99 protein-coding genes and 6 pseudogenes are annotated in these 100,705 nt (G+C 59.6%); 55 read left to right on the top strand and 50 right to left on the bottom strand.

Features of this window, described 5'->3' with window-relative positions; all coding sequences use genetic code 11:
- Positions 1–88: integrase core domain-containing protein (locus E4S61_RS22565; protein ID WP_167768563.1), on the top strand; the 88-nt coding region annotated here is incomplete at its 5' end.
- A 209-nt stretch (positions 89–297) separates the two neighbouring features.
- Complete coding sequence (locus tag E4S61_RS22560; RefSeq protein ID WP_245180915.1) at positions 298–525, top strand: hypothetical protein; 228 nt, start codon at positions 298–300, stop codon at positions 523–525.
- 513 nt (positions 526–1,038) lie between these two features.
- Here the strand turns inward: E4S61_RS22560 and E4S61_RS25720 are convergent.
- From E4S61_RS25720 to chrA, 3 genes are all read right to left on the bottom strand, one after another.
- Positions 1,039–1,197 (bottom strand): hypothetical protein, encoded by a 159-nt coding sequence (locus E4S61_RS25720; protein ID WP_167768621.1) that lies wholly within the window; start codon positions 1,195–1,197, stop codon positions 1,039–1,041.
- A gap of 64 nt (positions 1,198–1,261) precedes the next feature.
- On the bottom strand, positions 1,262–2,626 hold the full coding sequence (locus E4S61_RS22555) for an MFS transporter (protein ID WP_135306169.1): 1,365 nt from the start codon (positions 2,624–2,626) through the stop codon (positions 1,262–1,264).
- Positions 2,627–2,681: 55 nt separating this feature from the next.
- Complete coding sequence (chrA, locus tag E4S61_RS22550; protein WP_135306168.1) at positions 2,682–4,040, bottom strand: chromate efflux transporter; 1,359 nt, start codon at positions 4,038–4,040, stop codon at positions 2,682–2,684.
- Positions 4,041–4,211: 171 nt separating this feature from the next.
- Between chrA and E4S61_RS22545 the strand changes: the two genes are divergently transcribed.
- The 5 genes and pseudogenes from E4S61_RS22545 to E4S61_RS22525 form a co-directional block, all read left to right on the top strand.
- The gene (locus E4S61_RS22545) at positions 4,212–4,802 is read left to right on the top strand and encodes a hypothetical protein (RefSeq protein ID WP_135306167.1); all 591 of its coding nucleotides are present in this window, start codon (positions 4,212–4,214) and stop codon (positions 4,800–4,802) included.
- A gap of 5 nt (positions 4,803–4,807) precedes the next feature.
- Complete coding sequence (locus E4S61_RS22540; RefSeq protein ID WP_135306166.1) at positions 4,808–5,290, top strand: DUF892 family protein; 483 nt, start codon at positions 4,808–4,810, stop codon at positions 5,288–5,290.
- Between the two features lie 86 nt (positions 5,291–5,376).
- Positions 5,377–5,823 carry an arsenate-mycothiol transferase ArsC gene (locus tag E4S61_RS22535; protein WP_135306165.1) on the top strand — a complete coding sequence of 149 codons (447 nt, stop codon included), beginning with the start codon at positions 5,377–5,379 and terminating at the stop codon, positions 5,821–5,823.
- Positions 5,823–7,271 (top strand): arylsulfotransferase family protein, encoded by a 1,449-nt coding sequence (locus E4S61_RS22530; RefSeq protein ID WP_135306164.1) that lies wholly within the window; start codon positions 5,823–5,825, stop codon positions 7,269–7,271. Before E4S61_RS22535 ends, E4S61_RS22530 begins: the two co-directional genes overlap by 1 nt.
- A 236-nt stretch (positions 7,272–7,507) precedes the next feature.
- Positions 7,508–7,849 (top strand): annotated as a pseudogene (locus tag E4S61_RS22525) (transposase); the annotation flags it as partial.
- Positions 7,850–8,173: 324 nt separating this feature from the next.
- Here the strand turns inward: E4S61_RS22525 and E4S61_RS26015 are convergent.
- The gene (locus E4S61_RS26015) at positions 8,174–8,461 is read right to left on the bottom strand and encodes a GNAT family N-acetyltransferase (RefSeq protein WP_209309590.1); all 288 of its coding nucleotides are present in this window, start codon (positions 8,459–8,461) and stop codon (positions 8,174–8,176) included.
- A 356-nt stretch (positions 8,462–8,817) separates the two neighbouring features.
- On the bottom strand, positions 8,818–9,606 hold the full coding sequence (locus tag E4S61_RS22515) for a TrmB family transcriptional regulator (protein WP_135306163.1): 789 nt from the start codon (positions 9,604–9,606) through the stop codon (positions 8,818–8,820).
- An 83-nt stretch (positions 9,607–9,689) separates the two neighbouring features.
- On the opposite strand from E4S61_RS22515, the gene E4S61_RS22510 reads away from it, so the two are divergent.
- From E4S61_RS22510 to E4S61_RS22495, 4 genes and pseudogenes are all read left to right on the top strand, one after another.
- On the top strand, positions 9,690–10,022 hold the full coding sequence (locus E4S61_RS22510) for a DMT family transporter (RefSeq protein WP_135306162.1): 333 nt from the start codon (positions 9,690–9,692) through the stop codon (positions 10,020–10,022).
- Between the two features lie 94 nt (positions 10,023–10,116).
- The gene (locus E4S61_RS22505) at positions 10,117–11,364 is read left to right on the top strand and encodes a digeranylgeranylglycerophospholipid reductase (RefSeq protein WP_135306161.1); all 1,248 of its coding nucleotides are present in this window, start codon (positions 10,117–10,119) and stop codon (positions 11,362–11,364) included.
- An 80-nt stretch (positions 11,365–11,444) separates the two neighbouring features.
- A pseudogene (locus tag E4S61_RS22500) lies at positions 11,445–13,118 on the top strand (transposase).
- Positions 13,119–13,479: 361 nt separating this feature from the next.
- The gene (locus E4S61_RS22495; protein WP_135306160.1) at positions 13,480–14,601 is read left to right on the top strand and encodes a tyrosine-type recombinase/integrase; all 1,122 of its coding nucleotides are present in this window, start codon (positions 13,480–13,482) and stop codon (positions 14,599–14,601) included.
- Positions 14,602–14,633: 32 nt separating this feature from the next.
- On the opposite strand, the gene E4S61_RS22490 is transcribed toward E4S61_RS22495, so the two are convergent.
- A complete protein-coding gene (locus tag E4S61_RS22490) occupies positions 14,634–15,083 on the bottom strand; it encodes a response regulator (RefSeq protein ID WP_135306159.1) in 450 nt (149 codons plus the stop codon).
- A 299-nt stretch (positions 15,084–15,382) separates the two neighbouring features.
- Here E4S61_RS22490 and E4S61_RS22485 point away from each other — a divergent pair, with 299 nt between their 5' ends.
- Positions 15,383–16,597 (top strand): aminotransferase class V-fold PLP-dependent enzyme, encoded by a 1,215-nt coding sequence (locus E4S61_RS22485; RefSeq protein ID WP_135306158.1) that lies wholly within the window; start codon positions 15,383–15,385, stop codon positions 16,595–16,597.
- A gap of 40 nt (positions 16,598–16,637) precedes the next feature.
- On the opposite strand, the gene E4S61_RS26010 is transcribed toward E4S61_RS22485, so the two are convergent.
- A complete protein-coding gene (locus E4S61_RS26010; protein ID WP_209309589.1) occupies positions 16,638–17,024 on the bottom strand; it encodes a hypothetical protein in 387 nt (128 codons plus the stop codon).
- Positions 17,025–17,126: 102 nt separating this feature from the next.
- On the opposite strand from E4S61_RS26010, the gene E4S61_RS22475 reads away from it, so the two are divergent.
- Entirely contained in the window at positions 17,127–18,179 is a 1,053-nt protein-coding gene (locus E4S61_RS22475; RefSeq protein WP_135306157.1) for an NAD(P)-dependent alcohol dehydrogenase, read from the top strand.
- Between the two features lie 261 nt (positions 18,180–18,440).
- Positions 18,441–19,370, top strand: a complete 930-nt coding sequence (locus E4S61_RS22470; protein ID WP_135306156.1) for a CBS domain-containing protein — start codon at positions 18,441–18,443, stop codon at positions 19,368–19,370.
- Positions 19,371–19,396: 26 nt separating this feature from the next.
- Here the strand turns inward: E4S61_RS22470 and E4S61_RS22465 are convergent, their stop codons facing one another.
- The 4 genes from E4S61_RS22465 to E4S61_RS22450 are packed head-to-tail and all read right to left on the bottom strand — an operon-like array spanning position 19,397 to position 23,248.
- Entirely contained in the window at positions 19,397–20,191 is a 795-nt protein-coding gene (locus tag E4S61_RS22465; protein WP_135306155.1) for an ABC transporter permease, read from the bottom strand.
- Entirely contained in the window at positions 20,188–21,051 is an 864-nt protein-coding gene (locus E4S61_RS22460) for an ABC transporter permease (RefSeq protein WP_135306154.1), read from the bottom strand. Before E4S61_RS22460 ends, E4S61_RS22465 begins: the two co-directional genes overlap by 4 nt.
- Positions 21,048–22,091, bottom strand: coding sequence for an ABC transporter ATP-binding protein (locus tag E4S61_RS22455; RefSeq protein WP_135306153.1), 1,044 nt, complete (start codon positions 22,089–22,091; stop codon positions 21,048–21,050). The genes E4S61_RS22460 and E4S61_RS22455 overlap by 4 nt, the downstream gene beginning before the upstream one ends.
- A gap of 5 nt (positions 22,092–22,096) precedes the next feature.
- Positions 22,097–23,248, bottom strand: a complete 1,152-nt coding sequence (locus E4S61_RS22450) for an ABC transporter substrate-binding protein (RefSeq protein ID WP_135306152.1) — start codon at positions 23,246–23,248, stop codon at positions 22,097–22,099.
- A gap of 163 nt (positions 23,249–23,411) precedes the next feature.
- Here E4S61_RS22450 and E4S61_RS22445 point away from each other — a divergent pair, with 163 nt between their 5' ends.
- From E4S61_RS22445 to E4S61_RS22420, 6 genes and pseudogenes are all read left to right on the top strand, one after another.
- A complete protein-coding gene (locus E4S61_RS22445; RefSeq protein ID WP_135306151.1) occupies positions 23,412–24,197 on the top strand; it encodes an enoyl-CoA hydratase/isomerase family protein in 786 nt (261 codons plus the stop codon).
- A 2-nt stretch (positions 24,198–24,199) separates the two neighbouring features.
- Entirely contained in the window at positions 24,200–26,398 is a 2,199-nt protein-coding gene (locus E4S61_RS22440) for an acetate--CoA ligase family protein (protein WP_135306150.1), read from the top strand.
- The gene (locus E4S61_RS22435; protein ID WP_135306149.1) at positions 26,391–27,188 is read left to right on the top strand and encodes an enoyl-CoA hydratase/isomerase family protein; all 798 of its coding nucleotides are present in this window, start codon (positions 26,391–26,393) and stop codon (positions 27,186–27,188) included. Before E4S61_RS22440 ends, E4S61_RS22435 begins: the two co-directional genes overlap by 8 nt.
- 1 nt (position 27,189) lies before the next feature.
- Complete coding sequence (locus E4S61_RS22430) at positions 27,190–27,978, top strand: carbon-nitrogen hydrolase family protein (protein ID WP_135306148.1); 789 nt, start codon at positions 27,190–27,192, stop codon at positions 27,976–27,978.
- 95 nt (positions 27,979–28,073) lie between these two features.
- Positions 28,074–28,571, top strand: coding sequence for an Lrp/AsnC family transcriptional regulator (locus E4S61_RS22425; RefSeq protein WP_135306147.1), 498 nt, complete (start codon positions 28,074–28,076; stop codon positions 28,569–28,571).
- A gap of 66 nt (positions 28,572–28,637) precedes the next feature.
- Positions 28,638–28,882: pseudogene (locus E4S61_RS22420) on the top strand (transposase); the annotation flags it as partial.
- A gap of 31 nt (positions 28,883–28,913) precedes the next feature.
- On the opposite strand, the gene E4S61_RS22415 reads toward E4S61_RS22420, so the two are convergent.
- Positions 28,914–29,729 (bottom strand): DUF7839 domain-containing protein, encoded by an 816-nt coding sequence (locus E4S61_RS22415; protein WP_135306146.1) that lies wholly within the window; start codon positions 29,727–29,729, stop codon positions 28,914–28,916.
- Between the two features lie 148 nt (positions 29,730–29,877).
- On the opposite strand from E4S61_RS22415, the gene cbiT reads away from it, so the two are divergent.
- The 11 genes from cbiT to E4S61_RS22360 are packed head-to-tail and all read left to right on the top strand — an operon-like array spanning position 29,878 to position 39,038.
- Positions 29,878–30,447 carry a precorrin-6Y C5,15-methyltransferase (decarboxylating) subunit CbiT gene (gene cbiT, locus E4S61_RS22410; protein ID WP_135306145.1) on the top strand — a complete coding sequence of 190 codons (570 nt, stop codon included), beginning with the start codon at positions 29,878–29,880 and terminating at the stop codon, positions 30,445–30,447.
- Entirely contained in the window at positions 30,444–31,298 is an 855-nt protein-coding gene (locus tag E4S61_RS22405) for a cobalt-factor II C(20)-methyltransferase (protein WP_135306144.1), read from the top strand. The genes cbiT and E4S61_RS22405 overlap by 4 nt, the downstream gene beginning before the upstream one ends.
- Positions 31,295–32,161, top strand: a complete 867-nt coding sequence (locus E4S61_RS22400; protein ID WP_135306143.1) for a cobalt-precorrin-4/precorrin-4 C(11)-methyltransferase — start codon at positions 31,295–31,297, stop codon at positions 32,159–32,161. The genes E4S61_RS22405 and E4S61_RS22400 overlap by 4 nt, the downstream gene beginning before the upstream one ends.
- A 3-nt stretch (positions 32,162–32,164) precedes the next feature.
- On the top strand, positions 32,165–33,145 hold the full coding sequence (gene cbiG, locus E4S61_RS22395; protein WP_135306142.1) for a cobalt-precorrin 5A hydrolase: 981 nt from the start codon (positions 32,165–32,167) through the stop codon (positions 33,143–33,145).
- Position 33,146: 1 nt separating this feature from the next.
- Entirely contained in the window at positions 33,147–34,046 is a 900-nt protein-coding gene (locus E4S61_RS22390; protein WP_135306141.1) for a precorrin-3B C(17)-methyltransferase, read from the top strand.
- 2 nt (positions 34,047–34,048) lie between these two features.
- Positions 34,049–35,125, top strand: coding sequence for a precorrin-3B C(17)-methyltransferase (gene cobJ, locus E4S61_RS22385; RefSeq protein ID WP_135306140.1), 1,077 nt, complete (start codon positions 34,049–34,051; stop codon positions 35,123–35,125).
- Entirely contained in the window at positions 35,115–35,378 is a 264-nt protein-coding gene (locus E4S61_RS22380; protein ID WP_135306139.1) for a ferredoxin, read from the top strand. Before cobJ ends, E4S61_RS22380 begins: the two co-directional genes overlap by 11 nt.
- Entirely contained in the window at positions 35,371–36,084 is a 714-nt protein-coding gene (locus E4S61_RS22375) for a cobalamin biosynthesis protein (RefSeq protein WP_135306138.1), read from the top strand. The genes E4S61_RS22380 and E4S61_RS22375 overlap by 8 nt, the downstream gene beginning before the upstream one ends.
- The gene (locus E4S61_RS22370) at positions 36,081–37,307 is read left to right on the top strand and encodes a CbiX/SirB N-terminal domain-containing protein (RefSeq protein ID WP_135306137.1); all 1,227 of its coding nucleotides are present in this window, start codon (positions 36,081–36,083) and stop codon (positions 37,305–37,307) included. Before E4S61_RS22375 ends, E4S61_RS22370 begins: the two co-directional genes overlap by 4 nt.
- Positions 37,308–37,315: 8 nt before the next feature.
- Positions 37,316–37,687: a DUF3209 family protein gene (locus E4S61_RS22365; protein WP_135306136.1), complete on the top strand. Its 372-nt coding sequence runs from the start codon at positions 37,316–37,318 to the stop codon at positions 37,685–37,687.
- Positions 37,680–39,038 carry an outer membrane protein assembly factor BamB family protein gene (locus tag E4S61_RS22360; RefSeq protein WP_135306135.1) on the top strand — a complete coding sequence of 453 codons (1,359 nt, stop codon included), beginning with the start codon at positions 37,680–37,682 and terminating at the stop codon, positions 39,036–39,038. Before E4S61_RS22365 ends, E4S61_RS22360 begins: the two co-directional genes overlap by 8 nt.
- Before the next feature lie 104 nt (positions 39,039–39,142).
- Here the strand turns inward: E4S61_RS22360 and E4S61_RS22355 are convergent, their stop codons facing one another.
- Genes E4S61_RS22355 through E4S61_RS22340 form a run of 4 tightly spaced genes read right to left on the bottom strand, consistent with a single transcriptional unit; the run spans position 39,143 to position 42,714 of the window.
- The gene (locus E4S61_RS22355; protein WP_245180912.1) at positions 39,143–39,547 is read right to left on the bottom strand and encodes a (2Fe-2S) ferredoxin domain-containing protein; all 405 of its coding nucleotides are present in this window, start codon (positions 39,545–39,547) and stop codon (positions 39,143–39,145) included.
- The gene (locus tag E4S61_RS22350; protein ID WP_135306134.1) at positions 39,547–40,317 is read right to left on the bottom strand and encodes a CbtA family protein; all 771 of its coding nucleotides are present in this window, start codon (positions 40,315–40,317) and stop codon (positions 39,547–39,549) included. Before E4S61_RS22350 ends, E4S61_RS22355 begins: the two co-directional genes overlap by 1 nt.
- A 2-nt stretch (positions 40,318–40,319) precedes the next feature.
- Positions 40,320–40,508 (bottom strand): CbtB domain-containing protein, encoded by a 189-nt coding sequence (locus E4S61_RS22345; RefSeq protein WP_135306133.1) that lies wholly within the window; start codon positions 40,506–40,508, stop codon positions 40,320–40,322.
- Positions 40,509–40,566: 58 nt separating this feature from the next.
- On the bottom strand, positions 40,567–42,714 hold the full coding sequence (locus E4S61_RS22340; protein WP_135306132.1) for an ATP-binding protein: 2,148 nt from the start codon (positions 42,712–42,714) through the stop codon (positions 40,567–40,569).
- Between the two features lie 34 nt (positions 42,715–42,748).
- Here E4S61_RS22340 and cobN point away from each other — a divergent pair, with 34 nt between their 5' ends.
- The 4 genes from cobN (at position 42,749) to E4S61_RS22320 (ending at position 49,070) form a co-directional block, all read left to right on the top strand.
- Positions 42,749–46,621 carry a cobaltochelatase subunit CobN gene (cobN, locus tag E4S61_RS22335; protein ID WP_135306131.1) on the top strand — a complete coding sequence of 1,291 codons (3,873 nt, stop codon included), beginning with the start codon at positions 42,749–42,751 and terminating at the stop codon, positions 46,619–46,621.
- A complete protein-coding gene (locus tag E4S61_RS22330; protein WP_135306130.1) occupies positions 46,611–47,342 on the top strand; it encodes a precorrin-8X methylmutase in 732 nt (243 codons plus the stop codon). Before cobN ends, E4S61_RS22330 begins: the two co-directional genes overlap by 11 nt.
- Positions 47,339–48,103, top strand: a complete 765-nt coding sequence (locus tag E4S61_RS22325) for a cobalt-precorrin-7 (C(5))-methyltransferase (protein WP_135306129.1) — start codon at positions 47,339–47,341, stop codon at positions 48,101–48,103. Before E4S61_RS22330 ends, E4S61_RS22325 begins: the two co-directional genes overlap by 4 nt.
- Positions 48,104–48,281: 178 nt before the next feature.
- Positions 48,282–49,070 (top strand): CbiX/SirB N-terminal domain-containing protein, encoded by a 789-nt coding sequence (locus E4S61_RS22320; protein ID WP_135306128.1) that lies wholly within the window; start codon positions 48,282–48,284, stop codon positions 49,068–49,070.
- Positions 49,071–49,191: 121 nt separating this feature from the next.
- On the opposite strand, the gene E4S61_RS22315 is transcribed toward E4S61_RS22320, so the two are convergent.
- A complete protein-coding gene (locus E4S61_RS22315) occupies positions 49,192–50,187 on the bottom strand; it encodes a DMT family transporter (RefSeq protein WP_135306127.1) in 996 nt (331 codons plus the stop codon).
- 599 nt (positions 50,188–50,786) lie between these two features.
- Between E4S61_RS22315 and E4S61_RS22310 the strand changes: the two genes are divergently transcribed.
- Positions 50,787–51,440, top strand: a complete 654-nt coding sequence (locus E4S61_RS22310) for a ribonuclease HI family protein (RefSeq protein ID WP_135306126.1) — start codon at positions 50,787–50,789, stop codon at positions 51,438–51,440.
- 381 nt (positions 51,441–51,821) lie between these two features.
- Here the strand turns inward: E4S61_RS22310 and E4S61_RS22305 are convergent, their stop codons facing one another.
- Positions 51,822–53,225, bottom strand: coding sequence for a GAF domain-containing sensor histidine kinase (locus tag E4S61_RS22305; protein ID WP_135306125.1), 1,404 nt, complete (start codon positions 53,223–53,225; stop codon positions 51,822–51,824).
- A 595-nt stretch (positions 53,226–53,820) separates the two neighbouring features.
- On the opposite strand from E4S61_RS22305, the gene E4S61_RS22300 reads away from it, so the two are divergent.
- Entirely contained in the window at positions 53,821–54,384 is a 564-nt protein-coding gene (locus tag E4S61_RS22300) for an OsmC family protein (RefSeq protein WP_135306124.1), read from the top strand.
- Positions 54,385–54,742: 358 nt separating this feature from the next.
- Here E4S61_RS22300 and E4S61_RS22295 read toward each other — a convergent pair whose 3' ends face one another.
- The 7 genes from E4S61_RS22295 to E4S61_RS25715 form a co-directional block, all read right to left on the bottom strand.
- On the bottom strand, positions 54,743–56,605 hold the full coding sequence (locus tag E4S61_RS22295) for an IucA/IucC family protein (protein ID WP_135306123.1): 1,863 nt from the start codon (positions 56,603–56,605) through the stop codon (positions 54,743–54,745).
- Between the two features lie 2 nt (positions 56,606–56,607).
- Positions 56,608–57,972 (bottom strand): lysine N(6)-hydroxylase/L-ornithine N(5)-oxygenase family protein, encoded by a 1,365-nt coding sequence (locus E4S61_RS22290; RefSeq protein WP_135306122.1) that lies wholly within the window; start codon positions 57,970–57,972, stop codon positions 56,608–56,610.
- Positions 57,965–58,615 carry a GNAT family N-acetyltransferase gene (locus E4S61_RS22285; protein WP_135306121.1) on the bottom strand — a complete coding sequence of 217 codons (651 nt, stop codon included), beginning with the start codon at positions 58,613–58,615 and terminating at the stop codon, positions 57,965–57,967. Before E4S61_RS22285 ends, E4S61_RS22290 begins: the two co-directional genes overlap by 8 nt.
- Positions 58,612–60,438, bottom strand: a complete 1,827-nt coding sequence (locus tag E4S61_RS22280) for an IucA/IucC family protein (RefSeq protein WP_135306120.1) — start codon at positions 60,436–60,438, stop codon at positions 58,612–58,614. The genes E4S61_RS22285 and E4S61_RS22280 overlap by 4 nt, the downstream gene beginning before the upstream one ends.
- On the bottom strand, positions 60,435–61,859 hold the full coding sequence (locus E4S61_RS22275; protein WP_135306175.1) for a pyridoxal phosphate-dependent decarboxylase family protein: 1,425 nt from the start codon (positions 61,857–61,859) through the stop codon (positions 60,435–60,437). The genes E4S61_RS22280 and E4S61_RS22275 overlap by 4 nt, the downstream gene beginning before the upstream one ends.
- Positions 61,860–61,927: 68 nt before the next feature.
- Positions 61,928–63,295 (bottom strand): diaminobutyrate--2-oxoglutarate transaminase, encoded by a 1,368-nt coding sequence (locus E4S61_RS22270; RefSeq protein WP_135306119.1) that lies wholly within the window; start codon positions 63,293–63,295, stop codon positions 61,928–61,930.
- 489 nt (positions 63,296–63,784) lie between these two features.
- Positions 63,785–64,015 (bottom strand): hypothetical protein, encoded by a 231-nt coding sequence (locus E4S61_RS25715; protein ID WP_167768620.1) that lies wholly within the window; start codon positions 64,013–64,015, stop codon positions 63,785–63,787.
- Between the two features lie 109 nt (positions 64,016–64,124).
- On the opposite strand from E4S61_RS25715, the gene E4S61_RS26385 reads away from it, so the two are divergent.
- Entirely contained in the window at positions 64,125–64,457 is a 333-nt protein-coding gene (locus E4S61_RS26385; RefSeq protein WP_245180910.1) for a hypothetical protein, read from the top strand.
- A gap of 188 nt (positions 64,458–64,645) precedes the next feature.
- A complete protein-coding gene (locus E4S61_RS22255) occupies positions 64,646–64,999 on the top strand; it encodes a hypothetical protein (protein WP_135306117.1) in 354 nt (117 codons plus the stop codon).
- Positions 65,000–65,152: 153 nt separating this feature from the next.
- On the opposite strand, the gene E4S61_RS22250 is transcribed toward E4S61_RS22255, so the two are convergent.
- From E4S61_RS22250 to E4S61_RS22220, 7 genes are all read right to left on the bottom strand, one after another.
- Positions 65,153–65,407, bottom strand: coding sequence for a hypothetical protein (locus E4S61_RS22250; RefSeq protein ID WP_135306116.1), 255 nt, complete (start codon positions 65,405–65,407; stop codon positions 65,153–65,155).
- A gap of 138 nt (positions 65,408–65,545) precedes the next feature.
- Positions 65,546–65,797 carry a TVP38/TMEM64 family protein gene (locus tag E4S61_RS22245; RefSeq protein WP_394346467.1) on the bottom strand — a complete coding sequence of 84 codons (252 nt, stop codon included), beginning with the start codon at positions 65,795–65,797 and terminating at the stop codon, positions 65,546–65,548.
- Positions 65,798–65,885: 88 nt separating this feature from the next.
- Positions 65,886–68,630, bottom strand: a complete 2,745-nt coding sequence (locus E4S61_RS22240; RefSeq protein WP_135306114.1) for a cation-translocating P-type ATPase — start codon at positions 68,628–68,630, stop codon at positions 65,886–65,888.
- Positions 68,631–68,953: 323 nt separating this feature from the next.
- The gene (locus E4S61_RS22235; protein WP_135306113.1) at positions 68,954–69,649 is read right to left on the bottom strand and encodes a helix-turn-helix domain-containing protein; all 696 of its coding nucleotides are present in this window, start codon (positions 69,647–69,649) and stop codon (positions 68,954–68,956) included.
- 60 nt (positions 69,650–69,709) lie between these two features.
- Complete coding sequence (locus E4S61_RS22230; RefSeq protein WP_135306112.1) at positions 69,710–71,002, bottom strand: MmgE/PrpD family protein; 1,293 nt, start codon at positions 71,000–71,002, stop codon at positions 69,710–69,712.
- A complete protein-coding gene (locus E4S61_RS22225; protein WP_135306173.1) occupies positions 71,002–71,469 on the bottom strand; it encodes a Rieske (2Fe-2S) protein in 468 nt (155 codons plus the stop codon). The genes E4S61_RS22230 and E4S61_RS22225 overlap by 1 nt, the downstream gene beginning before the upstream one ends.
- A gap of 10 nt (positions 71,470–71,479) precedes the next feature.
- A complete protein-coding gene (locus E4S61_RS22220; protein WP_135306111.1) occupies positions 71,480–72,595 on the bottom strand; it encodes an amidohydrolase family protein in 1,116 nt (371 codons plus the stop codon).
- A 182-nt stretch (positions 72,596–72,777) separates the two neighbouring features.
- Here E4S61_RS22220 and E4S61_RS22215 point away from each other — a divergent pair, with 182 nt between their 5' ends.
- The 5 genes from E4S61_RS22215 to E4S61_RS22195 all read left to right on the top strand — a co-directional run bounded on the left by E4S61_RS22215 (position 72,778) and on the right by E4S61_RS22195 (position 77,112).
- A complete protein-coding gene (locus tag E4S61_RS22215) occupies positions 72,778–73,563 on the top strand; it encodes a carbon-nitrogen hydrolase family protein (protein WP_135306110.1) in 786 nt (261 codons plus the stop codon).
- 135 nt (positions 73,564–73,698) lie between these two features.
- Positions 73,699–74,652: a glycine betaine ABC transporter substrate-binding protein gene (locus tag E4S61_RS22210; protein ID WP_135306109.1), complete on the top strand. Its 954-nt coding sequence runs from the start codon at positions 73,699–73,701 to the stop codon at positions 74,650–74,652.
- Positions 74,652–75,368, top strand: coding sequence for an ABC transporter permease (locus E4S61_RS22205; protein ID WP_135306108.1), 717 nt, complete (start codon positions 74,652–74,654; stop codon positions 75,366–75,368). The genes E4S61_RS22210 and E4S61_RS22205 overlap by 1 nt, the downstream gene beginning before the upstream one ends.
- The gene (locus E4S61_RS22200) at positions 75,365–76,441 is read left to right on the top strand and encodes an ABC transporter ATP-binding protein (protein ID WP_135306107.1); all 1,077 of its coding nucleotides are present in this window, start codon (positions 75,365–75,367) and stop codon (positions 76,439–76,441) included. Before E4S61_RS22205 ends, E4S61_RS22200 begins: the two co-directional genes overlap by 4 nt.
- Positions 76,438–77,112, top strand: coding sequence for an ABC transporter permease (locus E4S61_RS22195; RefSeq protein ID WP_135306106.1), 675 nt, complete (start codon positions 76,438–76,440; stop codon positions 77,110–77,112). The genes E4S61_RS22200 and E4S61_RS22195 overlap by 4 nt, the downstream gene beginning before the upstream one ends.
- A 291-nt stretch (positions 77,113–77,403) precedes the next feature.
- Here the strand turns inward: E4S61_RS22195 and E4S61_RS26605 are convergent, their stop codons facing one another.
- Complete coding sequence (locus E4S61_RS26605) at positions 77,404–77,535, bottom strand: hypothetical protein (protein ID WP_280663824.1); 132 nt, start codon at positions 77,533–77,535, stop codon at positions 77,404–77,406.
- Between the two features lie 70 nt (positions 77,536–77,605).
- Here E4S61_RS26605 and E4S61_RS26005 point away from each other — a divergent pair, with 70 nt between their 5' ends.
- Positions 77,606–77,776, top strand: coding sequence for a hypothetical protein (locus tag E4S61_RS26005; RefSeq protein WP_209309592.1), 171 nt, complete (start codon positions 77,606–77,608; stop codon positions 77,774–77,776).
- A gap of 117 nt (positions 77,777–77,893) precedes the next feature.
- On the opposite strand, the gene E4S61_RS22180 is transcribed toward E4S61_RS26005, so the two are convergent.
- The 4 genes and pseudogenes from E4S61_RS22180 to E4S61_RS22165 all read right to left on the bottom strand — a co-directional run.
- The gene (locus E4S61_RS22180) at positions 77,894–78,265 is read right to left on the bottom strand and encodes a hypothetical protein (RefSeq protein ID WP_135306105.1); all 372 of its coding nucleotides are present in this window, start codon (positions 78,263–78,265) and stop codon (positions 77,894–77,896) included.
- A complete protein-coding gene (locus E4S61_RS22175) occupies positions 78,265–79,305 on the bottom strand; it encodes an NAD(P)/FAD-dependent oxidoreductase (RefSeq protein ID WP_135306104.1) in 1,041 nt (346 codons plus the stop codon). Before E4S61_RS22175 ends, E4S61_RS22180 begins: the two co-directional genes overlap by 1 nt.
- The gene (trxA, locus tag E4S61_RS22170; protein WP_135306103.1) at positions 79,306–79,665 is read right to left on the bottom strand and encodes a thioredoxin; all 360 of its coding nucleotides are present in this window, start codon (positions 79,663–79,665) and stop codon (positions 79,306–79,308) included. It lies immediately after the preceding gene.
- Positions 79,666–79,817: 152 nt separating this feature from the next.
- Positions 79,818–79,943 (bottom strand): annotated as a pseudogene (locus tag E4S61_RS22165) (MBL fold metallo-hydrolase); the annotation flags it as partial.
- Between the two features lie 352 nt (positions 79,944–80,295).
- On the opposite strand from E4S61_RS22165, the gene E4S61_RS22160 reads away from it, so the two are divergent.
- From E4S61_RS22160 to E4S61_RS22150, 3 genes and pseudogenes are all read left to right on the top strand, one after another.
- The gene (locus tag E4S61_RS22160) at positions 80,296–80,541 is read left to right on the top strand and encodes a sulfurtransferase TusA family protein (protein ID WP_135306102.1); all 246 of its coding nucleotides are present in this window, start codon (positions 80,296–80,298) and stop codon (positions 80,539–80,541) included.
- A 2-nt stretch (positions 80,542–80,543) separates the two neighbouring features.
- Positions 80,544–81,115: pseudogene (locus tag E4S61_RS22155) on the top strand (DsrE/DsrF/DrsH-like family protein).
- Between the two features lie 6 nt (positions 81,116–81,121).
- A complete protein-coding gene (locus tag E4S61_RS22150; protein WP_135306101.1) occupies positions 81,122–81,343 on the top strand; it encodes a HalOD1 output domain-containing protein in 222 nt (73 codons plus the stop codon).
- A 94-nt stretch (positions 81,344–81,437) separates the two neighbouring features.
- Here the strand turns inward: E4S61_RS22150 and E4S61_RS22145 are convergent, their stop codons facing one another.
- The 9 genes and pseudogenes from E4S61_RS22145 to E4S61_RS22105 all read right to left on the bottom strand — a co-directional run bounded on the left by E4S61_RS22145 (position 81,438) and on the right by E4S61_RS22105 (position 87,889).
- Positions 81,438–82,556, bottom strand: a complete 1,119-nt coding sequence (locus tag E4S61_RS22145; RefSeq protein ID WP_135306100.1) for an aminotransferase class V-fold PLP-dependent enzyme — start codon at positions 82,554–82,556, stop codon at positions 81,438–81,440.
- A 17-nt stretch (positions 82,557–82,573) separates the two neighbouring features.
- Positions 82,574–82,912, bottom strand: a complete 339-nt coding sequence (locus E4S61_RS22140) for a thioredoxin family protein (protein ID WP_209309588.1) — start codon at positions 82,910–82,912, stop codon at positions 82,574–82,576.
- 122 nt (positions 82,913–83,034) lie between these two features.
- Positions 83,035–83,295 (bottom strand): annotated as a pseudogene (locus E4S61_RS26870) (DUF1641 domain-containing protein); the annotation flags it as partial.
- A 10-nt stretch (positions 83,296–83,305) separates the two neighbouring features.
- Positions 83,306–83,899 carry a class I SAM-dependent methyltransferase gene (locus E4S61_RS22130; protein ID WP_135306099.1) on the bottom strand — a complete coding sequence of 198 codons (594 nt, stop codon included), beginning with the start codon at positions 83,897–83,899 and terminating at the stop codon, positions 83,306–83,308.
- Between the two features lie 5 nt (positions 83,900–83,904).
- The gene (locus tag E4S61_RS22125; protein WP_135306098.1) at positions 83,905–84,126 is read right to left on the bottom strand and encodes a YgaP family membrane protein; all 222 of its coding nucleotides are present in this window, start codon (positions 84,124–84,126) and stop codon (positions 83,905–83,907) included.
- A gap of 90 nt (positions 84,127–84,216) precedes the next feature.
- Positions 84,217–85,467, bottom strand: a complete 1,251-nt coding sequence (locus tag E4S61_RS22120; protein ID WP_135306097.1) for a M20 family metallopeptidase — start codon at positions 85,465–85,467, stop codon at positions 84,217–84,219.
- Entirely contained in the window at positions 85,464–86,816 is a 1,353-nt protein-coding gene (locus E4S61_RS22115) for an FAD-dependent oxidoreductase (RefSeq protein ID WP_135306096.1), read from the bottom strand. The genes E4S61_RS22120 and E4S61_RS22115 overlap by 4 nt, the downstream gene beginning before the upstream one ends.
- 429 nt (positions 86,817–87,245) lie before the next feature.
- Positions 87,246–87,533, bottom strand: coding sequence for a DUF7521 family protein (locus tag E4S61_RS26865; protein ID WP_135306095.1), 288 nt, complete (start codon positions 87,531–87,533; stop codon positions 87,246–87,248).
- Positions 87,530–87,889 carry a winged helix-turn-helix domain-containing protein gene (locus E4S61_RS22105; RefSeq protein WP_135306094.1) on the bottom strand — a complete coding sequence of 120 codons (360 nt, stop codon included), beginning with the start codon at positions 87,887–87,889 and terminating at the stop codon, positions 87,530–87,532. The genes E4S61_RS26865 and E4S61_RS22105 overlap by 4 nt, the downstream gene beginning before the upstream one ends.
- A gap of 165 nt (positions 87,890–88,054) precedes the next feature.
- Between E4S61_RS22105 and E4S61_RS26860 the strand changes: the two genes are divergently transcribed.
- The 7 genes from E4S61_RS26860 (at position 88,055) to E4S61_RS22060 (ending at position 97,287) form a co-directional block, all read left to right on the top strand.
- Positions 88,055–88,495, top strand: a complete 441-nt coding sequence (locus tag E4S61_RS26860) for a hypothetical protein (protein WP_135306171.1) — start codon at positions 88,055–88,057, stop codon at positions 88,493–88,495.
- Between the two features lie 770 nt (positions 88,496–89,265).
- Positions 89,266–91,188 carry an alkaline phosphatase D family protein gene (locus E4S61_RS22085; protein WP_245180909.1) on the top strand — a complete coding sequence of 641 codons (1,923 nt, stop codon included), beginning with the start codon at positions 89,266–89,268 and terminating at the stop codon, positions 91,186–91,188.
- 384 nt (positions 91,189–91,572) lie between these two features.
- Positions 91,573–91,824, top strand: a complete 252-nt coding sequence (locus tag E4S61_RS22080) for a ribbon-helix-helix protein, CopG family (RefSeq protein ID WP_135306092.1) — start codon at positions 91,573–91,575, stop codon at positions 91,822–91,824.
- Positions 91,821–92,288: a nucleic acid-binding protein gene (locus E4S61_RS22075; protein ID WP_135306091.1), complete on the top strand. Its 468-nt coding sequence runs from the start codon at positions 91,821–91,823 to the stop codon at positions 92,286–92,288. The genes E4S61_RS22080 and E4S61_RS22075 overlap by 4 nt, the downstream gene beginning before the upstream one ends.
- A 432-nt stretch (positions 92,289–92,720) precedes the next feature.
- Positions 92,721–93,422 carry a universal stress protein gene (locus E4S61_RS22070; RefSeq protein WP_135306090.1) on the top strand — a complete coding sequence of 234 codons (702 nt, stop codon included), beginning with the start codon at positions 92,721–92,723 and terminating at the stop codon, positions 93,420–93,422.
- A gap of 547 nt (positions 93,423–93,969) precedes the next feature.
- Positions 93,970–96,714, top strand: coding sequence for a PEP/pyruvate-binding domain-containing protein (locus E4S61_RS22065; protein ID WP_209309586.1), 2,745 nt, complete (start codon positions 93,970–93,972; stop codon positions 96,712–96,714).
- 120 nt (positions 96,715–96,834) lie between these two features.
- The gene (locus E4S61_RS22060) at positions 96,835–97,287 is read left to right on the top strand and encodes a DUF6141 family protein (protein WP_135306088.1); all 453 of its coding nucleotides are present in this window, start codon (positions 96,835–96,837) and stop codon (positions 97,285–97,287) included.
- Positions 97,288–97,581: 294 nt separating this feature from the next.
- Here E4S61_RS22060 and E4S61_RS22055 read toward each other — a convergent pair whose 3' ends face one another.
- The 4 genes from E4S61_RS22055 to E4S61_RS27030 form a co-directional block, all read right to left on the bottom strand.
- Positions 97,582–98,610 carry a Cdc6/Cdc18 family protein gene (locus tag E4S61_RS22055; RefSeq protein WP_135306087.1) on the bottom strand — a complete coding sequence of 343 codons (1,029 nt, stop codon included), beginning with the start codon at positions 98,608–98,610 and terminating at the stop codon, positions 97,582–97,584.
- Positions 98,611–98,940: 330 nt separating this feature from the next.
- On the bottom strand, positions 98,941–99,495 hold the full coding sequence (locus E4S61_RS22050) for an HTH domain-containing protein (RefSeq protein WP_135306086.1): 555 nt from the start codon (positions 99,493–99,495) through the stop codon (positions 98,941–98,943).
- A 126-nt stretch (positions 99,496–99,621) separates the two neighbouring features.
- Positions 99,622–100,431, bottom strand: coding sequence for a winged helix-turn-helix transcriptional regulator (locus E4S61_RS22045; RefSeq protein WP_135306085.1), 810 nt, complete (start codon positions 100,429–100,431; stop codon positions 99,622–99,624).
- Between the two features lie 117 nt (positions 100,432–100,548).
- Complete coding sequence (locus E4S61_RS27030; RefSeq protein WP_449405172.1) at positions 100,549–100,701, bottom strand: DUF7837 family putative zinc-binding protein; 153 nt, start codon at positions 100,699–100,701, stop codon at positions 100,549–100,551.
- Positions 100,702–100,705 lie beyond the last annotated feature (4 nt).

Genomic DNA, 100,705 nt, shown 5'->3' with positions numbered 1-100,705 from the left:
GCTTGAACAGTTCATGCATTACTATAACCAGCAGCGACCGCATCAATCGCTCAACAATCGAACTCCAGCTGAGGAGGTCCTAAACTAGACAGTGCCCGTTGAGAACTATCATTTAGTTTGCTTCACTCAGTTCGTACGTATAATGTATAATAGAGACAATATCTCTCCTGTAGAATTAGCACCTCAAATTGGTCAGTACAGAGGAACGATGTAACGCTCTCTGTGAGATATAGAATACCACCTGAGAAAGATAAAATCATCAGCCGTATCGTTCCCGAAATATTAACCCTGCTAGAGATGGACTTCAACAGTAGGTCTATGCGAGAACCGGGCTTGTCGGGCAAGGAGTCGATAGCTCTCATAATATGGGTTATCACAGTCGCCGCTGTCCTTAGAGCCGTCCGCGATGTCCTACTGGTCTCAGGCGAAGAACTGGCTGTTGTTGCGGGCATCCTCATTTTTGGCTCATTCTATGGTGTGTTCATGCCGGTCTGGTGTCGTCTTCCAGACTGGTGGAAAAAGTAACTGTATAACGGCATTGTCCTATTCATATTCAGTTCGCAGGCTCAATTTACGGCCCGTTCAGCTGATCTCCGCTGCAATCTTCATGTCCAGATTGCTCAGTAAAGGGGATACAGCTACCAGCTAGCTGTTTGCAAGATGCCGATATTTGCAGTTTCAAAAAACGGAATCAAATAGCCTGCCAATTAGCAAGACAACAGCGAAGACACCGAACAAAATCAACACGGCTAGAAGGAAATCGATAGGACTTCCCGACCCCTCAAGACCAATTAGTAAGGCGGGATACATACTACTAAGAGATATGTAAGTGCTATCCTGAAATAAAGACTGGGAATGTGATGAAGACGCACACCTACTGAGCGGCTGATTCGTGCCGGACTATGCCGGAAATAAGCCACGCATCAGAATCATCCTCCGAGGTTGTGACTTCCCAACTCCGACTGCAGTTGAGACTGGTGGTCTCAATGCATATGGTTTCATCGCAGAGTATTCTCTCGTTTCGTCCGTTGTCTGTTCTTATCTCTTCTTCATTGCATCCCAAAATGCCTTGCCAGCCTCCTCGACGATTTCCACGGCAGTCGGATCATCCTCTAGATAGCGTTTGAGGAGTCGTGTCCCGCGTTCGACGGTGTTCCCTTCGGGCGGGACGATCTCCTCTCGGGACTGACGTATCATTGGGGTGGTCGGCACCTTCTGTCCCGACGAGTGTCATCGAGAACGAAATCAGAGCCAGCCTTGCTCATACATACGCCTCGAACTCTTCGCCGAACAGCAGGAAGTAGCCAGTCCCGACGACGCCGATGACTGCTGCGAGAGTGAACGCGATTTCTGGATTGACGAACTCCCACAGGTAGCCGCCAAGTGCGGCACTCGGAATAACGACGGTATTTCGCAGGAGGTAGTAGGTGCCGGTGACGCGTCCTCCGGCGCCGGCTTCGGCGGGTCCGACGATCAGCGCCTTATGAGAGGGCAGCCCCGCGAACCGCAGCCCCGAGAACGCGAAGATGAGGACCATCGCCCACTGGAGCGGCATCACCGGGTCGAGGACCTCCGGGCCGCCGATGAGAACGACCGGGAACAGCGCGTACACCGCGAACCCTACTGCAACGACGGGCTTGAGGCCGACCCGCTCGGCGATTTTCGCTGCTGGCGCCATCGAGATGAGGGCAATCAGCATTTCGACGCCGAGCAGGTAGCCGAAGAACGCTTCCGGCGAGAGATCGATCGCATACGAAAAGTCAGCCAGCGAGACGGTCGTCTCGAAGCCGACCTGGTAGAACTGTGTAATCACCAGCACGAAGAAGACGTACACCATCCCGTTAGCGAACCGGACGAGCGTATCCCCGACCAACAGCGGGCGGAGCGGTTCGGGCATATTCCGCAGGTCGCGTCTGATCTGATCGATTCCCTCGAAGGAGCTTCCGATAGAGTCCTCGCTGGCATCGTAGAGGAGATGCTGGGCGACGGTCCCGAGAATCCCGAAGACAACGGCGACGGCGAGGACGTACTGGAAGCTCACCGTGAAATCCGGGTGGAAGCCAATGAGGACGGCCGCGAGTACCGGACCGATGAGGAACGCTGTCCGGCGAAACGTCTCCGTGCTGGCGAAGCCGGCAGCCAGTCGCGAGGGATCGGTTGCTTGCTTGACGACCGCGAACGTCGCGCCTAGGCCGAACGATTTCCACCCTTGCGCGAGCAGCAGACCGACGAAGATCCAGATCCAGGGTGGGATCGTCACGCTGGCAATAGTGATCACACCGAGGTTCGGCGCGATCAACCAGACGCCGAAGCCCAGAGTCGAAATCAAGCCGAACAGGGTGAGCGCGTATCGCGAGCCGATGCGGTCGGAGATGGCACCACCTGGATACGGGAATACTGCCGAGATGATGTTACCGACGGTTCCGAAGAGGCCGACGACGAACCCCGAGGCTCCGAGGGCGACGATGTACTCTGGGAGGAACCGGTTGGTCATCTGGAAACCGAGACTGAACGCGAACATCGCCAGCGACAGCACTAGTACGTCCCGTTCAAGGGCGAAGAACTGCCGAAACGTATCTAACGGGCCCGATTCGTCCCTTTCAACCGTGACTTGTTCCTGACTCATGATTGTCTCCGTGTCGAACGTCGTGTGAGGTCGTGGTTGGTGAGCTGTGCCTCTGTCATAGAACGAGGAAGTACCACGCTATGCCGATCCCGCCGCCGCCCAGAATCAAATACGCCGCATGGGTGCCGCGGACGAACAGCCCGAACGTGACAATAGCGAGGGCGACGGTGAAGGCGTCGACGAACGACTCTGCGGCGAGCGTGACGGTTGCTCCAAGGATTGCGCCGACGACGGCGGCGTTGACGCCGGTTAACGCGGTCTGGCTGACGTCGTTCTCGCGAACCCGCGCGAAGTACGGGAAGAAGCCCATAATGAACACGAAGGATGGGCCAAAGGCTCCGATCGTGGCGACCAACGCTCCCAGGATAGCGATCCACACGACGCCGCCGGAGACGTCCAGCAACAACTTGTAGCCGACAAACGCCGTCGTCATCACGACGGGACCTGGGGATAGCTGGCCGATGGCGATGCCGTCGACGAACTCCCGTGCAGTCAACCACGCGAACTCGTTGACGACGTACTTCTCGATGAACGGGATGAGGACGAGACCGCCACCGTAGATGAACGACCCTGTATAGATCATAAACAGGAACAGCTTCACCCACGGATTCGCCCAGAGCGCGAGCGCGAGTCCCCAGAGCGGACTTGCCTCGATTGCCGTCCGGGCCCGGGGACCGACCAGATCCAGTACGCGACTTCGGAGCGCGTACAGGCCACCGAGGATGGCTGTTACGATGCCGGCAGCGGTAATCCGTTTCACATTTGCCCGTACCCAGTCCGACCGATAGAGCGCGACAGCGATGAGTCCAGCAACGATGAACTCGAGGACGGGATTCGGATTCAGCGTGGCTGTTGCGACGGTCGCCGCGACCAGCAGCGCCACTAACAAAAAGTCCACCGACCAGGTCTCCGACCCGATGTCGAACTCGGCATGCGACTGCCCATCAGCAAGGGCACTCTGTGCCATCGAGTATGTCGCCCCGACAATAAGCCCAATGACCACCGGATTGATTCCATAGAAGGAGGCTTCGACCGCTGGCAGCGTCTGATACGCGAAGTACAGCCAGGAGAAGAAGACCACAAGGACGAACGTCGGGAGCATGAAGAAGAAGCCGGCGACGATCGCTCCTGGATTACCAGCCCGTATCCAGCCCATGAAGATGCCGAGCTGCGTCGACGCCGGTCCGGGCAGCATGTTACATATCGCCAGCCCCTCCATGAAGATCGACTCGTCGGTCCACCTGCGGGACTCCTCGCCGACCAGATCGTCCTCCATCATGGCGATGTAGACAAGTGGCCCGCCGAATCCGACGATGCCAATAAAGAGGAAATAGCGGGCAATCTCGACGAGTTTCGCAGGGCTCGATTGCCCGCTATATTCATCTACAGTACTGGCTGCTTCGACATCAGCCATCGTTTCCGAACACCCCAGCAGTGCCGCTGGTGGCAGTCGTTTCCAGCTGAGACACGATACGATTCATAGACGGCTATCTCGCCGCAGGGTAAATAATATTTCTATAGTCGTATAGCATCTCCGATTTACTTCCGAACGGGTTTTATCCTGCTGTCACTCATCAAGGTGTATATGACCGGCCGCAAGAACGCGATGCTCACCACCGAAGACCGCCGGTGGTTGACTGGCGAGAAGGTATACGACGGGCAACACGCGAAGCAGCAACGGTACCAACGCCGGCAGGACATCCGTGAGCGCGTTTATAACTCGATGCTGGATTTTTCGATTCTGCTTGAGGAGTTGGACGACGACGAGTGGCGTGAAATCTTCGGTGAAGTTGTGGATGGGGGGCAGCAGTGGCAGAATGTGGACGAGGATCTCCAAGCTGGTGTTCGTGATGGCCTCGCGTTTCTCCTTCGAACAATCGGCGTCGCCACGCTGATGCGGGATGGGCAGGCGTCGCAGGGCACGGTTCCTGAGCGGCTGTTCACGGCGGCCCTTCGACGAGCCGGGCACCGAGACGGCCTCCTCGTCGACGCAGTCTTCTTGGACATCGATGCGACCGACGTGGGGATCCCGGGACTCCTCGAGGACCTCCAGTCGGATGAACCTATGTCCGCCGGCAGCCTCTATCTCCTCATGGAGAGTGGGGCTGTCGATACCGACGTCGTGCAGGACTGTCTGCGCGACCAATTGGTCGACGATGACTCGGAGGAGGCGTAACAGAAATGTCGATCACATCCAAGCGCGAACTCTTCGACAGGGAACTCCAGAAACTCTACCACGCCGAGATCGAAATCCTTGACCTACACAGTGACCTCGCTGCCGCGGCAGCGAGCGACGAGGTACGGGCCATCTTCGGTGGCCACGAAGGCGATACGGTCCACCAGATCGACCGGATCAAAGCTATCTTCTCTACACTCGATATGGAACCGCGCGAACAGGGGAGTCCGATCATGGAAGGGCTGCTCGCGGAGAAAGATCAGTACGTGCTTGATGTCGAAGATGATGATCTCCGAGATCTCGATGTCATCAGCATCGGAATGATCAACGAGCGACTGGAGATCACACTCCTCGACCGGCTAATTCTCTTGGCTGAGGATCTCGAGTTGTCCGAAAGCGTCATTGAGTCACTCGAGATGAATCGCCAGGAAGCTCAAACCGCCCTCAAGCGAATGAAGGAATTCACCGGAACAGCTCGAAGTACATAGCTGGAACGGAGCCGTTCATCAGTATATCAGATGTGGGATACTCACATAGAGAATCTATTTACTACGCGCGGTCGAACTGGGAGTATATGTCTGTTGATCGTGTCGCATTTGTCTGTGTCGGCAACGCTGGGCGGAGTCAGATGGCGACCGCGTTTGCCGAGCGGGAACGAACCGAACGAGGACTCGATATCGACATCGTGACCGGCGGCACGGACCCGGCCGAGGATATCCACGAGGCCGTCATCGACGCTATGGAAGAGCGCAATATCGATATCAGCGACCGGACGCCTCGGAAGATCATGCCCGGCGATATCGAGGATGCAGACTACGTCGTCACGATGGGGTGTTCAGTCGACGAGTTCCGTCCTCCAGACTGGACTGGTGAGAGCCAGCACTGGAATTTGGAGCATCCCGGCGGTGACGACGTTGACGCAGCGCGTGATCAGCGCGACGAGATCAAACGTCGTGTTACTGCGTTCTTCGATGAGTTAGAGGCGACGGAGACGGTCGACGACCACGCGACAGAGAACTAATGCAACCGGTCTCCAAACGCCGTCTTCGGATAGCGTTCGCTGTCCTCCTTGCGCTCTCTGTCGTCACTATCGGGTACGGCTTCGCAACGGCGTCAGCAGAAACTACGTTCGAATCTCATCTCTCCCAACGCGGGGAAGTCGACTCGAGCGCCCCGATCACGCCAGAATCGGATGGTATTACCGTAATTGCGACGGATTCGAACTCCTGGCGGGGGGAGGCTAGTGAAGGACCACGGGCCCGGGCCGAACTCGTTGCGTTCAATCCTAATGGAACGGTTCGCTACTACAATGATACCCATACCCGCTACTGGGACGTCGACCCCGTTCCTGGGACGAAAACCACTGTCGAATACTCCTATGCCGACCACCGCGAAGGCGACGCCTGCCCCAGCGCCGACGAATGGAATCCGAGCGACTACGGTGTGGACAACGACACCTGGAACACCTACTACGAGACGCACGGCGACGTGAACGCGTGTACGTACAACGGTGTCGAGCGCGTAAACCTCACGACCGGCGAAGTCGAGGAGGTATGGGGCCAACCAACGCCTGGTAAGGAGGCGACTCGGTACCACGACGTCGACCGGATCAATGACACGCACGTCGTCGTGGCGGATATCTATCTCGACGGTGTGTTCGTCGTGAACACCGAAACCGACGACATCGAGTGGCGATGGAATGCCTCCGATACGTTCCCGATCGAGAGGTCTGGCGGCCCGTATCCCGATGACTGGTCGCACATCAACGACGTCGAGGTCTTAGAGGACGGTCGTATCATGGTAAGCGTCCGCAACCTCGACCGTGTCGTCTTTTTGACGCCTCAACAGCACGCCGTCGACGAAACGTGGACGCTCGGCGCGGAGGATGACTATAACGTACTCAACGAACAGCACAACCCGGATTTCATCAATGAGAGCAACGGCGGGCCGGCAGTCGTCGTCGCTGACAGCGAGAATAATCGTGTACTCGAATATCAGCGCACAGCCGATGGAGGATGGGAGCAAACCTGGGTCTGGCGAGACGCACAAATGCAATGGGCCCGGGATGCCGACCGGCTCCCCAACGGCCACACGCTGATCTCGGATTCAAACGGCAATCGTGTTTTCGAGGTCGACGAGAACGGTGACGTTGTCTGGGAGATCAATATTGCGTTCCCGTATGAAGCTGAACGCCTCGAAACGGGTGACGAATCCACAAATGGCCCCAGCGCCCAATCCGCCGAGATAGCGTCTCGGTCCGGCACCCTCGGTGATCAATTCTGGATCGCGATCAAGGGCCTCATCCCGGGGAAGTACCTGAATGGGCTGATGTACATCACCCCCGTGTGGATGGGCGTTCCGGAGGTATTCGCGATCGCTTTGGTGATCGTGACTGGGCTTCTCTGGGGCGGCTTGGAGCTGCGCTGGGGGCTCCGTCGGCGTCGGGATCCGTCGACGACTGCAGACTAAAGTGACGATCCAACTCACCAGGATTAACTCACCTTTGTTTATCTGCGAATCAGAATCATAGACTCCACGTTTTCGGATATAGAAGCGATACAAACGAATATCAGTCGAATTAGATAGAATCTGAGAGATGGGTTGGGACATTCTATGCGTCGCTCTCTCGCTGACAGGACACGACAGTTCGATTGGAGGACAGCAGCTGAGTTCACGCATAGAACGTGAGTCCTGCGGCTTGCCGGACGACGCTGAACTACCAGCGCAAAGAGAACGCTGAGCACGACGACCACCGGCCGTATTCGGTGTTTATGACGAATTGGGGGAGCGGACACCTCACAGAGTACGCCTACCGCTGGGAAATCGAGAGTGGCTATAGATCAATCAAGCGGTTCATGGCTGCGACGATGTCGAAGGACTTCGGACTGCGATTCTTCCACTTCGCATTTGCATGTCTACTCTACTCGATCTGGCGCGCTGTTGATCTGCTCGTACAGGTCGAATTGACAGGTGACTACGAACATTCACCGATTGTGACGGCCGACAATACGCTGACACTGCTGAAGAAGGAAACCGGTATTGGATAGAGAGACACTCTGTCCGGGTTAGCGCGATATCTGAGTGGCAACGCTACCAGATGTCTCCTAATTTGGTCATATGGTAGATATCTTAACAAGAATGCCTGTTTGAATGCCGATCTGAGGAAGTTCCCGCTGACCGATTCGGCTGAAACCACGCATTATAGGCCTTCTAACCCCGCTGTAGTCTCAGCTTTCAGAGCGCACAGGAGTTGAGACTTGCCTTCTCAATGCACAGGGGCAATATCGGTTTGAGTGGCTCTGTTGAAACCCTCTTCTTCAGACATATTCTCATCTGAAACAGCTGGTCGATAAGAGATGCGAGTTGAGTACTTAGGACAGTTGCTTTGTCAGTTCGACACTCGGAATCTCTGGTGTGTCGGGACCACTTGCATCGATTTCGCGTTGTTTTTCGAAGCCGAGTGTTTCGTAGAAGCCAACAGCGTTTAGCGACGCGGGAACGATCAGCACCTCTACGCCTTCCTGTCGAGCGATTGTTTCGAGTTCCTCAACGATTGTCCGCCCGATTCCTTGTCCTGTGTAGTCAGGATCAACAAATGTTGCTGCCAGCACGTTCTCGTTGAGATGGATGCTTCCCCAGCCAACGATCTCTCCATCCAATTCAGAATAATTGGACGACACGACTCGTCGGAAAACTCGTCCTCAGGAATTTCCTCAGCATCTGGCTCAGCGGGTGCCAGAAGCGCAAGCTGTTCGTCTGTGTAGTACTCATCTGCGTTCTCTCGGAGCGACTCCGATTGAATACGCGCCATCGCTGCTGCGTCTTCGGGAGACGCCTCTCGGAGAGAGACCATGATGAGAACAACCAGGTAGCCAGAATAATACCTTTCCCGGATAGAGCAATCCTTCGTCTATACTGACCGCGACTGGGTCAGAATATATCACTTGCTGAGGATTTCAACAGAGCCGTTTGAGTCAATTACATCACATCACGTCTTCCTCCCATCATCACTGTCTCACTCAAGGAGGGGAACAGCATCGGTCCACAGTCGTTGGAAGTACTGCTCAAACTCTGAGACGACTTGCGAATCTTTGATCCCGATCACACCGATCCTGTCTTCACCAGATACTGGATGTAGCACATCGATCGTCGTCTCCACATTGTCCACGATATCAAACGAAAGCGCAATCTGAGGAGTCGTTCTGACAGTTATGTCTGCGGGCTGGTCTTCAATTAGATGTGGGAATCGGTCGGGGAGTACGGTAACTGCTTTTTCACTGAAGAGGAGGTCAACAGACAAATCCGTATTAGCACCCTCGAAAAAGCCTTCCACTTCAGATTGGAGTGTCTCCCACGTCGCATCCTCGTAGGGAGGCCCGACGGTTGCTTTGACAACGTTCTCCGCGGTTCGCATATGCTGCTGGAGTGCTGTACTCATTTCGTCACTCCCCAGCGATCCAAGCCAGAAACTACTCTCTGTTGGTGGTGTCGGCAAAAGGTTCGAACGAACTGTTTCTGCTTTCTCGCGGTAACGATCCCACTCTTGTTTCAGTTCATATGCCCGTTCAGCCAGAAGCCTGTCGACGACGGTTTCTGGCTGTACGGCAACGTACCGATTTGGATCGCTTGACTGTCTCCAGATCAGCTTGCGAGCTTCAAGGCCGTTTAGTACGTCGTAGATACGGCCTTTTGGAACCCCACTAGTATCAGAGAGTTCAGCTGCCGTCACTGCTCCTGTTACGAGAAGGGTTCGATAGGCCTTCTCCTCGTAACTTGAGAGTCCAAGCTCGCTCAATTCCGTCATGCTTTGTCATTGTGCCTCCAAACAAATTGTAAGTGCTGTTTTGTTTCAGTAGTCGTATATCGGCGGATTCGAGACCTAACGATATGCATCCGTACGTACTGCTTGCTGGTGCAATACTCTCCGAATTATTCGGGACAACTGCCCTCAAACTCTCGGAGGGATTTTCACAACCGGTTCCCAGTATTGGGGTTGTCCTCGGATATGGGGCAGCGTTCTATCTACTATCCCTGACGTTAGAGGAATTACCGATGGGTGTCGTCTATGGGACATGGGCAGCATTGGGTATTGTCGGTGTGGCAGGTATCGGGGCCGTTGTTTTTGATGAACCAGTTGATCTGGCAGGCCTTCTCGGAATTGGCCTCATTATCGGGGGCGTCTACTGCGTCAACGTGGTGTCACAGATGTCTGCCCACTAAGATGGTGGGCGCCGGGCCTGTGTAGAAACAACCGAAAAGTGGCACTGTGTTCCAACATCTTGTTCATCCGCTCTTGAGTAGTTGTTCTCCAACGATGTCAAACAGGTATGATGTAATCATCGCTGGGGCAGGTCCAGCGGGGGCGCAGTGTGCACGAGATCTAGCTGACCGTGGGTACGATGTTGTCGTCTTAGAAACCGAAGCAGAAGATGAGTTCCCAGCTCAAAGTAACAAATCTACCGGCGGAACGTTTGCGTCAATGATGACCTCCTTCAGCATCCCGGACGACGTCGTTATGCACGCGACTGAATCAGTAGTTCTTGAATCTCCAAATGAACACTTTATCCAGGACCAGCCGGGCTTTGTCTTGGACTTCGAGGCGTTCAAGAAGTTCCTTGTCGAGGATGGTCGTCACAAGGGTGCTGAGTATCGGTTTGATGCTCGTGTTCGTGACCCGATCGTCGAAGGTGGCGATCTCGTTGGTGTCCGTTATAATCGTGACCAAGAGGTCTTTGGCGAAATCGTTATTGATGCTACGGGTCCGGCTGCGCCACTGGCTAAAGATCTGGGGATAGCCAATCTTGAGCGGGAGAACCACGCGATTGGTATTGAATACTTATTCAAAGGCGTCGATCTCACTCATCCCGAGTTTGCTGATCTCACTGACGCGATGATGTTGCGGTTGGACCACGAGTACGCCCCTGGAGGTTACTCGTGGATCTTCCATACGGGTGACGACACAGCAAAAGTCGGTATTTGTTACATCCAGAATGAACGCTATCAAGAAAACGCCATTCACGATCGCACCGTCGACGGGTATCTCGAACATTGGCTTGATACTGACCCACGGTTCGAGAACGCTAGACAAATCGCAGAGAGTCCAGTTCGGGGATCAGCACATGTACAGCCCCCCGGATCAATGAGTACTGATTCGTTTATGGCGATCGGTGATACTGTCCCATCGGTTGATCCTGTCTGGGGAGAGGGAATCTACAAGTGTATGAAATCAGCTCGAGCAGCTGCAATGACAGCCGATCGCTGTCTGACGAGGACGAAAAACACCTCTGCTGAGGAGATGGGAGTCTACGACGACCTATGGAACGAGCAAGTTGCCCCCAGACAAGACCGTCGATTGACGATGACGAGGTTGCTATACCTTGCACCAAACGAACGGTACGACCGACTCATGCAAGATCTGAACAAGCTCTCTCGAGATACCCTTTCAGATATTAACGATGGGAGCAAGCGGGAAATTGTAAAACTGTTGTATCCCAGTGATCTATCCTACCTCTGGAAATATTGGCGAGAAACACAATTGGGGAGTGTCTTTTACTCCAACTAACCACAACACTTCCGCTGATGAATCCAACTTCTATCCGATCTTGATCAACTGGTCTTCGACGTTTTGCTATCAATACCCACATGGCTATGACCCCCGAGTCGCGTCGAACAGTCTTTCGCCAAATCGCTCATTGTTCCTATGTCGATTGGCCAACGTATGGGTCTAGCCCGCTGTTCGATCGCTCGTCGCTTCCCGCACTGGTGTCGGATGTCCGCGTCGTCGCAAAAACGTGGTTCCAACAAGACGAACACGAGGGCGTTGAACCATTCGTCCACACATTACCGCTTGCATACGTCCAGTTCGATCCCTACGACCGGTATGCAGGATCGACGAGCTACGAGATGGAGACACTATTTCGCTTGTTCCTGCTGAAAGAATGCCATGGCTGGGACCACGAGACGGCCCTCGTCGAATACCTCACCCAGCACCCTGATTTCAGCGAACAGATCGGCTTGGAGTCGGTCCCCGATCAGTCAACCCTGTGGCGCAGTTGGCACCATCGCTTCACTGCAGACCTCCGGAACACGGTCGAAACCACAGCGCGAACGATCCTCATCAAAGCCCAAAATGCGGGTGTCTCTGTTCCACGAGAACCAGAACGGCAGAGCCGCAGACACCAATGACGAGAATGAAGAATCGGAACCCGATGATCAGATCATATCAGAGCAGGCCGAGGCCGTCACTAACCACGTCAGCGACGTTGCGTTCCCGCGTTCTCATTGGACCGTGGTGAGGGCTGTGAGATCCATGAGAATGCCTACTGAGACCTTCAGACCTATCTGGGGCTTCGAGAGAACTTAGCTGTCAACGAAGGGGCTCGGAGTTTCATCCACGAATCGACCCGAGATCGAACACCTTTGGGCCACGCCCATCGCGAGCATGTGCGGGATCTCTCCATTGAGCAGATACGCGAGATGTACCGCCAAGCCGTGAGTCGTCTCTTAGATCGAGTCGCAGAGACGGAGGAGTTCTTCCGAGCCGGTATTGTCGCGATCGACATCACAGAGTCCGACCCGTTTACTGGCAATCGTGCGGGTCACGAAGACGAGATTATCGGCACGAAAGAGAACACCGATGAGTACGCCTACCAGTGGGCGACAGTCCAGCTGGTCGGGAATGCCGTCCCGATCGTCTTAGATGCGCGCCCAGTTCGGAAAGGGGACACGCGCAAGGAGATCGTCACGGACCTCTTGGATTCGGCAGAGGCGGCTGTTCATATCGATAATGTGCTGATGGATCGTGAGTTCGACAGCCAGCAGATTCTAGAGATGATTAGCCAGCGCGGGCTGTCGTACGTCGTCCCAAAGCGAATGCAGACCAGCGAGAAAGCGCAGGCCAAACGGTTGCTACAGCGGGGTCAAGACCGATACGAGACCGACCGCAAGCTCCATCTCGGGAAGAACGAGTGGCACGAGACGACGCTGCTCTATCGACGGAAGGAGGACTCTGAACATGATGATCACCGGCAGTATTCGGTATTCATGTCGAACCGCGGCAGTGGATTCCTTACCGAGTACGGGTATCGCTGGGAGATTGAAAGTGGCTACAGGTCCATTAAGCGATTCATGGCCGCCACGACCTCGAAGGACTTTGGCCTCCGGTTCTTCTACTTCGTATTCGCGTGTCTGTTGTACTCAATCTGGCGAGCAGTCGATCTGGTACAGGTCGAATTGACTGGTGAATACGAGCATTCGCCGATCGTAACAGCCGACAATACGCTGACGCTGTTGAAGAAGGAAACGGGAATCGGATAGTGAGGTGGTTCTCGCCGTGTTAGCGTGGCGTCTGAGTGGCCACACTGTCCAAAGACTCGGAAATGTCTCGGATTAGTTTCCAGTACATCAAGAATCCCCGTTTGGAGAGGATCTGAAACAGATACCGCTCGTCGATTCGCCCGAAACCACGCATCATAGCCCCGCTAAACCCGCTATAGTCTCAACTTCCAAACTCCGAGATTTGATATAGCGATATCTGATATATAAATGGGTCTCTTGGGAGTACAGCGCTTCAGATTGTGGAAAACAACCGGTAGGGCCAAACTGACGATTACTCGTGATTCGTCGGGGAATCACGAGTAGATTTTTGGGGGTCGTCGCTGTACGTGCATCCGAGTCGATGACAGACAGCGAATCCGGGGGTTCGGGGGTCGAGAACGCACCGCCAGCACTTCGAAGCGCCCTCGACGACTACCTCGTCTCGCGTGGAAAGGGCGGGCAAAAGCAAAGCGGGATATACCGACGCCACGCCGAGCGCGAACTGGGGAAGTTCGTGACCTACCTCGAACGCGAAGGTATCGACGGGTTCGACGGAATCGAGGCCCGGACGCTTCGGCGGTACATCCGTCAGGAACTCTTGGGGCATGGCCACTCACCACGGACGGTGCAGAAGTACTACGACTACGTCTCCGCGTGGCTGGGCTGGGCACAGCGAGAGGGACTCATCGATACACACTACGGGATCCAGGAAGCCGCCAGGGAGCCACTCCCCGAAGCCGATACCCGAAAGGAGGAGCATCAGCAGACGTGGCAACGCGGGCAGCGGCAGGCGATCCTCGGCCACGTCGACGAACGGGCACGCGAGGCTATCGAGGAAGACGGTCTCGACGCGTACGGTCCCGTACGGAACCGCGCGCTCGTGTACGTCCTCGCCTACTCTGGCGTCCGCGGGAGCGAACTGCTCGCCAATTCACAGGACGACCGCCGCGACGGCGCGATGTGGCGAGACCTCGCTGACGGCTGCGATAGCCTCGAAGTCCTCGGGAAGAATCAACGGTGGGAAGACCGCTCAATTCCGCCACAGGCACGGACGGCCCTCGAACGGTGGCGGACCGTCCTCGATCCCGCACCGGAGTGGCCGCTCTTTCCGACGCTTCACTATCCTTCGTTGCACGATGCGCTCGATGCGGCCGGCGTCGAGAGAGCGGTATCGGGCCATGCCGAGATTTTCGACGCGCTCCGAGACGCAACGGGCCGGCCGCCCAGTATTACGACCGACGGCGCACGCCGACTACTGAAGCGGCTGACTGACGAGGCCGACATCGATGTCGAAGCGGGATATCTCCAACTCCACGGCGCTCGCCGCGGCGTCGGCCGGGTCCTCGCGATGCAACAGGGGGCCGACGCCGCCGCCGACCAACTCGGCAACTCCGTCGAAGTCGTCGAGAGGCGCTACTCCGATATCCTCGCCGCCGAACGCGCCGAGAAGACCGGCGAAGCGTTCGACGAACACGACGGGTGAGTTCCCTGCGCTTCGATCCGTGAAACGGCCGGCTAGTGCCGATACGACGGTCGTTCGATCCGGTCGAGCCAGAAGTCCCGTATTATCTCTATGAGTGCGACGTAGGCCTCGTAGTCGGTGGGTTTCGTGAGATACGCGTTCGCGCCGAGGTCGTACGCTCTGTCGATTGTCTCTTGGTCGTCCTCGCTCGAAAGGATGAGTACCGGGACCCGACGGCACGGTGCCGAACCGGCTTTGAGTTCTTCGAGCAACGCCATACCGCCGTCGCCGGGGATGTCGAGGTCGAGCAGAAGGAGGGCCGGCATCGCAGCCGTGTCACTTCCCTCGCTATCTTCTGACAGCGTCGGAAAGAACTCGACTGCTTCCCACGTATCGGTCGCAAATTCGAGTTCCGGGAACGCCACCTCGGCGGCCGCTTCTTCGAATAGGCGGCGGTCAGCCGAGTTATCTTCGACGACCAGCACTGTAGGCTCCTCGGTCATAAGTGATGAGAATCGATTGTATATAAGGTGAACCGCCTGGCTGTATCAATTTATCGGCCATATACACTCTTACACAGTTGTTTGTGGAAGGTACACGAATTCGCCCGGGATACTTTAGCGTTCATCGAGTGGCGGCTCGCTGAACGCCGACGAGCGACCACCGAGGCGGTTCGGAACGCCCACCGTGCGAACTCGCGCCGCGGGCCGTTGACAACGATTCTTTGGTTTTAACTGCTGACTTCTCGTTCGGTCAGTATCGATGCCCGGCGACAGTCCGCTGTTGGCCGGTCTCGCTCACTATGTCAGAGCACACACGCGAGGACTCCGTCTACGAGGAACTAGGCGTCCCACCGGTGATCAACGCCGCCGGGACGAAAACGCGAATCGGCGGTAGTCGCATCCGCCCCGAGGCGCTCGACGATATGTGCCGGGCCGCCGGCGAGTTCGTGGAGTTAGGCGACTTACAGGCCCGTGCGTCGGAACTGATCGCCGAGGTGACCGGCGCGGAGGCGGGATACGTCACCAGCGGCGCGGCCGCCGGACTCCTCCTCTCCGCAGCGGCGGCCATCGCCGGGACGGATGTCGCCCTGATGGACCGCCTACCGAACACTGAGGGCGTTCCCGACGAGATCGTGATGCCCCGGACCCACCGCACCGGCTACGATCACGCGCTCCGGGCGGCTGGCGCGACCATCGTCGATGTGGGAACCAACGACCACCACCTCGGCACGGGCGCGACGAACGTCGAACCGTGGGAGATCGAGCGAGCGATAACCGACCAGACCGTCGCCGTCGGCTACGTCCAGAAGACGTACACGCAGCCCGACCTCTCGGTGGTCGCTGAAATCGCCCACGGCAACGACGTGCCAGTCATTGTGGACGCCGCGGCGGAAGTCCCGCCGGTTGAGAACCTTTCGGCGTTCGTCGATGCGGGCGCGGACATGGTCGTCTTCAGCGGCGGGAAGGGTATTCGCGGACCACAGACCACCGGCATCGTCGCCGGCAGACGAGAGTACGTCGAGTCGATCGCTGCTCAGCACCTCGACATGCACGTCGCCGCGGACGTGTGGACCCCTCCCGAGGGACTCCTCGATCGTGCGCACTTCGACGGCGTCCCACGGCAAGGCATCGGCCGACCAATGAAAGTCGGCAAGGAGGAACTCGTCGGCCTCGTAAGCGCGCTAGACTCGTTCGTCAAAGAGGACCAGCAAGCCCTGCAAGAGGAGTGGAGCGCCCGGGTCGATGCCGTCGTCGACCGCCTGCGTGAGACCGGCCTGGACGTGACCACCACCGCACCGGAGGGGACGAGTGTCGCACCGGAAGCCGTCGTCTCGCTTTCGGGCGTCGATATCAGTGCCCGCGACCTCGTGGCCGCGCTCAGGGACGAGAACCCCCGCGTCTACGTCGGGGCCGACGGCATCGGTGCCGACGAGATAGTCGTCAACCCGATGTGTCTGACCGACGAGGAAGCCGACTACGCTGTTTCCCGGATTCTCGCCGCCATCGACGGCTGACCCACTCCTTCAGGCGGACGACCGCTCGTTCGAGCCTGTCTCAGGCGCTCGTCTTCGGAGCGGCTTTCCGCTGGAGCAGCGGTTTCACTTCGAGGATCTCCACGACGTATGACTCTCGATTGGTGTAGGTGAGCGTCCCCTCGTCTAACTGGAGGGAGATCTCACCACCAAAGTAACCGTTCCGCTCGTACTCCTTGAGGTCGGCCACGTCGCCGAGCGTCCAGCATACGGCGACGTCCGTGCTCTCTAACGGGACGTCTTCTTCGATGATGATATCCAAACCACCGGGACGATTTCGAATCGTACTCCCGACTTCGGTCGCGTCCGCGTCGTAGGCGTTCGAGAGCGACTCGCGGATGACTTCGAGCGGATCCTCGAAGTCGCTCGCTATCTCTAAGAACTCGTTGACTTCGTTTACTTTGGGCAATTTCCATCAGAAATTGGACTCGTCCGTAACTGCTAGAGAGGTGAGTAGAAACCCGTCTATGCGGCCAAGTGTACTGCTCTCGTCAGTTCATATTGGTCGATTATGCAAGCATACGTGATGCGCTCGGTTGGAGAGACAGGGTTCGTCGAGAAAGACCGACCTGAGGCGGGGCCGAACGATGCAATCGTTCAGCCGACGCTGGGCCTCGTCTGTACCTCGGACGTTCACACGGTCCATGGTGCCATCGGAGAGCGAGAGGACATCACGCTCGGCCACGAGGCCGTCGGGATCGTCGAGGAGGTCGGCGAGGCAGTCGAAATCTTCGAGCCAGGCGACCGGGTCGCTGTCGGTGCGATCACACCGGACTGGGGGTCGTTGGCCACCCAGGACGGTCACCCCTCACAGTCAGAACGAGCGCTCGGTGGGTGGAAATTCGCGAACGTCAAGGACGGCGTGTTCGCCGACTACTTCCACGTCAACGACGCGGACGCGAACATGGCTCTGATCCCGGACTCCGTCAGTGACGAGGCCGCGGCGTATGTAACCGACATGATGAGTACCGGCTTCAGTGCGGCCGAGCGGGCGGACATCCCTGTCGGAGGAACTGTCGCGGTGTTCGCTCAAGGACCAGTCGGGCTCATGGCGACCCAAGGGGCGGCTCTCCAAGGTGCAGGGCAGATTATCGCCGTCGAGAACGTTCCGAAACGCCAGGAATTCGCCGAGTTCTACGGCGCGGACGAGATCGTCGATTACACCGAGGTAGACACGGTCGAAGCGATCATGGACCTCACGGACGGTGAGGGAGTCGACGCGGCCATCGAGGCATTAGGGTCGAACACGACGTTCCAGCACTGTATCGAGGTCACCAAGCCCGGTGGTGTGATCTCGAACGTCGGCTACCATGGAGAAGGAGAGTACGTCGATATCCCCCGGGACGCGTGGGGCGTCGGGATGGCCGAAAAGGACATCGTGACCTCACTCTGTCCCGGTGGCCGCCTTCGCCTCCAGCGGCTGTTGCGCCTGCTCGAAACCAAGAAGGTCGACCCGGCTCGGATGACCACCCACGAGTTTGCCTTCGACGAAATCGACGAGGGATTCCACCTCATGGAGAGCAAAGAAGAGGGTATCATCAAGCCCGTAATCAATTTCGATTGAGACTCCGCTTGAACATCTCTGGATACCCGGGCGTACGCTGGAGGTGCGTGATAGGTAGAACGCGCTCATGGTGGCGACGAGCAAGCTAGCCAGTTCCTCGAAGCAATCTACTTACAGAGCGTTGGTAGCACTCGGACGTTGCGTGGGGCAGTCGCTCCTGGAAATCACATCCGCAAAATCGCGTTTGACCACGGTATCACTCTCATCGGTTGGTATGTTTTCGTCAAATAGCCTCTTGTCACGTCGGACCGACCTCCGATCATGGCGTTCCCGATTCGCGTCACCGACGTAATGAGCAGTCCGGTCAAGACAGCTTCGCCTACGACAACCGCCAGCAATGCTGCTGGCCGGTGTTATACGGCCGCAATCGGGTCACTAGTCGTCGTCGAGGACGGCACGGTTGTCGGCATCGTCACCAGCGACGACTTCGTGCGATTACTCAGCGAGGTGTCGGACCCGGAAGAGCGCTCGCTGTCGGAGTTCATGTCGACCGATGTCGTTTCGGTCGATGCAAGCGCCACCCTTGGCGACGCAGTCGAAACAATGTTTGAGCATGATGTCGCCCGGTTAGTCGTCTTTGACGGCGATGAACTGGTTGGGTTAGTCAGCACTGACGATATCGTTCGTCACGTCCCGCAAATCCTTCAACGGCAGGAAATCGACGGCCACGAGCGACCGACGGCCCGCTACCGCCGACAGCAAGAGACCGCCTACGAGAAAGACGACTGGGATGTGGAGGGGACGGGACTTGAGGACCACCACGTTAACGTCGGTGACAGGGTCACGTTCTCTAAGACGATCAGCGAACAGGACGTGAGGACCTTCGCGGCCGCCAGCGGCGACACCAACCGGCTTCACCTTGACGGGGAATACGCCAGCCAGACGCGGTTCGGCCAGCGAATAGTGCATGGGACGCTCATCTGCGGGTTGATCAGCGCCGCGCTGGCCCGTCTCCCCGGTGTAACCATCTACCTCTCACAGGACCTCTCGTTCCTCAAACCGGCCGACATTGGTGACCGACTCACCGCGGTGTGTGAAGTCGTCAAGGACCTGAGCAGGAACAAATATCAGCTCACGACGGACGTAATCGACGAGGATGGCGAACGTCTGATAGAGGGGCAGGCCGCCGTCCTGATTGATGAGACACCGGAGACTGGTCGGGTCGTTGTCGAGACTCTCGCCAACAGCTAACCGCCAGTCGAGAAAGAATCGGGGCGTCAGGAAGCGGTGAGGCGGCGGCTGGACAGCGCTACCACGAGCATAATGACAATGAGCACGACTGAGAGCGCGTTGATTGTCGGCGTTAGTCCCGTCCGGAGCATCGTGTAAATGACGACCGGGACCGTGCTCGTGTCGGGAGAGATGAGGAACTGCGTCGCGGTGAACTCGCCAAACGAGACGACGAAGGCGATGAACCCGCCTGCGAGGATGGCCGGCGAGATAATCGGCCCAGTCACGTTGCGGAACGTCGTCACCGGGTCAGCACCGAGAACCCGCGAAGCGCGCTCGAGGTCCTCGTCGAACGTCAGCAGTTCCGACCGGACCAGCAGGAACACGTACGGGAGCGAGAGCACAGTGTGGCCGAGGACGAGTGCCGGGTAGCCCGACGGGAGCTGGAGCGTCCCGAAGTACCGGACGAGCGCGATGCCCGTGATAACCGGCGAGATAATCATCGGTAGCAGCATGACGGTCGAAATCTGCTGCTTGTAGGGGAACTCCGCACGCACAAACCCAATCGCTGCGATGGTTCCGATGATGGCCGAGAGAATCGCTGACGCCGTCGCGACGACCAGGCTCACCGTCAGTGCATCGAGCAGCTTGTCGTCCTGTAGGAGCTGCTCGTACCACGCCAGCGAGATCCCCTCCTGTGGAATTGCCGGGAACGTCTGCGTGGTAAACGACGTCAGCACGACGATGATGACGGGCAAGAGCAGGAAGGCGAACACGACGGCGACGATAGCATGGAACGAGAGGCCGCGCAGTCGAGTTGCTGCGGTCGTGCTCGTACTCATATATTCTCGAGCACCTCCTGCAGGCTGAAGACCGCATTAAAGACGAACAAGAGCGCGACGAGCAATACGGTGTAGACGATGGCGAGTGCCGAGGCGAACTGAATGTTGAAGTTGTCCAGGAACGCCTGTGCGATGACGTTCGCGATCATCGTCTGCCGTGGGCCACCAAGCACTGCCGGTCCGAGGAATGACCCGGCAGCAAGGATGAACACGATGAGCCCGGCAGCGACCAGCCCAGGGAGACTCAGCGGGAAAATGACCTTCGCGATGGTCCACCACTTGTTGGCACCGAGTACCCGCGACGCGTTGATGAGTTCCTCGTCGATGGCGTTCAGCGAGTTGTAGAGTGGCAGGACGGCGAACGGGAGATAGACGTTCGCCAGTCCGATGACCACTGCCGGCGTGGTGAACAGGAGCCCTGGCTCGATGCCCGTCAGGTCGGCGAACGGGCCCGCCGGTGACAAGAATAGCAGGATACCGAAGTACCGGACGATGTAGGCGATCCACAGCGGCACGATAATCAGCGTCATCGCGAGACGAACCCGGTCGGTGGCGAAGGCGAGGTAGTACGAGAGCAGGTACGCCAGTGCCAGGGTCACAGCCGTCGTGACGATACCGAACAGGAACGACCGGACGAACGCGTCGATGTAGATCCCGTCCATCACACGCCGGTAGGACTCGAACGGCGTCGCCGAGTCGAGGTGCAGGCTCTCCGGTACCAGTAGCATGACGGGCAGGATGAAAAAGAGCCCGACGAACCCGACCCCGAGCAGTGCGAGGTGCCGATTCGAAACATGACCCTCGAGCCCTTCACCGACCGTGTGGATGAGACCGCTCAGTCCGGATTGCCTGACGCTCATAGGACGATCACCCGCCCGGCGTCGAACCGGATGAAGACGTCCTCACCGATCTCGATATCGGGGAAGCGGCCCGTGTGAGCGAGCGCGGTCGTCCCATCCGCGAGCTCGATGGACATCTCGGCCCGGTTCCCGAGGTTCGAGATGTCGATGACGGTGCCAGGGAATTCGTTCGTGGCCCCTGTCGGTTCGGTACCCACGTCGATATCCTCCGGTCGGACGTACACTGAGACGCTCTCCCCGGCACTGTGGGACGCATCGGGTAGCGTGATGGCCTTGCTGTCGTTGTGGATGACGGCATGGCCGTCCTCGTGGGTGACCTCGCCGGTGAACTGGGTAGACTTGCCGACGAACTCGGCGACGAACGGATTGGTTGGCCGCTCGTAGATGGCTTCCGGCGAGTCCATCTGCTGGGCCCGACCGTCGTCAAGAACGACCACCTTGTCCGACATCGACAGGGCGTCCTCCTGATCGTGCGTAACGTACAGCGTCGTGACACCGACCTCGCGCTGGACGCGGTGGAGCCAGCCCCGCATCTCCTCGCGGAGCACCCGGTCCAACCCCGTCAGCGGCTCATCCAGCAGGAGGATGTCGGGTTCGTACGCCAGTGCCCGTGCCAGCGAGACGCGCTGTTGCTGGCCGCCGGAGAGTTCGCCGGGGCGGTGGTCGCCGTGTTCGGGCATGTCGACCAACTCGAGTGATTCTTCGACTCGGTCGGCGATATCGGCCTTGGAGTAGCCGTGCATCTTCAGCCCGTACGCGATGTTCTCCCGGACGGTCATATGCGGGAACAGCGCCGTCGACTGGAACGCCATCCCGATGTTGCGCTTCTCCGGCGGCAGGTCGGTCACGTCGTCGCCACGGAGGTGGATCTGCCCCTCGGTTGGCTCCACGAGCCCGGCGATAGAGTGCAGCGTCGTCGACTTGCCACAGCCAGAGGGGCCGAGTAGCGTAACGAACTCCCCCTCCTCGATGCGGAAGGAGAGGTCCTCTACTGCACAAAGGTCGCCGTAGTATTTGGTGAAGCCTTTGACTTCGAGCATCAGTATTAGCCCTGTTTGATCTTCTCGAGTCGCTGGGTCCAAGCCTCTTGCTTGGGGAGGACCTTCTCCCAGTTACGGAAGGCCAGATCCTCGGCGGGTGCGTAGTCGGGCAGCTGTGTCATCTTCTCAGGTGGGTTCTTCACCTGCACGGTGTAGTTCATCTTGTCCGACAGCGTCAGGAGGTGTTCGCGCTGGTAGGTGTGGTTCAGCAGTTCGTGGGCCAGGTCGAGGCTCTCGGAACCCTTGACCACGGCGAGGTTGTCGGCCCAGCCCATCGCTCCCTCCTTTGGGATAACATACTCAATTTGGTCATAGCCCTCCTCCTGCAGGGCGAGGACGCGTCCGCCCCAGGCCTCGCAGATCCAGGCGTTCTCCTGCCGGAGGTAGCGGATGGAGGTGGCACCGTCACCCCAGTAGGAGAAGACGTTCTTGTCTTCCTTCTTCGCCCGTGCAAACATCTCGTCCGTCTTCCCCTGGTCGCCGGGCACGTCGTTGATGTTGAGCCCGGCGGCAGCCGCGCTGTTCGAGAGCCGGTCAACAGTGCGGTCGATGAGCGAGACCTTGCCTTCGTACTTCGAGTCGAGAATTGCGTCCCAGGAGTTTAGCTCCCCGTCGACCTTCTCAGTGTTGTACGCGTAGCCGGTCGCGCCGTTCTCGCGGATGAGCCCCATCGTGTCCCCGTCGCTCATGTTGTACGACAGCGACCGGGCAGACTCCTTGATGTTCTTCTCGTAGTTGGGAACCTTCGAGAGGTCGATGGGCTCGAGCACGTCCTCCTTCTGGGCTCGGGCCATCCCCGTGTCGTTGAGTGCGACGATGTCGAAGGACCCGGGGTTCTGCTTGATGAGCGAAATCATCTCTGTCGTCCCGCCCGCAGAGGTACCCTGGACCTTCACGCCGGACTCATCGGCCCACGGCTCGAAGACGGACATCTGGGCGGCCTGCGTGTTCCCACCGAAGCCGAGGAACCGGAGCTTGCCGCTCCCGCTACCGCCACCACTCCCGCCAGTGCTCCCATTGCCGCCGTCACCGCCATCGCCGCCGCCATCACTGCCATCACCGCCATCGCCGCCGGAACATCCTGCAAGTGCGGTCAGCGTTCCAGCACCGACTGCCGTCAGTACGTCACGCCGTCTGAGTGTGTCTTTGTGAGACATCGACACACGAACCTTCTACACAATGATATAATAATCTTTCGCAGACATCAATCCTATATTCGGCAAAGTTCCTACTATAGACTGTTCAGTTAAGAACGAGCCAAAGTTTATGTGGTTGAGCTCTGAGAGTCTAGGCAGTGAACCGATCATGACAAGGCGAGACATGGCACCGGAGTCTCCGACGGTGTACCAGCGGGAGGGAGACGTCGCATCCATCCGACTGAATAGGCCGGATTCGCTCAACGCAGTAACCCCCGATCTGTACGCGGGCATCCAGGAGGGACTCGACCGGGCCGAAGCCGAGGACGCCCGAGTCGTCGTCCTCGAGGGAGCTGGTCGGGCGTTCTGTGTCGGCGCGGACATGGAACAACACGGCGAGACCGAACGGTCGGCCAAGGAGCGCCGGGAGTATGTCTGGCAGGCCCAGGACGCCTGTGAAGCGGTGCAAACACACCCGCGTCCGGTGGTCGCGAAGGTCCAGGGATACGCGATCGGGGCTGGGGCCGAACTCGCGCTTAGCGCGGATTTCGTCTTGATGGCCGAGGACGCCGAGCTCCGGTTCCCCGAGGTCGGAATCGGGACGTACATCGGCGGCGGCGTCACGTACACGCTCGCTCAACGCGTCGGGCGAGCCCGGGCGAAAGAGCTTGTCCTGTCGGCCGCGACGTTGACCGGCGAGGAGGCTACCGGGGAGGGCGTCGTGACTAGCTGTCATCCGGCGACTGAGCTTGATGCGGCTGTCGACAGGCTCGCGACCGACCTCGCGGGGAACGCCCCTATCCCGATGAAGTTCGCCAAGGCCCAGTTCGGCCGCGTGGGTGCGGCGAGCCGGGAGGATATGCTGACCGCCGAAGCCGAGGCCCTGCTGGCCTGCATGGCCACCGACGACTGGCAGGAGGGCATCGACGCGTTTGCCGAGGACCGCGACCCCGAGTTCGAGGGACGCTGACGATGGCAGGAGAGCCCACTGATATCGAGCGTATCATGGAGCCGGACGCGGTCGCCGTGGTCGGGGCCTCCACCGACGAGACGAAGCGCGGTCATCAGGCCATTGTGACCCTCCAGGAGGGTGGCTACGATGGCAACATCTACCCGGTCAACCCGAACGCAGAGGAGATCCGCGGGCTCGAAGTCTACCCCACCGTCTCGGCCATCCCCGGCCGCGTCGACCTCGCACTTATCGTCACACCCGCCCACATCGTCCCCAGCGTGCTCGAGGACTGTGCGGAGACCGACCTCGCCGGCGCCGTTGTCATCGCTGTCGGGTTCGGAGAGGCGGGAGAGGACGGCGAGGAACTCGAAGAGGAGATCGTCTCGTTCGCCCGCGAGCACGGTATCCGCCTCATCGGGCCCAACACCTCCGGCATGATCAACGTCCACCGGGGCCTGAACCTCGTCGGTGCCGATACCGTTCCAGAGGGAAGTCTCGCGCTGCTCTGTCAGAGCGGCAACATGGCCATCTCGCTGTTCACCGAGGCTGCCACGCGCGAGGGCGTCGGCTTCAGCCACTACGTCGGCGTCGGTAACGAGGCCGACCTGCAGTTCCACGAGTACCTGCCGTTCCTCGACGCCGACCCCGAGACCGACGCCATCGTCTGCTACGTGGAGGGGATGAGCGACGGCCGAGCCTTCCTCCAGGTGGCCCGGGACGTCGTTCTGAACACGCCCATTGTCGTGCTCAAGAGCGGCCGCTCGGACGTTGGCAAACGCTCTGCCTCCTCGCACACGGGCTCTCTGGCGGGCGATGCGGCCGTAACCGACGCCGTCCTCGAACAGGCCGGCGTCGTGAGCGTCGAGCGCTCTGACGAACTCCTGTCGGTCGCGAACGCACTCTCGTCGCTCCCCCGTGCCGACGGCCCGAACGTGGGCATCCTCGCTGACGGCGGGGGGCACGCGACGCTCGCGGCCGACGCGTGCACGGAACGCGGGCTCTCGATCCCCCGACTCACCGACGAGACCCAAGCGCGGCTCCAGTCGGTCCTCCCAGACGCCGCCAGCGTCGTCAACCCGGTCGACGTCGCGGGGGGCACCGACGACGACCAGTCCGTGTTCATCGACTGTGCGGCGACCATCATCGCTGACCCGAACGTGGACGCACTCCTGCTGACCGGCCTGTTCGGCGGCTACGGCGTCCGCTTCGCCGAGCAGTACACCGAAGTCGAGGTCGAGGCCGCCCGGGAACTGGCATCGCTCGCCGCCGAGTACGACACACCGTTGGTCGTCCAGAGCGCCTACGAGGGGTTCGACACTGAGCCCCACGCCGTGCTTCGCGAGCAGGGCATCCCGGTCGTCGAATCGCTAGACGTAGCGACCGCGAGTCTGTCAGCACTGGCCACCTACGGCGATCGGATCGCAGCCGCCGACCGGAGTAGTGACTTCCAGCTTCCTACGGCCACCACCGCCGATGATACCCTCGCCGAAACCATCGACCACGGTCGCACCCAACTCTCGGAGTTCGAGGCCAAACGTGCGCTCGCCGACGACGGGTTCCCCGTCACGCCGTTCGACCTCGCGACCAGTGCCGACGAGGCCGCGACGCTGGCCGCCGATGCCGACGGCCCCGTCGCGATGAAGGTGGTTTCGCCCGACATCGTTCACAAATCCGACGCGGGCGGGGTCGCCCTCGACGTGCGGGCGAACGCAGCCGCGGCGACCTACGACAACTTACTCTCGGCAGCCGCCGAGTACGACCCCGACGCGAGTCTCGACGGCGTCTTGGTCTCACCCATGCGGGACGCCGGTGTCGAGCTCATCGTCGGCGTCGTCGACGACGACCAGTTCGGCCCGGTCGTGATGTGTGGCCTCGGCGGCGTGTTCGTGGAGGTACTCGAGGACATCGCCTTCCGCGCCCTCCCGCTGACCGAGGCCGACGCCCGGGCGATGCTCGACGACATCGAGGCCCAAGAACTGTTAGATGGGGCCCGAGGGAACCCACCCGTCGACCGGGAGGCGGTCGTCGACCTTCTGGTCGCGGTTTCATCGTTCGTCCAAGCCAACCCGTCGGTGACCGAACTCGACCTGAATCCGGTGTTCGCCGACGCGGACGGCGTCGAAATCGTCGATGCGGCAATTACACTTGAGAGACAGCCCAGCCGGAACACAGAGGAAGAGGACTCCCCGACACCATCACGAGGTGAGACCGATGATTGAGATCGATGCACCCCTGACAGTCGAACACGTCACAGACCACGTCGCGACGGTCACGTACGACCGGCCCGAGGCAATGAACGCGTACAACGAACCGCTTCTTCGGGGGGCGGTCGAGGCGTTCGAGCGACTCGACGAACACGAGGCGGTGCGTGCAATCGTGCTCACGGGTACCGGCGACGCCTTCTGTGCCGGCGTCGACCTGAATGATATGCCCCTGACACCGGAGATGGATTTCGCCGAGTACGAGGCAGGGCTCGGCCTCTTCCAGAATGTCGTTCGGACGCTGCGCAGCATCGACACGCCTGTCATCGCGGCGGTCAACGGCTACGCGCTCGGCGCCGGCTGTGATACCGCCCTGGCGTGTGACTTCCGCCTCACCAGCGACGAGGGCGTCATCGGTGAGACGTTCATCGACGTCGGGTTCGTCCCTGGCGACGGCGGGGCCTTCCTCCTGCCGCGGCTCATCGGCGAGGCCCGGGCAAAGGAACTCATCTTCACCGGCCGGAAGCTCACCGGCGAGGAAATCGTCGAATGGGATCTCGCCCGCGAGCAGGTGCCGGCCGACGACCTCCTCGACGCCGCCGTCGCGTTCGCCACGGAGCTGGCCGACCGCCCACCGATTGCACTCGCCCAAAGCAAACAGTTGGTCAACGAGAGCTTCGATGTCGACCTCGAACAGGGGTTGGACGACGCGATGCGTGCCCAGCGGATCTGCTCGCAGACGCGCGACCACGCAGAGGCCGTCGAGGCGTTTGCCGAGGACCGGGACCCCGAGTTCGAGGGCCGATAGCATGGACCCAACTACCGTCAGTGTCGTCCAGTTCGAGAGCAGCCTCGGACCGGCCGACGACGGGACCTGCGAACGGATGGCCGATGCGATTACGGCCGCCGACGCGGACCTGGTTGTGTTCCCCGAACTCGCGACGACCGGTTACCACGTCTTCGAGGACCTCCCAGCACTGGCTGAGCCCGTCCCTGGGCCGACGACCGAGCGGCTGGGTGCGGCAGCCGCTGGGGCCGACACGGCGGTCCTGTTCGGAATGCCAGTTCGAGAGGACTCTCGTGTGTACAACAGCGCAGTCTGGCTCGACGCGGACGGTGAGGTGCGCACCCGCTACGACAAGCGCCACTGCTGGGGTGCGGAACAGGCCGGCTTCGCGACCGGCGACGAGTACGTCGTCGTAGCGGCCCCGTTCGGTCGGGTGGGCATCCAGATCTGTTACGACCTGAACTTCCCGGCTGCGAGCGCAGCGCTCGCGCGAGCCGGCTGTGATATCCTCATCAACATTTCGGCCTGGACCGCCCGCATGGAGCGGGACTGGCACACGCTACTTCCGGCACGAGCACTCGAGCAGGGGGCCTACGTCGTCGGCTGTAACCACGCCGGTACCGAGGCTGGGCGGACGTTCTGTGGTCGAAGCGCCGTCTACGAACCGGATGGGGCCCGTATCGCGGAGCTGGGCGATAGCCCCGGCCAGCTATCCGTCTCTCTCGACCCAGGAGTGGTGGCTGCCGAACGCCGTCGCAATCCCATGCGCGAGGACCGTCCGGCGACCGACGCCGACGCGAGCGAGCGGTAGCCGCCACCGATCTGAATTGTAATCGGTCCAGAAAACCGGAGCCCGAATTGGAATGATACCAATCTATTAATCCCGTGGCACCCATGGATAATTCGATGACGCAGGTTACGCTCGACGAGGTCGACTTCCAGATACTGCGACGTCTGGACGAGAACGGTGATATCGATGTTGACGAGCTGAGTGACGAACTCGACGTCAGCACCTCGACTATCTACTATCGGATGGAAAAGTACCGGAACAAGGGTATTCTGCAGGGCGAAATCGCCAAGCTCGACCCGCAGAAGCTCGGCCTTGGGATGACAGCGATTACCGAGATCAACGCCGATTACGACGGCCCAGGCTACGAAGAGGTCGCAGAGAAACTCACCAGCCTCTCGGGCGTCCAGCGCGTCTTCTTCATGCTCGGGGAGATGTCGTTCTACGTGCTCTCCCGCGTCCGGGACCACGAGCACCTCCAGACACTCATGGAGGATATCATTCAGACTGAGGGGGTCGAGAACTCGACGACCAACATCGTCCTCCGGTCGTTCAAGGACGAAGACCGGCTGTTGGTTAACTACGACGAGGAGGACTTAGAAGCCCTATTCAGCTGACGAGGATATATCGATACGCTGGAGACTGCGACTGGTCAGTCATTCTCGGAGCTCGCCACGGACGCGGTCGAGAACCTGGAACAGGTCAGGGCCGTCTACGACAAGTCGAAGGGACGATGGGAACTCCATCTCGTCTGCAAAGACGAAATCGAGACGCCCAACGCCCCGGTAACAAGTCGGCTGGTGCTGACCTTGGTATCTGTAACTTCGCGGCAGTCTCGTACAGCACCGAGGAAGCCGACCTGTATCCCAGTAACCGCCTGAAACGAGACGAGTATTACTTCCCGAAAGAAATCACCAAATGCGACGATCTCATATTCACAAACCCGCTAATTGGAGGCGCTACGTGTCTGCTACGTCAACAACTTCATAGCTGAGATTCTGCTCTCGGAGTTTGTCGGTGTGTGCCGAGAGCAGCTCTGTCGAAGAGAGGAGCAGTATATCGAGCCCCTTCGCAGCTGCTTCTTGAACAGCAGACGGACTTCCGAAACGTATGTCAGGCTCGAGATCTGTTGCCTCCGCGACGGCGATAGCTTCGACTCCACCAACGGCTATCAGATCGTGGCTTTCGGCCATTTCAGCGATCCGATTCGAATCCACCGCCGAACTTCCACCGTTTTGAACCCGTGGGATCGAGACGATGGTCACCGAGCCCAAGTCGTAATCGACGACTCCGTCGAAATTCGTAATTCCAACATCCTGCCCTGCCTCCGCGTTTGTTACTGCAACTGCAGTTGCGCTCCCAGTCCCACCAGACATAGCCCGTAGAATACCGTCCTGCATCGTCAGGGAAACTGTCTCTCCTTCGCTGATTTCCGTCGTCGCCATCGCGGTCTCGATCTCGACCTGTCCGATGACGTCTTCAGAAACGTGTTGGACGAAGTGGCGTAACTCGTCGGTCTGTGAAATCAGCCAGTCGACTCCTTCCTTGGTTACTTCGTATCGGCCACGGCCGTGCTTGTTGACGTATCCGTGTTCAACTAGGTCTTGGAGGTAATCGCTCACAGCCTGGGCAGTAATCCCGATGGCATCGGCGATCTCTTGTTGGTTTACCGCGGGTTGTCGTTCTGCGATCTGGACCAGGATCTGATACCGAGTGGCGTTTCGCTTGCTCTGGAGAACGCCGAATTCCTCGGGATCGGCCGCGTTTTTCGGCATTGTCTCATCTCTGGACTGGGAGCTAAAGTAACTTTGGCTTAGAACGTCTAAGATTGAGTAAATATGGCCTCTATGGTAATTACACCCAACTCAGATTTTTCTAAAACAACCAAAATTGTTTTACACCTCACGATAGTTGCGTTCGGTGATGGCACACGTATCGCTCCCACACGATGCGAAGGCCGGTCCGACGAAACCGGAGGTCAGGGCCGTCCTTCTCAGCAAACTCGACCTCAGACCGACCGACCACTTCGCAGAGGTCGGTTCGTGTACCGGCGCCGTTACGATCGAGGCGGCGCGGCGCGCGGGTCGGGTCACTGCACTCGAACGAAAAGCAGAACGGATCGAAACCACCAGAAAAAATCTCGCTGCCAATGACGTAACCGGGGACGTTGCCCTTCGGGAAGCCGAAGCTCCCGAGGGGGTACCCGGAGATGTCGATGTCCTGTTCATCGGCGGCAGTCGGAACTACGAGGCAGTCCTCGACCACGCGGTCGAAACCGAAATCGACCGTGTCGTCATGAACGTTTCGCGGCTCGAAGTCGCTGGAGCCGCCACCGAGGCGTTTCGTGAGCGGGACCTCCTCGAAGAAGTCGTCCAGTTCCAGGTGAGTCACGGGTACGAACTCGCCGGCGCGACGAGTTTCAATTCCGACAACCCAGTGTACATGCTGGTAGGCGGAACCGATGTGGTCGCGACAGACGGGAGACAGCGATGACTCTCTACGGTATCGGACTCGGCCCCGGCGACGCCGACCTTGTAACCGTACGCGGACGTCGCATCCTCGAAGCAGCGGACGTCGTCTACTCACCGGGACGCCTCTCTCGGTCGGTTGCGACCGAACACGTCCCCAAAGACCGAATCGGTGACGTCGACTTTCCGATGACTCGCGACGAGGACGAACTCCGGCGAGCGTGGCGCGAGGCCGCTGAAGAGATCGCACCGCGTGCTCGCGATGGAACTGTGGCGTTTGTCACGCTCGGCGATCCGAACGTCTATTCGACATTCGGGCACTTGCGGCGGACGCTCTCCACGTTTCACGCTGCTGTCGATATCGAGGTCGTTCCCGGAGTGAGCGCTGTAACGGCCTTTACCACGGCTCTTGGCGTCGAGATTTCTTCCGGGGCGAGTCTCGCGCTTCACGAGGCCGCTCGTGGTGCAGCACCGACCGGACCAGATCGGATGATTCTGTTCAAGGTCACCGATGTCCCGACGACCCACGAACACCTCGTCGAGGCGGGCTATGACGTGGTGTACGGCCGCCGACTGTACATGGAGCAGGGCGCGACGGTCGTGACGGATAATCCCGATACGCTGAACGAACGCGACTACTATACGCTGGCGTACGCGGAGAAACGCGATCTCGATTCGGAGCCGGCAACTGCGGCCTTCGAAGAGACCGAATCGGAGAGCGACTCTGACACCGGAGCGAGGGCGAAGACCGATGGCGGGGCGCAGCCTGCTTCAGAGCCCTGGTCTGGGGATGAGTTTCGGAGTGATACCGTGTCGATGGAGCGAGCCGAAGGTGAAGCCTGCGGCGACGAAGTCCCGGAGGTCCCGCCGCGATGACCGATCCGCAAGACGCTATCGACACGGAGGCGGCCACCCGAGCGACGGAGCGGGACCCTCGGATCGAGGAGCGAACTGCTGGCGAGAGACAGGAAGGTATCCCGTTCATCGGTGCCGGTCCCGGCGACCCAGGGCTCCTCACTGTCACCGGTAGAGAGCTGGTCGAGGCGGCAGATCTCGTCGTCCACGCCGGATCGCTGGTCAACAGCGAACTCCTCGACGAATACTGTGCGGACGCCGAGCAGGTGTCGAGCATCGGTAAAGACTTAGAGGAGTTGGTGCCGCTGATGCGGGACGCCTACGAGGCGGGGCGGACGGTCGTCCGTCTCCACAGCGGCGACCCGGCAATCTACGGAGCAGCGCTGGAGCAGATGGACGCGCTGGAACACGAGGGAGTGCCGACCTACGTCGTTCCGGGCGTGACCTCGGCGTTCGCAGCCAGTGCGACGCTCCGGACGCAGCTCACGCTGAACGGCGTAGCCAACCACGTCGCGTTCACTCGTCCCCAGGGGAAGACGCTCGACCCGGAGGACGACCACATCGGCGAGTTCGTCGAGATGGGCGACGTGACGACTTGCATCTACCTCGGGACCCACGCGGTCGGGGAGACGATGGACCGCCTCCTCGAAGACGGCCACGATTCGGAGACACCGGTTACCGTCGTCTATCACGCCTCGTGGCCGGACGAGGAGATAATCGAGGGAACCATCGGAACGATTGGCGAGCGTCTGGAGGCAGCCGGCTACCGCGCGTCCGCGCTCGTCATCATCGGCGATGCGGCACGAAAAGCGGGATACGAGCGCTCCTACCTGTATGGAGACTGGGCGAACCGTGGTTCAACTGAGAGCGAGGCAGACGACTGACTCATGAGTACCGACACGGACGATACCGAGCAGGACGAATCGGGCGGCCACTGTTCCACGCCGGACTCGGACGGGGAGGAGGCCGAGGAAATCGCGATCATCAGCTTCGAACGAAAGCTCGACACCGCTCGCGAGATCGAGGCGGGAATCGGCGACGGCTACGAGCGCGTGGACATAATCGAGTACCACGGCGACGTGTTCGCGGAACACTGGGGCGAGTACGATTGCTTCGTCGGGCTGATGGCCTCGGGTATCGCGATGCGCAAGACCGCACCGCTCCTCGATGATAAGTGGGACGATCCCGCTATCGTCGTCGTCGACGAGGCGCTCACGTGGGCAATCCCGATCACGGGCGGCCACCACGGTGCGAATCAGGTCGCCCACGATCTCTCACAACTGGGCGCAGTCCCGGCGATGACGACCGCGAGCGAGGCTGCGGGCAAGCAGGGCGTCGAGAGCAAGGCGAAGGCGCTTGACACCCACGTCGTCAACGGCGATTCCACGGTTGCGACGAACCTCGCCGTCCTGAACGACGAACTTGGCCCAGTGGCTCGTCTCGACGGCCCCCGAGCGGTCCTCGTCGGCGACGACGTGACCGTTCTCAAGCGGAACACCGAGGACGGCGTCGTTCTCGGAACCGGCACCGTCTCGGGGGTGCAGAAAGCGCAGGTGCTCGATGCCTGGGAGGCTGCCCTCGACCACCTGGGACTGAAGTTCTCGGACGTGGCGTTCGTCGCGACCGGCACCCGAAAGGAGGGCGAAGAGGGGCTCTACGAGGCAGCCCAGGAGATCGGGGCGGGAGTCGTCCTCTTCGAGAAGGACACGCTGGCGGAGTTCGAGGGCCCCTCCCCCTCGCGGTCGAAGGAACTCATCGGCTGGCCAGGTATCGCCGAAGCGTCGGCCATTGCCGGCGGCCGCAAGCACGAACTCGCCCGGGAGAAAGAGCGGTTCGATGACGCCGTAACCGTTGCGGTGGGGCGGTAACATGGATGGCAGAGGTGCCGCCACCGACGCGATGGGGACACTCTACGTCGTTGGCATCGGCCCTGGATTGCCCCACGCGATGACGCAGCGGGCCAAGGACGTCATCACTACCGCCGATTGCGTCATCGCGTCGAACCTCTACCAGGAGTTCCTCCGGCGTGACGGGTCGCTTCCCCCAGAAAACGCCGAGGTGGAAGCAGCGCCTGACGGGGGGACGACGGCGGGAGACGAGTCCGGTACCGTCTTCGAGCGGCCAGGAGGTACCCGCCAGACCCTCATTCGCTCGACGATGGGCCAGCAGGTCGAACTGGCCCGTGAGGCGTTCCAGCGCGTCCGGGCGGGCGAAGATGTCGCCCACGTTTCTGGTGGCGATCCGAACGTCTACGGCAAGAGTGACCTCCTGTACACGATGGCCGAGGCGGACGAGGCGTACGACGTTCCCATCGAGGTGGTCCCCGGTGTGACGGCAGCGCTCGGCGGCGCGGCGAATCTCGGCGCACCGCTGTCGAACGACTTCTGTACGGTGTCGCTGTCCGACAAGTGGCGCGGATGGGACGAGATCGAAGAGAAGCTCCGAGCCGCAGCGATCAGCGGGTTCGTCATCGTCCTCTACAACTGCTGGCGGGACTATCAGCGCGCTATCGACGTGGTTCGCGAGGAGCGAGCCGACGACGTGCCTGTCGGCATCTTCAACGACGCTGGCCGCGACGATGCAGGTCGAAATCTGGACGACGAGACACACACCATCACCACCCTCGGCGAGGCGAACGACCACGACGACGAGGTCGGCGGGATGGGAACGTCCATTCTGATCGGCAATCACGAGACGACGGTCTGGGAAAACGACTACGGCAAACACCTCGTCACCCCGCGCGGCGGGCGTGACGTGGACGACTTCTGACAATGAGCACTGACGACACCACCACTGAGACGAGCACAGACACCGAAACCAGCTGTGGCGCGAGCGACGCTTCGAACGCGGCTGAAACTGCGACTGACACCGAATCCGATTCGAAATGCGGAGCTTCAACCACGGACGCCGAGGCCGACGGTGGCGTCACGAGCGCAACCGGAACGGCGACAGACGCTGATGAGAGCACGTCGACGTGTGGCGGGTCCACGTCGTCGTCCAGCTCCGGATGCGGGAGCTCGAAGAAGTCGACGACCGACGAGAAGGTCGGGTCGACCGTCGACGACTTCGAGGCAGATCCCGGACGACTCGTCGCAGTTGGCTTGGGTCCCGGTCAGCCGGAGGGGATGACCCAGCGTGCCCGCGGGGCGCTGCTAGACGCGGAGCATATCGTCGGGTACACCACGTACGTCGAACTCCTGCCAGAGGAGGTCACGAAGTCGGCAGCGGAACTGTACGACACGCCGATGTGCGGCGAGGTGTCTCGCACCGAGGAAGCAATCGACCGCGCGCTCGCAGGCAACGATGTCGCTATCATCGGGAGCGGCGATCCGAACGTCTACGCGCTGGCCGGTCTGGCGCTAGAGATTCTCGAATCGAAGGGCGCGACCGCGAGCATGGTTGATTTCGAGGTCGTCCCGGGCATCCCCGCAGCCCAGTCCTGCGGCGCGCGGTTGGGCGCACCGCTCGTGAACGACACCGTCAGTATCTCCCTGTCGGACCACTTGACATCGATGCCGACTATCGAGTCACGGCTCCACGCGGCAGCGAAGGAGGGCTTCACCATCGCGATCTACAATCCATGGAGCCGCAAGCGTCGGGAGAACTTCCAGAAGTGCTGTGAGATTCTCATGGAGCATCGTGCACCGGACACGCCCGTTGGTGTCGTCCATGGTGCGGGACGCGACGACGAACAGGTAGACATCATTGAACTCCAGGAACTGCAGGAGCTCGGCGAAACGGACCTCGTCGACATGACGACGACGATCCTCGTCGGAAACGAGGAGACGTACGTCTGGGACGACCGGATGGTGACGCCGCGAGGGTACGAGTCTAAGTATGACTACTGAGTATCAGGTGCGGCTCGACCGCAACGCCTGTGACGGCGTGTTCGCCTGTCTCGTTCGAGACGACCGCTTCGTCGAGGCCTCGGACGGGTTGGCGACCATCGATGGGAGCGGCGACTGTAGCCACGAGGAGCGCGAGGTGAACGGAAAACAGCTCGTGACGTTCACCGACGATCGGCTGACTGCGGCCAAACAGGCGGCCCGCGCCTGCCCGGTCGACGCGATCGACGTGCTGACGGAGGAAGACGATGAGTGACACGAACCGACGGTCCACGACACCCGACCCGGTCGAGGATCTGCTCACCTCGACACCCGCCACGGCGTACTTCTGGGGACGCGTCGCCGGTGATGGCGAATTGACCCAGAACTGTGTGACTGTTCGGACGGCAGACGAGACGTCGGCCGACGCGCTTGCGGCAATCGCTGGTACCGACCCAGACCACGACCATCGAACCGCTGCTCGCGAGTCGGCGCACGACGCCTCTATCGTCCGGTTCGAAGACGAGTACAAGGTACAGATATTCGGGATGCTGGCCGACCGCGCAAGTGCTGCGCTTGGACTTCCCGTCGACGGACAGCCTGGTGGATATCGGTTCGACACGTTCTCAGAGCATCGTCCACAGCTCGTTCGTGGAGTACTCGAGGCCTGTGGCACTGTCTGTTTCCGTGAGTCCGCAGGGTCGGTCGGTATCTCGTTCGTCCACGACGACGACGCCCTGCTTCGGACGGTTCAGTCGCTCCTCGACGCCGCTGCTCCCCCCGTCCCGGCCGACGACCTCTCCGAGACGTCCTCCGGTGGCTACTGGTTCGGTCTGGGAGACGATGCGGACACGGCGGCGTTTGCACGATGGGTGTACGCCGGCAGCGACGGGTCAGGACTGTACTCGGCGGAGCGGCGGCAGAAACTCCGCCGGAGCGTCGAACGTGCGACGGGTAGCGAGGTGGGCGAACTCTTCCGATGACCACGAACGCGAAAGCGACCCCGGTCGGGCTCGACGACGAAGCTGTGCTGCTGGTCGGACACGGATCTCGCCGCGAGAAGTCGAACGAGCAGGTCCGCATGCTCGCCGCCGACCTGGAAGGACGACTCGGCGTCCCGGTCGATGCAGGATTCCTCGAACTCGCGAACCCGTCGATTCCCGACGCAATCGAGGGGCTTGCATCGAGCGTTTCGCGAATCACTGTCGTCCAGCTGTCGCTCTTCGCGGCGAGCCACGTCAAGAACGACGTGCCACTAGCGGTCCAGAATGCCCGCACGGAACATCCCGAGCTTACGATCCACAACGGTGCACATCTCGGGGTGCATCCCGCACTCGTGGACCTCCTCAACGATCGGGCCGCGGCTGTGGAAGCGGAGCTGGGAGTCGACCGCGACGAGGCGGACGTCGCGGTGGTCATCTGTGCCCGTGGCTCCAGTGACCCGGACGCGAACAGTGACGCACACAAACTCGCCCGGCTACTGTACGAGGGCCGCTCGTTCGAGCGTGTCGAAACGTCGTTCATCGGTGTTACCGAGCCGCGCCTCGAGGAGACGTTACACACAGTGGCGAAAAACCGTCCGGACGCAGTGGTCGTGCTTCCGTACATGCTTGGGGACGGCGTACTCACCGGACGGATCCGCGACAATGCCGCCGAGTTCGACGACGAGTACCCGTACGTTGACGCCGCGGCCGGCGACCCGCTCGGGACCGACACCCGAATTCTGGACGTGCTCGGTGATCGTTGGCAGGAAGCTCGAACTGACAGCGTGGATATGTCCTGTGACACCTGCAAGTACAAGGTGGAACTCGACGGGTACGAGGAAGACGTCGGCGGCGCGAGAGCGATGCTGCGGGCGCTGACACACCAGGAATCTCACGCAGACCGCGACGACGTGGACGCCCAGCCCCACGCGCACGACGCACCGGAGAAGCACGTCGCGGTCTGCACGAATCAGACCTGCGCCGCCGACGGCTCACCGGCCGTTCTGGAACGGTTGCGACAGGAGGCCCGGGACTCCGACGCTTGTGACGCCCGCATCACTCGCTCGTCGTGTCTCGGCCGCTGTGGCGACGGCCCCATGGTCGCTGTCTATCCCGACGGTGTCTGGTACGGGAATGTCGACCAGGCCGGCGCGGAGCGAATCGTTTCGTCCCACCTCGATCGGGGCCGCATCGTCTCGAACCTCGTCGGTCAGACGCTATAACCACACTCATGAGTTGCTACGAAATCGAAGCCCTACGACTCGGGCTGATGAACGTGCTCGGGACCGAAGACCGGAGCGCGCGCGAACACGCGGAGAAAGAATTGGAGGGCCACCTCGATGGCCCAATCGAGGCCCTGGCAAACGCGGAGACCCTTTCGGGGATCAAGCGCCACCTCGACGCGGCGCTCGTCGACCTTGAGGAGGAAATCGCTGCCACCGATTCAGATAATCCGGAATACGAGTACATGCGTGGACGGCTAGTGGCCGTCCGCGACGCGGAGCGTGCCGTCCACCGATTGACCGACCAGGGCGAGAGTGTTCTCGGCGGGTTGGGTGAGGCACACGACGTTCTCCACGAAACCTTCCCCGTCGATGAGTAACGCGCGAAAACGGCGAGCGATCGGACTCGGCGACGTACCGCCAGCTCGATCACGGCATGCAGGCAGACGGTCGGCAGTCGCGTTGGCCGACGAACTAGTGGTCACTGGGACGGCCACCGGCGACGTGGTCGCTCACGATCGAACCACCCTCGACATGCGCTGGCGCACAGGAAGGGAAACCGAGATGACGTCCGTCGTCGCAGCGGAGCCGTTCGCGGACGGCGTCGCGGTCGGCGAGCGCAGTCCCGAGGGCACCGTTAGATTCTACGACCAGGACACCGGCGAACTTCGGTGGCAGTACGCCACAGCGACGGACGTCGGGACCCCGCAGAAAGCGTCCCGGTTCTTCCTTCCTTTCATTGCCGATATCGAGACAGAGGGAGATCGGTTGTACGTTGCGTCCCGTCGCTACGAACGCGGGGGCGAGCGGAGCGAGCCCTCGGAACGAGCGAGCGGGGAGAGCGAGGTGAGCAAAGCGAGCCTCGGAACAGCGAACGGGGAGGCGGACCCGACCCGTGAGCGAGAACGACCCGGGAGCCGCGATGGGGTGCGTCGATCGTTTACCAGTGTCGTCTACGCGTTCGACGAGACGGGCGATGTCGTCTGGACGCACGAGACCGACGCCTCCCCGATTAGTCTCGATGTCGGAGATCGCCGCCTAGCCATTGCGTACAATCGCTGTCCCGGCACCCATCAGCACGGCCTTCTCGTCCTCGATACTGAAACGGGTGCTGTGCGATACGAATGGGATCCCGGTACCGACGGCCAACGACGCGTCGGTGATGTCTCGCTCGTCGAAGATGGAGTCGTGGTTGCCAGCCACGGAGACTACTGTGGCTACCGTCTTCGCGACGGGGGTGCCGAACAGTGGTGTGTCAACCTTGGAACCCCCACGACAGTCGACGATGAAACGCTGTACGCGTATCCAAACCACGTGCACGCGACGGCGGACGGCGCGGTCTTCATCACGGGGAACACGTATTCGACGGAGGGTCGCGAGACAGCGTCGCTGCATCCCCGTGAGCATACCGCTCTCGGGTACACGCAGGACGGCGAGCGCGTCTGGACAGCCTCGGTGGGTGGCTTCGCGAGCGAACTTGGTGTCGAAGGTGACCGCGTAGCCATTCCCGGGGCGCAGCACTTTCGCACGCGCAATGCCGAGGTTCACGGTTTGCGAATATTCAGTACGGAAACTGGCCCCGAAACGACCCTCGAAACCGATGGCATCGTCACAGCGGTCGCACTGGACAGTGAATCGTTCGCTGCCGTAGAGGAGCCGATGGTCTATCACGACGACGGAGTGAAACGTGGCACCTATCGGTTGTTACTCGGAACAGCGTCTGCCAGATAATTCTCGACTCGAACTCCGTCAAAGATTCTTCGGAGCGCCCGACCTGCCAATGACCACGCTGCTCCTTGAACCGCTAACCGCCAGTCGTCCGCTTTCTGATTCCGTTACTCGTGGGCGTGCTCGTCATCTACGGAATTTTTAAGCTCCTCACCTGACCCACCGGCGGCATTGCTTCCATGGCTGATTCCCAAACGCGACGCGTCGGCACCGAATTCGTCTTCGAGCAACTCCGGTACATCTTCCGGGAGCACGTCCGAGTACCACCGGTTTCGGGGATGGATTGCGATTGCGGTGCCGTCGGCGCTACAGAGTCCGAGACAGCTCGTCTCGGCGACGTGGACGCGAGACCAGAAGACGCCCCGTTCACGCAACCACGACTTCACTGCCTCGTACACTTCTTCACCGTACGCCTCCGCACAGCATGCGTACTCTGCGTCTCGCATGTTCGTACAGACTAATACATGATCGGAGAACCCGTTCTCGTGGACGTCTTCGGTTCGCGATCTCATCAATCTGCAGCGAGAGTTCTGTCGGTGTGATCGGTCCCGACCGCCGGGGCTGCAATATTCTCCGATTGACGACGAAGCCGAGCGTGCGTGCCCGCGAGGAGCAGCCAGAGTAACGCCTGTCCGAACACGATCAGTCCGATCAGCCCGGCGGCCAACTCGGGTGGGAGGGGGCTCTCTACTGCGTTCACCGGTGAGAGAGCGGCTGGAATCGCGAGCAGACAGGGTGAGAGCATCGCGACGATGGAAGCGGTCGTTCGTCCGCGTGTCTCTCTGAGCCGACCGTACACGAATCCTGCGAACAAACAAACGAGCGCACCGGCCACCATCATTCCCCCGTAGAGTATGATTCGCGTCTCCGTCGAGAGCGCTTGTTCCACTCCCGGTGGCTGTGGCGGGAGAATGAGCCACGGAGCCCCCGAGACGGTGATGAAGCCAGCGACGGCCAAGAGATAGCTCTTCGTTCCACCGGTTCCCGGGATTGCGGGTTCGAGGAAGTAGTACGCGATGCCAAAGACGACGCCACCCAGAAGAATACCCCAGAGAACCCCGGAGACGACACTCACGCCGTTCGTAACCACCATCGAAACGGCGCTGTCGTGGTGTTCGCTACCCGCCTCCTCGTGATGCTGACTGACAGCGTGATCACTCCCATGCCCGACCTCGTCAGCGAACGCGACCAGTGGATTGGCGACGAGTGCCATGAGTAGACCGAACACTAGCCCGGCAATCACTCCTGCCTTCACGCCTCGTTTCAGGTATTCGGCGAACATGATCAGTGGCAGGTAATACCCGCCGCGTGCCGGAAGTTGTGCATCGAATCGTGCAGCATCGGCTCCTGAACGAACAGGAGGGCGAATCCGAGTGCCGCGACGAGAGCGAACCCGACGGCCAGCTGCGTTGACGTTAGTTCCATGCGAGCCTGTTCAATCCGACCGTGAACGGTGTTATTGGCAGTCGCCATTCTAAACCACACTTGCACAACATCAAGCAAGATTGTAAACCTTCCGGACGAACCAAACCTAACTTTCGTGTGCGACATCGACGGCCACCTCGATTCGGTCGGCAGACAGTGCGGAGAGCGGGACACGTTCGCCGTCCGTTTCGTCGGCGACCAGGTCCGTCACACCGGTTCTGTCACCGTCACTCGCGTCGACGACGACCACGTGAGGCTCGTACTCGCTCAATCGTCTAGCGGCTTCACGCGTCTCACGGATTGGGCTCTCTTTCGCAACGTTCGCTCGCCCATCAGTAACCACCACAACGACACTGGCACTCGGTTCGGCCCGATCGAGCACGTCGCCAGCCGTGCGGAGACCTGACGGAAGTGGCGTCCGGTCACCGGTCGGCAGATCCTTGAGATGTCGAGCGGCGAGGGTGACACTGTTCGTCGGTGGGAGGAGCACGTTTGCTTCCTCGCCGGCAAACGCGACGAACGCGACTTCGTCGCGCTTTTGATACGCGTCCTTCAGGAGTTCGAGGACGGTCCCCTTCGCTGCACGCATCGCCGGTAACATCGACGCGCTCGCGTCCACGACGAACACCACCAGCGCGGAGGACTCGCTCTGGCGGACAGATTGACGTAGGTCACGCGATTCGACGGACGAAGCACCGCGGGCGGATGCCGCTCGAACCGACGCCGCAACGTCGATGCGTCGGTTCGAATCCGCCCGCCGACTCCGTATCCGTGCTCCATCGGTGTCTGCGTGTGGCTGTGTCCGCGACCGGAATCCGCTACCTGCTCTCCCGCTCTCGATGGCTTCGGGTGCGGTCAGTTCGGGAGCTCGTCCCGCCCCGATGTCAGCACGGGACTGTCCAGGGACGACCGGCGTCCCTTCCGTCACGTCGTCGTTTTCGTCCGCCTTCCTGTTCTCGTCCGTCGCCTGCGCTTCGACGTCGTCAGTCCCCGCCTCGTCACTCCGTTCCAGGGACGACGCGCCGGTCTCGGCCCCGTCGCACTCGCCGTTTTTTTCCGACGGACCGGAATCGGTTGAGTCCGACGTGTCTGTCCCCTCGGCGTCTTCAGCATCTCCGTCGTCGTCCATTCCGTCCGAAGTATCCTCGTCGCCGGAGGGTCCCTCGTCGGGGCGGTCGTTTCGGTCCCCCTGTCCGTCGTCGTCACTCTCTCCATCGAAGTGGTCGTCGATGAGTTCACTCGGATCGGGCGCGTCTTCGAACGGTCGAGATCGAAGCCGGTGAGGGAGCGCGAGTTCTGCCGCCCGCTGCACGTCGGCTTCGATGACCTTCGAGCGCCCGTCGAGAGCGGCGAACGTCATTGCGGCGCGCGCTGTCGCGATGTCTCCGCGGTGTCCCTCAACACCCGAGTCACGACATAGTTCCGCTATGTCCCGGGCGAACTGTGTCGAAAGATCGACTTCGGAGAGCCGTTTGCGGGCTTGCCACAACTGCTCTCGGAAGTCTCCGTTCTCAAAGCGTTTGTTGGTCGATTGCTCCGTTCCGTCACGATCTGTTCGTCCGATCGCTCGGTCGATGATAGTGACCCGTCGATCCACGTCTTCACAGGCGGTGACCGTCGCTTGGAGCGCGAAACGGTCGCGAAGCTGTGGTCTGAGATCTCCCTCTTCGGGATTCATCGTCCCCACGAGCGTGAACCTGGCTGGATGGGAGACACTCATACCGTCGCGTTCGATTCTGTTGACCCCGCTCGCCGCCGCATCAAGTAACACGTCGACGAGGTGATCGTCGAGGAGATTTACCTCGTCGACATAGAGGATACCGCGGTTCGCGCGGGCGAGCAGTCCGGGGTCGAACTCGTAGTCGCCGTCGAGCGCGTCCGCCACGGAGAGCGTTCCGACGACCTGCTCCCGGGTCGCCCCCAGCGGGAGCGTCACGAGAGGAACCGACCGTTCGGTCGTCGGCGGGTCTTCCCGCTCACGGCAGGCCTCACACTGCTGTTCAGGCACGTTCGGCGGGCAGCCGTACGGACAGTCCTCGATGGCGTCCTGTCCCGGAAGAAGGTCAGTTAGCGCCCGCACCGCCGTGGACTTTGCAGTTCCTTTCTCACCTTGTATGAGGAGGCCATCCAAGTTACCGTTCGCTGCGATGGCACGTAAGGCTCTCTTGAGCTCCTCCTGACCGACGATCTCCGAAAAGGCCAGCGACGTCCCCCGACCGTGCGAAGCTTTTTTGCCCTCGCCGTAATCAACCATACTTGTATTATCGCAATGGAGGTTTAACAACGTTATGCCAACAATCGGCCTTTACACCGCGACCGAGAACGAGCTCGGAGCCGTCCAGCAGGCGGCGGCGCGAGTTGACGTCGACTTGGTCGTTCGCTCGGAGAGTGATCTCGACGATCAGACAGACGTCGACGCGTTCCTCGACGAACTCGAAGATGCGGCGGCGGCGATCTTCTGGCTCCACGGCGCTGAGGAGAGTATGCCAGGGTACGACCACGCCGTCGGCCGTCTGGAAGAGGCCGGCGTCCCGCTGGTCGTCAAATCCACCGGTGACGCCTACGCACTGGATGATACGTCTGTCACTGCGACAGACCGCGATCGAGTTTACGAATACCTGGAGAAAGGTGGGACCAGCAACGTCGCGAACTGTGTTCGGTTCCTCGTCGACGAGTACGGGGAACGCGAGTGTGACTACGACGACCCGGTGACACTTCCAACGGAGGGTGTCTACCATCCGGACCACCCCGGAGCGTCGTACGAGGAATTGACCGATACCCTCGATCCCAACATACCGACAGTCGCTATCTGGTTCTACGAATCTCACTGGACCCACGAGAACACGCGGTACGTCGACGCCCAAGTACGCGCCGTCGAAGCCCAGGGTGCAGATGCACTCCCGATTTTCTGTAATCCCGCGACAGACACCGACGAACAGTGGGATGCTGAACACGTGACGGAGGAGTGGCTGCTGGACGACGGCGAGCCGGTCATCGACGCCGTGCTCTCGTCGTTCATGTTCTCGCTCTCGATGGACGAACGAGGGCGGGCGGCCGACGACGAGGGAGCCAGCGCGGAAGACGTCTTCCTCGACCGACTCGGCGTGCCCGTCATCCAGACTGTGACGACGATGCGATCTCGCTCTCGGTACGAGAAGAGCGACACGGGCGTCATGGGCTTCGAACTCGCGCTGTCAGTCGCGCTCCCGGAGTTCGACGGCAACGTCATCACGCATCCAATTAGCGGTAAGGAACGGACCGACGACGAGGCCGGTATCGGGAGCGCGCCGAAACAGCACTTCCCCATCGACGATCGGGTGAACCACGCCGCGCGGCTTGCGGTCAACTGGGCGACTCTTCGGCACACCTCGAACGAGGAAAAGAACGTCGCGGTCGTCCTGCACAACTATCCGCCGAGCGACGACGGCATCGGCACTGCCTTCGGACTCGATAGTCCCGAGAGCACCGTCAACCTCCTCGAAGAACTTCGCGAGCGCGACTACGACCTCGGCGGCTCGGTCCCGAAGAGCGGCCAGGCCCTGGTGGACCGGCTGACCGCACAACTCACTCTTGATGACCGTTGGGTCGCCCCCGAAGACGTGCGAGAGTTGAGCGTCGATGTCGTGTCCACGGAGCGGTATCGCGAGTGGTTCGCGGACATGGACGAACGCTTCCAGACGAACGTCGTCGACGAATGGGGCGAAGTGCCCGACCGTCCGTTCGCCATCCCCGGCGTCGAGTTCGGAAACGTCCTCGTCACCGTCCAGCCACCGCGTGGGTTCGGGATGGACCCCTCGAAGGTCTATCACGACTCCGACCTCCAGCCCCCCCACGACTACGTGGCGTTCTACGGCTGGCTCCGAAACGCGTTCGAGGCCGACGCCGTCGTTCACCTCGGCACGCACGGAAGTCTGGAGTGGCTTCCCGGCAAGACGGTCGGGCTGAACGGCGAGAGCGCTCCGGACCAGCTCGTCGACGATATCCCGAACGTCTACCCGTACATCATCAACAATCCGGGCGAGGGGACCCAAGCGAAACGGCGCTCGTACGCAGCCATCGTCGACTACCTGACGCCGGTGATGCGCAACGCCGGCACTTACGACGAACTGGCCGAACTCGAGGAACTCGCCGACCAGTATCGGGAAGCCGGGATGCAAGACGCCCGCACCGACGACGGGGAGCACCTCGAACGGCTTCTCCGAGAGAAAGTCGACGACCTCGACCTCGCGGTCGAACTCGGCACCGCAGGCGATATCGACGAGAGCGAGGCGCACAGCGCCTCGGCACGGTCGAGCGGGGAAGAGAGCGACCCGCGAGCAGAGGTCGACGTGGACGAACTCGTCGAACGCGTCCACGAGTACCTCACGGACGTGAAGACGACGCAGATTCGGATGGGGCTCCACACGATGAGCGAGCCCCCAGAGGCGGACCGTCTCGTCGAGTACCTCGTCGCACTCACGCGCCTAGAGAACCCAGGCGGGCCAAGTCTCCGTGAAAGTGTGGCCGGTGTGCTCGGCGTCGACTACCAGCGGATGCTCGACGAACCGGGGGCGTACGACGACGAACTGGGCACGACACTCTCGGAGGCTGCCGACGAAGTGTACGAGACGAGTCTCACGCTCGTGGAAACGCTGGCCGCACACGACTTCGACATCCCGGCTTCGGAGGCAGAGGCGGGACCGGCGGACGAGGTCAACATGAACCTCCTCGTGGTAGACATCGACCCACTCGGGGACACACGTGCGACATCCGGCGCACACAACGACCTTCGGGACGCGCTGGCGTTCATCTGTGAGGAGGTTGCCCCCCGGGTGCGAGGTGCGGAGGACGAGATTCCGAGAACGGCAGACGCCCTGGCCGGCGAGTACGTCCCGCCTGGCGGGAGCGGTGCGCCGACGCGAGGCGGGGTCGACCTGCTACCGACGGCACGGAACTTCTACACGCTGGACCCACGGAAGGTACCGGCCAAGAGCGCGTGGCGCGTCGGGCGGGAGATAGCTGACGGCATCGCGGCGCGTCACCACGATCAAGAAGGCGCGTATCCCGAGGAGATCGGCGTCGTCGCGTGGGGAACGCCGACCGTTCGAACGCGGGGCGAGACCATCGCGCAGGTGCTTGCGCTGATGGGCGTCGAACCCGAGTGGACCGACGCCGGACGTATCGACGGGGTCGCTCCAATTCCATTGGACGAACTCAACCGCCCCCGAATCGATGTCACGACTCGTGTCTCGGGGCTGTTCCGCGATGCCTTCCCACAGGCCGCAGGTGTCGTTCACGACGCCGTCGACGCGGTCGTCGACCTCGACGAGCCATACGAGATGAACTACGTCAAAAAGCACGTCGAGGAGGAAGCCGAGCGACTCAGCGAGCAGGGTGTCGACGACCCCGAAAAAGCGGCCAGACGTCGGGTGTTCACGACCCGACCGGGGGGGTACGGTGCCGGGACGAACAAAGCAGTCGATGAGGGGAACTGGGACGACCGGTCCGACCTCGCCGACGTGTACGTGCAGTGGGGCGGTTACGCACTCGGGAAGCGAGGACGGGTGACGGAGGCGCACGACGCCTTCGAGCGACGCCTTGGTAGCGTCGACGCTACGGTCAAGATCGAGGACACCGCCGAACAGGACGAGTTCGACAGCTCCGACTGGTACGCGTTCCACGGCGGGTTCATCACCGCCGTTTCAGAGATCGCAGGCGAGGAGCCTGCCTCCTACGTCGGTGACTCAAGCGACCCCGACAACGTCTCCGTGTACACCAACGAGGAGAAGGTTCGCAAGGCGATGCGCGCCCGCGTACTCAATCCCGACTGGCTCGATAGTATGGCGGACCACGACTACAAGGGTGCTGGTGACCTGTCGACCACCGTGGATGTCGTCCTCGGCTGGGACGCGACCACAGGCGTCGTCAGTGACGCGCTCTGGGCCGACGTCGCCGAGAAGTACGCGTTCGACGAGGACCGACAGGAGTGGATGCGCGACGTGAACCCGTGGGCTCTGGAGAGTATCAGTGACACACTCCTCGAGGCAATCGACCGCGGACTGTGGGACGCCGACGACGAGACCGCCGACGAGCTTCGGGACATCAACCTTCGAGTGGACGGTGACATCGAAGCACGTGCCGGGAGCACGAACGCACCGGAGGTGTCCAGCGATGACGACTGACGAGAGCCGAACAAACGGCGGTAGCGAGGACAGGAACGTCAGCGACGTCGAGGAGTACGCAGACCTCGGTGCGACGACCGAGAACGCGATGGAGATCGCCGAGACGAGTATGGATCGCGTGCGCGAACTCGTCCCGGACGAGACGCTGGCCGACCGTATCCGGCAAAAGAGTGTCCATGCGACGGGCGATTCCGAGTTCCAGTACTTCGTCCGGTTCACCGGTGAAGCCGAGGACGAACCGGTCGTCGCCGGCGCACGAGCGGTCCTCGACGAGCGTCCCATCGTTACCGACATCACGATGGTCAAAGCCGGTATTACTGGTCGCGGTCACGACTGTCCGGTCCAGAAGGCCATCGGGAACGGTGCCGAACTTGCGAAACAGACTGGCATGACGCGGACGGCTGCGTCCGTACTCGAACTCGACCGACAGGGGACTTACGACGGTGCCATCGCCGTTATCGGGAACGCCCCGACCGCAGCACTCGCCCTCGCAGACTGCATCGCAGACGGCACGCGCCCTGCCGTGGTGGTCGCCACCCCGGTCGGCTTCGTCAAAGCTGCGGAGAGCCGGAAACGGCTGCGCCAGGTCGCTGAATCCTACGGCGTCCCTGCAATCACGAACGTCGGCCGTCGCGGCGGAAGCGGGTTGGCAGCCGGCCTGACGAACGAACTCGTCCACGTGGCGAGCGATGTTCGGAGTGGAGAGGCCGACCTCCCGTGAGCGACACGTACGACTTGGACGCCGGCCCCGATCCAGCGACGCTGGCGGCGTCGGTCCCTGAAACGGAGTCTGCATCGGCGGAGAACCCGGTGTACGCAGTCGGCATTGGTCCGGGTAACCTGGAGTATCTGACCCCTCGCGGCGAGCGCGCAATCCGCGATGCTGATGTCGTCGTGGGTTTCGAGACTGTCGTCGAGTTCGTCCGCGAGATGACGAACGCTGACCTACTCACATGTGGGTATCGTGATGAAGCCGAGACGCTTGTGACGTTCGCTGAGCGCGTGGCTGACGGGGAGTCCGGAACGGCCGTCCTGATGGGTGATCCGAACCACTCGGGCTACCAGTTCGTCGGGAAGGTTCAGGCCGCTGTCGAACGGCCAGTTCGGGTCATCCCTGGAATCTCGTCCCTGCAGGTGGCCGCCAGCAGGGCACGAACACCGCTGGAGGAGACAGTATTCGTGACACTCCACAAGAGTGGGGATATTACACGCGACCTCCGTCGGCTCCGCGACGCGGTCGGTGAGCGACACCTGCTTGTACTCCCGCGTCCCTACGACTGGATGCCGGAAGACATCGCCGCCGACTTACTCGATGCAGGCGCTTCCCACTCACTGGAGGTTCTCGTCTTAGAACATCTGACACACGACAACGAAGAAGTGACCACGACGACGCTGGGGAAGCTCCAGGCACTCACGAAAGAATCAGATGGAGAGACGTCACCATTCTCTGATCTGTCGGTAGTAGCTGTTCGGTCCGACTGAAGCGCCATTTTAATCACTGTTACCGCTATCTACGGGCTACTGATCCATTCTGTGTCACTATTGCCACTCCCACGCTGAACGATATCGGCCTCACCAAAACTTATTTGATAGTCCGTCTCGACCGGTAAGACAACCCGAATTGGGTTAGCACAAATGAAATTGTGCGCGTGGATGACCCATGACAACCGAATCAATCCTGCTCATCGGCCGTAATACGAGAAACGCTCACGAAGTGCTCGAAGCACACGCCGGCCGTCTCAACCGACGAGCTGTCGTCGACGACGTCGAGATAGCGACGTACGAGAGTGAACCGATCCGCGAACTCAAAGAGGAGTTCGAGCGGATTTCTGCGGATACAGTGTATGCAGTCCCGATGTGTGCTGCACACAGTCACGACACGATTGACGGTGTCCCCGCTGCGCTCTCCTATATCTCCGGAGATGTCCACTACTGCGAACCACTCGGTCAGAACCCGGCCATCACCGAGGTGATAAAAGAGAAAGGAGCAAGTCTGATTCCGGCATCTGACGACGTCTCTCTCATTCTCGTTGGGTTCGGGAGTAGTTCGAAACCGTACCACCGGCAAACGACCGACTATCACGCGGCTCGACTTCGAGAACAGTCGGGGTACGGAGAGGTGCTGACCTGCTATCTCCTCCAGAACCCCACAGTCGAATGTGTGCGGTACAATACTAGCAAGAACCAGTCGGTAGCTGTCCCCCTCTTTCTGACACGAACCGAAGCGACCGAAAGCCGGATTCCCGACGAACTCGAACTCGCACGCGGTGGCATCGAGTATGCCGATCCGCTTGGAGCGCATCCACGAATAACGGACGCCGTTCACTCGGAGGTCGAAAAGCAGCGCGCGCTCGCTGGCGATGACGCCGAATCGGCAGCCTCTTTCGAAGCGCAATTGACCCGGACACAACGCCCGGTCGCAACCGACGGGGAAGGGCTTCAGCGGTAATTGTTCGGGTCCCACGACGAGATTCGTTCTAAGTTTCCGATTTGATTCTTAGGCCGACTGAGATACCGGAACTATCCGACTTAGAGAGGTGGTGTAATACGGATTCTACTGTGAGATCGTCTCAGTCATCACCGTCGACCCGCTCGCCATCCGACGATGGGCCACGGAATCGCCGCCAGAGACGAGCAAGTTCTGTGCCAACGACCTGTCGTTCGATGAGCGCGAACCCAGCAACGACGACTAGAAATCCAACGCCAGTCCAGACCGAGACTGACGATTCAAGTACGACCCAGCCGGTGAGCGAAGCGAAGACAGGCACGACGTAGGCCACCAGATTTGCACGGACTGGCCCAATCCGGCCAATGAGTCCGAAATAAATCGCGTACGCGACTGCTGTCGATGGAATCCCAAGTGACAGCAGACTCAGGACCGTCACTGGTTCGAGCGCGAGCAGATTCGGTTGTGGTTCCCCGATAAGCAGACTGCTCGCGTGGAGGATCACTGCACCACCAGCCATGGCCCACGCGGTCAACGCACTGCTCGCCATTCGCGGACCGACACGCTGGAGTAACACGCTTCCCAGGGCAACCGCCCCAGCGGCACCGAGGACAAACAACTGTCCGATCGCACTCGCATCAGTAAACGTCGACGGCGATGGCTGTACGATGATAATGACACCACATAGCGCAATCCCAATCCCGACTGCCCCGAGTCGGGAGAGCCGATCGCCGAGCAACCACCACGCGAAGATGGGTGCCACTATCGGATTGAGGCCGTACATGACGGAGGCTGCAGCAGGTGTCGTGGTGACTTGGCCGAGGAACAACAAGCCGTTGTTGAGTGCGATGAGAAACACCGCTCCGGCACCAATCCCGAGGTAATCACCACGTGTCCTCGGTATCCACGCGGATCGCTCGCTCGTCCCAGCGATGTACGCTAACAGGACGACGGCAGCGATATCAAAGCGCAGACCCGCGAACAAGATCGGTGGCAGTTCACGGAGGCCCGCCTTTATCGCAACAAATGACCCACCGAAGAGGGCGGCAAGGAGAACGAAAAGAACGGTATCTCGATACCGGGGAGAACGGACGACTCGTGACCAGCGGGCAGTCGACACACGGAAGATACTCGCCGGAAGAATAAGAGGCTAAGGGGAATATCGGCAGCAAGCGTTGCCGTCCAGTGCTGGCCCACTCCCCCAAAAGTGCCAAATAAGGTAGTGCAACTTGGGTATTATCGAATACCCTATTTCTAACTACCCTGACGCCATCATTGTGATAGGTCTAGACCGTGAACCTCTGGAAGCGTTCGTCGACAGCGATGCGGACATCGCGACCCTTCGATAGTGGTACGACACCGACGACCCCCACCGCGTTCTGATGAGTGATGTCTGCCGAGCCCGACGACCGCCGAGAGCGTGCCCAGCCGCGACGATCTACGCATGCAATCGACAGTGAGAGTTACACTGTCCTCGGGAAGCCAAGTTGTCGCGTCACTGCCCTCACCGCTCTGAAGGTCAAGCACTAGATGCAGTGGGGTGGTGGGCCATCCAAGTCCCCGGCACCTATATTGCGAGTTGCAAGAGTGCCGAGCCATCTGAAGATATTATGCCGCTGACCACCGTAGGTTCTCTATGCAGCGGTTCGACCAGTCACTAAACACTTCAGAGAGCAAGGATGTGCGGACCTGGAGCCAAAGCCTGCCGAGGCAAAGAGCGTGACCGAGGACCCCCTCCCAGCAGAACACCTCTCGCCGCTTGCCACGCTCATCGAGGAGGTACTCGCGGACGTCGGCTACGAAATGCCGGCGGCCACCGACGCTATCAACGACGCTGTCCCCGGCCACGGCGGTCTCTTCGACCCCGAAACCTCTTCGACCGAGTTGCGTGATGCACTCGAAGAGCTGCTGGCGTCGGAACTCACCCATCCACCCATCCCCGAGCCGACGGACGATACCTTTGTTCTCTACGTCGATGGCAGTTCACGTGGAAACCCCGGCCCAGCGGGCGCGGGCGCGGTCATTATGGACGCTGAAGAGAACCAACTTGCCCGTCTTAGCCGGCCCGTTGGCTCCCGAACAGGGAACAACACTGCCGAGTACGTCGCCCTTCAGCTCGGGCTTGCCGAACTGTTGACTCGCTACGAGCCACGCAGGCTGGACGTTCACATCGATTCGATGACAGTCATCCATGATGTCTGGGGAGGGGATGACCCAACAGTATCAGGCGTCGAAGCGTACAGTGAGGCCATAATGGTGGCCCTGGCAAATATCCCGGACCACCAGTACACGCATCTAGCCGACAGCGACCCGAACCCTGCCGATGCACTGGCAACAGTAGGAGCGGATATCGCAGCATTTGGACCGGGATAAGACAGCTACGCCGCTCGAAATTCGAACTCTAAGTTCTGTTGTGATCTGTAGAAGCGAATGGATTCTCGTGCGGACTCTCCACTTCTGTTCAGCATAAGATACATCCTATTGTCACTGTTTCAATACGGGTGAGAGTGGAGTAGGTGAAGAGCGGATTCGTAGACGACTCACTACTGAGAGACTACGCGACGACTGATCAACAGTCCGAGAGAAAGACGGCACGTCTGTCAACCGCCTCGGGGTCAAGTGGTTCGAGACGCGAAGCGTCTCGTCATCACGGACGTCTTCGATTTCCGTACGACCCCGAGGTACTCGGCCTGCCCCGCCTGTAGAGATTGCGAGGAGCCAAATGAAGATCGGATAAAACGCGGTGCTAACCGCTCAATCCTCTTGTTCGAGGAGACCAACATTCTCGAACTCGAACCGGGCACCACCAGTGACACTCTCGGTCAGCGTACACGTCCAGCTGTACACATTCGCCAATTCTCGCACGAACGCCAATCCCAATCCGGTTCCACCTTCCTTAGCAGCCGTCGTGAAGCCAATGTCGAATACATCGTCTCGATTGTCTGCGGGAATTCCTGTCCCGTCGTCTGCAACGTAGAACCCGGTCGAGAGGTTCCCGATCGTGACAGTCACATCACCCCCGCCATGCTCGACCGCGTTCTTGAACAGGTTCTCGAGGAGATGCCGAACATACGTGTCTTCGGCCTGTAGAACACGGTCGGTGTCTACCACTAGCGTCGCCTCCGGAGCGTTCACACGCGACCACACATCGCGGGCGACGTCCGCGAGGACAACCGTGTCGTTCTCGCAGACTTCATCATGACCACGGGCCAGTATTAGTAGGACATCAATTATGTCCTCGATACGATCGAACGCCTCTCGAACGTGTGTTGCGGCGCCCGTCTCTGGATCGTCCGAGAGTTGCTGACTGTAGATTTGGCCGACGGTGAGGGGGTTGCGGAGTTCGTGAGCTAGCATGCTCGCGAACGCGTCTAAGCGTTCATTTTGGGCCTCCAGTTCGGCTTCACGTTGCTGTCGCCGAATCTCGGTGAACAAGATGTTGGCGACGCTCTGAACAAACGCTACATCGTCGTCGGTGTAGGTTTCGGGGGTCGTGGTATGGACGCCCAGAATCCCCCATGGATCGTCTGGCGTGCCAATGATAGTGCTGATACCGCTTTTGACATCGTGGGACGTGAGTAACTCCGGTCCGGTAAACCGATCTTCAGTTGGGAGGTCGGTGACGACTACGGGTTCTTCGCTGAGCAGAGTGTACCCCGCTTGTGAGTTTTGTTCGGTCTCAACTGTCGCCGTCCCGACAATACCGTCATGCCACCCCACGCCATTCCGGAGTAGCAACTCGTCATTGGCTGGCCGAAGTTCCAAGATCTTGCAGTAGTCGTGATCGAGTGCGTCTGCTACGCGCTCAACCGTTTTGTCAAATAAGTCGTCGAGGGGGAAATTCTCTAGCGCTAACTGCGCAATTTCCGCTAACACATGCTGTTGTTGGGTTGGGTTCGGGCCCGTCTCTCTAACATGGATTGCTGGATCAATGTGGCTCTCTCGCGAAAATAGATCGTGGAGGAAGGTAGCGATTGGATTTTGAGGCGTAGAAGAGTACATACTGATACTTCGTAGATAGGCTACTGAGAAAGCCTTTTTGGCTCTGTTGAAACCCTCTTCACGTCTTGCGGTTTTGTATAGGGCGAGTTTCTGTGGCTTTGGTCGTGAGCGGCCAAGAGAGAACCTCTCCCAAATGTTAGCGACGAATGGTTTCAACACGGCCGCCTTTTTGTTGCCTTAGTAACCCGACTTCAGTAACAGTCTCGCAATCGCTCCATAGCTATTAGGTATCTCAATTCCAGCTTGTAGATCACTTGAAAATCGTGAGCAGTACTTCAATCTCTCTGGGTTGATAAGTATGAGTCAGAATTCACCATCAGATTCCGTCCAATCCGAGACGCTCGGCGTGGAGAGCAGCCTCGAAGCACTCCGGTCGAGCCCCGCGTTCCGCGGCCCGGTTGAGCCACACGAGGGGCAGAACTCCAATGACCATATCGCCCTCATTTACGAGACTCCAGAAGAGGCAGAAAAACGAGCGTCTGGAGAGTTTCGCGAGCATGCTAGCTCACGAACGTTTCATCACATGCTGGGTCAAAGCAGGGGACTGGTGAATTCTCGTCATCCAGAGTGGCTGGTTCGTCTTGGAAGTGCTTTTCTTTGCAATCTATAAAGTTTTCAACAAATTCTCTACCAGCAAACGGGATGGCTGACTACACAGTAGCTATCTCGGAGGAGTCGGCACGAAACTAGACAGTAGACACTGATATGCGGTTATGCTCTCAGCAGTTGACTCTAGTAGTGGTGATTCAAAATGGCAACCACCGAACCGACGAGAGTCAATGGCGTCGACGTCTCCGCGCTGGAAGGCGCGGTCGAAGCAATTAGTGACGACCCCGAGGTCGGGCGATTCACATTCCGGGCCGAAACAGCGTGGCAGGACGCGCTCAAGTCCGTAACGACGATCGATGAGTTTGACCAGGCAGGCGAGACGATCCACACCCAAGAATTCACGCTGGAGGGGGACGAACCCGAACAGATTCTTGGCGAACGCACCGGGCCAAATGCCGTCGAGCTACTTCTCGGCGCGCTCGGGTCGTGTCTGAGCGTCGGCTACGCGGCCAACGCTGCGCATATGGGTATCACGCTTGAGGAACTCCGATTCGAAATGGCGGGTGACGTTGATCTCCGCGGGTTCCTCGGTATCTCCGAGGACGTCCGTCCCGGCTACGAGTCGATTACCTGCACGGTCTACGTGACCGCCGACACCTCCGAGGCGGAACTCGCGGAACTTCGCGAGCGCGTTGAAGCGACTTCGCCAGTAATGGATGCCATTATGAACGAAGTCCCGCTTGAGACCCGCCTCGTCGCGGAGTAACTCGCTCTTGGCTATTGTTCGCTGGCATCGTCCACACGATATTGCTGGTGATCTTGGCCTCTGCACACTTGTGGCGGCCATCGTTGGCCCAGTATGCTGGAGGTATCGGTTGCAGCCCAACCATGATAGAGACAGATACTATTCAAGAACTGATCTGGCTAGTAACCGACTACCAGTGTGACTCGCAGTCTGGGTACTGCGATGCTTGAGTAATTGCCGCTCACCTCGATACGACGCCGTCGGTGACTCCTGTAACGTTCGATAGCGGAATGACACTTTCTTGCCCATCAGCTGTCGTTCTTGCTGTTCGATGTCAATAAGATGACTTACCGAACAGTATTCGATCTGTTCCTCGGCGTCAGTTGTCAGACGCGCTGGGCGGGTCGGCACGCTCAGCGGGTGCCGCGACCCCCGCAGCGACCTCGTGGAGCGGATTCGTGACCATCCCGTGCTCAGATGCGTGCGGGCGACCAGCTGCATCGTCGTAGCCATAATCGAGGATGCGGTTGCGATTGAGCGCCAGTTTCGTAAACTCTGGTTGGAGCAGGTCAAATAATTCGAAACGGTCCGTCAGTTCGGGGAACTGTGATTGGTAGTTAAGGATGGCCGCACGCGCATGCGTCCAGAACTCCTCTTCAGGGTAGTCTTTCTTCTCTTCGAGGATGTCGGCGACGTAGCGGAGGACACAGACGAACAGTCCCGAGAAGATGAACTGGCAGAGACCTTCCGGCGGCTCCTTGCGGAGGACTGCCTCCATTTCCTCTGAAAGCGCGTCGAGTTCAGGGAGCGGCTGGTCGCTCACGTTTACGTCATCGGCGAAGTCCTTAACCGCGAGACGAACAGGGAGGCCGTCCTCAACGACGAGAATAGTATTCTGACCGTGCGGGGAGAAGACCGTCCCATACCGGTAGAGAAAGTGGAGGAGTGGTGGAAGCACCGTCTCGAAGAACGTCTCGAGCCACTCGTCAAGGGTGAGGCCGGATCTCTCGACGAGTCGCGAGAGGTACGGTTCGCCCTCCCCATCGACGTGCATCAGCGCCGAGAGGGTGACAGCCTCCTCGCTGTCGTCGAGGAAGGTGTAGATGGACTCACGCCACACCGCTCCCAGTAACTCGTGGTATTGGTAGGGCGATCCCTCGATGCCGACGAAGTCGTCGTGGTTGTAGTTGACGCCGGCAATTTCACCGGGGAGAATGAGCCCCTGCTTCTGCAGAAAGTCGTCCTGCGCGTAGATTGCCTTAATATACTCTGTAATTGCGGGGGCGATTTCCGTGCGTTCCCCAGGGAGACCCCGCCAGACGAGCGTGTTGAGAATGCGCATCGGCACTTTCACGTGGTGTTTCGCTTCCTCGTCAACGTTGACAAAGGTGCGTACCGATTGCTGGGGAAGATACTCGTCGGGCCCCTCACCCAGCGGGACGATATCGTCGTTCGCGATGTCGCCAGGGAACAGCGGGACGATGCTGTTCTCCCACTGCCAGTCGTGAACTGGAATGAAGTAGTAGGCGTCCGGGTCGAGATCTCGCTGGCGGAGGTGGTCCCGAAAGCGATCGTAGTAGTCGCCGAGTTCCGACTGTACGAGCGAGTCATGGTCGACGTCAGGCGTTCCAGTAAACGTCGCCTCGTCCTTTCTGACGGCGACCCACGAGAGCGTCACCGATTCCTGCAACTCGGGCGCATACTGGCGGTAGTCATCATACCCCCAGCCGAGGCGGCCCTTATTGTATGTGATCCACGGATGCCCCTCCATCTCACCTTCGAGTTCAGCGTAGCCGAGGGCCGTCGGGTTGAAGCCCTCGCGGTCGCGCTTTTTCGCTTCGATGTGCGCGTCGGCGAGGAGCGTCCGCTCGTATTCGCGGATGAGGTTCCCCGCGGTGAGTGCGTCAAGGTCGACCGTGGCTTCGAGGTCGCGGAGATAGCGGATGGGGTCAGTGGCAGATTCCCACTCGTCCTCGTCGTCCGTGTCAGCTGCGCGGCGCTCGATAGAGTCGCCGTCGATGGAGTAGCTGTCGAGGAGTCGCTCGGCGGCATCGAAGCGATAGCTCGCCGGGCCAAGGTCAATCCGATAGGTGTGTCGTTCGTCGCCAGTGGCTACCTGCTTGGGGAGGTGTATCTCCTCGTAGCTGAACTCCTCGAGCATCTTCGTGAGTAGACGGCGCTCAACCGTCTCCCAGATTTCGGGGGTCAGTGCGTTCTCGCGGATGGTATCGTTAGCGTCCATAGTTAGTCGTTCTGCGTAGGTGCGGTCGTCTCGCTCCCGTGACGGGAGGTGTCGGGCGCGTGCTCGACGAACTGGTCGAGCGAGAAGTCCTGGAACACGGTGTCCGAATCCTCGGGATAGGCCTCGCGACCGACCAGCCGATTGACGAACTTCGTGTTTCGGTAGCAGCCGAGTCCGAGGTCAGGGACGCCGACGCCGTGGGTGTGAAGTTCAGCGTTCTGCAGGAAGACGTCACCTGGATGGTCGATTTCGAGGCGGTGGTCTTCGGTGACTTCGTAGCGGCCCTTCGCGTCCCAATGGATGGCGTTCTCGATTGGTTCGAGCAACGCGGGAATCGGGCGGTCGTAGCCGGTGCCGAGGACGACGACCTCGGACTCGTGAACGAAGTCCTCCTCGGTCTGCCACTGGTGACAGTCGAGGGCGTAGGCGTTACCGACAGAAGCGATATCACCCACCTCTGTCATCGCGAACATCCCGACATCGGGGTCACGGTCGCCGATAGAGCGCCGGTAGAGTAGGTCGTAGATATCGGCGCTCGTTCCAGGATCGACGCCCTTGTAGAGGAGATTCTGATTCGGAATGAGGCCGTCTTTCGTCTCCTGAGGGAGGTCGTAGACGTACTGCTCATACTCGGGCGTGAAATGCTGGAGGCCGAGTTTCGAATACTCCATCGGGAAGAACCCCTCAGACCGGGTGAGCCAGTCGAGGCGGTAGTCATGGTCGACCTGCCGTTCGAGGAGGTCTTCGAACACTTCGGCAGCGCTCTGTCCCGACCCCACAACAGTCACGGAGTCAGCGTCCAGCACGCGCTCGCGGTTGTAGCGGTACTTCGCGGTGTGGAAGACATCCTCCTCGGGGTGGCCCCGGAGGTGCTCGGGGAGTTGTGGGCGCGAGCCGATGCCCAGAGCGAGGTGCTCGCCACGGTATTCGAAGCGTTCGCCTGTGTCGGGGTGATGGGCGGCGGCGACGTAGTGCTCGGCCTCGTCGTCCCATTGCACCTCGGTGACCTCTCGGGAAAACTGAGGGGTGTCGAGTTCATCGACAACCCACCGGAGGTAGTCGTTATACTCCCGACGGGGGACCTGGAACGTCTCATAGAAGTAGAACTCGTAGATGCGCTCCGTCTCCCGGAGATAGTTGAGGTAGCTGTAGTCGCTGGTTGGGTCAGCGAGAGTGACAAGATCCGCGAGGAACGGCACTTCGAGGGTCGTCCCTTCGAGGAGCATCCCTTCGTGCCAATTAAACTCGGCGTCGCGCTCGAGGAAGACGGCGTCAACGTCCACCTCAGCGGAGTCGAGCATGGCAGCCAGCCCGAGGTTGAACGGGCCGATGCCAACACCAACGATGTCCCGTACCTCGTCAGTCATCAGTAGCCACCCCCGAATCGGTGCCCTGCGCAGGCATCGCCGTCGCGTCGGTGAGCACCTCGGACTCGAAGCGCTCGCGCTCGCAGACCAGCAGAACAGCATCCTTTTCGGCCTCGTCGAAGTGGAACTCCGTTTCGGCCTCGAATCCACACTGCTCGAAGATGTGGACCGCTTTCTCGTTGCGGGCGTCGGGTTCCGCGATGATCCGGTGGGTCTCGGGATGGCGGAACTGCATCGCGACGACGGCCCGCAACAGGGAGAGCGCATACCCTTGTCCGAGATACTCCTCGGGACCCAGCAGGAGGTGGACGCCTTGGTCGTGTGGCGCTACGTCGTAGTGGTTCGCGACGTCGTCCTCGGCGGCCCAATAACACTCCCAGTAGCTCATCGGGACGTGGTTGAGACTCCCGATGTAGGGCGTGAGATGGTCGCTTGCGACCTTCGAGCTGAGCGCCTCGCGGAACTGGGGGAGCGGCAGGTCGAGTTGCCAGTAGGGCTTCACGTGATTGCTCCCGAGCCACCGGTGAAGGCGGCCGAGATCGCGCTCGACGGTGGCCGGGCGGAGCGATATTTGCTTACCGATGTGCCGATCGTAGGTCTGATAGTCGTAGTCGCTGGCAACGACTGCATCCGGTCCGGTCATGAGTTAGTCTCGGTAACGATGGGGTTCTTCACGTCGGTATACACCGACTGGTTCTCGAGATCGTTCTCCAGTTCGTCTAACCCGCGAAAGCGGGTCAGCAGGTTCGCCTTACACGGAATCGTCTCGTCCTCCAGCAGGGGGGCGAGGAAATTCGAAGAGGGTCGGTCGTAGTGCTCGCGGGCGCGCTCCAGTTCTTCTCGGAGGAGCGTAAGCAAGCGCGTCTCGTCGGCGACGCCCGCACAGCCGAGCGCGTTCACGACGTCGAGCGCGTTGTTCAGGACGACGTAGTAGCGCAGGCGCTCGTCGGCGATGGCGTCCGCACAGACGGTGTCGGCCCGTTCGCCGACGCCCGGTAGGTAGTCGTCGACGCGGGGGTACTGCGATTCGGGGAAGTAGAACCCCTGATTATCACGGTAGCGGAACTCGTCGGGGTAGCCCCCGTCGTCGAGGGTGAGTACCGAGTTCTGCTGGTGGGCCTCGACGCCGACGCCCTGCACGAGGTAGAGCCACAGAACGGGCCGAATAACGGTTTCGAGGTACTGACGAAACCACTCCGAACTCACGTCCGCGACGTCGCGGCCCTCGCGCTCGGCGATACCCGTGATGATGCGGCCGATTCGGGATTTGCCTCGAATCGCGTCCTGACAGAGCGCGGCGACGGGAGTCGCGTTTGTAGCGGCGTCGCCTTGGAAGGGGTTCACACGAAGGAGCGTCTCTAGTCCCGACTCTCGCTCGTCCCCGGTGTCGAGTGCGAGGTACGCCGGATCGCGAATAATCTCGAAGTCCGGGAACTCGTCACGGAGTTCGTCGCCAAACGCAGTATCAAGGAGTTCCGCGACGGCGACCCCCCGCTCTAACTCGGGGCGCTTGTTCGTTCGGACGGAGTTGGTTATCTTCACGTTCAACGAGGACTTCACCATGAACGGCGCGTCCTCGGCATAGAGCGTTCGGACTGAGGTAGTCGAGGAGAACTCCCGCCCCACTGCACCAAGGTGGTCGAGCCCGTCGCCGAGTGTGTCCTGTATGTGGGACTGGTTGAGCAAGTAATCTGCCTGCCATGGGTGGACAGGCAAGAGGATGTCCTCGCTCTCGACGTGTTTAGCGACGAACGACTCAGGAACGGTTGGATCCTCTCGGAGTTCGGCTTTCACCCACTCGGCAGCGCTCACATCGAGCGCAGAGTCCTGCGAGACGAGCTCGGAGTCGGCCCGGAAGTAGTGAAGCGGGAGCGACCCGCGGAGCTCCGGAGCGTACGTCTCGCGTTCGTGGTCGGCGATGCCCTGTCTACTTTTGGGCGTCGGATGGCGGTGGTGGCCAAAAACAAGGGCCTGCTCGGTGTCGCGAAAGGAGACCTCGTCGCCGTACAGGCGCGCCTGATCCCGCTGCCGGGCCTCGACGAACCGTTCGACGTTGCGTTCGCTCTTGAGTACTCGGAGGAGCAGTTCGTCCGGTACAGCCTCGCCACCTTCAGAGAGCGTGAGATCCTTCACGACGAGCGTCGCGAGGGTGGCGGCATCGGCTGCTTCGGCTCGGCCATCAGGCAGTCGGTAACGTACGGGCGTCTCGAAGAGATGGCGCTCGGTCGGGGAGCGGTAGGCCAGCGGTGCTAGCAAGTCGGCGCCTTGTGCCCCGAGGGTGGCACGGAGCAACCCATCAGGACCGGGCTCAACGCCAGCCACGGAATCCGTGTGGACCATGTACTCGCCTGTCTCACGGAGGTAGCAGTTGAGGAAGGCATGGACGGTGGCGTCGTCGGCACACTTGATGGGGTCGACGGACCCGTCACTCGCCCCGCGTTCGCGGAGTGCAGCGTCGGAGGTCATGCTGTCACCTCGCGTTGGACTTCTTCGACAGTCGAACCGCACTCCCGAATTGCCTCGAGCGTCTCGGCGACGTCGTCGAGCGTCGCCGTTGGATTCAGCAGGGTGAGTTTCAGACTCGTCACGTCTTCGACTTCAGTACGGGCGACGACGGCGCGACCATCGTGTAGAATCGTTTCACGGACGGTGGCATTCAACTCGCTCACGGCTTCTTCGTCCAGCCCCTCACAAGGCCGGTAGCGGAAGACGACGGCGTTCAGCGCGGGGTCGTTTACCAGTTCGAAGTCATCGGCATCGTCGAGGAGCGACGCGGCGTCGTCCGCGAGCTCGAGCGTCGATTCGACGAGCCCCCCGAGCCGGTCACGACCTAGTGCACGGAACGCGAGATACGGCTTGAGCGCGTCGAAACGGCGAGTCGTCTGAACCGACTTTGCGACGAGGTTGGGGACGCCCGCCTCGTCGTGGGCTTCGGGATTAAGGTAGGCGGCGTTGCGCGCCATCCAGCGGAACTCGTCGGCGTCACGGAGGAGGAGCGCTCCACAGCTGATAGGCTGGTAGAACAGCTTGTGGAAGTCGACAGCGACCGAGTCGGCGCGCTCGATACCCGCGAGGCGGTCGGCGTACTCGTCGCTAAGCGCGAGCGCCCCGCCGTAGGCGGCGTCGACGTGGAACCAGACGTCCCATTCGGCAGCGCGTTCGGCGAGTTCGGCCAATGGGTCAATACTCCCGAAGTCCGTCGTCCCGGCGGTGCCGACGATAGCGAACGGCTCACGGCCCTGCCGGTCGAGTGCCGACAGCGTCTCGTCGAGCGCCTCGGGGTCCATCCGATAAGTATCATCAGTCTCGACGGTAACGACGGCGTTCTCGCCGAGTCCGAGATGGTGGGCCGCCTGCTCAGCAGTGAAGTGAGCCGCCTCCGAACAGACGACACGCAAGGACTCTGCCTCCGTCGGGAGACCCATGTGCTGGACATCACGGCCGAAGCGCTGGTCGCAATAACGGTCACGGGCCAGCAGGAGCGCCTGAAAGTTCGACTGCGTGCCTCCGCTGGTGAAGACACCGTCGGCTGCCACCGGCAGGTCGAAGAGGTGGCCGAGCGCGTCGATGACCCGCTCTTCGAGGATGGTCGCAGCGGGTGCCTGATCGAAGGAGTCAAGCGACTGGTTCGTCGCCGAGAGCAGTGCTTCGGCCGCCAGACCCGGCACCATCGGCGGGCACTGAAGATGGGCGGTACACCGCGGATGCGAGGGGTCGACCGAGTTCGCGAGAACGCGTTCGGCTACCTCGTCGATGGCGACGTCCAGCCCCACGCCCTCCTCCGGGACCACGGGGTCGTCGAACTGATCGGCGAGGCCCGTAGGCGTCGCGCCCGAGAAGGGGTCGTCGTCGACCACGTCAAGGACGGCCTCTATCGAGCGCTCCATCGCCGCGCGATAAGCCTCGTCGCCAGCCTCCGACCCGAGAAAGAGGGCGGCGGCGTCTGCAGCGTCGCTCACGCGGCCACCACCGTCCCGGACGCCGCGTTCGCGATGGTCTCGACGGCCTCAACGAAGATGCGGCCGATATCGTCGACGTCTTCTTTCGAGACGATGAGCGGCGGGAGGAAGCGCGCTGTGGCGCTTCCGCGCCCGCCGAGTTCGAGGATAAGGCCGCGGTCAAAACACTCGGTCTGCACGGCCTCGGCGAAATCAGGAGCCGGCGCGTGCGGCCCGGCGCCCTGCCACTCCGATTCGGGATCGACGAACTCGACACCGAGCATCAGTCCCCGGCCGCGGATGTCACCGACGGCGTCGAAGTGGGCAACCGATTCGAGGTGGTCGCAGAGACGGTCACCCATTGCGGTAGTGTGGTCGGCAAGGTCGTGCTCCAGCACATAATCGATGGTCGCCTCACCGGCGGCCATCGCGAGCTGGTTGCCACGGAAGGTACCCGCGTGGGCGCCCGGCTCCCATACGTCCAGTTCCTCGTCGTAAACCACGACCGCGAGCGGGAGACCACCGCCGATGGCCTTCGAGAGCGTCACAACATCCGGTGTGATGTCGGCGTGCTCGAAGGCATAGGTTTCGCCCGTACGGCCGAGGCCGGCCTGGATTTCGTCGAAAACAAGGGGAATGTCCCGTTCGTGGGTAATACGACGCATCTCCTGTAACCATTCGGCAGGGGCAGGAACCGCGCCGCCCTCGCCTTGTACAGGTTCGAGAATCATCCCGGCGGGGTCGGTGACACCACTTTCCGGATCGTCGAGGAGGTTCTCGACGTAGGTGCTGGCGACGCGATGACTCTCTTCTCCGCCGACACCAAACGGACAGCGATAGTCATAGGGATACGGAAGGTGGTGAACGTTGCTCATCAGTCCCGAGATGGGTTCCTTGGCGTCGGTGTCGCCCATCAGCGAGAGAGCACCGCTAGTCATCCCGTGGTAAGCGCCCTGAAAGCCCAGGATACTTCGGTTCCCGGTAGCCGTCTTTACCAGTTTCAGGGCAGCCTCAACGGCGTCGGTCCCTGCGGGGCTACAGAACTGTACCTTCGCGGAGTCCGAAAAGTCGTCGGGGAGGCTCTCGAACAGTGAGTCGACGAACCGTTCCTTCGCCGGCGTCGAAATATCGAGGGTATGAACGGGCCGATCGGCGTCAAGGACGCGTTCCATCGCCTCGACGACGCGCGGGTGGTTATGTCCAAGTGCAAGCGTCCCCGCCCCGGCTAGACAGTCGTAGTATTCGTTCCCGTCCATATCAGTGACGGTGACGCCTTGCGCCTCGCGGATAGCTAACGGGAGGTGGCGCGGGTAGGTCCGCGCGTTCGACTCCCGGTTGGCCTGCTGTGAAAGGATGGTTCCGTTGCCCGCGTCGTGGTAGCTCACGGGGAGACACCTCCGAATCGCGTTATTTCGTCACTTTGTCGCCATTGGGTTCGAGTCCGTCTCTGCTCCATGCATTGTTTAGGCTCACCTAAACATACGTAAATCCTCCGATTTTTAGGCCTGCCTAAATCACAAACCTGTAGCCGACCGACACTGTGATCGCAGACGACAGGTGCGAATAGCAGGAGAAAAAGCGAATACGTTACTTACCGACGAACTGGTGGCCGCGACTGACACACCGCAGTGACAGTCTGAGTCGTCCCGAAGCCGAGAGCAGCAACGATAGTATCGGTTGTTGCAAACAGCCGCTCAGCAGATGGACGAAGTCACGGGCGTGTTCCCAGAACTTACCCACGTGGGGAACCGAGACGGGTCATACGCTTCAGTATGTGTCCAGCAGAGTCTTCCCACCAGTCGGCCGACTTCCCGAGTCATCCGCCGGTTCAGTGTCCTGCGTGTGAGTCTGCGCTCCAGTCGAGCGATACACCATCATTCCTGCTCCTCGACCAGCTTACCATTCCGCTTGTTGGCTGTGACGCCCATCTCACTCAGTTCGCCGACATCTGTGAGTATACGACCACAGACACAGCTGAACTGCTCGATTATCTCCCCGCTGGCGGTGTGAACTGCCCCAGCTGTCACCTCGCAGCCTCCAATCCCCATCATCCCGTGATTCCAGTCCAGGATGGCGCAGTTGCTGTGCTTGCCTGTCAGGACCATCAGTCACAGCTCATTGACCGATTCCAGACAGGACTCAGCACGTACCAACAACTCACAACCTCGCTTCACACAATATAGGCTCAATAGGCTTTGATGAAACTCCCAGAAAATGATATGTTCTGACTCGATACGGTCAATACAGAGGAACGATGTAACGCTCTCTGTGAGATATAGAATACCACCTGAGAAAGATAAAATCATCAGCCGTGACGTTATCGAAATATTAACCCTGCCAGAGATGGAACCGGGCATGTCGGCCAAGGAGTCGATAGCTCTCATAATCTGGGTTATCACAGTCACCGCTGTCCTTAGAGCCGTCCGCGATGTCCTACTGGTCTCAGGCGAAGAACTGGCTGTTGTTGCGGGTATCCTCATTTTTGGCTCATTCTATGGTGTGTTTATGCCAATCTGGCGTCGTCTTCCAGACTGGTGGAAAAAGTAACTGTATAACGGGCTCTGTTGAAACCCTCAGCAGGTGACAAGTCCTGACTCGATTGTGGTCAATACAGGCTGCGAACTTTGCAAACGCCTCTGTCGCGTGCTGAAAGACAGTCTGCTATGTGTGATTTTTTCGATGAGTACAAACACATCAACCAAAAGTAAGATATTGATTTAGGAAATATCTCTCGTATGGATCGAAAGTCCGCTCTGAACACCTCCATTGGCACAATTATACTAGTAGTCGTAGCGAGCGCCCCCGGAGTCTCTCTATTAGCTGGTGGAATAGCTGGATACTTAGAATCTAAGAATCCTCGGATCGGAGCCCGTATCGGTATTATTGCAGGGGCAGCTGCACTCGGAATAATGCTACTTTTTTCGATGGTGGTCGAGATTCGTGAAGCATTCAACCATGGGATAGCGCATTATCTCTGGATCGGTCTAGGTCATCCAGCCATTAATGGGATAATATCCTTCCTCGTACTGCCGTTGTTGGGCGGGGCCATTGGCGCATATATCCGTGCAGAAACCTCGTCCAACCAATAGTACGGTAGAGCACGTTTCGTGAGCTTCTATGATCGTTATCGAGCGGAGTGCGTATTCGTCTAACACACTCGATTGTTCTGATCCTTGATCTCTATGTCCTGGGAAAACTAGCGCTCGTCAGTCTCCATTCGTTGTGGAGTTGCTCCTCTGTCTCTATTCTCGTGGGGACGTCCCACGGAGGACCCATTTCACTGCCGCCGCCAGCCCGTGTTCCTTGTAAACCCGCCGGAAGGTCACCACGAGATAGAGTATGCTCAGGCCAGCGAAGAGCCAGAGTCCCCAGTGGACGAACTGATCGAGATTCGAGTTTGCCGGAAAGAAAAACGGCAGGCTGGCGACGATCACGACAAGGCCAACCATCCCGAGCGGTGAGAGAAACAATTCTCCCCCTAACTCGGCATCAGCCATACGTACATGATGGCTGCCAGTGATTTATACCCTCTCCCCTCGAGGAGCCCCCTCGGCAGGTACCGGGGCTGAATCGAAATGTCTGAGAGCCACGATCGGTGATTCTCTCGGCGTCCACGACGCTCGATGGTCAACCCATTATGAAAACCGTCTATCCAGGAATCTGGTGATTTGATCCCGGTTCAGATAGCCAATAATCGAGAATCCCACTATCAGGGCCAAGAGAACCATCGCTTCGTACACGTCGCCGTTTGCAACGAGATGGCCGAAGACGTTAACCAGAAAGAAGGCGGGCGCTCGCCCGATGGTCGCGATGGGGACGAGTTTCCAGAGCGGAATCGGTGTGAGCCCCCCGACGAAACAGAGCGCACCGTCCGGTAAGCCCGGCACCAAGAACAGGATGATGAGACTGAGAAGTCCGTGGCGGTCGACGAACGCGTCGAACGTCTCTAACGCCTCGTCGTCGATGCATCAGTTTCTATGCCTCCTTCTCGTGAGTTTCCGAGGGTGACTGTCCCGCTGTCTCAGAGCGCGGGGGGTACCGCACCTTCCAGCTCAGTTTGTGGAGTTCGATAGCGACTGCGATGGTCAGGGCAATCCCGCCGAGAACGAGCCACTGTTCCAGACTGACAGGTGCCGTTCCGAGGACCGCCTGCGCGGGCGGGAAGTACATCGCCCCGATGTGGACCAAGAACGCTGCAATCGTCCCGGTAAGCAAGATCGGGCTCTGCAGTGGTGACAGACGGAACAGCGACGTCGTCTCGGATCGTGCGTTGCCAATGTTGACGACCTCGAACAGGACAATCAGCAGTAGCAGGTGGTTGCGAGCGGCGGCTTCAGAGAGCCCCTGATCCAGTAACCAGACGAACGTTCCAAATCCGATCACACCGATAACGAGCGCAGAAACGAGTGTCCGCTCAATCATGATCCGGTTGAAGATCCGCTCGTCCGGCGAGCGCGGCGGCCGATTCAATACGTCTCCCTCCTTGGGTTCGAAGGCGAGGGCGACGTCCTGAATCCCGTTCGTGACGAGATTCAGCCAGAGGATCTGGACGGGCACCAATGGGAGGGGCAGTCCCGCCGCCAAGCTCAACAGGACGAGGGTGACTTCGCCAGCGCCGGTGGAGATGAGCAGGAAAATGACCTTGCGGATATTGTCGAACGCAACACGGCCCTGTTCGATACCTGCGACTATCGTCGCAAAGTTGTCGTCACTGATGACAAGTTCAGCCGCGTCGCGGGCAACGTCTGTACCCATCTTTCCCATAGCGATTCCAATGTTCGCCTGCCGAAGCGCTGGGGCATCGTTGACGCCGTCGCCCGTCACAGCCACGTAGTGACCGAGTCCGCGTGCGGCTTCGACGATCTTGAGTTTCTGGTCAGGCGAGACGCGTGCGAACACGAGGGTCGTTTCGAGGATCTCTGCGAGTTTCTCTTGCGAGGCGTCCATCAGCTCGGTCCCAGTGGTAACCTCGTCCGCTGACTCTGCAAGCCCGAGGTTCCGGGCGATAGCGAGTGCCGTTTCCGGATGATCACCGGTGATCATCGTGACTGTGATACCTGCCTGCTGTGCCGACGCAATCGCCTCCGCCACGCCGGACCGAAGCGGGTCAATCAACCCGAGAAAGCCCAGAAACGTCAGGTCAGTTGGTTCGGACGGCGGCTGTTTCAGTTCCGTGTCAGTCTCTACGGTTCCTTCCGCAACAGCGAGCACACGGTATCCCTCGTGAGCCATCTCGTTTGCCTGCTGCTGGAGTACTGAATGTGAAAATTCACCCTCGCTTGCATCCGTGCACATCTCCAGAACGCGCTCGGGTGCGCCCTTGACGAATACCTGTGTCTCATCGTCTGTCTGGTGGAACGTAGCCGCATAACGCTGTTCGGGTTCGAAGGGAATCTCGTCGGTTTGTGGATGCGCATCGAGGGCCGACTGGCGGGACCACCCGAGCTTGCGACCGAGCGCGAGGAGGGCGATATCGGTCGGATCACCGCGCCACGTCCACTCGTCGTTCCGTCGAGACAGGTGACCCTCGTTGCAAAGGACAGATGCTCGGGCGAGACGAGACAACTCGTCCGCGAGGTCTGGCTTCGGAGGATGCCCGTCTTGAAGCACGTTCCCTTCTGGTGCGTACCCCTCGCCGGTCACCTCAAATGTGCTCGAATCGGGGAGTTGGACCTGTTTGACGGTTAGCTCGTTGGCGGTCAGCGTCCCGGTTTTGTCCGATGCGATCATCGTACAACTTCCGAGTCCCTCGACGGCAACCAGTCGGCGAACGATAACGCCGACCTTGGCCATTCGCCGGCTAGCGACACCCAGCGCGACGGTAATTCCGACGGGAAGTCCTTCGGGAATCGCCGACACGGCCAGTGCCACGGCGAACAGGAACATCTCGACGGCGTCGTACTGCTGGACGAAAATCCCGAGAAGTGCGGTGATCGCTGCAGCGACGAGGACGACGAGGCCGACGATTCGGGTGAACCGCTCCATGCGCGTCACGAGGGGTGGCTGCCCACCCTCAACGGCCGTGACGTCCTCCGCCAGTCGGCCGACGACTGTGTTGGAACCGGTTTCGACGACCACGCCGCGGCCTCGGCCTCGATTAACCACAGTGCCGGCATGGGCCATGTTGCGCCGATCTCCGAGTGGGGCCCGGTCGTCGCCTGCCCACTCCTCGTCTTTCAGGATGGGTGCTGATTCGCCGGTGAGTGCCGACTCGTCGATCTCCAAACCATGCGTGGAGACCAGGCGAATGTCTGCAGGAACGCGGTAGCCCGATTCGAGGAGCACGACATCGCCCGGGACGACATCTTCTCCATCGATGTCGTGTGTCTCCCCATCGCGAATGACCGTCGCGCGGGTACGGATAAGTTGCTGGAGTGCCTGGCTGCTGCGCTCCGCACGCCACTCCTGGATACCGCCGACTAGCGCATTGACCAAGAGTACCGCAGCGATGAATCCGGCGTCAGTCTCCTCGCCGATGGCGAACGAGACGATTGCCGCGATGGCGAGAATATAGATGAGCGGGTTCTTGAACTGACGGAAGAAGATTTGCCAGACTGTGACCGGCTTCGCCTTCGGCAGGCGATTCGGTCCGTGTTCCGAGCGTCGGCTTTCAGCCTCCTCGGTCGAGAGGCCATCTGAATCGACTTCAAGAGTGTCGTAAATCTGGCTTAGTCCCCGCGAATACCAGGATTCGGTGTCCGTCGAAGCGGAGACAGCCATTAATTAACGGATATACTCGGGGGGACGACTTAGTGGTCAGTGTTGAGAACGACAGTTCTACGCTGGGAGACAGACCAAAAACATTCTTGATCGCTGGTCCCGCTGGCAGCCGAAATGCGTAAATCCACTTATATAGAAAACGACCATAATACTGTACCAACGTCGAGCGAAATACTCTGGATCAAGAAACGTGGGCCAGTCGGCGTCGGCACTCGCAGCCATATCCACACGGATCCAGACTGTCAGCCGCTCCAGCAGGCCACAGAAATTTGGGAAACGATCCGTGAGAAACGTAGCACCACCGAGACGAGAGGAGAGTCGAACTAATCCTCTTGAACAGCTAAATTGACATACGGGAGAATGAACTCAACGAACGCCTGCTCTACTTTCCGAAGGTGATTAGAGGCAGTCGTCTTCGTGATATCCATCTCGTTGGCGACCTCTTCGAGAGTCACCTGTCGTGGAATCTCGAAATAGCCAAGCTCAGCCGCCGTGTTCAGCAACTCACGCTGTCGCGGTGGTATCGACGAGAGTAACGACTGCCACTCAGTTCGGCTCGGCATGATTTCTCGCCGAAAGTCCTGTGTAATTCGTTCGACCGTGACATTACCGAACTCCGAGAGGAGATCGATCGCGTCCGTAAGCTCGTCACGGTCGTTCAACAAGAGGTCAAAACACTCACGCCCATCAATTAACTGTGTCGGACCTAGGGGAAGGAACCCGTCGTACATGAGTGCTTGTAAGGGCGTCACTTCTGTGAGTCGTCCTCGAAGCAGCATCGTCGAGGCACAGCGGCCGTCGTGGGTTTCGTACTCTTCGACGAGGTCGATCGTCTCGACAGTATCGTCAGCCCGAATGACGTCCCGAACGGCGTCACAGTCCTGTGATTCTATCGCAAGCATTCCGATATAGCGATTATTTCGGAACGTGGACGCGACGAACTCACCGAAGACATCCATATTGGCGAGCTCGGCCGTCCAGTCGTCAGCGTACTGGACGCACACCCTCGCTGTGAGCATTACTAGTGACAACACAAAGCGCGGGTAAAGGTTCTCGGTGTTCACGACGAACACGTTCGCTTACATCGACCACGGTTCCAGGAGTGCTGAGGTCGGCTGATCAGTATCAAGCGCTTTATCGATCGTTTTGATCGCACCTGGTGGAAGCGTCGGCGAAACCAGCTGTCTCGTCTTCTCTCGTAGCTCGGCACTGGACAGAGCCGAGTCCCGGGAACCGCTAGCCCGCGTGACATCTGATTGGTACGTTTTATCATCCGTTTTGATGTCCACACGGGCGAGACACTCACTTGGGAATCGCGCATCGAGTGTCTCGTCGACGGTGAACTCGACGCGGTCAGCAAGTGCACGAATCTCTGTATCCGTCCGGGCTTCCTCTGCGTGTTCGGCCTGTGTGAACCGTCCACGGACAAGTGTCGCCGCGACCGGGTACGGATACGAATACTGTGCCTCCTCTGGGGTGCTGGGGTTACGAGTGCGAAGATGCGTGGCCTCCTCGAATGTCGAGATGCGAACCGACTCGATATTCGAGGAATCGATATCGTGCTGTGACATGAGTGTCGAGACAGCGTCGATACCAGGCTGTGCCCAGCGACAGCACGGATACGGCTTGAAGTAGCCATCCGTTACGTGGAACTGCGCTCCGAGTGTTTCAGTCACATCGCTGTCATCGAAAACAGTCCCGGCCCCAGTAAAGCCATCCTGTGCCAGTTGTGCACCGACTACACCAGCATACGCGCCCCAGCCGATACCGTCTTTCGTCATCCCCGGTTTCTCGACGCCCCGCATGATGGGTGTTCGGGGTGCGTGATACTCGGCGACGCTGAGTGCGTGTATCGTCTGCTGGGCCGAAAACTCACACAGGCGAGCTGTCGCTGCGGCTGCACCGACTGCCCCCCACGACCCAGTCCCGGTATACACATCGTCCAGCGCGTGAATCGCCAACCCCGCCCGGACGGCGAGTTCGTAGCCGACAAAGACGGCATCGAGGAATTCTGGAATGGATGCTTCGACTGCGTCCGCAACGGCGAGCGCGGGCGGGACAACCACTGCGGCTGGATGTCCCTTGACCTCACGGTGACCGTCGTCGATGTCGAGTGCGTTCGCAGCGATGCCGTTTGCGAGGGTCGCTCCTTCGGTGGTGAGCGTTGTTCCTGATCCATCGAGTAGCGTCGCCTCGTCTCCACCGAGCCGGGATCGGGCATAGTCCCGGACGATGTCGACGCCGTCCTGTCGATACCCGGCAGTGATCGCGGCGAGCGTGTCGAGAACGCGCGCTTTCACGTGTCGCTCGACGCTAGGTGTATCACTGACTGTTGCCGACTGTACGAACCGGACTGCTTGGGCCGTACTCATCAGAGATAGACGACAACTTGCTCGTCTTCGACGTCGACAGTATACGTATCGACGGGGGGTTCGTCGCCCTCGATATTTACCCCGCAATCACACCCGTCAGTAGCGGTGGCCGCCGAATTATCGTCTTCGCTGCTGGGCTCTACGGCGGTATCAAACGACCGCGCTCGAACCCGGTGGGGGTTGAACACTGATTCTCCAGTCGCGATGTCGAACTCCCAACCGTGCCATGGACAGCGCAGTATCTTGCCATCGTCTTTCCACTCCACGTCACCAGGTTCTGCCGCAGACGTCGTCCCTGTCACCTTCCCTTTACACAGTGGGGCACGTTGATGTGGACAGTCATTCTTCAACGCATGGTATTCGCCATCGACGTTGAACACGCCGATCGAGTGGCCGCGTAACTCGACGATAGTTCGTTCACCGGGTGGCAGTTCGTCAGTCGGACAGATTTCGAATCGTTCCTGCATCGAATCACTCTCAGTTGGTTGGGAGACTCGCGGGGTCGTCCGGAAGTCCATACAGTTCCTGTGCGTTACCAGCCATCACAGCGTGTTCCATCTCTTCGGGCATTGGCGGGAGCGCGTACAGCGGTGAGTCGGTATCCCAGTGTGGGTAGTCGCTGGCGAACATCACCGTCTCCTCGGCGTGCATCATCTGCAGAATCTGGAGGAGCTGCTTGGGGTCTTCCGGCTCCTCGATCGGTTGGGTGGTAAAGCGCACCTGGTCTCGAATATACTCGCTCGGTGGTTTCTGGAGATAGGGCACCTGTGCACGGAGCGCTTTCCAGTCTTTGTCCATCCGCCAGAGGAAATGTGGCACCCAACTGAGCCCGCCCTCGATGACGACGAAATTGAGGTCGGGGAACTTCGCGAGAACGCCCTCGGCGACGAGGCTGACGAGTTGCCCCATCGCGTAGGTTCCCAAGAGAGTATGCCACTCGAAATAGGTATTGGGATGCCCCGCGCCCGTCGCTGGCCGCGTCGTCCCGTGTCCCTCTGTATAGGGGTGCATAGCGATCGGCAGCCCCATCTCCGCTGCCGCCTCGTACATCGGCCAGTAGTATTCGTGGCCGTACGGGAGTTGAGCCGCCATCGGCATGACGACCTGAACGACGCGAGGATGATCGCCGAGTTCACGTATCATTTCCGCCATGCGCTCGGGTTTCTGTGGTGCCGCGATGAGCGATCCGACGAACGGCCCGCCTTCCGAGAGCCAGTTGTCGATAGCCCATTTGTTGTTCGCGACCGCGAGTTCAGCGGCATAGTCGCGGTTCGGTAGGGCAGCGAGGTTGAGATACGAGTTGCCGGTCAAAATCGCGTAATCTACCCCGAACTCCTCGAAATGATGCTCCTTCATCTTCTCGACACTGGACCCAGCAGGCCCGCCGTCGTCCGGCACTGCATCGCGGCGTGAGAACTCAGCAACGTTATCGTAGAGGATGTTGGGGGACTGCACACCGCGGTCTTTGTATCGATCGGGGAGGTATTCGACGACCTCTTGCGGGTCCTTCCACTTCTGATGGATATCACAGTCGATGAGTGTCGGAGCTGTCGCCTCTGATCCAGTCGACTGCTCGGCTTGCTGTCCTGACATCGTATAGGAGACGCTAGCGGAGAGACCCCAGTAAACTTCAGGGCAAACTTGTATTGGATATATATACCCTCGACGTCGATCCCCGCTGTGACTTAAGGGCAGGAAATGTAGGTGCCAAGGATTAGGCCAGTCACGGGACGAAGATCGAGTATGCGCGATCTTCAGAGGCAGTACAGGCGACCATGACTCACCCACAAATCGCAGCATGTCAGTTCGAACCGACCGTTGGCGATGTTGAAGCGAATCTCGACCGTATCGAGCAACTCGCCGGAGACCTCTCGGAGCCTGTCACGTTCGCCGTCTTTCCAGAATTGTGTGTCACGGGCTACGATCTTGATACTGCGTCAGCCGCGAAGACGCCAGTCCCAGGGCCAACAACCGAGCGCGTGAGTGAAATTGCACGGAAAACGGCTGTAGACCTCGTCGTCGGTATCCCCGAAGCCGTGGGCGACAATATCTACAACTCGCTCGTATACGTCTCTGAGCACGGCGTCGAGGCGACGTACCGCAAGCAACACTTGTGGGGTGACGAAGCGACGGTCTTTATGGAAGGGACCGAACCCACGACGGTCGAGACACCGATTGGTCGCGTCGGGTTCCTCCTGTGTTACGACCTGAACTTCCCGGAACGTGCACTCGAATACAGCGAGGCCAGCTGTGACGTGCTTGCCGTAAGTGCAGCGTGGCGGCAGTCGTTCGACCGTGACTGGCGACTCCTCTGTCGTGCTCGTGCACTGGACCAGACGTGTTATGTCGTTGGCGCGAACCACCTCGGTTCACAGCTTGGACGCCAGCACGCGGGTGACAGTTTCGTTGCTGGCCCCCGAGGTGACGTTCTCGCCGCCACGACCGACAGTGTGCCAACCGTCTCGGCCGACATTGTTCCCGAGGCAATAGAGGCTGCTCGCGCCAAGAACCCGGTTCGACGCTCTCGCCGCGACGAGGGCGACGCTTCAGGCCGGTCGTGATATCGCTCTCGACCCACATAGAGAACGTTCACGATGCGGACTGGCAGCAGAGAGCTGGTCAAGCTTTCCGACCGTATATAAATAGTTGATTTGTGCGAGTCAATCATTAGGTATCTCGTTCCGGAAAGGGAGGGTATGCCAAGTCAAGTGACACGGCGTGGCTTGCTACGACGAGGAGGTGGTATCGCCACCACAGCGGGCGTCGTGGGAACATCCGGCTGTCTCACCCTTTCGACGCAGTTACGGGGCGATTCGATCAAAGTCGGCTCCAAGCGATTCACCGAGCAGGAGATTCTCGGATATCTCGCCTACGAGGCGCTCTCTGCGAACACGGATCTCAATATCGGCGACCAGGTTGGTCTCGGTGGCACAACGACGAATTTTCGGGCAGTGGATTCCGGCGAGATACAGCTATACTGGGAGTACACCGGAACGGCTTGGCAGACGCTGCCACCGAAACACGACTCGGTAATCACCGAGCCCGAGAAACTTTACCAGAAAGTGAAACAGGAGTTCGAAACGGAACACAATCTCACCTTCCTGCAGCGGGCACCGCTCAACAACACCTACGTCATTATGGCAAATCCGAGTTGGGCGAAGAAGACGGGGGTGAAGACGCTCTCTGATCTCGTTTCGTATCTCAAGAAATCGAGTGAGAACATTACAGCCGCATTAAACGCGGAGTTCCAGAGTCGGTCGGACGGGTGGCCCGGACTACTCGAACACTACGGCTTCGGGGAGACAAAACAACAGATGCAGGTCAAAAACATCGGCTCCGGGCTCTTGTATCAGGTCGTCGGTGAGGGGAACGCAGATATCGGGGTCGGATTCAACACCGATCCACGTATCCTCCAATTCGATCTACGGGTACTCAAAGACGACAAGAAGTTCTTCCCCGTCTACAACGCAGCGCCACTGGTGCGAATGCCGACGCTGGAAGCGAACCCCGCTATCCGCGCTCCGTTGAACAAGGCGAGTAACGGCCTCACCACTGACCAGATGCGAAAACTCAATAAACGCGTCGCACTCGACAAAATCAACCCACAGACAGTCGCCAAGGAGTATCTGCAGGAAACGGGGGTGCTCTAATGTCGCTCTCGTTCGAGCTGTTTCCGTTGTTCGTGAACAGTTATGTCGAGTACTTCATCAAGAACGAATCCCTCCTCTGGGAGCTCCTCGCTAACCACATTATCGTCGTCGTCGACTCCGTCTGGCTCGCACTAGTTATCGGGGTGCCGCTGGGCGTTCTCTGTACCTACAATGACCGCCTCGGACAAGGCATTCTCTGGGGTGCAAGCATGCTGATGACAGTCCCCAGCATCGCGCTCTTTGGACTCCTGATTCCCGTAGTCGGTATCGGCGAAATCCCAGTCGTCATCGCTCTCGTGCTCTACGCACAGTTGCCTATTATCAGAAACACCTATCTCGGGCTTACCCAGGTCGATGAAGCCACGATCGAGGCTGGCCGAGGCATGGGGATGACGAAACGACAACGGCTCTGGCGGCTCCAGCTCCCACAAGCGATCCCGGTCATCATGGCTGGCGTCCGGAACGCCGTCGTCATTTTGGTCGGTATCGCTGCCATCGGCGCGTTCATCGGCGCGAACAATCTCGGTGACCCGATATTCAATGGGATCAGTGAGGCGTACCCGGCTGCCATCGTTGTTTCGACGGTAATCGTCTCATTGCTGGCACTGGCCTTCGATTACGGCTTCCGAGTTCTCGAACAGATGTTCAGACTCCAGAACGGCGAAGAAATCGAACCGACTCTCGGAACGCGACTCGTCCAGAGGTCGATAGCATGACTCACACGAACACGACAACCACGACAGACGCATCGGATACTATGATCAAGTTCGACGATGTCACTAAGGTCTACCCGGACCAGACGGTCGCAATCGAAGACATCAGTTTCGAGGTCGAGCGGGGGACTACGACGGTCTTCGTCGGCCCGTCCGGCTGTGGCAAGACCACGACGATGACGCTTGTCAACCGAATGCAAGACTCCACAGAAGGGACGGTTTATTATGACGGGACCGACGTTCACGACCTCGACAAAGTCGACCTTCGTCGGGATATCGGCTACGTCATTCAGGAGATCGGTCTCTTCGACCACATGACTGTCGCAGAAAATATCGCGACGGTCCCCGAACTTAAAGGGTGGGAGCAAACGCGCATCGATAACCGTGTCGACGAACTACTCGAACTAATGGGGCTCCCCCCAGAGACGTACCGCGAGCAGTATCCGAATGCGCTCTCCGGTGGACAACAACAGCGAATCGGCGTTGCCCGTGCGCTTGCGGCGGACCCAGACGTTCTCCTGATGGACGAGCCGTTCGGTGCGCTCGACCCCATCACGCGTGAGGAGCTTCAAGACGAATTCCTCGAGATTCAAGACCGGATCGACACGACAATTCTCTTCGTCACACATGACATCAACGAGGCATTGAAAATGGGCGATAAGATCGCCATCTTTGACGTCGGAGAACTCGTACAATACGGGACACCACAAGAGATCCTCGAGAACCCTGCGAACGACTTTGTCGAGGAGTTCATCGGTGCCGACCGAGCGCTCAAAAACCTCCAGATAACGCCGATCCGGGAGATCATGCAAGAGCAGGAGCAGACCACTCCCACAGAGCAGACACTCACACAAGCGTCGGATACCACCAATACAGCGGAGACCGCCACGCCGATGGCGAACGGAGCCGGCGACCAGTTCGTCGAGCCGACGGAGACAGTCGATATTGCGCTTTCACGAATGATCGAGGCCGATACCAATTCATTACCAGTCGTCAGCGACGGTGAGACAGTTGGAGTCGTCACGGAGCAAGGCATTCGCGAGCATCAAGCCAACGGGGGTGCCGGAACGCAATGACGTTCATCGACACCCTCTTCGCGGCGTATACCCACCTGGTGACTCACTTCGACGAGTTTCTTGGCCTCCTTCAGGAACATCTGACGCTCGTCCTCGTCTCGGTTGGATTAGCGATCGCCGTCGCCGTCCCGCTGGGTATCGTTGCGACGCGGAACGAGCGGACGAAGTCTATCGTCATGGGGCTCGGGAATATTTCCCAGACGATTCCCACGCTCGCGATCATCGCGCTCGTGTTTCCGCTCCTCGGACTCGGGTTTTTCCCAGCACTAGTTGGCTTGTTCACCTACGCGCTGCTACCAATCCTGACCAACACGGTCGCCGGACTCGAAAATGTCGACGAAAACACGATCGAGGCAGCGCGTGGAATGGGGATGACGGAACGCCAAATCATGCGAAAGATCAAACTCCCGCTGGCGCTCCCCGTTATCTTCGCTGGAATCCGGACCAGTGCCGTCCTCAACGTGGGGACTGCGTACCTCGCGTTCTTCATTGGTGGCGGCGGTCTTGGTGTCTGGGTCATTACTGGCATTTCGCTGTTTGACACCCCACAGCTACTGGCGGGCGCAATTCCAGGTGCCCTGTTGGCTATTGGACTTGATTCGCTATTCGCGCTCGCTGAAGGCCGCCTTAGCGGTGAGAGTACCACAGAGCAGTCACCAGCGGCCGGGTGACATCTGCCGAATCAATAGTATGAGATCGGAAACCCCCATCAACAAAGTAAGCAGTTCCGCACAGAACTCAGACTGACACGGTGGCACATGCCCTGCCGCCGCTGACACTGCTGTGTGCTAGCTGCAGGGACCGGAAGCGACCAGTCCCGAGGTCAGGTTCACAACGGGCGTGACGGACCTCCCAACACAGGACTCAAAGCGAGAGCCGCTCGGCACAAACGATGAGCCTTGTTGAGACTGGCACGCGGTGAGAGGTTTCAAGCGTCGTACTAACTCCACAGCGTGTCTCGGTCATTGCTCAAACGGATTATCGGGTGTCGTGAGGCGAGTGAGCGCAGAGACACTGTCGAATCCGCCGTCGAAACAGTAGCGGTAGTCAATCTCCTCTCGCTGCATCGCTGCGACGATAATCGCATCAGTCACGGAGAGTGACTCGTATCGCCGTGTACATGGTGTTCCCGACGGTGTTCTGAGTCCCGCCCCCCGCCCACGATTGAATAGTTCCCTCACGCACGACCAGGAGGACGCTCGGTCGATCTCGGACAAGGTGGCCATTCTTAACTACACGCACATCGACGAGATGCGCGAACTCGAAAACGAGAACGAAACAGCACTTAATCGAGTTCGGGAATCGTTACTGAAACCCAAAGAAACCGGGCAATGACGGGCACGCAAATTCTGCTCGACGAACACGTTGGTCGGGTCTTTGAACAACTGCTCCGAGAACGTGGCCACACCGTCGAACGGGCCAAAAAGGTCACTATTCGACGTAGTCCACTGCTCACTCAATATCGTCTTCCACGACAGTCTTCCGTGGAACCACTTCGATCGTCGTCTCCGAACCGATTGCGGTTCCGCTTTCGATATCTTCGACGCGGAGGATCACGTCCTCCGGACTCGCACACCCGCAGTTGACGAACTCGTCCCATTCGTCGCCGACAGCAACCGGTCCTGCATGGGCCCATCGGAGGTAGCGACGATACGTGTATTCCATCATATTCTCCTGGAGCCACTCGCTGTCTGCGATCCACCAGTCGTCGGTCTGGTTCGGGTCCGTCTCGGGCGACCGAAACGAGACGATGACCCGCTCCGCCTGATCCTCGACGGTATCTGGGTCCGTCGTGTTGATCTCCCGTCTATCAGTTGCTCCCATCAGTCTCCGGCCTCCGTGGAAATTCGTTCGGAGCCACTGGCGACTGCCGCGTCAGCAGATTCGAGCCACTCTTCTGCGTCTAAGGCAGCCATGCTGCCCATGCCGGCGGCGGTTACTGCCTGCTGATAGTCAGAGTCCATCACATCACCCGCCGCGAAGACCCCGTGGGCTGCCGTCTCCGTCGTCGCCCACGCATCTCCGGCGGGAGCAGTCTGTACGTAACCGTTCTGATCGAGGACGACGGCCGTATCCTGGAGGAAGTCCGTATTTGGTTCGTGGCCGATGGCGTAGAATACACCGCCGACATCGACCGCCTCGACTTCAACGTCCTCGCCGGCCTCGTACTTTTTTCGCGGATAGCTGTCTGGGTGTGAGACGACCTTCGCTCCAGTCACGCCCTCCTCCTGCGACCCGTCGATCTCTACGAGTTCCGAGTTCCAAGCAAACTTGACGTTCTCGTGTTCCCGCGCCCGATTAACCATGATTTCTGACGCTCGGAGTTCGTCTCGGCGGTGGACGATTGTCACGGAGTCGGCGAATTTCGCGAGGAAAAGCGCTTCCTCCATCGCGCTGTCGCCACCGCCGATGACGAGAACAGCATCCCCGCGGTGGAACGCACCGTCGCAGGTCGCACACGTCGACAGCCCGTGGCCCATCAGTTCGGCTTCGTTCTCGGCGCCGACCCAGCGTGCGCTCGCGCCGGTCGCGACGATCAGTGACCGTGTGTAGAGCTTGTCGCCAGTCGACAGCGACAGCTCCAGCGGCTGCCCATCCAGAACCGCGTCCTCGATGCGACCGTGTTGGAACTGTGCGCTGAACTGCGTGGCCTGCTCCTTCCCACGCTGGATGAGGTCCATACCGCCGACGCCGTCGGGGAAGCCGAGATAGTTCTCGACATCGGTCGTCAGCGTGAGCTGGCCGCCCGGTTCGTCGCCCTCGAGTACGAGGGGGTCGAGGTCGGCGCGCGCAGCGTAGACCGCCGCCGAGAGGCCGGCAACTCCTGAGCCAGCGATGACGAGGTTGTGGATGTCCTCAGTCATTTATTCGGTGTAGGTCTCGATGAGTGCCCGGAGTTCGTCTTCGCCTTTGAGGCCGACGATTTCCTCGACTTGCTTACCGTCGGCGAACAGGACGAGCGTCGGGACGCCCCGAACGCCGTAGGCGGCAGCGAGTTGCTGGTTGGCGTCGACGTTGACTTTGGCGACGGTGGCGTCGGTCTCGGCAGCCAGCGTCTCGACGATGGGTTCGAGCATCTGGCAGGGACCACACCAGTCGGCGTAGAAGTCCGTAATGACGACGTCATGCTCGGCGACGATGTCGTCGAGTTGGGCTTGACCGGCGACGTGGAGGGGTTCGTTCGTGGTGGCGGTGCCAGCGTCGGATGCAGTATCAGTTGCCATCACCAGTTCGTACGCACCAGTGCTAATTAAGGGTTGTGGGCAATATACACAATATTGTTCAATTCCGGTGACGAGTCGGAATATTGGAAAATATCTCTCTGTGCCCACGCAAAATCCAACTCACATCGAGAGAATCGGAGTCCGACGCAGAAGGGTGCCGTGTACGTGCCGTCGTCGGCGGGCTCCGCGGCATCGCTGAAGTGCGCACCCCCGATCAGCGTGTCGTCGGGCAGCGCCAGCACGCGCTCCTGGAGGGACTCGTAGAGCATGCGCGCGTTGAGGAGCGTGACGTCCTCGCCGGCGTCGATACGGTCCTTCAGCGTTTCCGGGTCGACAGGGTCCACGTCGACGTCCGGAGTCGGGAAGTGGTCGGCGTTCATGTTGTGCAGTCGCTTCTACTGGATGGACGTACAAAATCGCTTGTATAGTAGTTCCAATTCTAAGCAATACTATCGTAGAAGATTCTCCCCCGGTCATAAGAGTTTCCCGTAGTGGTGGGAGAATAGGATTTCTAACCCCGCATGCTACGATGAATAGTAGTTTGTAGTTTCCACAAGAGCCGACAATCTTTTACTTGGGCAGGTGGTATTGTGCGATAACTCCAATACAGGCTAACGGAGCAGATAACCAATGAGTGCTGAAGTCGACATCACGGAGACGCTCGACGTGAAAGGTGCATCGTGTCCCATGCCAGTGGTGAAAACGAAGTCCCCCATCGACGGCCTCGCCGAAGGTGGGGTCCTCGAAGTGCTAGCGACCGATTCGGGGAGCATGAGCGACATCGACGGCTGGGCGTCTGGAACTAACGGTGTCGAGCTCGTCGACCAGACGGAAGGCGACGACGTGTACAAACACTACGTCCGGAAGACGGAGTAACGATGAGTACGGATACACCTGACGCGTCGGCTGACGACGCGCCCTCGCGTACGAAGCTGGCCGCGCGCGTCGACGAACTCGAGGACGCGCTCGCCGAGGCGACTGACGAGGACGACGGCAAGAAGATGAGCATCATCGCGACGAAGGGTACGCTGGACATGGCGTACCCGCCGCTCATCCTCGCCAGCACCGCCGCCGCGTTCGGCTACGAGGTGACGATCTTTCACACGTTCTGGGGACTGGACATCCTCCACGAGGAGCGCTCCAAGAACCTCAAGCTGAGTTCCGTCGGCAACCCCAACATGCCGGTGCCGAACGCCGTCGCCGCACTCCCTGGGATGGACCGCGTGACGACGAAGATGATGGAGAAGAAGATCGAGGACAATGACACCGCGACGATCGAGGAACTCATCGAGACGAGTCTCGACATGGGCGTCGAGTTCCAGGCCTGCCAGATGACTATCGACCTGATGGACTACGACGAGAACGACTTCTATGATGACATCACCACGGGCGTCGGTGCGGCGACAGCCCTACAGGACATGCCGACGCCGACATCCAACTCCTGGTCTGATTCCCGATGAACGGGTCCAAGAATCTAATACCTCGAATCGTCGACGCCGTCGTCGAGGCAGAAGATGCGAAGTCGCCCATGCTCGACCCGCCGCTAGCGGATGTCGTCGATCCGAATTCACTCGAAACGTTAGTTGAAGAGACGACGGCGTCTGATCTCGAAATTCACTTCATGTATCGTGGTCACGACGTTGTCGTCAACGAAAGCGGTCGCGTGCAGGTCAGCTAAGGCGGACTGCCATTCTCTCGCCGCACAGAGGTTCCGTATCAGTGGCTATAGCTGCTCTATCGGTTTTTCAACACCGATTGGGAACGGCGTCGGGTCAGACCCATTCCGATTCGAGCGCGTCGAGTAGCCGGTCAATCTCGGTCCGGGTGTTGACTGCATGGATCGATGCACGGATAGCGTTTGGCGCCGGTAGCGCGCGGACGACGATTCCCTCCGAGGCGAGGCGGTCGACCGTCGCTTTAGGGTCATCGACGTCTATCGTCACGAGACCCGACTCGGGTGTCATCGGGCTATGGAGTCGTTCGTCGGGGACACCGTCGGCCAGTCGTCCAGCCAGTTGGTGGATCTGTTCTGCGATGCGATCGACCCCAACCTCATCGATCGCATCGATTGCCTCGGCCAGGGCGACATGTGGGGCGGGGTTCGCCGAGCCAACTTCGAATCGCCGGGCACCAGCCGCGAACTCGTAGGGGTCTGCAGTCGGCGTCTCGACACTCCGATAGCCGACCGTCCTGGGTTCGAGGGTTTCGGTGACATCGCGATCGATGTAGAGGAAACCGCCACCCCACAGCCCCATGAGCCACTTGTGGCCCGCCGCTGCGACGGCGTCCGCGCCCCACTCAGTGACGTCCATCGGGAGCTGTCCCGGCACCTGCACGGCGTCGACAAGCGCGAACGCGCCGGCCTCGTGGACGATGTCGACGAGGTCCGCGACGGGTAACCGAGTGCCGTGCGTCCACGTCACCGCACTGAAACACGCCAGTCTCGCGTCGTCGACGGCTGCGGCGAGCGCGTCGAGATCGACACGACCGTCCTCAGTCTCGACGACGCGAACGTCGACGCCCTGCTCTTCTAGACGTTGCCATGGAAGCGTCCCAGCTGGGTGTTCAAGGTCGGTCCGAACGACAATATCGCCGGGCTGCCAGTCGATTGCGTTCGCGACGGCGTTGATGCCTGCAGTCGTACTCTCCGTGAGCGCGATCTCGTCGGCGTCAGCACCGACGAAGTCGGCGACACGCTCCCGTGTCCGGTCGTACGCGTCGAAGGCTACGTCGTAGGGGTCGTTTCGAGTGCCCGTCTCGTACTCGTGTGACCGCACGAACTCGTCGGCGGCTTCAACGACGTACCGCGGGCTCGGTCCGTGAGCGCCGAAATTCAGGTAGACGTCCTCGTGCAGGGCGGGCGTGTCAGCGCGAAGTTCTCTATGATTCATCGGTCGTCCTCCGGAGATCAGTCACTGTACCGAGCGATCAGATCGCGGAGCGACTGCTCGTTCTGGCCACCTCGGAGCTGTTTCACTGGTTGGCCGTCCACGAACAGGACGAACGTGGGAGTGCTCTGAGCACCGAACTCGATTGCTGTTTCAAGGTGAGATTCGATGTCGATCGTCACGACCGCCGCATCCGTGTCTACTGCGATTGTTTCGAGTATTGGCTTCATTCGCTGGCAGGTGCCACACCACTCCGTGTAGAATTCCACGAGAGCGACGTCACTGTTCTCGATGACCGTCTCGATTTTGTCATCGCCAAGCGGAATCACACTGTCGGTCGTCGCGATCTGCGTTGCCATTAGAAGACACTATGCACCGGATGGGTAATAGTCTTGGGACAACCATACAATATAATATAGGCCTAATCAGAACTCCGCCGTCGAAAACGAGCGGTGGGGTGACGCGAATCGGAAGTTGCCCGTTAGTGCGACTCCCCGGTGGTACGCCCACGGCCAATCGCGCCCGCAAGCGCCAGTAGGTAGCCGAGCCCGTACTGGGTGTCCGGGTCGCGTAGCCCGCGAAGCAGGCCGACGGGGCCGACCCACTCGGGCGGTTCGAGCTCCGCTTCACCGACACTCTCCAGCAGCGTCTCGATACTCTCACGGGTGTCGTCGTCTGAGGGCGTCTAGGCGACCTCGCCAAGCGCGGCGCCGGTGCCGGCCAGCGACGTGACCATCTCGTCGGGAGAGAGCTTATCGCTCGAACACGAGCCCGTAGTGGTACGGCGGCAGATCGACCTGCCGATCGAACACGAACGCCGCCGCCGAGAGGACGGTATCTTCGGTTTCCCCGGGCTTCATCCGAAGTTCCGTCGGAGGGCCACGGGGCTCACCCCCGACAGTCGTCGTCTCGCGCGGCCGCTCGTGCCAGTTGATGACGACCAGACGCCCGCCAGGTTCGATTGCGTCGAATGCGTGCTGGACAAACCCCGCCTGGTCGTCGATGCCGTGGAACGTATTTGCCACGACAAGTGTGTCGACACGTTCGGGGAGTACTGCGGTCAGGTTCCGAGCGTCGCCGTGAATTGGGACGACGTTCCCGATGTTCTGCTGATCTGCGAGGCGGTCGAGTTCGGCGAGCAGCGCCTCGTCGAGGTCAATCGCGTACACTGACCCGGGCTCGGCGATGCGGGCGGCCGGCAGCGCGAAGTACCCACTTCCACACCCCACCTCGGCGACCGACTCGCCGGACTTGATGCCGAGTTTCCAGAGTGTCGCACCGGGCGTCGGCCAGAGTTTGCTCCACCAGTCCCAGTCGGGCTGGCCAGTGTTCTGAAACCGTTCCATTGCTATCAGGGGCGGGATGTATCGATGCCCAACAGGCGGTACAGAAGACAAACTCGAATGAGCCCAGTGCCGACGAGGATGAAGCCCAACAGGGACAGGGCTACGCCAACCGTCGTCCCGAGTTCCAGGAGGCCACCGAGTGTCGCCAGGCCGATGAGCCCCAACGCGAGTCCGACAACAAGCCGAGCTCGCCTGTCTGTCGCGCTAATATTGTTCTTCACACCCACAAGTACACAATACAGATACCTAAGTCTTTCTCGACGAACAGGCTGCCGCTGGAGACGTTACGCCGGCAGACCCATCGTGTCACCGGATCACTACTGAGTCATCTGAAACCGCCACGCGGCTGGAAGCTGTGTGTAGACGACTGCATTGTCAACGAGCACGTCAACGGGGACGTACTCGTCGGGTGCGTGGACGGTGTCGGTACCAAGCGCGAATTCGACAGTGGGGATGTCCGCATTCCGGAGTTTCTTGGCGTCGCCGCCGCCCGTAGCACTCCGGCGATAGACACGCGTGCCCGTGACAGCCGTTGCCGTCGACGCGACGGCTTCGACGAGCGGGCTGTCAGGTGCCTCGGCGGTGCCGACACTCCAAGAGACATCAGCGATCGTGATCCCCTCACAGTCGGCAACACAATCCCGAATCTCCGTGAGTACGTCAGGAGTGTAAACACCAGCTGTCAGCCGCACGTCGACCTCCGCGTGGGCAGACTGCGGGACGCTATTGATTGCGTCGCCACCCTCGAAGACGCCGAGATTGATTGAGGGATACCAGAACAGCTTACGAGCAACATCTTCGCCCATCGACGGAGCGTAGTATTCGACCGATTCATCGACGATCGGGACTACGTTAGAGGCAATCTCGAGTCGCTTGGAGCCGAACCGTTCACGCATGGTCTCGACCGCGTCGTAGAGTCGGTCAATCGCATTAATGCCGAGTGGTGGCCGTGAGCCGTGGGCCCCCTCACCGCTCGCTTCGAGCGTCAACCAGATGCTCCCCCGGTCGGCGACCGTGACCGAGTGCCGTCCCGCCTCGCAGGTCGGTTCTCCGATCACGCACGCGTCAGCGTCGAGCTGTCTACCCTCCAGTAGCGCTGGCAGACCGGCGTCACCACCCACCTCCTCGTCACTGACGAAAGCGAACAGGAGATCGACGGGTGGATCAGCATCAGTGGCTGCAAAGGCTTGAATCGCGAACAGCATCGACGCCACAGCCCCTTTCATGTCGGTCGCGCCACGGCCGTAGACGCGGTCATCGACGTGTTCACCGAGTGGGTCGTGTGTCCACGCGTCGACATCGAACGGTACTGTATCGAGGTGTCCGTTGTACAGCAGCGTATGGCCTGCCTGGCCAGGGACCCGAACGAGGAGGTTCGGTTTCGCCGGATCGGCCACGACACGCTCGACGTCTACTGGGAGTGGCTCGAGGAACTGCTCGATCTTGGAGACGATCCCACGCGTGTCGCCCGGCGGATTCGCCGTGTCGATCGTGAGCAGATCGAGAGCGAGCGTGACCAGTTTCTCGCGGTGCGCCCGGACGTACTCCGGGGGAGTCGTGTCGCTCATTCGGTCTCTAACTCCCCCTCGAGAACTTTCGCCGCCGTAAGAATCGGGTCCCAGACAGGGCTGAACGGCGGCGCGTACGCCAGGTCGGCGTTCCGGAGCTCGGTCACCGTCATGTCAGACGTGAGTGCCGTCGCGACCGTGTCGATGCGCTTTGCGCCTTCGTGGCCGACGACGCTCCCACCTAGCAGCCGACCGGAGTCCCGGTCAGCCAGCAATGTGACGGTGAGCTCGGTAGCACCTGGGTAGTAGTGGGCCCGCGTCGGCGCCGATATCGTGACTGAGACCGGATCAAAGCCAGCCTCTCGAGCCCGCTCCTCGTCGACGATTCCGGTCCGGGCGGCGCCAAGGTCGAACGCCTTGACGATGGCCGTCCCGGCGATCTCGCCGATCGGCTCCGGATCGCCGGCGACAGTCTGGCCGATAGCGCGGCCGGCGCGATTGGCTGTCAGCGCCAGTGGCACGTGGTCCGGGTTGCCGGTCACAACGTGTCGCGCCTCCGCGCAGTCGCCCGCGGCGTAGACGTTCTCGTAGTTCGTTCGGCCGTACTCGTCAGTCGCGACGGCGCCTGTCTCGCCCAGTTCGATGCCAGCGTCCGCCGCGAGGTCGGCGTTCGGTTCGACACCGACGCCTACGATGGCGACATCGGCGGGATGGGACTCGTCGTCGAGGGTGACGCGCTCGACGCGTTCCGCGCCGTCAAAGCCCGAAACAGCGGTGTCGAGGTGCAGGTGGACACCCTGTTCTCGGAGATGGTCCTCGACGGCCTCCGCCACCGCCTCGCCGAACGGCTGGAGAACGTGTGGGAGCATCTCGTAGAGGTGGACGTCGATGCCGCGCGCCGACAGCGCTTCGGCCATCTCGATGCCGACGTAGCCGCCGCCGACAATCGCCGCTGAGTCCGGCGAGTGCTCGGTGAGGTAGTCCTCGATGGCGTCGGCCTCGTCCATATCATGGATAGTGAATACGCCGTCGAGGTCCAGACCGTCAAACGGCGGTTCGATCGCGGTCGCCCCTGTCGCGATGAGGAGGTGGTCGTAGGGCTGTTCGAACACCTCGCCGTCACCCTCGACGGTGACGGTTTCGGTCTCGGGGTCGATGCCGACGACCTCGTGGCCGGTTCGCAAGTCGATGTCCCGCTCGTTGCGGAATGTCTCGGGGGAGACGGCGACCAAGTCTTCCAAGTCCTCGATGTCGCCTTTGACGTAGTAGGGCATCCCGCAGGCGGCGTAGGACACCCATTCGCCCTTCTCGAAGACGACTACGTCCATCTCTGGGTCTTCGCGCTTGGCCTTACTTGCGGCGCTCATCCCCGCAGCGTCACCGCCGACGACCACGAACGTGTCGCTCATGTCTAGGGGTTGGTACAGCAGAGCCAAAAGTATTTCGCGGTATTCACAATATTGCAGAATTCTAGCTATGCGACTCGAAGAGATCATATCCGGAGTGGAATTCGGTTAAGGGCCGGTCACGGGAACCTGGGACGTCAATGCAGTCCAAAGGTCAGTGACCAGTGCATCCAACCGAACATGAGGCCATTGATCGCCGTTTAGCAGTCCGCTTCAGCCCTATTTCGAAGCTCCGTTGAACCACTCCAACGTATGTATTTTGCATAGATAAGACAATACTGAACCGAAGAGAGGTATGAGCTAACAGAGTTCAGGAACAGGACTGCCCGACTACATACCATTGCGGTCGACGGAAGTGCGCGGTGTCAGGGCCAACCTGAAGCTATGAACACGGAAGTTCTTGAACTCAATCTGGAACATCTGTGTAAGGAATCAGACATCCTGTGTCTCCGAACCAGCCAGAATAGAGCGTAAAATCAGTAGCATCCCAAACGAGACGAGCACTGCTTGAACGACGGCTGCTGAAAACAGCGATGTCCCCAGTACACTGTAGACGAGACCTTCGCAGATAGCACCAACACCGATGAAAACGAACCCAACTGCCACATAGAACATTGGGGAGCTGTCACTTCGCTGGTATGCATAGAAAGCAAGATATGCAACCGAAAAGCTCAGTAACAGCGTAATCAGTTTAATGACAATTATTGGCAGACTAATCATGTACTTTCTCGGAAATTTTCCCAGAGTGTGGTGAAATTGTCGGCAAGTTCGTCACGCGTCTCGACGGACACGTTGAGATCCCCCTCCGAAATCGACACATGAAATGCGTCAATCGTCGTTTCGAACAGCTGCTTGTGTTCGCCACCGGAGCCGACCGTCGAATGAACCGTAACGAGGTCGTGTTCTCGTAACGTAGAGAGCCGACGGTAAATCGTCGCTAGTGATGCATCACATATGCCGCTGAGGTCTTTCGCCGTTCGTGGCTCTTTGTCGGCTGCAAGCAAAATCATTCGCGAGTAGTCGTCTGCAAAAACTTGCAGGAGAGTTGCAAACGAATCGTTCTCTCCACTCTCCATACGCTCGCTTATCGCGTCATGTGTAAAGAAGCGGTGGTTCTCCCACCAATGTCGTGGGGAATACAGTATATCGATATCGAAGGCTGTGACTGCGACAGGGGCTTTTCTACGAACGAGCAAACAGCCGGTTTGTTTTACGTTCTCCAGAACGAAGCAGGGAGACGAATGAACTCACCCTCGAGGCGACACCTCAAGGCGACGGCCGTTAGCGCGGGATCATTCGTACTCTTTGGCGTCGTTACTGGCTTACTTCCCAATCCAATTTATGTTCGGATGGTCCCACGGACTGTACTAGATTATTTATTTCTCGCACTCACAGCTGGATTCCTGGGCTTCTATACGCTCCAGCGAACAACCAGGGCGTCCACGGATGAGAAGACTGCTACCGCGAGTGCCGTCCTCGGCTTTTTGGCATTTGGCTGCCCGATTTGTAATGCGTTCTTGCTTGCCTTGTTTAGCAGCTCTGCGCTCATGACGTATTTCAACCCCCTCCGTCCCCTCCTGGGGGTCGTGAGTGTCATACTCTTTGTCGGTCTCCTCTACGCCCGCTCGCAGCGAACCTGCACTTCCTGTGAGGTCACTTCGCAACAATCGAAAACGCATTAGTAGAGTTCATACGATGTCAGACGCGTCCAGAAATTCGGCGGATGAGACGAACTCGACGAGCCGATGGCCGCTCCTCGGACTCGGCGGTGCAGTGAGTCTCTGTTGTATCTTTACCGCACCAGCAGCGACTACTGCTGTCGGAAGTACGGTTGCCGGTGGGACAACAGCAGCGCTTGGTGGTGGACTCATACGCATTCTCGTTTCAGCAGTTACAGTCGGCAGTGTTGGTATCGCTATCCGGTTGTTGACTAACTCACAGTCTTGTGAGACGTAGCTCTGAACGGAGTTTGAGTAGTCGTAGCGTGTCAGACAAATAATGCGATTTTTGGTAGATCTCTGAAGGAGCGAAGCGAGTCCCAAGTCACGTATATTCCGAGTATCACAAAGGTTGTACTTCCCACGAGACGTGCTGGTCGACCATACTGACCGAGTGAGGCAGTATTGCCAGTAACGCGAGCGGCAACGCTGACACCAAGAACGAGCTGCCCTGCTGTCGCTGACGTAGCTGTGTGGTAGCTGCAGAACTCGGGAGCGGCCCTATTCTTGCAGGAGTGTAGTGAGTGTCTGTAACACGAGCGGAGTGCCCAGTCTCGAACGCCTGTTCACAACAGGTGTGGCGGATCAACGAGAGTATGCTCTTACCAATTTATTTTTTATTATTATAGAATAATCACTTGTTTGAATACCGCTTATATTCTTCTCTGTACTGGTTGGCTTCATACATATGTCACATATATGGAGTTAATACATCAACCGACGGTCGATGATATGTGAGTGAAAGCAGCACCCACCCACTCGACAGCAGCCGACGTGAGTTCATCAGAAACGCGATCACTACGGTGACCATCGCCGGAACTGGCATGGCCAGTGCTGGTGGCGCTGCCGCCCAGGAGAACAATGGCCGCGGCCCCCTCGCCGACGACCCGTTCACGCTTGGTGTGGCCTCTGGCGATCCCCTGCCGGATTCGGTCGTCCTCTGGACTCGTCTCGCGCCCGAACCGCTCGCCGAAGAGGGTGGCATGCCCGACCGCCAAGTGCCGGTGCAGTGGGAAATAGCGACAGACGAGGACATGGACAATACTGTTGGACAGGGCACCGCGAAGGCACGTCCCGAATACGGCCACTCAGTGCATATCGACGTCAAAGGATTAGACTCCAACACAGAGTACTACTATCAGTTCAAAGTCGGCCCCGACCAAAGCTCGGTCGGCCGAACGAAAACAGCCCCGGAAGTGGGCGCTGACGTAGACGAACTCCAGTTCGCATTCACTTCGTGTCAGAACTACCCCTTCGGCTATTATACTGCACACAACCATCTGGCCGACGAAGACCTCGATCTGGCCATTCAGCTCGGCGACTACATCTACGAAGGTGGGTCACAGGGCCCGTTCGATCGCGGTCACGAACCGCCCCGCGAAATCGAGAGTCTGTGCGATTATCGAATCCGCGAAGCACAGTACAAGACGGATTCGAACCTTCAGGACGCGCATGCTGCCTGCCCTTGGCTTGTCACATGGGACGACCACGAGGTCGAAAACAACTACGCCGATGCGACCTCCGAAGACAACGCCCCCACAGAGGAGTTCCTCGAACGACGAGCGAACGCCTACCAAGCATACTTCGAGCACCAGCCGTTGCGCCCTTCGCGGATGCCTGACGGGCCAAACCTGCCGCTCTATCGGCGGTTCACGTTTGGCGACTTAGCCGAGTTCAATGTCCTCGACACGCGACAGTACCGTGACGATCAGGTCTATTCTTCCGAGGAAGCGGACAATTCAGGGCGAACGATTCTGGGTGACGAACAGGAAACGTGGCTGGTCGACGGGCTAACTGACTCCACAACTCGATGGAACGTTCTCGCAAATCAGGTTCCATTCGCCGCGACCGACGAAAATCCGAATCCGGATGTCCAGGATTTCGGTGGCGGCGACAAGTGGGACGGGTACCGTGCTGACCGGGAACGGCTGCTCGACGTCATGGCGGCGGACTCGGACTTGAACCCGGTTGTGATTACCGGAGATGTCCATCGCAACTACGCGTACAATCTCAAAGCCGACTTCTCGGATCCTGACTCCGAGACGGTTGGAACCGAGTACGTCGGCACGTCGGCCTCCTCGTTCGGTGATGGGTCCGGGATAACGCAGTACGGACCCTCGCTCGGGGAACCCTGGCAGCGGTTCTTCAACGACAAGCGAGGGTATGTCCGGTGTACGATTACGCCCGAACAGTGGCAAACCGACTATCGGGTCGTCTCGACTGTCGAAGCACCCGAAGCAGAGGTCAGTACCGTCGCAACCTTCACGACCGACGCTGGCGACCCCGGTGCGAACCTGGCCTCGGAACGACCGGCTCAACCCCAGCAGGCAGCGGTCGAGATTACCGAAGTCCGCCCGGATCAGAATGGCGACCTCAACAACGAGTACGCGACAGTGAAAAATACGGGCGATACTGCTATCGACTTCTCAGGATACATTCTGAGCTTCGAAGCCGGGAGCCAGAACTACACGTTTGACGACGTGACGCTGGACGCAGGCGAAACAATCACCGTCCGGAACGGGACCGGTGAGGCTACCGACTCGACGCGCTATGCCGATTTCGGCGGTCCAGTTCTGAACAATAGTAATCCCGACACGGTCCTGGTGGCTAATGACGACGGGATCGTCCTCGCCGAAGCATCATACGAGGCGGTCTGAGGAACTCTCGTATATTTTTCTTGGCAGTATCCGTGAGTCAGAGCAACGGTGGAAAAGCTGGAGTGTGGACCTCTCATCCCACGTCTCCGCCGTTCCCCATGCAGACCTGATCTGCTCATCGCTGGACAGACCTCCATTTCGAACCGGGAGCGACCCCATCTTTGCAGGAGTGAGTGTTCGTCACACGAACGGAGCGACCAGCCTGAATCTCTGGTTCACAACAGGTGTGACGAATATCGCAGCAACGTGTTCCGGTTTCAGGCCACCGTCATTGCCATATCGAGCAGCTACACTAATTGCCAGAGCGGAGCGGCCACAACACAGTCTCACTTACAAGAGCGGGCGCCACAGAGATTTAAGATACCGCAGCGTATTCATACAGACATGGCGACGGATCTCACCGAGCGGGTACAAGAACTCGCAGAAGCCCGAGACGTCCCCGAATCCGAGATCCTCGAACAAGCGCTAGAACGGGGTGTCGAAGACCTCTGGGTCGATCTGATTCTCTCCCGATACGTGAACGAGGAGCTCGATCGAGAGACAGCAATCGAGTTGGTCGGCCGAGACCGTGTCAAGCGTGCAGAGCGCGAACTATCGGTTGTCGAGGACGATGTCCACTGGGGACTCAATGCGTGATCGTCGCGGTTGCGGACACAGGACCACTCATCCATCTCGCAGAAATCGACGCACTTGAATTGCTCTCGGTCGTCGACGACCTCCTGATTCCCGAGACAGTACTCGATGAACTCGAGACCGGAACGGTTCCACCGTCTCTCAGTACCATCGAGTACGAACTCGTCGAAGCAGACACAGCCGACCTCACAGGAGACTTGGATCCAGGCGAAACTGCTGCACTCGCAGTTGCAGCTGACCGCTCGGCTGTCCTGCTGACCGATGATCTTGCAGCAAGAGAGGCCGCGACTGACCGTGATATCGAGGTGCATGGGTCAATCGGCATTCTCGTTCTGGGATATCAGCGTGGCGAACTCTCGAAATCGAATGCAATCGAACGTATGCGAGCGCTGCAAGCTGAGACCAGTCTGTTCGTTACCGATGCAGTCGTGGAACGAGGCGTCGAACTGCTCGAGAGTTCAGGCTAAGAGAGACCATCGGCTTCGAGAGTGTCACAGCTTAGTGCCGTCCTCGATGTCTTGTGTCGGGTTACTGTTTGTCCACTCTACCTCGTGGAAATCAGGGCCGCCAGAGACTTTAGCTCCGATAGAAAGCACGATTTGAGGGGCGAATCAATACGGGACTAATCTGGTTGACGCGGTGGCACGTGCCCTGCCGCCGCTGACATTGCTGTGTGGTAGCTGCAGGAGCCGGAAGCGACCCCCCTTTTTGCAGGAGTGGAGTGAGTGTCTGTAACACGAATGGATCGACCAGTCCCGAGGTCCTGTTCACAAGGGGTATGACGCCCGCTCGCTACTGGCGCTGTATACTCAGACAGGATAACCGAGCTGAGTGACCTGCGTATAAAGCCAAAGAGACTATCCTTCGATGAATCATACCACGAGAAGAGGTCTCCACACATGTCATCACAAACAGTCTTGATCCCGATCGAGTTCCCAGACCCAGACCCGCTCCCGTCGACCTTCATCGACACATTGACTTCTTGCAAGGTAATCCTGCTTGGGGTCTATGAACTACCGGCCGACACGTCAGCAGATGAACGCCAACGCCGGGAGATAGAAGCGTATCGGTCGTTATACACCACTGCGTCCAGTTTTGTACAAGAGGGAGAAACAGCGGAGGTTGAGTTAAGGATGGGGACCGAGCTCGAGGATGCGCCAGCGACGGTTGCCAAAGAGCGAGATGTGGATGCCCTCCTCATACCGAACCCGATTACAACGCTTGGCCATCTACTGGTTGCGTTGCGAGAGGAGAAATTCAAGCAACCAATCACTGACTTTTTAGATGCGATAAATGAGGAGGTGCTCCTTCGAACAACGCTATTCCACGTCGCTGAAACCGAAGATGATGTCGCGGTTGGTGAACAACTCTTGACCGAGATCAGAGACCATCTCGTTCAGGAGGGTTTCTCCCGCCCAAGCATTGATATCACAGTGGAGGTTTCCGACGATCCCGCATCTTCGATCAGTCAAGCAGCACGGAACCAAGACCTGATTATAATGGGTGAAACGCAGGAGACTCCCTCTGAGCGAATCTTTGGACGAACGTACGATCAAGTTGCCGAGCAGACGGACTCCCCTGTTCTGATTATCCGAGAATAGTAACCGAGATCGGTTCGCATTCGAGCCATATGGTGAAATGATCGCAAGTGCCCAGCGAACCAGCTCGAAGCTGCAAGATATTTTCGACGAGGGAGTCACGGTGTACGGCAGCGACCAGCTGGATTCCCTCCGCAGGGCGGTGTTCGCGGATGAGTAGTACGCGTATCGAACAGCTCATCGATGACGCTCAGGCTGCCTTCGATCGTCTTGAGTGAGGAGTGCCTGATTGTGGTCTGCACCACGCGTCGGCTGTCCCGTTGACGGTAGCTTGGGTTCTTCGGACATACTCGACTAGACGAAAACCCGCTGTATAAGCCGCCACGTGCCGTCTCCGGGTTTCAGGAAAGTGGTCGTTCGTGATTGAACGGTGGCGCTGTCTTCGGGTTTTCATTCCTTGATATGTGTTTCCAGAAGTATTTCCGGAATCGATTCCGCGTATACTGTCTCACAGTTCGAAACGAGAAACTGAGAGCCCTATTATTATGGCTACTCGATGCGTATCAGTGCCCTAGCAATTACGATGAGAGAAGGTTCTACTGGGAGTATCGTGCGGTGGTTACACGAGTCAGATGCCGAAGACATCGACGTAGCTGGCGGCAAGGGAGCGAATCTGGCCACTCTGGTACAGGCTGGCCTTCCCGTTCCACCGGGGTTTGTCGTCACCACCGCTGCGTACCGAGCCCTCGTCGATACACCGGAAATTCAGGACGCAATCAGCCAACTGGGCGCGCTTGACTCGACCGAAACCGATGCACTTGCCGCGGCTGCCGCCGAACTCCGATCACTAGTTGCGAGTCGGGAGTTCGATGCACCTATCGAGGCAGCGGTCGCCGACGCGATGGCATTATTCGACGACGCCGACTCGTTTGCCGTCCGATCGAGCGCCACGGCCGAGGATCTGCCGAGCGCGTCGTTCGCCGGTCAACACGAGACGTTCCTGGGTGTGGCCAGCGATGGCGTCCTCGATCGTATTCGGGACTGTATGGCCAGTCTCTTTACCGACCGTGCGGTGGCCTACCGAGCGCGTAACGATGTCGACCACGCCGACGCGGAGATGGCCGTCGTCGTCCAGCCGATGGTCGATGCGACAGCCGCCGGTGTCCTCTTCACCGCGGACCCAGCGACCGGGAACCGACACATGGCGTCGGTCGATGCGAACTTCGGGCTCGGAGAGAGCATCGTCGCCGGCGACGTCACGCCGGACCACGCGCTCGTGAATACCCAGACCGGCGAGATACTGGAGTACTCTATCGGCACGAAGACCGCCGCCGTCGAACTGCACAGAGAGAGCACCGCCGACGAAGAGGGGGGCACACAAAGAGTCGATCTCTCACCGGATCGACGGGAGTCGCGTGTACTTGCCGACGACCAACTTCGCACCCTCGTCGGGCTCGGCGAGCGGGCCGAACGGCTCCTCGGCGCGCCACAGGACGTCGAATGGGCGCTCGCTGACGGTCAGTTTGTGCTGCTGCAGTCCCGTCCCATCACATCGTTGTTTCCCCGTCCGTCACCGGCACCCGACGACGATCGCCTCCACGTGTACATCAGCATGGGTCACATGCAGGCGATGCCAGAGGCGATGCCGCCACTCGTCCGGGACGTCTGGCGGACCTACACTGGCAATGCGCTCTCTGCCGCCGGTCTCGACGCATCTCTGGGCAATCCAACGGTCGAGGCCGGGGGTCGGATCTATATCGATATTACCCCATTTCTGCAGAACGACACTACGCAGTCGTGGCTGATCGAGCGACTCGCCGCCGTCAACGAACCCATCTCCGACAGTCTCGACGATATCATCTTTCGGCGACCGGAGGCGTTCGAACCCCGTGGCATCACCATTGGTGCGCTTCCCGACTACGTCGCGACGGCCGGGCGAGTGGCCCGACTGCTCGGCCCGGCGATCCCCCGCATCGTTTGGAACCTGCTTAGTGCACTGGTCGGTCACGGGCCCACTCCTGACGACGAGTCGTGGGCTCGATTGAGTGACCTGTTCGTCGGGGAGGTCACCGACGCTCCGACTCCCGAAGCCCGGGCTCGCGCCGTGTTCGAGGGTATCGACTTCGGGCGCTTCCTCCGGGAGGTCTACCCGCAAATCAGCCCACTGTTTCTCGCGTTCGCACTCGGGGGCTGGCTCACGAGAACGTTCCCCGACCATGCCGAGGACGTGAACGCGGTCGGTCGCGGGTTCGAACACGACGTCGTCACGCGCATCAACCTCGGCCTCGGCGACCTCGCTAACGTCGCCCGGAACCACCCGCCTGTTGCCAAGACCCTCCGCGACGGGGCCTCCCTCGCGGAACTTGAGAACGTGGCGGGCGGTGAGGTCTTCATCGAGGCGTTCGAGGGATACCTCGACGAGTTCGGGCACCGCAGCGCCGGCGAGATCGACCTCAGCAGGCCGCGCTGGCGCGAGGACCCGTCCATGCTCCTCGACGTCGTTCGGGCGAACCTCGCGGACGAGGCGAGGGGCGACCACCGCGAACGCATTCGACGGCTCGAGAACGAAGCTACTGTGGCCGCTGCACGTCTCGAAACGCGTGCCGACCAGGGCCAACTCGGACCGCTTCGCCGTCGCTACGTCCGCTGGCTGATCCGCACGTACCGCGACACGGTCTACCTCCGGGAGTACCCCAAACAGGAAGCCGCCCGAGCGTTCACCGCGTGGCGGACGGCGTTGCTGGATGCAGGCGAACAACTCGCCGCCGAGGGCCGACTCGACCGACCGGACGATGTCTGGTATCTTCGCAAGAACGAGCTGTTCGCCGCGCTGGATGGCGAATGCGCTGCCGTCGATATTGATACCCGTCGCCGAAATCACGCACGGAATATCGAATTCGACGCGCCGCCCGTGCTGACGAGCGAGGGTGAGGTCGTTCGTGGCCAGACGGGGTCCGAGCCCACCTCTGAAAACGCGTTGGTCGGGACTGGCGTCTCGTCGGGCGTCGTCGAAGGAGTCGCTCGCGTTATCCGGGACCCGAAGACCGCAACGGTCGAACGCGGCGAGATACTTGTCGCGCCGTCAACCGACCCCGGGTGGACGCCGCTGTTCCTGAACGCTGCCGGGCTGGTCTCCGAAGTCGGCGGTTCTGTCAGTCACGGGGCGCTCGTGGCCCGAGAATATGGCCTCCCCGCCGTCGTCTCCGTCTCGGACGCGACGAGACGGATTCGGACCGGACAGCGGATCCGTATCGACGGAACCCGCGGCACAGTCGAATTACTCGGCGAAGGCCCGAAGAACAGCGACGAGGAACGCACCGAGCAGCGCGAGACTAACTCAGAGGAAAGACCGTAGGACTCGAACACAAGTTTCGGGGCAAGAAAACCAGTCTCTCTGTACCAGGGCAGTCCGTTCTCTCGATGCGATAACTGTCGAACGGTACCTACTAACTTGCTTCCGGAACGATATGCGAGTATGTCACAGACGATTCCCTTTCGTGAGGTCCAACGGTTTCGACAGTGGTGGCTTTGGCTCCTTCTCGGGATCGTCAGTCTCGTGTCGTTCGTTTCTGGCGGCCCCGTCGGCATCGTCATCGCTGGCTCTATTGTCGTGTTCCTGTGGTCGCTACGACTGATTACCGAGGTGCGAGACGACGGGCTCTACATCCGGTTCGTCCCGATTCACAGGTCGTTCCGGCGAGTGCCCTGGACGGATATCGAATCCGTCGAGTCGGTGAGCTACCGACCACTCCGTGAGTATGGCGGCTGGGGAATCCGCTGGCGCTCGGGGGCCATCGCATACAACGTCAGCGGATCAAACGGCGTTTTCCTGACGAAACGCGACGATCGTGGCCTCCTCATCGGGAGTCAGCGTGCAGACGAACTGGCAGCAGCAATACAGCGTACGAGGAACAAAACCACTCCGTAACGGACGATCCCTCTCACCGTGAGCGAGCGGGGCGGGATAATTCCCTCTCTGAAACAGCGGAAATTTATAACCCCCATCAGCTGTCGTCTTCGGCTTGATGGGGGGTCAACGAAATCCCACACCGAAGCTCGGCTTCGTCTAATTGTCTGAGCTCGCCATCCTCTTCGGTTTCTTGGTCCTGTTCATACTCACTATCTTGCTGCTCTCCTAACTCACCCATACATGTGCTTCTCTCGTCAAGTACCCTATAGTTAACTCCGATATTATTGCATGCTATTATCGGTGGGCCTCGAATCACTCAACCGCTGACGACAGATATCCGTTGACGATGGTATACTCTCGGTCCCGACTCGTTCCCTCGGCTTCGACGAGATTGTACTGACTCATCTTCGAGAGATACGTCCGAATAGTTCGCTTCGTCCGAGCGTCGTCTACCTCGTTCGAATAGCGGTCGTGAATCTCACTTGGCCCAACCGGCCCATGTTTCCGAACGACATCGTAGACAACCTGTTGATGTGGCGTGAGCGAGTCGAGATTCTTCTGTTTAATTTGGTCGCGTGCATCCCCTGCAGCGTCAAGCAAGATATCGTTGGTAATCTGCCCGGCGTTCTTGCGGTCGGCTGCGCTCGCCGCGGTGCGGAGAATGCCAATAGCGAGGCGAGCATCGCCAGCCGCGGCATCGGCGATGCGATGGAGCTGATCGTCCGTGATGGCGTCTTTTTCTAAGCCCCGCTTGGCACGGGCTGCGAGAATATCGCGTAACTGCTCGTCGTGGTATCGGTCCATTCGAACGTGTTCACTAGAGCGGAGGCGACTGACGAGGCGGTCGTCGAGACGATTGTAGAGATCATCTTGCTCGTTCGCGATACAGATGAGCGCAAACTGTGGGAGACTATGGAGGTCGTAGATGACGTCGGAATCCTCGAGTTGGTCAACTTCGTCGAGGATAACAACTGTGCGGGAGCCGTCGTACTGTTGCAGACGGTTGATCAGCTCATCGTGCGGTGTCGACTGACGATGGATGTCGAGGGTTTCACCGAGATCGTCCAGTAGCTGATAGACCGCTCGAAAGCGGGTGTAGTTGCGCCAGCAGTTGATATAGGTCACTTCGACGTCGAGAACCTCCTCACGAAGCCGTTCGGTGACGAACTGTGAGAGGCAGGTTTTTCCGGCACCGCTGGGGCCAGTGACGACAGCGGGGTCGGCAGGCTCGTCGTTCGTTACCGGTTCGAGGACACTGGAGAGGTGATTGACTTCGGCGTCACGATGCTGGACTTCACTAGGGACAAAACCAGCCCGAAGTACGCGAGCATCGCGGATCATTCGCTTTGCTGAAGAGATTCGCATCGAAGTATAAAAGCGTGGCCGGGTCGTTTCCGGAAAGCACTCTGCTCACTGAAAATTGCAGAACCGTATTCGTTCGCAGTCGTGTGGTTCTCTCTATATCTGTCCGGCCCGTTGGTGGCTTTCCGGAAATCGGCGGATCATCCTCGCTTAGAGTCGAATATACGTAGAGTCTGCAGAGACGTCAGCCGCATAGAGTCACAGCACTCCGTTTCGGTCCATGCACAGCCATGCTGGCACCGAGAACTGAGGCGTCGGGAGAGTCGGAGCTAAATGAGCGTATCAAGTCGATCTGGGAGTGACACGTATTTACTCCACTTCGGCGGTGCTCGTTTTCGCATCTCGAAGTTCGGACATGATCGCTGGTACTTTTTGCGGGCGAGAGCCCGGCGCTGTTGGAACGCGTGCTGTCTCGTTCGCTATTGCATCCAAATGGTCGTCGATATCATGACACGTTTCACCGTCGGTACAGGGGCTGACGTGCTTGAGCTCAGATCCAACGTATTCAGCGAGCATCATCGTCGGATGTACGACGGTTCCGAGCGTTGTGTCGAGTAACTCCGAGTGACCGGTCCGAAACCGAAAGAAGGGGGCGACTGCCAAGCCAGTACGAGCAGCCCATTCATCAAGTTCGGCCAGCCGGTCGCGAACGGTGCGACCATGATCCGTCCCGGACGCCGTTTCGGGGCAGAACTCTTTCCCCCAGACCAAGACAGTATACTCGTCTATCAGCCCGTCGGCCTCGAGTTGGTCAAGGCGATCGAGTACCTCCTGCTGTTTAGTCCCGGCAGTGGCCGACGTGAGAGATCGGACACGGAACTCGAGTGTCGGGAGTTGACTGCTTTGCGTCGGATTGTTGGTCATCGTACCCGGGCTCAGTCAGAGACACGACTAAGGGTTATGGCCAAACTCCCGAAATCCGGCTTTTTACCCCTTATCTCACGAGTGGACAGTAAATAGATGGTAGTGAAGTACCAGCGACGCCAGAACTCATCGACCGGTTTTTGAGAGCGACGCAGCAATCTCCGCCGGGCCGCTGGTCTTCACGTGACGCTGCATTTCGAGCTCCGTTTCCACTGTGAGCTGAGTGAGGACTGTGCTCCCGTCGCGCTCTTGCTCTACCAGTCCTAACTCGACCAAGCGAGAGAGATGATAAGAGACGGTACTTGATGCGCGGTCAAGTTCGTGAGCCAGCTGTGAGACGGAAACCGGTTCTAACCGGTAGATGGCTGTCAAGACAGCCCTGCTCATCTCAGTCTTCAGTGCGACCAGTAGTTCGATGTGCTGGTCCCCAGGTTGGAAGTACCGCTGTTTTCCAAGCACTGTTTCACTGGCTATCAGGCCTTCTTCCTCGAGAATTCGAAGGTGATAGCGAACCGTCGACCGCGACAACGATGTCGTGTCTACTATCTCCATTGGATAGGTGCCAGGCGACCACGATATGACGTCGTAAATCTGATTTCGAGCGGTATTCTCCAGTGGATCGGAGTTATCATAGCGACTGTATCCCGCTAGGAACACCAGTCCAGGCGTCGTTATCTCGTCGACCGTCTCGGTAACAGCCATGACATCACCTAGTTCAGGCATTCTGACGCGGTCATCCGCTCCCGGTTGAGCTATACTTGCAGCGTGAAGTGACCGCTCCAAGGAGCGCTCTATTGCGTCAGCGTCCTGCCAGCCTGGATGTGACTGGCCGTCCGTTAGACTGGGCGTTGCAACACCGGCCAGTCCGCCCTGGAGTAGCGTTCCAGAGAGGAATACGACGATAAGGGCAGTCGTCAGGTGCTTTTGATGAGCCATGGCAATCTCGGTCCACTCTTGATTTTAGGTCGTAGCATAGCACAATGAGGGTCAGTATTATAGCCCTTGTCGGGACTTAGCAGCCACGTTCAACGTAGAAAAGTCTCATACTGGCCGCTATTTGGGATGTACAACATCTTCACAGGCCGGACATTCGGCCCAGATGCCCGTCGTCCCATCGTCTTGCTCGTACTCGACTAATAACCACGCTGGAGTGATGTCTTCATCGCAGTCCGGACATCGGCCAAGTATCGACGTATCACGAGTCATGCGG

Source organism: Haloarcula amylovorans (assembly GCF_004681185.1).
Taxonomy (GTDB): domain Archaea; phylum Halobacteriota; class Halobacteria; order Halobacteriales; family Haloarculaceae; genus Haloarcula; species Haloarcula amylovorans.
Note: the sequence above shows the minus strand (reverse complement) of the source record. Positions and strands in the feature narration are given on the sequence as shown.

Excerpts from the sequence above, each read along its gene's own strand:
- E4S61_RS22345 (WP_135306133.1), bottom strand. The coding sequence starts at position 40,508 with ATGGCGACTGCCAATAACACCGTTCACGGTCGGATTGAACAGGCTCGC.
- E4S61_RS22080 (WP_135306092.1), top strand. The coding sequence starts at position 91,573 with ATGGCGACGGATCTCACCGAGCGGGTACAAGAACTCGCAGAAGCCCGA.
- E4S61_RS22285 (WP_135306121.1), bottom strand. The coding sequence starts at position 58,615 with ATGACCGGACCGGATGCAGTCGTTGCCAGCGACTACGACTATCAGACC.
- E4S61_RS22070 (WP_135306090.1), top strand. The coding sequence starts at position 92,721 with ATGTCATCACAAACAGTCTTGATCCCGATCGAGTTCCCAGACCCAGAC.
- E4S61_RS22455 (WP_135306153.1), bottom strand. The coding sequence starts at position 22,091 with ATGCTCGAAGTCAAAGGCTTCACCAAATACTACGGCGACCTTTGTGCA.
- E4S61_RS22370 (WP_135306137.1), top strand. The coding sequence starts at position 36,081 with ATGACCACGAACGCGAAAGCGACCCCGGTCGGGCTCGACGACGAAGCT.
- E4S61_RS22560 (WP_245180915.1), top strand. The coding sequence starts at position 298 with ATGGACTTCAACAGTAGGTCTATGCGAGAACCGGGCTTGTCGGGCAAG.
- E4S61_RS25720 (WP_167768621.1), bottom strand. The coding sequence starts at position 1,197 with ATGATACGTCAGTCCCGAGAGGAGATCGTCCCGCCCGAAGGGAACACC.
- cbiG (WP_135306142.1), top strand. The coding sequence starts at position 32,165 with ATGAGTACCGACACGGACGATACCGAGCAGGACGAATCGGGCGGCCAC.
- cbiT (WP_135306145.1), top strand. The coding sequence starts at position 29,878 with ATGGCACACGTATCGCTCCCACACGATGCGAAGGCCGGTCCGACGAAA.
- E4S61_RS22240 (WP_135306114.1), bottom strand. The coding sequence starts at position 68,630 with ATGGCTGTCTCCGCTTCGACGGACACCGAATCCTGGTATTCGCGGGGA.
- E4S61_RS22465 (WP_135306155.1), bottom strand. The coding sequence starts at position 20,191 with ATGAGTACGAGCACGACCGCAGCAACTCGACTGCGCGGCCTCTCGTTC.
- E4S61_RS22115 (WP_135306096.1), bottom strand. The coding sequence starts at position 86,816 with ATGAGCGACACGTTCGTGGTCGTCGGCGGTGACGCTGCGGGGATGAGC.
- E4S61_RS22175 (WP_135306104.1), bottom strand. The coding sequence starts at position 79,305 with ATGACTGAGGACATCCACAACCTCGTCATCGCTGGCTCAGGAGTTGCC.
- E4S61_RS22230 (WP_135306112.1), bottom strand. The coding sequence starts at position 71,002 with ATGAGTACGGCCCAAGCAGTCCGGTTCGTACAGTCGGCAACAGTCAGT.
- E4S61_RS22365 (WP_135306136.1), top strand. The coding sequence starts at position 37,316 with ATGAGTTGCTACGAAATCGAAGCCCTACGACTCGGGCTGATGAACGTG.
- E4S61_RS22340 (WP_135306132.1), bottom strand. The coding sequence starts at position 42,714 with ATGGTTGATTACGGCGAGGGCAAAAAAGCTTCGCACGGTCGGGGGACG.
- E4S61_RS22220 (WP_135306111.1), bottom strand. The coding sequence starts at position 72,595 with ATGTCAGGACAGCAAGCCGAGCAGTCGACTGGATCAGAGGCGACAGCT.
- E4S61_RS22355 (WP_245180912.1), bottom strand. The coding sequence starts at position 39,547 with ATGAGATCGCGAACCGAAGACGTCCACGAGAACGGGTTCTCCGATCAT.
- E4S61_RS22430 (WP_135306148.1), top strand. The coding sequence starts at position 27,190 with ATGGACCCAACTACCGTCAGTGTCGTCCAGTTCGAGAGCAGCCTCGGA.
- E4S61_RS22415 (WP_135306146.1), bottom strand. The coding sequence starts at position 29,729 with ATGCCGAAAAACGCGGCCGATCCCGAGGAATTCGGCGTTCTCCAGAGC.
- cobJ (WP_135306140.1), top strand. The coding sequence starts at position 34,049 with ATGAGCACTGACGACACCACCACTGAGACGAGCACAGACACCGAAACC.
- E4S61_RS22460 (WP_135306154.1), bottom strand. The coding sequence starts at position 21,051 with ATGAGCGTCAGGCAATCCGGACTGAGCGGTCTCATCCACACGGTCGGT.
- cobN (WP_135306131.1), top strand. The coding sequence starts at position 42,749 with ATGCCAACAATCGGCCTTTACACCGCGACCGAGAACGAGCTCGGAGCC.
- E4S61_RS22160 (WP_135306102.1), top strand. The coding sequence starts at position 80,296 with ATGAGTGCTGAAGTCGACATCACGGAGACGCTCGACGTGAAAGGTGCA.
- E4S61_RS22545 (WP_135306167.1), top strand. The coding sequence starts at position 4,212 with ATGACCGGCCGCAAGAACGCGATGCTCACCACCGAAGACCGCCGGTGG.
- E4S61_RS22505 (WP_135306161.1), top strand. The coding sequence starts at position 10,117 with ATGTCAAACAGGTATGATGTAATCATCGCTGGGGCAGGTCCAGCGGGG.
- E4S61_RS22405 (WP_135306144.1), top strand. The coding sequence starts at position 30,444 with ATGACTCTCTACGGTATCGGACTCGGCCCCGGCGACGCCGACCTTGTA.
- E4S61_RS22105 (WP_135306094.1), bottom strand. The coding sequence starts at position 87,889 with ATGGAGAGTGGAGAGAACGATTCGTTTGCAACTCTCCTGCAAGTTTTT.
- E4S61_RS22360 (WP_135306135.1), top strand. The coding sequence starts at position 37,680 with ATGAGTAACGCGCGAAAACGGCGAGCGATCGGACTCGGCGACGTACCG.
- E4S61_RS22485 (WP_135306158.1), top strand. The coding sequence starts at position 15,383 with ATGTCAGAGCACACACGCGAGGACTCCGTCTACGAGGAACTAGGCGTC.
- E4S61_RS22045 (WP_135306085.1), bottom strand. The coding sequence starts at position 100,431 with ATGGCTCATCAAAAGCACCTGACGACTGCCCTTATCGTCGTATTCCTC.
- E4S61_RS26865 (WP_135306095.1), bottom strand. The coding sequence starts at position 87,533 with ATGATTAGTCTGCCAATAATTGTCATTAAACTGATTACGCTGTTACTG.
- E4S61_RS22275 (WP_135306175.1), bottom strand. The coding sequence starts at position 61,859 with ATGGAGCGCTCGATAGAGGCCGTCCTTGACGTGGTCGACGACGACCCC.
- E4S61_RS22060 (WP_135306088.1), top strand. The coding sequence starts at position 96,835 with ATGTCACAGACGATTCCCTTTCGTGAGGTCCAACGGTTTCGACAGTGG.
- E4S61_RS22195 (WP_135306106.1), top strand. The coding sequence starts at position 76,438 with ATGACGTTCATCGACACCCTCTTCGCGGCGTATACCCACCTGGTGACT.
- E4S61_RS22495 (WP_135306160.1), top strand. The coding sequence starts at position 13,480 with ATGACAGACAGCGAATCCGGGGGTTCGGGGGTCGAGAACGCACCGCCA.
- E4S61_RS22380 (WP_135306139.1), top strand. The coding sequence starts at position 35,115 with ATGACTACTGAGTATCAGGTGCGGCTCGACCGCAACGCCTGTGACGGC.
- E4S61_RS22205 (WP_135306108.1), top strand. The coding sequence starts at position 74,652 with ATGTCGCTCTCGTTCGAGCTGTTTCCGTTGTTCGTGAACAGTTATGTC.
- E4S61_RS22555 (WP_135306169.1), bottom strand. The coding sequence starts at position 2,626 with ATGAGTCAGGAACAAGTCACGGTTGAAAGGGACGAATCGGGCCCGTTA.
- E4S61_RS22140 (WP_209309588.1), bottom strand. The coding sequence starts at position 82,912 with ATGGCAACGCAGATCGCGACGACCGACAGTGTGATTCCGCTTGGCGAT.
- E4S61_RS22470 (WP_135306156.1), top strand. The coding sequence starts at position 18,441 with ATGGCGTTCCCGATTCGCGTCACCGACGTAATGAGCAGTCCGGTCAAG.
- E4S61_RS22235 (WP_135306113.1), bottom strand. The coding sequence starts at position 69,649 with ATGCTCACAGCGAGGGTGTGCGTCCAGTACGCTGACGACTGGACGGCC.
- E4S61_RS22510 (WP_135306162.1), top strand. The coding sequence starts at position 9,690 with ATGCATCCGTACGTACTGCTTGCTGGTGCAATACTCTCCGAATTATTC.
- chrA (WP_135306168.1), bottom strand. The coding sequence starts at position 4,040 with ATGGCTGATGTCGAAGCAGCCAGTACTGTAGATGAATATAGCGGGCAA.
- E4S61_RS22215 (WP_135306110.1), top strand. The coding sequence starts at position 72,778 with ATGACTCACCCACAAATCGCAGCATGTCAGTTCGAACCGACCGTTGGC.
- E4S61_RS26385 (WP_245180910.1), top strand. The coding sequence starts at position 64,125 with ATGATATGTTCTGACTCGATACGGTCAATACAGAGGAACGATGTAACG.
- E4S61_RS22050 (WP_135306086.1), bottom strand. The coding sequence starts at position 99,495 with ATGACCAACAATCCGACGCAAAGCAGTCAACTCCCGACACTCGAGTTC.
- E4S61_RS22295 (WP_135306123.1), bottom strand. The coding sequence starts at position 56,605 with ATGGACGCTAACGATACCATCCGCGAGAACGCACTGACCCCCGAAATC.
- E4S61_RS22350 (WP_135306134.1), bottom strand. The coding sequence starts at position 40,317 with ATGTTCGCCGAATACCTGAAACGAGGCGTGAAGGCAGGAGTGATTGCC.
- E4S61_RS22055 (WP_135306087.1), bottom strand. The coding sequence starts at position 98,610 with ATGATCCGCGATGCTCGCGTACTTCGGGCTGGTTTTGTCCCTAGTGAA.
- E4S61_RS22330 (WP_135306130.1), top strand. The coding sequence starts at position 46,611 with ATGACGACTGACGAGAGCCGAACAAACGGCGGTAGCGAGGACAGGAAC.
- E4S61_RS22445 (WP_135306151.1), top strand. The coding sequence starts at position 23,412 with ATGGCACCGGAGTCTCCGACGGTGTACCAGCGGGAGGGAGACGTCGCA.
- E4S61_RS22145 (WP_135306100.1), bottom strand. The coding sequence starts at position 82,556 with ATGAATCATAGAGAACTTCGCGCTGACACGCCCGCCCTGCACGAGGAC.
- E4S61_RS22515 (WP_135306163.1), bottom strand. The coding sequence starts at position 9,606 with ATGACGGAATTGAGCGAGCTTGGACTCTCAAGTTACGAGGAGAAGGCC.
- E4S61_RS22530 (WP_135306164.1), top strand. The coding sequence starts at position 5,823 with ATGCAACCGGTCTCCAAACGCCGTCTTCGGATAGCGTTCGCTGTCCTC.
- E4S61_RS22475 (WP_135306157.1), top strand. The coding sequence starts at position 17,127 with ATGCAAGCATACGTGATGCGCTCGGTTGGAGAGACAGGGTTCGTCGAG.
- E4S61_RS22280 (WP_135306120.1), bottom strand. The coding sequence starts at position 60,438 with ATGACCTCCGACGCTGCACTCCGCGAACGCGGGGCGAGTGACGGGTCC.
- E4S61_RS22210 (WP_135306109.1), top strand. The coding sequence starts at position 73,699 with ATGCCAAGTCAAGTGACACGGCGTGGCTTGCTACGACGAGGAGGTGGT.
- E4S61_RS22290 (WP_135306122.1), bottom strand. The coding sequence starts at position 57,972 with ATGACTGACGAGGTACGGGACATCGTTGGTGTTGGCATCGGCCCGTTC.
- trxA (WP_135306103.1), bottom strand. The coding sequence starts at position 79,665 with ATGGCAACTGATACTGCATCCGACGCTGGCACCGCCACCACGAACGAA.
- E4S61_RS22225 (WP_135306173.1), bottom strand. The coding sequence starts at position 71,469 with ATGCAGGAACGATTCGAAATCTGTCCGACTGACGAACTGCCACCCGGT.
- E4S61_RS22400 (WP_135306143.1), top strand. The coding sequence starts at position 31,295 with ATGACCGATCCGCAAGACGCTATCGACACGGAGGCGGCCACCCGAGCG.
- E4S61_RS22150 (WP_135306101.1), top strand. The coding sequence starts at position 81,122 with ATGAACGGGTCCAAGAATCTAATACCTCGAATCGTCGACGCCGTCGTC.
- E4S61_RS22440 (WP_135306150.1), top strand. The coding sequence starts at position 24,200 with ATGGCAGGAGAGCCCACTGATATCGAGCGTATCATGGAGCCGGACGCG.
- E4S61_RS22490 (WP_135306159.1), bottom strand. The coding sequence starts at position 15,083 with ATGACCGAGGAGCCTACAGTGCTGGTCGTCGAAGATAACTCGGCTGAC.
- E4S61_RS22540 (WP_135306166.1), top strand. The coding sequence starts at position 4,808 with ATGTCGATCACATCCAAGCGCGAACTCTTCGACAGGGAACTCCAGAAA.
- E4S61_RS22320 (WP_135306128.1), top strand. The coding sequence starts at position 48,282 with ATGACAACCGAATCAATCCTGCTCATCGGCCGTAATACGAGAAACGCT.
- E4S61_RS22300 (WP_135306124.1), top strand. The coding sequence starts at position 53,821 with ATGGCAACCACCGAACCGACGAGAGTCAATGGCGTCGACGTCTCCGCG.
- E4S61_RS25715 (WP_167768620.1), bottom strand. The coding sequence starts at position 64,015 with ATGGTCCTGACAGGCAAGCACAGCAACTGCGCCATCCTGGACTGGAAT.
- E4S61_RS22130 (WP_135306099.1), bottom strand. The coding sequence starts at position 83,899 with ATGGAACGGTTTCAGAACACTGGCCAGCCCGACTGGGACTGGTGGAGC.
- E4S61_RS22200 (WP_135306107.1), top strand. The coding sequence starts at position 75,365 with ATGACTCACACGAACACGACAACCACGACAGACGCATCGGATACTATG.
- E4S61_RS27030 (WP_449405172.1), bottom strand. The coding sequence starts at position 100,701 with ATGACTCGTGATACGTCGATACTTGGCCGATGTCCGGACTGCGATGAA.
- E4S61_RS22120 (WP_135306097.1), bottom strand. The coding sequence starts at position 85,467 with ATGAGCGACACGACTCCCCCGGAGTACGTCCGGGCGCACCGCGAGAAA.
- E4S61_RS22425 (WP_135306147.1), top strand. The coding sequence starts at position 28,074 with ATGACGCAGGTTACGCTCGACGAGGTCGACTTCCAGATACTGCGACGT.
- E4S61_RS22250 (WP_135306116.1), bottom strand. The coding sequence starts at position 65,407 with ATGGCTGATGCCGAGTTAGGGGGAGAATTGTTTCTCTCACCGCTCGGG.
- E4S61_RS22450 (WP_135306152.1), bottom strand. The coding sequence starts at position 23,248 with ATGTCTCACAAAGACACACTCAGACGGCGTGACGTACTGACGGCAGTC.
- E4S61_RS22390 (WP_135306141.1), top strand. The coding sequence starts at position 33,147 with ATGGATGGCAGAGGTGCCGCCACCGACGCGATGGGGACACTCTACGTC.
- E4S61_RS22180 (WP_135306105.1), bottom strand. The coding sequence starts at position 78,265 with ATGGGAGCAACTGATAGACGGGAGATCAACACGACGGACCCAGATACC.
- E4S61_RS22255 (WP_135306117.1), top strand. The coding sequence starts at position 64,646 with ATGGATCGAAAGTCCGCTCTGAACACCTCCATTGGCACAATTATACTA.
- E4S61_RS22375 (WP_135306138.1), top strand. The coding sequence starts at position 35,371 with ATGAGTGACACGAACCGACGGTCCACGACACCCGACCCGGTCGAGGAT.
- E4S61_RS26860 (WP_135306171.1), top strand. The coding sequence starts at position 88,055 with ATGAACTCACCCTCGAGGCGACACCTCAAGGCGACGGCCGTTAGCGCG.
- E4S61_RS22435 (WP_135306149.1), top strand. The coding sequence starts at position 26,391 with ATGATTGAGATCGATGCACCCCTGACAGTCGAACACGTCACAGACCAC.
- E4S61_RS22535 (WP_135306165.1), top strand. The coding sequence starts at position 5,377 with ATGTCTGTTGATCGTGTCGCATTTGTCTGTGTCGGCAACGCTGGGCGG.